General features: G+C 71.3%; 97 protein-coding genes. 53 read left to right on the top strand and 44 right to left on the bottom strand.

The window, feature by feature from the left end; all coding sequences use genetic code 11:
- The first annotated feature begins 242 nt into the window (after window positions 1–242).
- Window positions 243–3,449: a sacsin N-terminal ATP-binding-like domain-containing protein gene (locus tag ACIBJG_RS33450; protein ID WP_399313370.1), complete on the top strand. Its 3,207-nt coding sequence runs from the start codon at window positions 243–245 to the stop codon at window positions 3,447–3,449.
- A 22-nt stretch (window positions 3,450–3,471) separates the two neighbouring features.
- On the opposite strand, the gene ACIBJG_RS33445 is transcribed toward ACIBJG_RS33450, so the two are convergent.
- Window positions 3,472–5,994, bottom strand: a complete 2,523-nt coding sequence (locus ACIBJG_RS33445) for an HAD-IC family P-type ATPase (protein WP_399313349.1) — start codon at window positions 5,992–5,994, stop codon at window positions 3,472–3,474.
- 116 nt (window positions 5,995–6,110) lie between these two features.
- Window positions 6,111–6,401 (bottom strand): DUF2530 domain-containing protein, encoded by a 291-nt coding sequence (locus ACIBJG_RS33440; protein ID WP_399313347.1) that lies wholly within the window; start codon window positions 6,399–6,401, stop codon window positions 6,111–6,113.
- Between the two features lie 187 nt (window positions 6,402–6,588).
- Between ACIBJG_RS33440 and ACIBJG_RS33435 the strand changes: the two genes are divergently transcribed.
- Window positions 6,589–8,043, top strand: a complete 1,455-nt coding sequence (locus tag ACIBJG_RS33435; protein ID WP_399313345.1) for an NCS2 family permease — start codon at window positions 6,589–6,591, stop codon at window positions 8,041–8,043.
- A gap of 52 nt (window positions 8,044–8,095) precedes the next feature.
- Here ACIBJG_RS33435 and ACIBJG_RS33430 read toward each other — a convergent pair whose 3' ends face one another.
- Complete coding sequence (locus tag ACIBJG_RS33430; protein ID WP_356319951.1) at window positions 8,096–8,302, bottom strand: ribbon-helix-helix protein, CopG family; 207 nt, start codon at window positions 8,300–8,302, stop codon at window positions 8,096–8,098.
- A 145-nt stretch (window positions 8,303–8,447) separates the two neighbouring features.
- Between ACIBJG_RS33430 and ACIBJG_RS33425 the strand changes: the two genes are divergently transcribed.
- The 3 genes from ACIBJG_RS33425 to thpR all read left to right on the top strand — a co-directional run bounded on the left by ACIBJG_RS33425 (window position 8,448) and on the right by thpR (window position 11,001).
- Window positions 8,448–8,888, top strand: a complete 441-nt coding sequence (locus ACIBJG_RS33425) for a MarR family winged helix-turn-helix transcriptional regulator (RefSeq protein ID WP_219573152.1) — start codon at window positions 8,448–8,450, stop codon at window positions 8,886–8,888.
- A gap of 96 nt (window positions 8,889–8,984) precedes the next feature.
- Complete coding sequence (locus ACIBJG_RS33420; protein WP_399313342.1) at window positions 8,985–10,319, top strand: MFS transporter; 1,335 nt, start codon at window positions 8,985–8,987, stop codon at window positions 10,317–10,319.
- A gap of 118 nt (window positions 10,320–10,437) precedes the next feature.
- Window positions 10,438–11,001 carry an RNA 2',3'-cyclic phosphodiesterase gene (thpR, locus tag ACIBJG_RS33415; protein ID WP_399313340.1) on the top strand — a complete coding sequence of 188 codons (564 nt, stop codon included), beginning with the start codon at window positions 10,438–10,440 and terminating at the stop codon, window positions 10,999–11,001.
- A 152-nt stretch (window positions 11,002–11,153) separates the two neighbouring features.
- Here the strand turns inward: thpR and ACIBJG_RS33410 are convergent, their stop codons facing one another.
- The 3 genes from ACIBJG_RS33410 to ACIBJG_RS33400 form a co-directional block, all read right to left on the bottom strand.
- The gene (locus ACIBJG_RS33410) at window positions 11,154–12,149 is read right to left on the bottom strand and encodes an aldo/keto reductase (protein WP_399313338.1); all 996 of its coding nucleotides are present in this window, start codon (window positions 12,147–12,149) and stop codon (window positions 11,154–11,156) included.
- 75 nt (window positions 12,150–12,224) lie between these two features.
- Window positions 12,225–13,202: a prolyl aminopeptidase gene (gene pip, locus ACIBJG_RS33405; RefSeq protein ID WP_399313337.1), complete on the bottom strand. Its 978-nt coding sequence runs from the start codon at window positions 13,200–13,202 to the stop codon at window positions 12,225–12,227.
- 173 nt (window positions 13,203–13,375) lie between these two features.
- On the bottom strand, window positions 13,376–14,068 hold the full coding sequence (locus ACIBJG_RS33400; protein ID WP_399313335.1) for a hypothetical protein: 693 nt from the start codon (window positions 14,066–14,068) through the stop codon (window positions 13,376–13,378).
- 96 nt (window positions 14,069–14,164) lie between these two features.
- Here ACIBJG_RS33400 and ACIBJG_RS33395 point away from each other — a divergent pair, with 96 nt between their 5' ends.
- A complete protein-coding gene (locus tag ACIBJG_RS33395) occupies window positions 14,165–14,665 on the top strand; it encodes a hypothetical protein (RefSeq protein ID WP_399313334.1) in 501 nt (166 codons plus the stop codon).
- Window positions 14,666–14,749: 84 nt separating this feature from the next.
- On the opposite strand, the gene ACIBJG_RS33390 is transcribed toward ACIBJG_RS33395, so the two are convergent.
- A complete protein-coding gene (locus ACIBJG_RS33390) occupies window positions 14,750–16,639 on the bottom strand; it encodes a protein kinase (protein ID WP_399313332.1) in 1,890 nt (629 codons plus the stop codon).
- Window positions 16,640–17,001: 362 nt separating this feature from the next.
- Here ACIBJG_RS33390 and ACIBJG_RS33385 point away from each other — a divergent pair, with 362 nt between their 5' ends.
- Together ACIBJG_RS33385 and ACIBJG_RS33380 are read left to right on the top strand one after the other, a co-directional pair.
- Window positions 17,002–18,003 carry an endonuclease/exonuclease/phosphatase family protein gene (locus tag ACIBJG_RS33385; protein WP_399313330.1) on the top strand — a complete coding sequence of 334 codons (1,002 nt, stop codon included), beginning with the start codon at window positions 17,002–17,004 and terminating at the stop codon, window positions 18,001–18,003.
- 105 nt (window positions 18,004–18,108) lie between these two features.
- Complete coding sequence (locus ACIBJG_RS33380) at window positions 18,109–19,200, top strand: hypothetical protein (protein WP_399313329.1); 1,092 nt, start codon at window positions 18,109–18,111, stop codon at window positions 19,198–19,200.
- Between the two features lie 12 nt (window positions 19,201–19,212).
- Here the strand turns inward: ACIBJG_RS33380 and ACIBJG_RS33375 are convergent, their stop codons facing one another.
- Together ACIBJG_RS33375 and ACIBJG_RS33370 are read right to left on the bottom strand one after the other, a co-directional pair.
- Entirely contained in the window at window positions 19,213–19,872 is a 660-nt protein-coding gene (locus tag ACIBJG_RS33375) for a GNAT family N-acetyltransferase (protein WP_399313327.1), read from the bottom strand.
- 86 nt (window positions 19,873–19,958) lie between these two features.
- A complete protein-coding gene (locus ACIBJG_RS33370; protein WP_399313325.1) occupies window positions 19,959–20,720 on the bottom strand; it encodes an SDR family oxidoreductase in 762 nt (253 codons plus the stop codon).
- Between the two features lie 92 nt (window positions 20,721–20,812).
- Here ACIBJG_RS33370 and ACIBJG_RS33365 point away from each other — a divergent pair, with 92 nt between their 5' ends.
- The 3 genes from ACIBJG_RS33365 to ACIBJG_RS33355 all read left to right on the top strand — a co-directional run bounded on the left by ACIBJG_RS33365 (window position 20,813) and on the right by ACIBJG_RS33355 (window position 22,893).
- On the top strand, window positions 20,813–21,412 hold the full coding sequence (locus ACIBJG_RS33365; RefSeq protein WP_399313324.1) for a TetR/AcrR family transcriptional regulator C-terminal ligand-binding domain-containing protein: 600 nt from the start codon (window positions 20,813–20,815) through the stop codon (window positions 21,410–21,412).
- A 123-nt stretch (window positions 21,413–21,535) separates the two neighbouring features.
- Window positions 21,536–22,114, top strand: a complete 579-nt coding sequence (locus ACIBJG_RS33360) for a dihydrofolate reductase family protein (RefSeq protein WP_399313322.1) — start codon at window positions 21,536–21,538, stop codon at window positions 22,112–22,114.
- A 230-nt stretch (window positions 22,115–22,344) separates the two neighbouring features.
- On the top strand, window positions 22,345–22,893 hold the full coding sequence (locus ACIBJG_RS33355) for a DUF1062 domain-containing protein (RefSeq protein WP_399313320.1): 549 nt from the start codon (window positions 22,345–22,347) through the stop codon (window positions 22,891–22,893).
- A 70-nt stretch (window positions 22,894–22,963) separates the two neighbouring features.
- Here ACIBJG_RS33355 and ACIBJG_RS33350 read toward each other — a convergent pair whose 3' ends face one another.
- The gene (locus ACIBJG_RS33350; RefSeq protein WP_399313318.1) at window positions 22,964–23,383 is read right to left on the bottom strand and encodes a VOC family protein; all 420 of its coding nucleotides are present in this window, start codon (window positions 23,381–23,383) and stop codon (window positions 22,964–22,966) included.
- A 52-nt stretch (window positions 23,384–23,435) separates the two neighbouring features.
- Window positions 23,436–24,350, bottom strand: coding sequence for an RNA polymerase sigma factor SigJ (gene sigJ, locus ACIBJG_RS33345; RefSeq protein ID WP_399313316.1), 915 nt, complete (start codon window positions 24,348–24,350; stop codon window positions 23,436–23,438).
- 101 nt (window positions 24,351–24,451) lie between these two features.
- On the opposite strand from sigJ, the gene ACIBJG_RS33340 reads away from it, so the two are divergent.
- The gene (locus tag ACIBJG_RS33340; protein WP_399313314.1) at window positions 24,452–24,823 is read left to right on the top strand and encodes a hypothetical protein; all 372 of its coding nucleotides are present in this window, start codon (window positions 24,452–24,454) and stop codon (window positions 24,821–24,823) included.
- Between the two features lie 373 nt (window positions 24,824–25,196).
- Window positions 25,197–26,264, top strand: coding sequence for a DUF3533 domain-containing protein (locus ACIBJG_RS33335; RefSeq protein WP_399313312.1), 1,068 nt, complete (start codon window positions 25,197–25,199; stop codon window positions 26,262–26,264).
- 180 nt (window positions 26,265–26,444) lie between these two features.
- On the opposite strand, the gene ACIBJG_RS33330 is transcribed toward ACIBJG_RS33335, so the two are convergent.
- The 5 genes from ACIBJG_RS33330 to ACIBJG_RS33310 form a co-directional block, all read right to left on the bottom strand.
- Window positions 26,445–27,032 carry a hypothetical protein gene (locus ACIBJG_RS33330; protein WP_399313310.1) on the bottom strand — a complete coding sequence of 196 codons (588 nt, stop codon included), beginning with the start codon at window positions 27,030–27,032 and terminating at the stop codon, window positions 26,445–26,447.
- Window positions 27,033–27,189: 157 nt separating this feature from the next.
- Complete coding sequence (locus ACIBJG_RS33325; RefSeq protein ID WP_399313308.1) at window positions 27,190–27,777, bottom strand: hypothetical protein; 588 nt, start codon at window positions 27,775–27,777, stop codon at window positions 27,190–27,192.
- 272 nt (window positions 27,778–28,049) lie between these two features.
- Entirely contained in the window at window positions 28,050–28,670 is a 621-nt protein-coding gene (locus ACIBJG_RS33320; protein WP_399313306.1) for a hypothetical protein, read from the bottom strand.
- A gap of 4 nt (window positions 28,671–28,674) precedes the next feature.
- Entirely contained in the window at window positions 28,675–28,854 is a 180-nt protein-coding gene (locus ACIBJG_RS33315; RefSeq protein WP_399313304.1) for a DUF397 domain-containing protein, read from the bottom strand.
- Complete coding sequence (locus ACIBJG_RS33310; RefSeq protein ID WP_399313368.1) at window positions 28,851–29,627, bottom strand: helix-turn-helix domain-containing protein; 777 nt, start codon at window positions 29,625–29,627, stop codon at window positions 28,851–28,853. Before ACIBJG_RS33310 ends, ACIBJG_RS33315 begins: the two co-directional genes overlap by 4 nt.
- Window positions 29,628–29,744: 117 nt before the next feature.
- On the opposite strand from ACIBJG_RS33310, the gene ACIBJG_RS33305 reads away from it, so the two are divergent.
- From ACIBJG_RS33305 to ACIBJG_RS33280, 6 genes are all read left to right on the top strand, one after another.
- A complete protein-coding gene (locus tag ACIBJG_RS33305) occupies window positions 29,745–30,170 on the top strand; it encodes a hypothetical protein (protein WP_399313302.1) in 426 nt (141 codons plus the stop codon).
- Window positions 30,171–30,279: 109 nt separating this feature from the next.
- Window positions 30,280–31,284: a hypothetical protein gene (locus tag ACIBJG_RS33300; protein ID WP_399313300.1), complete on the top strand. Its 1,005-nt coding sequence runs from the start codon at window positions 30,280–30,282 to the stop codon at window positions 31,282–31,284.
- Window positions 31,285–31,380: 96 nt separating this feature from the next.
- Entirely contained in the window at window positions 31,381–32,040 is a 660-nt protein-coding gene (locus tag ACIBJG_RS33295) for a TetR/AcrR family transcriptional regulator (protein ID WP_399313297.1), read from the top strand.
- Window positions 32,041–32,108: 68 nt separating this feature from the next.
- A complete protein-coding gene (locus ACIBJG_RS33290; RefSeq protein ID WP_399313366.1) occupies window positions 32,109–32,702 on the top strand; it encodes a helix-turn-helix domain-containing protein in 594 nt (197 codons plus the stop codon).
- A gap of 87 nt (window positions 32,703–32,789) precedes the next feature.
- Window positions 32,790–33,005, top strand: a complete 216-nt coding sequence (locus ACIBJG_RS33285) for a type II toxin-antitoxin system HicB family antitoxin (protein ID WP_399313295.1) — start codon at window positions 32,790–32,792, stop codon at window positions 33,003–33,005.
- A complete protein-coding gene (locus ACIBJG_RS33280) occupies window positions 33,002–33,226 on the top strand; it encodes a type II toxin-antitoxin system HicA family toxin (protein WP_399313293.1) in 225 nt (74 codons plus the stop codon). The genes ACIBJG_RS33285 and ACIBJG_RS33280 overlap by 4 nt, the downstream gene beginning before the upstream one ends.
- On the opposite strand, the gene ACIBJG_RS33275 is transcribed toward ACIBJG_RS33280, so the two are convergent.
- Window positions 33,207–33,932, bottom strand: a complete 726-nt coding sequence (locus tag ACIBJG_RS33275; protein ID WP_399313291.1) for a GDSL-type esterase/lipase family protein — start codon at window positions 33,930–33,932, stop codon at window positions 33,207–33,209. The genes ACIBJG_RS33280 and ACIBJG_RS33275 overlap by 20 nt on opposite strands.
- Before the next feature lie 58 nt (window positions 33,933–33,990).
- Between ACIBJG_RS33275 and ACIBJG_RS33270 the strand changes: the two genes are divergently transcribed.
- Window positions 33,991–34,995, top strand: a complete 1,005-nt coding sequence (locus tag ACIBJG_RS33270; protein WP_399313289.1) for a WD40 repeat domain-containing protein — start codon at window positions 33,991–33,993, stop codon at window positions 34,993–34,995.
- A 5-nt stretch (window positions 34,996–35,000) separates the two neighbouring features.
- Here the strand turns inward: ACIBJG_RS33270 and ACIBJG_RS33265 are convergent, their stop codons facing one another.
- Complete coding sequence (locus ACIBJG_RS33265) at window positions 35,001–35,396, bottom strand: PPOX class F420-dependent oxidoreductase (protein ID WP_399313287.1); 396 nt, start codon at window positions 35,394–35,396, stop codon at window positions 35,001–35,003.
- Between the two features lie 102 nt (window positions 35,397–35,498).
- Here ACIBJG_RS33265 and ACIBJG_RS33260 point away from each other — a divergent pair, with 102 nt between their 5' ends.
- Complete coding sequence (locus ACIBJG_RS33260; RefSeq protein ID WP_399313285.1) at window positions 35,499–36,050, top strand: GNAT family N-acetyltransferase; 552 nt, start codon at window positions 35,499–35,501, stop codon at window positions 36,048–36,050.
- Here ACIBJG_RS33260 and ACIBJG_RS33255 read toward each other — a convergent pair.
- The 8 genes from ACIBJG_RS33255 to ACIBJG_RS33220 all read right to left on the bottom strand — a co-directional run bounded on the left by ACIBJG_RS33255 (window position 36,030) and on the right by ACIBJG_RS33220 (window position 43,620).
- Window positions 36,030–36,659, bottom strand: coding sequence for a Uma2 family endonuclease (locus tag ACIBJG_RS33255; RefSeq protein ID WP_399313364.1), 630 nt, complete (start codon window positions 36,657–36,659; stop codon window positions 36,030–36,032). The genes ACIBJG_RS33260 and ACIBJG_RS33255 overlap by 21 nt on opposite strands.
- 153 nt (window positions 36,660–36,812) lie before the next feature.
- A complete protein-coding gene (serC, locus tag ACIBJG_RS33250) occupies window positions 36,813–37,931 on the bottom strand; it encodes a phosphoserine transaminase (protein WP_399313282.1) in 1,119 nt (372 codons plus the stop codon).
- Between the two features lie 301 nt (window positions 37,932–38,232).
- Window positions 38,233–39,441, bottom strand: a complete 1,209-nt coding sequence (locus ACIBJG_RS33245) for a cytochrome P450 (protein ID WP_399313280.1) — start codon at window positions 39,439–39,441, stop codon at window positions 38,233–38,235.
- A complete protein-coding gene (locus tag ACIBJG_RS33240) occupies window positions 39,438–40,703 on the bottom strand; it encodes a cytochrome P450 (protein ID WP_399313278.1) in 1,266 nt (421 codons plus the stop codon). Before ACIBJG_RS33240 ends, ACIBJG_RS33245 begins: the two co-directional genes overlap by 4 nt.
- Complete coding sequence (locus ACIBJG_RS33235) at window positions 40,700–41,350, bottom strand: GTP-binding protein (protein ID WP_399313276.1); 651 nt, start codon at window positions 41,348–41,350, stop codon at window positions 40,700–40,702. The genes ACIBJG_RS33240 and ACIBJG_RS33235 overlap by 4 nt, the downstream gene beginning before the upstream one ends.
- Window positions 41,331–41,696: a DUF742 domain-containing protein gene (locus ACIBJG_RS33230; protein ID WP_399313274.1), complete on the bottom strand. Its 366-nt coding sequence runs from the start codon at window positions 41,694–41,696 to the stop codon at window positions 41,331–41,333. Before ACIBJG_RS33230 ends, ACIBJG_RS33235 begins: the two co-directional genes overlap by 20 nt.
- The gene (locus ACIBJG_RS33225) at window positions 41,693–42,121 is read right to left on the bottom strand and encodes a roadblock/LC7 domain-containing protein (protein WP_399313272.1); all 429 of its coding nucleotides are present in this window, start codon (window positions 42,119–42,121) and stop codon (window positions 41,693–41,695) included. Before ACIBJG_RS33225 ends, ACIBJG_RS33230 begins: the two co-directional genes overlap by 4 nt.
- Window positions 42,118–43,620, bottom strand: coding sequence for an ATP-binding protein (locus ACIBJG_RS33220; RefSeq protein WP_399313270.1), 1,503 nt, complete (start codon window positions 43,618–43,620; stop codon window positions 42,118–42,120). The genes ACIBJG_RS33225 and ACIBJG_RS33220 overlap by 4 nt, the downstream gene beginning before the upstream one ends.
- Before the next feature lie 279 nt (window positions 43,621–43,899).
- On the opposite strand from ACIBJG_RS33220, the gene ACIBJG_RS33215 reads away from it, so the two are divergent.
- On the top strand, window positions 43,900–46,737 hold the full coding sequence (locus tag ACIBJG_RS33215; RefSeq protein ID WP_399313268.1) for an FAD-binding and (Fe-S)-binding domain-containing protein: 2,838 nt from the start codon (window positions 43,900–43,902) through the stop codon (window positions 46,735–46,737).
- Here the strand turns inward: ACIBJG_RS33215 and ACIBJG_RS33210 are convergent.
- Window positions 46,734–46,865, bottom strand: a complete 132-nt coding sequence (locus ACIBJG_RS33210; RefSeq protein WP_399313267.1) for a hypothetical protein — start codon at window positions 46,863–46,865, stop codon at window positions 46,734–46,736. The two genes, ACIBJG_RS33215 and ACIBJG_RS33210, sit on opposite strands and share 4 nt — an antisense overlap.
- A gap of 157 nt (window positions 46,866–47,022) precedes the next feature.
- Here ACIBJG_RS33210 and ACIBJG_RS33205 point away from each other — a divergent pair, with 157 nt between their 5' ends.
- The gene (locus ACIBJG_RS33205; protein ID WP_399313265.1) at window positions 47,023–48,252 is read left to right on the top strand and encodes an FG-GAP-like repeat-containing protein; all 1,230 of its coding nucleotides are present in this window, start codon (window positions 47,023–47,025) and stop codon (window positions 48,250–48,252) included.
- Between the two features lie 10 nt (window positions 48,253–48,262).
- Here the strand turns inward: ACIBJG_RS33205 and ACIBJG_RS33200 are convergent, their stop codons facing one another.
- Together ACIBJG_RS33200 and ACIBJG_RS33195 are read right to left on the bottom strand one after the other, a co-directional pair.
- The gene (locus ACIBJG_RS33200; RefSeq protein ID WP_399313361.1) at window positions 48,263–48,514 is read right to left on the bottom strand and encodes a PIN domain-containing protein; all 252 of its coding nucleotides are present in this window, start codon (window positions 48,512–48,514) and stop codon (window positions 48,263–48,265) included.
- 33 nt (window positions 48,515–48,547) lie between these two features.
- Window positions 48,548–49,459, bottom strand: a complete 912-nt coding sequence (locus ACIBJG_RS33195; RefSeq protein WP_399313262.1) for a LysR substrate-binding domain-containing protein — start codon at window positions 49,457–49,459, stop codon at window positions 48,548–48,550.
- Between the two features lie 192 nt (window positions 49,460–49,651).
- Between ACIBJG_RS33195 and ACIBJG_RS33190 the strand changes: the two genes are divergently transcribed.
- The gene (locus tag ACIBJG_RS33190; protein ID WP_399313260.1) at window positions 49,652–50,635 is read left to right on the top strand and encodes an EamA family transporter; all 984 of its coding nucleotides are present in this window, start codon (window positions 49,652–49,654) and stop codon (window positions 50,633–50,635) included.
- On the opposite strand, the gene ACIBJG_RS33185 is transcribed toward ACIBJG_RS33190, so the two are convergent.
- The gene (locus tag ACIBJG_RS33185; protein WP_399313258.1) at window positions 50,625–51,530 is read right to left on the bottom strand and encodes an alpha/beta fold hydrolase; all 906 of its coding nucleotides are present in this window, start codon (window positions 51,528–51,530) and stop codon (window positions 50,625–50,627) included. The two genes, ACIBJG_RS33190 and ACIBJG_RS33185, sit on opposite strands and share 11 nt — an antisense overlap.
- A gap of 340 nt (window positions 51,531–51,870) precedes the next feature.
- Between ACIBJG_RS33185 and ACIBJG_RS33180 the strand changes: the two genes are divergently transcribed.
- The 10 genes from ACIBJG_RS33180 (at window position 51,871) to ACIBJG_RS33135 (ending at window position 64,240) form a co-directional block, all read left to right on the top strand.
- Window positions 51,871–53,025: a DUF3103 family protein gene (locus ACIBJG_RS33180; RefSeq protein WP_399313256.1), complete on the top strand. Its 1,155-nt coding sequence runs from the start codon at window positions 51,871–51,873 to the stop codon at window positions 53,023–53,025.
- A gap of 139 nt (window positions 53,026–53,164) precedes the next feature.
- The gene (locus ACIBJG_RS33175) at window positions 53,165–53,689 is read left to right on the top strand and encodes a DinB family protein (protein ID WP_399313254.1); all 525 of its coding nucleotides are present in this window, start codon (window positions 53,165–53,167) and stop codon (window positions 53,687–53,689) included.
- A 242-nt stretch (window positions 53,690–53,931) separates the two neighbouring features.
- Entirely contained in the window at window positions 53,932–54,726 is a 795-nt protein-coding gene (locus tag ACIBJG_RS33170; protein WP_399313252.1) for a TIGR03084 family metal-binding protein, read from the top strand.
- Window positions 54,723–56,444 (top strand): acyclic terpene utilization AtuA family protein, encoded by a 1,722-nt coding sequence (locus tag ACIBJG_RS33165; protein WP_399313250.1) that lies wholly within the window; start codon window positions 54,723–54,725, stop codon window positions 56,442–56,444. Before ACIBJG_RS33170 ends, ACIBJG_RS33165 begins: the two co-directional genes overlap by 4 nt.
- The gene (locus tag ACIBJG_RS33160; RefSeq protein WP_399313248.1) at window positions 56,441–58,039 is read left to right on the top strand and encodes an acyl-CoA carboxylase subunit beta; all 1,599 of its coding nucleotides are present in this window, start codon (window positions 56,441–56,443) and stop codon (window positions 58,037–58,039) included. The genes ACIBJG_RS33165 and ACIBJG_RS33160 overlap by 4 nt, the downstream gene beginning before the upstream one ends.
- A 6-nt stretch (window positions 58,040–58,045) precedes the next feature.
- Window positions 58,046–60,001 carry an acetyl/propionyl/methylcrotonyl-CoA carboxylase subunit alpha gene (locus ACIBJG_RS33155; protein ID WP_399313246.1) on the top strand — a complete coding sequence of 652 codons (1,956 nt, stop codon included), beginning with the start codon at window positions 58,046–58,048 and terminating at the stop codon, window positions 59,999–60,001.
- Entirely contained in the window at window positions 59,998–61,158 is a 1,161-nt protein-coding gene (locus ACIBJG_RS33150; protein ID WP_399313244.1) for an acyl-CoA dehydrogenase family protein, read from the top strand. The genes ACIBJG_RS33155 and ACIBJG_RS33150 overlap by 4 nt, the downstream gene beginning before the upstream one ends.
- Window positions 61,159–61,368: 210 nt before the next feature.
- The gene (locus tag ACIBJG_RS33145) at window positions 61,369–62,943 is read left to right on the top strand and encodes a 4-coumarate--CoA ligase family protein (RefSeq protein WP_399313242.1); all 1,575 of its coding nucleotides are present in this window, start codon (window positions 61,369–61,371) and stop codon (window positions 62,941–62,943) included.
- Window positions 62,940–63,674, top strand: coding sequence for an enoyl-CoA hydratase family protein (locus tag ACIBJG_RS33140; protein ID WP_399313240.1), 735 nt, complete (start codon window positions 62,940–62,942; stop codon window positions 63,672–63,674). Before ACIBJG_RS33145 ends, ACIBJG_RS33140 begins: the two co-directional genes overlap by 4 nt.
- Window positions 63,662–64,240 (top strand): TetR/AcrR family transcriptional regulator, encoded by a 579-nt coding sequence (locus tag ACIBJG_RS33135; protein ID WP_399313238.1) that lies wholly within the window; start codon window positions 63,662–63,664, stop codon window positions 64,238–64,240. The genes ACIBJG_RS33140 and ACIBJG_RS33135 overlap by 13 nt, the downstream gene beginning before the upstream one ends.
- Before the next feature lie 9 nt (window positions 64,241–64,249).
- Here the strand turns inward: ACIBJG_RS33135 and ACIBJG_RS33130 are convergent, their stop codons facing one another.
- Both ACIBJG_RS33130 and ACIBJG_RS33125 read right to left on the bottom strand, forming a co-directional pair.
- Complete coding sequence (locus ACIBJG_RS33130) at window positions 64,250–64,870, bottom strand: RloB family protein (RefSeq protein WP_399313236.1); 621 nt, start codon at window positions 64,868–64,870, stop codon at window positions 64,250–64,252.
- On the bottom strand, window positions 64,854–66,134 hold the full coding sequence (locus ACIBJG_RS33125; RefSeq protein ID WP_399313234.1) for an ATP/GTP-binding protein: 1,281 nt from the start codon (window positions 66,132–66,134) through the stop codon (window positions 64,854–64,856). Before ACIBJG_RS33125 ends, ACIBJG_RS33130 begins: the two co-directional genes overlap by 17 nt.
- 150 nt (window positions 66,135–66,284) lie before the next feature.
- Between ACIBJG_RS33125 and ACIBJG_RS33120 the strand changes: the two genes are divergently transcribed.
- Together ACIBJG_RS33120 and ACIBJG_RS33115 are read left to right on the top strand one after the other, a co-directional pair.
- The gene (locus tag ACIBJG_RS33120; protein WP_399313232.1) at window positions 66,285–66,830 is read left to right on the top strand and encodes a GNAT family N-acetyltransferase; all 546 of its coding nucleotides are present in this window, start codon (window positions 66,285–66,287) and stop codon (window positions 66,828–66,830) included.
- Between the two features lie 48 nt (window positions 66,831–66,878).
- Complete coding sequence (locus ACIBJG_RS33115) at window positions 66,879–67,385, top strand: GNAT family N-acetyltransferase (protein ID WP_399313230.1); 507 nt, start codon at window positions 66,879–66,881, stop codon at window positions 67,383–67,385.
- Between the two features lie 87 nt (window positions 67,386–67,472).
- On the opposite strand, the gene ACIBJG_RS33110 is transcribed toward ACIBJG_RS33115, so the two are convergent.
- Window positions 67,473–67,661: a hypothetical protein gene (locus tag ACIBJG_RS33110; RefSeq protein WP_399313228.1), complete on the bottom strand. Its 189-nt coding sequence runs from the start codon at window positions 67,659–67,661 to the stop codon at window positions 67,473–67,475.
- Between the two features lie 22 nt (window positions 67,662–67,683).
- Window positions 67,684–68,235, bottom strand: a complete 552-nt coding sequence (locus ACIBJG_RS33105) for a hypothetical protein (protein WP_399313226.1) — start codon at window positions 68,233–68,235, stop codon at window positions 67,684–67,686.
- Between the two features lie 502 nt (window positions 68,236–68,737).
- Between ACIBJG_RS33105 and ACIBJG_RS33100 the strand changes: the two genes are divergently transcribed.
- The 4 genes from ACIBJG_RS33100 to ACIBJG_RS33085 all read left to right on the top strand — a co-directional run bounded on the left by ACIBJG_RS33100 (window position 68,738) and on the right by ACIBJG_RS33085 (window position 71,967).
- On the top strand, window positions 68,738–69,496 hold the full coding sequence (locus ACIBJG_RS33100; RefSeq protein WP_399313224.1) for a GntR family transcriptional regulator: 759 nt from the start codon (window positions 68,738–68,740) through the stop codon (window positions 69,494–69,496).
- A gap of 50 nt (window positions 69,497–69,546) precedes the next feature.
- Window positions 69,547–70,806 carry an MFS transporter gene (locus ACIBJG_RS33095; RefSeq protein WP_399313222.1) on the top strand — a complete coding sequence of 420 codons (1,260 nt, stop codon included), beginning with the start codon at window positions 69,547–69,549 and terminating at the stop codon, window positions 70,804–70,806.
- A gap of 139 nt (window positions 70,807–70,945) precedes the next feature.
- Entirely contained in the window at window positions 70,946–71,731 is a 786-nt protein-coding gene (locus ACIBJG_RS33090; RefSeq protein WP_399313220.1) for a Scr1 family TA system antitoxin-like transcriptional regulator, read from the top strand.
- Complete coding sequence (locus ACIBJG_RS33085) at window positions 71,728–71,967, top strand: DUF397 domain-containing protein (protein WP_399313218.1); 240 nt, start codon at window positions 71,728–71,730, stop codon at window positions 71,965–71,967. The genes ACIBJG_RS33090 and ACIBJG_RS33085 overlap by 4 nt, the downstream gene beginning before the upstream one ends.
- Window positions 71,968–72,097: 130 nt before the next feature.
- Here ACIBJG_RS33085 and ACIBJG_RS33080 read toward each other — a convergent pair whose 3' ends face one another.
- A complete protein-coding gene (locus tag ACIBJG_RS33080) occupies window positions 72,098–72,757 on the bottom strand; it encodes a hypothetical protein (protein WP_399313217.1) in 660 nt (219 codons plus the stop codon).
- A 269-nt stretch (window positions 72,758–73,026) separates the two neighbouring features.
- Complete coding sequence (locus ACIBJG_RS33075; RefSeq protein WP_399313359.1) at window positions 73,027–73,422, bottom strand: VOC family protein; 396 nt, start codon at window positions 73,420–73,422, stop codon at window positions 73,027–73,029.
- 161 nt (window positions 73,423–73,583) lie between these two features.
- Here ACIBJG_RS33075 and ACIBJG_RS33070 point away from each other — a divergent pair, with 161 nt between their 5' ends.
- The 3 genes from ACIBJG_RS33070 (at window position 73,584) to ACIBJG_RS33060 (ending at window position 76,073) form a co-directional block, all read left to right on the top strand.
- Window positions 73,584–74,537 (top strand): LysR family transcriptional regulator, encoded by a 954-nt coding sequence (locus tag ACIBJG_RS33070; protein ID WP_399313215.1) that lies wholly within the window; start codon window positions 73,584–73,586, stop codon window positions 74,535–74,537.
- 298 nt (window positions 74,538–74,835) lie between these two features.
- Window positions 74,836–75,333, top strand: a complete 498-nt coding sequence (locus ACIBJG_RS33065) for a nitroreductase family deazaflavin-dependent oxidoreductase (protein WP_399313213.1) — start codon at window positions 74,836–74,838, stop codon at window positions 75,331–75,333.
- Between the two features lie 98 nt (window positions 75,334–75,431).
- A complete protein-coding gene (locus ACIBJG_RS33060; protein WP_399313211.1) occupies window positions 75,432–76,073 on the top strand; it encodes a hypothetical protein in 642 nt (213 codons plus the stop codon).
- A 66-nt stretch (window positions 76,074–76,139) separates the two neighbouring features.
- On the opposite strand, the gene ACIBJG_RS33055 is transcribed toward ACIBJG_RS33060, so the two are convergent.
- Entirely contained in the window at window positions 76,140–77,249 is a 1,110-nt protein-coding gene (locus ACIBJG_RS33055) for a citrate synthase 2 (RefSeq protein ID WP_399313209.1), read from the bottom strand.
- 216 nt (window positions 77,250–77,465) lie between these two features.
- Between ACIBJG_RS33055 and pdxH the strand changes: the two genes are divergently transcribed.
- Both pdxH and ACIBJG_RS33045 read left to right on the top strand, forming a co-directional pair.
- Window positions 77,466–78,092 (top strand): pyridoxamine 5'-phosphate oxidase, encoded by a 627-nt coding sequence (gene pdxH, locus ACIBJG_RS33050; RefSeq protein ID WP_399313357.1) that lies wholly within the window; start codon window positions 77,466–77,468, stop codon window positions 78,090–78,092.
- Between the two features lie 412 nt (window positions 78,093–78,504).
- The gene (locus ACIBJG_RS33045; RefSeq protein ID WP_399313207.1) at window positions 78,505–79,893 is read left to right on the top strand and encodes a PAS domain-containing protein; all 1,389 of its coding nucleotides are present in this window, start codon (window positions 78,505–78,507) and stop codon (window positions 79,891–79,893) included.
- Window positions 79,894–79,969: 76 nt separating this feature from the next.
- Here ACIBJG_RS33045 and ACIBJG_RS33040 read toward each other — a convergent pair whose 3' ends face one another.
- Window positions 79,970–80,725 (bottom strand): SIS domain-containing protein, encoded by a 756-nt coding sequence (locus tag ACIBJG_RS33040; protein WP_399313205.1) that lies wholly within the window; start codon window positions 80,723–80,725, stop codon window positions 79,970–79,972.
- Between the two features lie 216 nt (window positions 80,726–80,941).
- On the opposite strand from ACIBJG_RS33040, the gene ACIBJG_RS33035 reads away from it, so the two are divergent.
- A complete protein-coding gene (locus ACIBJG_RS33035; protein ID WP_356319897.1) occupies window positions 80,942–81,634 on the top strand; it encodes a metal-dependent transcriptional regulator in 693 nt (230 codons plus the stop codon).
- A 795-nt stretch (window positions 81,635–82,429) separates the two neighbouring features.
- Window positions 82,430–83,323, top strand: a complete 894-nt coding sequence (locus tag ACIBJG_RS33030; RefSeq protein ID WP_399313355.1) for an alpha/beta fold hydrolase — start codon at window positions 82,430–82,432, stop codon at window positions 83,321–83,323.
- Window positions 83,324–83,372: 49 nt separating this feature from the next.
- Here ACIBJG_RS33030 and ACIBJG_RS33025 read toward each other — a convergent pair whose 3' ends face one another.
- From ACIBJG_RS33025 to ACIBJG_RS33015, 3 genes are all read right to left on the bottom strand, one after another.
- Window positions 83,373–85,025 carry a transporter gene (locus ACIBJG_RS33025; protein ID WP_399313203.1) on the bottom strand — a complete coding sequence of 551 codons (1,653 nt, stop codon included), beginning with the start codon at window positions 85,023–85,025 and terminating at the stop codon, window positions 83,373–83,375.
- Window positions 85,022–85,852: an ABC transporter ATP-binding protein gene (locus ACIBJG_RS33020; protein ID WP_399313201.1), complete on the bottom strand. Its 831-nt coding sequence runs from the start codon at window positions 85,850–85,852 to the stop codon at window positions 85,022–85,024. Before ACIBJG_RS33020 ends, ACIBJG_RS33025 begins: the two co-directional genes overlap by 4 nt.
- A gap of 137 nt (window positions 85,853–85,989) precedes the next feature.
- Window positions 85,990–86,646 carry a bifunctional DNA primase/polymerase gene (locus ACIBJG_RS33015; protein WP_399313199.1) on the bottom strand — a complete coding sequence of 219 codons (657 nt, stop codon included), beginning with the start codon at window positions 86,644–86,646 and terminating at the stop codon, window positions 85,990–85,992.
- A gap of 322 nt (window positions 86,647–86,968) precedes the next feature.
- Between ACIBJG_RS33015 and ACIBJG_RS33010 the strand changes: the two genes are divergently transcribed.
- Window positions 86,969–88,351, top strand: a complete 1,383-nt coding sequence (locus ACIBJG_RS33010) for a transcriptional regulator (RefSeq protein ID WP_399313197.1) — start codon at window positions 86,969–86,971, stop codon at window positions 88,349–88,351.
- A 222-nt stretch (window positions 88,352–88,573) separates the two neighbouring features.
- Window positions 88,574–90,118, top strand: coding sequence for a hypothetical protein (locus tag ACIBJG_RS33005; RefSeq protein WP_399313195.1), 1,545 nt, complete (start codon window positions 88,574–88,576; stop codon window positions 90,116–90,118).
- A 20-nt stretch (window positions 90,119–90,138) separates the two neighbouring features.
- Here the strand turns inward: ACIBJG_RS33005 and ACIBJG_RS33000 are convergent, their stop codons facing one another.
- Window positions 90,139–91,419 (bottom strand): ABC transporter substrate-binding protein, encoded by a 1,281-nt coding sequence (locus ACIBJG_RS33000; RefSeq protein WP_399313193.1) that lies wholly within the window; start codon window positions 91,417–91,419, stop codon window positions 90,139–90,141.
- Between the two features lie 174 nt (window positions 91,420–91,593).
- On the opposite strand from ACIBJG_RS33000, the gene ACIBJG_RS32995 reads away from it, so the two are divergent.
- Together ACIBJG_RS32995 and purU are read left to right on the top strand one after the other, a co-directional pair.
- Window positions 91,594–92,037, top strand: a complete 444-nt coding sequence (locus ACIBJG_RS32995) for a hypothetical protein (RefSeq protein WP_399313353.1) — start codon at window positions 91,594–91,596, stop codon at window positions 92,035–92,037.
- A gap of 42 nt (window positions 92,038–92,079) precedes the next feature.
- Window positions 92,080–92,958 (top strand): formyltetrahydrofolate deformylase, encoded by an 879-nt coding sequence (purU, locus tag ACIBJG_RS32990; protein ID WP_399313191.1) that lies wholly within the window; start codon window positions 92,080–92,082, stop codon window positions 92,956–92,958.
- Window positions 92,959–92,965: 7 nt separating this feature from the next.
- On the opposite strand, the gene ACIBJG_RS32985 is transcribed toward purU, so the two are convergent.
- Together ACIBJG_RS32985 and ACIBJG_RS32980 are read right to left on the bottom strand one after the other, a co-directional pair.
- A complete protein-coding gene (locus ACIBJG_RS32985; protein WP_399313189.1) occupies window positions 92,966–94,306 on the bottom strand; it encodes a zf-HC2 domain-containing protein in 1,341 nt (446 codons plus the stop codon).
- Window positions 94,303–94,902: an RNA polymerase sigma factor gene (locus ACIBJG_RS32980; protein WP_399313187.1), complete on the bottom strand. Its 600-nt coding sequence runs from the start codon at window positions 94,900–94,902 to the stop codon at window positions 94,303–94,305. The genes ACIBJG_RS32985 and ACIBJG_RS32980 overlap by 4 nt, the downstream gene beginning before the upstream one ends.
- 436 nt (window positions 94,903–95,338) lie before the next feature.
- Between ACIBJG_RS32980 and ACIBJG_RS32975 the strand changes: the two genes are divergently transcribed.
- Window positions 95,339–95,662 carry an STAS domain-containing protein gene (locus ACIBJG_RS32975; RefSeq protein ID WP_399313351.1) on the top strand — a complete coding sequence of 108 codons (324 nt, stop codon included), beginning with the start codon at window positions 95,339–95,341 and terminating at the stop codon, window positions 95,660–95,662.
- Window positions 95,663–95,752: 90 nt separating this feature from the next.
- A complete protein-coding gene (locus ACIBJG_RS32970) occupies window positions 95,753–96,274 on the top strand; it encodes an EF-hand domain-containing protein (RefSeq protein WP_399313185.1) in 522 nt (173 codons plus the stop codon).
- Window positions 96,275–96,527: the final 253 nt, after the last annotated feature.

The following is a 96,527-nucleotide window of genomic DNA, read 5'->3' as shown; positions in this document are numbered from 1 at the left end:
AGAAAATGGCGTACGACCCGGGTACAGGTTCGTCGTCGGGTGAACACGCCATTTTTGAGGAGTCTCCCCGGAGGGCCCCCACCCCCACCCACCGGACAGAGGCGCACCGCACCGCGCGGAGTACCCGCACACAAGCCCGTCCGGCGCTTGAGGACGGAACCCCGCACACCAACTTCGGGCGCACAATGGGCAGCGCGGGGTACGCGTAACCGGACGACGGATGAGGGAGTCACGGCGTGAGCATGATTGCGACCGAGGGGGCCGACCCGTTCGGGACCGCACGGCTGCGACGCGGCGTGCTCGATGCCTGGGGTGCCGGCCCCGCCCGCTTCCGTGAGGACGCCAACGCGGAGGAGGACCTCGCGCTCGGCGGCTACCGTGACCGCCTCGTCGTCGAGCTGGCCCAGAACGCCGCCGACGCCGCGGCCCGTGCCCACGTGCCCGGTCGGCTCCGGCTGACCCTGCACCCGGCGACGGAGGTCGCCCCCGCCGTCCTCGCCGCCGCGAACACCGGTGCGTCCCTGGACGCCACCGGCGTGGAGTCGCTGTCCACCCTGCGGGCCTCCGCGAAGCGCGAGGGCCACGACGGGGCCGTCGGCAGGTTCGGTGTCGGGTTCGCCGCCGTGCTCGCGGTGAGCGACGAGCCGGCCGTCGTCGGCCGGCACGGCGGCGTTCGCTGGTCCCTCGCCGAGGCCCGCGACCTCGCCCGCGAGGCGGCCGTCGGCAGCCCCGGCCTCGGCGACGAGCTGCGCCGCCGCGACGGCCACGTACCGCTGCTGCGCCTCCCGCTGCCCACCGAGGGCACCGCACCCGACGGGTACGACACCGTCGTCGTCCTGCCGCTGCGCGACGGCGTCGCTGAGGACCTGGTCGGCCGGCTGCTCGACGCAGTGGACGACGCCCTGCTGCTCACACTGGCCGGCCTGGACGAGATCGTCGTCGAAACCCCGGACACCGTACGGACGTTGCGCCGCTCGCAGCACGGCCCGTACACGCACATCGAGGACTCCGCGCACGGTACGAACCGCTGGCGGACCGTCGCCCACCACGGCCCCGTCGAGCCCGCCCTGCTCGCCGACCGCCCGCTGGAGGAACGGCTGCGCCCGCACTGGTCGGTGACCTGGGCTGTCCCTGTCGACGCGGAGGGCGCCCCGGTCCACCCCCGTACCGCCCCCGTCGTGCACGCCCCGACGCCTACCGACGAACCGCTCGGCTTTCCCGCGCTGCTCATCGCCTCGCTGCCGCTGGACACCACCCGCCGGCACCCCGCGCCCGGCCCGCTCACCGACTTCCTGGTGCAGCGCGCGGCCGACGCGTACGCGGAACTGCTCGCCGACTGGCAGCCGGTGACCGTCGCCACCATCGGGCTCGTCCCCGGTCCGCTCGGCAAGGGTGAGCTGGACGGCGCGCTGCGGGGCGCCGTACTGGAGCGGCTGCCGCGCGTCGCGTTCCTGGAGCCGGCCGCCCCGCGCGACCCCGCCGCCGAACCGGACCGGTGGGACAGCTGGGACGCGGGGACGGAGAGTGCCCGCAAGGCCACGACCGCACTGCGGCCGATCGAGGCCGAGGTGCTGGAGGGGGTCGGCGCCGAGACCGTCACCGTGCTGGCCGAGGTGCTGCCGTGCTTGCTGCCCGCGGGACTTGAGCGCCGCAGCGAACTGCGGACGCTCGGCGTCGCCCGCGTACCCCTGACCGAGGCCATCGACCGGCTCGCAGGACTGGAGCGCGACTCCGCCTGGTGGCGGCGGCTGTACGACAGCCTGGCCGGGGTCGACCCGGACCGGCTGACGGGCCTTCCGGTGCCGCTCGCCGGAACGGAGTCCAAGGGGTCGGATCCCGAGGCGCCTGCCGTACCGCGTACGACGATCGGCCCCCGGCAGATCCTGCTCCCGCTGCCCGACGCGCTGACCGGCCCGGTCCTGGACCGGCTCGGCCGGCTCGGGCTGAAGGTCGCGCATCCGGATGCCGCGCACCCGCTCCTGGAGAAGCTGGGCGCCTTGCCCGCCACCCCGCGCGCCGTGCTGACGACCCCGCAGGTGCGGGCCGCCGTCGCCGGTTCGCTGGACGCGGGCGAGATCTGGGACGAGGACGCGCTGGACGGCGACGAGCTCGTGGAGACCGTCCTCACCCTGGTCCGGGACGCCGACCTGACGCCCGGCGAGGAGCCCTGGCTCGGCGCGCTCGCCCTGCCCGACGAGGACGGCGAGCTCGCACCGGCTGGGGAACTGGTGCTGCCCGGCAGCCCGTTCGCCGCGATCATGCGCGAGGGCGAACTCGCCCACTGCGACGCGGACCTGGCTGCCCGCTGGGGCGAGCAGCCGCTCACCGCGTGCGGGGTACTCGCCACGTTCGCCCTGGTCCGGGCCACCGACGTGGTCCTGGATCCTGACGAGCTGGAGCCCCGCGACAGCGACTTCGCCGAACCCGACGACGCCGGGCTGCTCGACGCCGTCGACGTGTGGTGCGAGGACATCCTCGACCAGCTCCCGGACACTTCCGTGCCGCCGGTAGCCACCGAGATCGTCGCCGTCCGCGACCTCGACCTCGTCGACGACGACGCCTGGCCGCAGGCGCTCGCCCTCCTGGCCCGGCCGCCGCTGCGTGACGCGCTGACCCAGCCGGTGCGGGTGCTGCTCCCGGACGGCACGACGCAGTCCGTACGCCCGTACACCGCCTGGTGGCTGCGCGACCACCCCGTGCTGGACGGCCGCCGCCCGGCCGGTCTGCGCGCCCACGGGGGCGATCCCCGGCTGGCGGGCCTGTACGACTCCGCCGACGCGACCGGCTTCGACGACGCCCAGGTGCTGCGCGCCCTCGGTGTACGGACTTCGGTCGCGGCCCTGCTGGACGAGCCCGGCGGTGCGGCCGAACTCCTCGGCCGGCTCGCGGACGAGGACCGCCCGGTCGCTCCCGTACAGCTGCACTCCCTCTACACGGCGCTCGCCGATCTCGACCCGGAGCAGGTCACGCTGCCGGACGAGCTGCGGGCCGTGGTCGACGGCGAAGTACGGGTGGTCGACGCGGCGGACGCGATGATCGCGGACGCCCCGGACCTGCTGCCCCTGACCGGCGGCGTCGCACTCCTGCCGGTCGCCCCGGCGAGCGCGGCGGAGCTGGCCGAGCTGTTGCAGGTGCGGCGGCTCGGCGAGAGCGTCGAGGCGGAGGTGACGTCCGAGGGCGAGGAGCACCAGGTCCCGGGCCCGGTCCGCATCCTGCTCGGCCCCGGCACCCCGGACACGTACGTCGAGCACGGCGAGCTGCGGGCGGGCGGCGTAGAACTGGACTGGCGCCGCACCTCGGACGGCGTCGTCCACGCATCGACCCTGGAGGGCGTCGCGGCGGGCCTGGCCTGGGCGGCGGGCCAGTGGCCGCGCCGCTTCGAGGTCGCGGCCCTGCTGGAGGACCCCTCCCGCACGGGCGAACTGGCCCGGGACCGCTGGTTCGACTGACGGCGATGCCCCTGGGGGGCCGCTACACCGGGAAGCGGCGGCCCACCAGCCGCCAGGCGTATTCCAGGGCGACCGAGGCCACCACGGCGATGCCCACCGCCGTCCACGGCATCGTCGTGCCCACCAGCTTCAGGGCGAAGAAGTCCTGGAGCCACGGCACCATGAGCACGATCAGGAACGCCAGCCCCATCGCCGCGACCAGGCAGATCCGCCACCAGGTGTAGGGGCGCGCGATGATCGCCAGGACCCACATCGAGACCAGGAACAGTGTGAGTGTCGCCACGCTCGTCTCCGCGTCCAGCGCGCCCGTACCGGAGTAGTGGCTGCGGGCGATCAGGTACATCGCGAAGGTGGCGACGGCCGCGATGGTGCCCGACGGGATCGCGTACCGCATGACGCGGCGCACGAAGTGCGGATGGGCCCGTTCCTTGTTGGGCGCCAGGGCCAGGAAGAACGCCGGGACGCCGATCGTCAGCGTCGACAGCAGGGTCAGATGGCGGGGCAGGAACGGGTACTCGACCTGGAAGCAGACGACCAGGACGGCCAGCAGCACCGAGTAGACCGTCTTCGTCAGGAACAGCGTGGCGACGCGGGTGATGTTGCCGATGACGCGGCGGCCCTCGGCGACGACGGACGGCAGAGTCGCGAAGCTGTTGTTCAGCAGCACGATCTGGGCGACCGCCCGGGTCGCCTCCGAGCCCGAGCCCATCGAGACGCCGATGTCGGCGTCCTTGAGGGCGAGGACGTCGTTGACGCCGTCGCCCGTCATCGCGACGGTGTGGCCGCGCGACTGGAGGGCGGCGACCATGTCCCGCTTCTGTTGCGGGGTGACGCGGCCGAACACCGCGTTCTCCTCCATGGCGGTGGCCATCGCGTCCGGGTCGGTGGGCAGCTTGCGCGCGTCCAGCGTGTGCTCGGCGCCCGGCAGGCCGAGCTTCGCGGCGACGGCACCGACCGAGACGGCGTTGTCCCCGGAGATCACCTTCGTGGCGACCCGCTGGTCGGCGAAGTAGGCGAGGGTCTCCCCGGCGTCGGGCCGCAGCCGCTGCTCCAGGACGATCAGGGCGCTCGGTACGGCTCCGGCGGCGATGTCCGGGCCGTCCAGCTCACCCTGTGCCCGGGCCAGCAGCAGCACTCGCAGGCCCTGCTCGTTGAGCTGCTCGATCTCGGCGAGTGCCGGGTCCGCCTCGGGCAGCAGCACGTCGGGGGCGCCGAGCAGCCAGGACGACTGCTGTCCCGCGCCCTCGTCGAACGCGGCGCCGCTGTACTTGCGGGCGGAGGAGAACGGCAGCGCCTGCGTGACGCGCCAGCCCGTGCCGTCCGGGGAAGGGGAAGGGGAAGGGGAAGGGGAAGGGGAAGGGGAAGGGGCCGGGTAGGTGTCGATGATGGCCTGGAGGCTGGCGTTGGGCCGCGGGTCGGAGGCGCCGAAGGCCCCGAGGACGCGGCGCAGGTACGGGTCGTCCGTCCCGTTCAGTGCGCGGACCTCGGTGACGTCCATGCCGCCCTCGGTGAGGGTGCCGGTCTTGTCGAGGCAGACGACGTCGACCCGGGCCAGGCCCTCGATGGCGGGGAGTTCCTGCACCAGGCACTGCTTGCGCCCCAGCCGTACGACTCCGATTGCGAAGGCGACCGAGGTGAGCAGGACCAGGCCTTCCGGGATCATCGGGACGATGCCGCCGACGGTCCGGGCGACCGACTCCTTGAAGTTGTTGTCCTTGACGACGAGCTGGCTGATGATCAGGCCGATCGCGGTCGGGATCATCATCCAGGTGACGTACTTGAGGATGGTGGAGATGCCGCTGCGCAGCTCGGACTGGACGAGCGTGAAGCGGGAGGCTTCCTCGGCGAGCTGCGCGGCGTAGGCCTCGCGGCCGACCTTGGTGGCGGCGAAGGCACCGCCGCCGGCGACGACGAAGCTGCCGGACATGACGGGGTCGCCGGCCCGTTTCAGTACCGGGTCGGCCTCGCCGGTGAGCAGGGACTCGTCGATCTCCAGGCTGTCGGCCTCGGTGACCGTGCCGTCCACGATGACCTTGTCGCCGGGGCCGAGTTCGACGAGGTCGCCGAGGACGATCTCGGAGACGGAGACCTCGGCGGCCACCCCGTCCCGCCGCACCGTGGGTTTCGCCTCGCCGATGACCGCGAGGCTGTCCAGGGTCTTCTTGGCCCGCCACTCCTGCACGATGCCGATGCCGGTGTTGGCGATGATCACGAAGCCGAAGAGGCTGTCCTGGATCGGCGCGACGAACAGCATGATCACCCAGAGCACGCCGATGATCAGGTTGAACCGGGTGAAGACGTTGGCGCGGACGATCTCGGTCACGGACCGGGAGGAGCGGACCGGTACGTCGTTGACCTCGCCGCGAGCGATCCGCTCGGCGACCTCGGCCGCGGTCAGACCGCGCGCGGAGGTGGCGGGCAGGTCCACCGGGTGGACCGGGTCGAGTTCGGAACCGGCGTCGATCTTCACCGGCCGGCCGGGGCCGGGGGATCCGGAGGAACCGTCCGGCTGTTCCCCGGAGGGATCGAGTGCCCGCTGAGTCATAGTTCCGACGGTACGGGCGGAACGTCCGGTTCACCCACCGGGGGGTCCGAAGATCAGACCGGGGGAGGAGGGGAATGGTCCCGTGGGTGTACGGGCCCGGCGCCGGAGGCTCGTACTCAGGCGGTGGCGCCCGGAGTGTCCGTCTGATCATCGTGCGCCGCCGCGGCGGCAGCCCGCTTGAGCGCCGCGTCGCGGCCCCGTACGTACCAGATGCCGATCAGTCCGAGCCCGGCACCGGCGAGGCAGGTCCACAGCCACCACAGGTGTCCGTGGTCGTCGAACCAGCCGTAGAACGGGAGCTGGACCAGGAAGAGGACGAACCAGAGGATCGTGCCGCCGGTGATGGTCGCGACGACCGGCCCCTCCAGGGGCTCGGGTGCCTCGTGCTTCGGTGTCCACTTCGCCATGCCGCCAGTGTATGCGGCGCGTACATAAAGGCGGTCGGGCCAGTCGGCGCAAGGGTCTACGCGCGGAGATAGCGATCTTCGCCTTATGTATTCATACTGAATCTGCTTACGACTGTCGTGAATTGTTCGTACGAAAGTCCAAAGCTGACTGCTTTTCACCCCCCTCTACGCACGACTGAGGTCATACATGTCCCCCTCGGCCACCGCTCCGGTCGACTCCACACCGCCTCCCGCGCCCGGGCCCACCGGCGGCCTGGACGGTTTCTTCAAGATCTCCGAGCGGGGGTCGTCGGTCGCGCGTGAGATCCGCGGTGGCTTCGCCACGTTCTTCGCGATGGCGTACATCATCGTGCTGAACCCGATCATCCTGGGCAGCGCGAAGGACATGTACGGGCACCAGCTCGACAGTGGCCAGCTGGTCACCGCGACGGTGCTGACGGCGGCGTTCTCCACCCTGCTCATGGGCGTCATCGGCAACGTGCCGATCGCCCTGGCCGCGGGCCTCGGCGTCAACACCGTCGTCGCCCTCCAGCTCGCCCCCCGGATGAGCTGGCCCGACGCGATGGGCATGGTCGTCCTCGCGGGCATCGTGGTCATGCTGCTGGTCGCGACCGGGCTGCGGGAACGCGTGATGAACGCCGTACCGACCTCGCTCCGCAAGGGCATCGCGATCGGTATCGGCCTCTTCATCCTGCTGATCGGTCTGGTCGACTCGGGCTTCGTCTCCCGTATCCCGGACCTCGCGCACACCACCGTGCCGCTCCAGCTGGGCAACGACGGTCACCTCAACGGCTGGCCGGTCCTGATCTTCGTCCTCGGGGTGCTGCTCACCCTCGCGCTGATCGTCCGCAAGGTGCCGGGCGCGATCCTGATCTCCATCGTGGCCATGACGGCCGTCGCGCTGATCGTCGAGGCGGCTGCCGACCTGCCGGGCGAGGCCTGGGGCCTCACGGTGCCCCAGTGGCCGGGCAACCCCGTCGCCTCGCCCGACTTCGGGCTGATCGGTGACGTCAGCCTGTTCGGCGGCTTCGACAAGGTGGGTGTCCTCACCGGCATCCTGTTCGTCTTCACCGTGCTGCTGTCCTGCTTCTTCGACGCGATGGGCACCATCCTCGGCGTCGGCGACGAGGCCAAGCTGACCGACAAGGACGGCAACTTCCCGGGCATCAGCAAGGTGCTGTTCGTCGACGGCATCGCGGTCGCCGCGGGCGGTGCGAGCTCCGCCTCGGCGGGCACCTGCTTCGTGGAGTCCACGGCGGGCGTCGGCGAGGGGGCCCGCACCGGCTTCGCGAGCATCGTGACCGGTCTGCTGTTCACGGCGGCGCTGTTCCTCACACCGCTGGCGACCATGGTCCCCTCGCAGGCGGCCACTCCGGCCCTGCTGGCGGTCGGCTTCCTGATCATCGCGGGCTCGGTACGGGACATCGACTGGAGCGACTACACGCTCGCGATCCCGGCCTTCCTCGCCATGGTGATGATGCCGTTCACGTACTCGATCACCAACGGCATCGGGATCGGCTTCATCACGTTCTGCGTGCTGCGGCTGGCCGTCGGCCGCGGTCGCGAGGTGCCGGTGGCCATGTATGTGGTGTCGGCGGTCTTCGTCTTCTACTACGCGATGCCGGCGCTCGGCCTCACGTGATCCCGGGAGGGACACGGATGCGCGAGCGGGCTCACGGCCCGGGCGGTCTCCGTCAGGTGACCTCCTCGGCCGTGACCTCCTCCGCCCCGTAGAACTTCTCCGTCTCGTCGACGGCCGCCTGGAAGCGCTCGTCGAAATCGTCGCGAATGAGCGTCCGGACCACATAGTCCTGGACGCTCATTCCGCGTTTGGCGGCGTGCTGTTTGAGCCGGTCGAGCAGCTCACCGTCTATCCGCAGGCTGAGCACTGTCGATCCCATGGCAAGCAGGGTTACGTCCCGCGGGCCCGACACGCGTGACTTTCCGGATTCGACTCACTCGTTTGGGTGATCGATTGGTGATCTGGGCCTCGCGCGTGTACCACCGAGTGGTCTTTAGAATAGGTAATGAGTTACGCTAACAAACATGCCTGACCTGATCCACGACAGCGACAGTGCCGCCGCCGTGAGCTCCCTACGTTCCGCCGTCATGCTCCTCGGCCGGCGACTCAAGCACCAGCGCGTCGACGAGTCGCTGAGCCCCACAGAGATGTCGGTGCTCGGCACACTCGCCCGTTGCGGTTCGGCCACCCCCGGTGAGCTGGCCCGCAAGGAGCATGTGCAGCCGCCGTCGATGACTCGCATCGTCGCGCTGCTGGAAGCCAAGGGACTGGTCAGACTGGAACCGCACCCCGATGACCGTCGCCAGAAGATGGTCAGCCAGACCGAGCAGGCCGAAGCCATGCTCGCCGAGAGCCGCTCCAAGCGGAACGCCTGGCTGACCACCCTCGCCGAAGGCCTGGACGAGGACGAGTGGGAGACGCTGCGCAACGCGGCGCCCGTGCTGGAGAAGCTCGCCCACCTGTAGCGGAGCGGGCCGCGCCGGACACCGACCGGCGCACCGCCCCCACCGCCGCATCCCCGTCAGTCAGCGCAATGTCCACGCCCGAGGAGGCGAACCCTTTTGAGTACGGGATCCGGAGCAGACTCCGCCCCCGCACCGACTTCCACCCACGAGAGCAAGCCCGGCGGGACCTTCTCGTCGCTGAAGATCCGCAACTACCGCCTGTTCGCAACCGGCGCCGTGATCTCCAACACCGGTACCTGGATGTCCCGCATCACGCAGGACTGGCTCGTCCTGAGCCTCACCGGGTCCGCCACCGCCGTCGGTATCACCACGGCACTCCAGTTCCTCCCCATGCTCCTCTTCGGCCTGTACGGCGGCGTCATCGCCGACCGGCTCCCGAAGCGCAAGCTCCTCCTGTTCAGCCAGGCGGCACTCGGCCTGTGCGGTGTCGCGCTCGCCGTCCTCACGCTCTCCGGCGTGGTCCAGGTGTGGCACGTCTACCTGATCGCCTTCCTGCTCGGCATGGTCACGGTCGTGGACAACCCGGCCCGCCAGGCGTTCGTCTCCGAGATGGTCGGCCCCGCCCAGCTGCGGAACGCGGTCAGCCTGAACTCGGCGAACTTCCAGTCCGCCCGGCTCATCGGCCCCGCCGTCGCGGGTGTGCTGATCACCTCGGTCGGCAGCGGCTGGGCCTTCATGTTCAACGGCCTGTCCTTCCTCGCGCCGCTCGTCGGCCTGCTGATGATGCGTACGAGCGAGCTGCACAAGGCCGTCGTCATCCCGCGCGCCAAGGGGCAGCTCCGGGAGGGGCTGCGTTACGTCTCCGGGCGCCCGGAGCTGATCTGGCCCATCGTCCTCGTCGGCTTCATCGGCACGTTCGGCTTCAACTTCCCGATCTGGCTGACGGCCTTCGCGGACGAGATCTTCCACGGCGGCGCCGGGATGTACTCGTTCTTCAACATCCTCATGGCGGCCGGCTCCCTGGCCGGCGCACTCCTCGCCGCCCGCCGCCGCTCCTCGCGGCTGCGCATGCTGGTGGCCGCCGGTACGGCGTTCGGTGTGCTGGAGATCGTCGCCTCCATGGCGCCGTCCGTCTGGATCTTCGCGATCCTGCTCGTCCCGATCGGCACGATCGGCCTGACGACCAACATCAGCGCGAACACCAGCGTGCAGATGGCCTCCGACCCGGCCATGCGCGGCCGGGTGATGAGCCTCTACATGATGGTCTTCGCCGGTGGTACGCCGGTGGGCGCCCCGATCGTCGGCTGGATCAGCGACGCGTACGGCGTCCGCACCGGCATGGCGGTAGGCGGGGCGTTCTCCCTGGTCGCCGCGCTCGGTGTCGGCTTCATGCTGGCCCGCGTCGGCGGCCTGCGCCTCAAGGTCGACCTGCGACCGGGCCGCCCGCACGTGCGGTTCGTCCCGCGCGAGCAGCTGGCGACGGCGGCCTGAGAGCCGCCGCCACGGATGCGATACGGCCCCGCCCGGGGAATCGGGCGGGGCCGTACGCGTGGGCGGGGGCGTTCGGTCGCGCGGACCCGGACACGCCGGGGGCTGCCAGACTCGCCGCATGAGACTCTTCGCCGCCGTCCTGCCACCGGCCCCCGCCGCCGAGGAGCTGCGCCGGGCGGTGGTCCCCCTGCGCTCCCTGCCCGGCGCCGCCACGCTGCGCTGGACCGGGACCGCGGGCTGGCACTACACGCTGGCCTTCCTCGGGGAGGTCGACGAGGAGCTGCTGCCGGACCTGTACAGCCGGCTGGAGCGGGCCGCGCACCGGACCGAGGCGTTCCCGCTGCGCGTCCACGGGTCAGGCCGGTTCGACGGGCGGGCGCTGTGGGCGGGGGCCGCGGGTGCACTGGACACCCTGCGGCTGCTGGCCGAGCGCGCCGACGCCGCCGCCCGCCGGGCCGGGGTGCCGATGGAGGAGCACCGCCGCTACACCCCGCACCTCACGCTCGCCCGCAGCCGCGTCCCGGCGGACCTGACCCCGTTCACGGCGGCCCTGGAGGGCTTCGAGGGCCTGCACTGGGAGGCCGGTGAGCTCAGTCTCGTACGCAGTCATCTGCCGGTGGACGGGGTGCCGGGGGAGCAGCCGCGGTACGAGGTGGTGCGGGCCTGGCCGCTGGGACGGTGAGCCGGGCGGTTACGCTCGTGGGGTGGACCCCAAGACCAGAAACCGCATTATGGCGGCCGTGCTCGTGCTGATGTTCGTCGTCGTAGCAGCGGCGGCCGCCCTCGGCAGCTGATCCCGCACCGAGGACGGCCCCAGGGCCTTTCGGGACCGCTCTACCAGGCGAAGTTCTCCGGCGACGGGCCCGGGCCGGGGAAGATCTCCTCCAGCGCGCCCAGCACTTCGTCCGAGAGCTCCAGCTCCACCGCGCGCAGCGCGGAGTCGAGCTGTTCCCGCGTCCGCGGACCGGAGATCGGGCCGGTGACGCCGGGCCGGGTCAGCAGCCAGGCCAGGCCCACCTCGCCGGGCTCCAGACCGTGCTTGCCCAGCAGGTCCTCGTACGACTGGACCTGCGCCCGCACCTTCGGGTCGGCCAGCGCCTCGCCGGAGCGGCCCGAGACGGACCGGGCGCCGCCGCCCTCACGCTCCTTGCGGATCGCGCCCCCGAGCAGCCCGCCGTGCAGCGGGGACCAGGGGATGACCCCGAGGCCGTACTCCTGGGCGGCCGGGATGACCTCCATCTCGGCCCCGCGCTCCATCAGGTTGTAGATGCACTGCTCGCTGACCAGCCCGTAGCTGCCCCGCTGCCGGGCCCGCTCGTTGGCCTGGGCGATCTTGTAACCGGCGAAGTTGGACGAGCCCGCGTAGAGGATCTTGCCCTGCTGGATCAGTACGTCGATGGCCTGCCAGATCTCGTCGATCGGCGTGGAACGGTCGACGTGGTGGAACTGGTACAGGTCGATGTGGTCCGTCTGCAGCCGCTTCAGGCTGGCGTCGACGGCCCGGCGGATGTTGAGGGCGGACAGCTTGTCGTGGTTGGGCCACGCCTCACCGTCGGCGCCCATGTTGCCGTAGACCTTGGTGGCGAGCACGACCTTGTCACGGCGGTCGCCGCCCTGCGCGAACCAGGTGCCGAGGATCTCCTCGGTGCGGCCCTTGTTCTCGCCCCACCCGTAGACGTTCGCGGTGTCGAAGAAGTTGACGCCCGCGTCCAGGGCGGCGTCCATGAGTGCGTGGCTGTCGCTCTCGTTGGTCTGGGGGCCGAAGTTCATCGTCCCCAGGACGAGGCGGCTGACCTTGAGTCCGGTGCGTCCGAGCTGCGTGTACTTCATGGGGGCAAGCCAACGCCTTGGAGTCCGCTCGAAGCAAGGGCGGATCTGCGTGGCGGGGCGGTTCACCCCGTCCGCCTACGCCCCGCCGAACCCGTCCAGCGCCGCCCGGACCGCCCGGCTCGTCGCCGCTCCGCCCAGGTGCCCCGCGTCCTCGATGACCGTCAGCCGCGCGTCCGGCCACGCCTTGGCCAGCTCCCACGCGGTGGTCAGCGGGCCGCCCATGTCGAGGCGCCCGTGCACCAGTACACCCGGGATCCCCGCCAGCCGGCCCGCGTCCCGGATCAGTTGGCCCTCCTCCAGCCAGGCGCCGTTCGAGAAGTAGTGCGCGCAGATCCGCACCAGCGCCTGCTGGGCCCTGCCGGGGCGGCCGCTGTACGGGGGCGGTCCGGTGTACGCCTCCAGGGAGAGCACCGCGTCCTCCCAGGCGCACCAGTCCGCCGTGGCCCGTGCCCGTACCTCCGGGTCGGGGCTCTCCGTACGCCGGGCGTAGGCGGCGAGGACGTCGGGCGTCGCGTCGCTCGCGGCCTCGGGCACGCCGGCCCGGAACACGTCCCACGCGTCGGGGAAGAAGTGCCCCGCGCCCCGGTACAGCCAGTCGATCTCGGAGCGGCGGCTCGTGGTGACGGCCGGGATCACGATCTCGCTGACCCGCTCCGGGTGCCGCTCGGCGTAGGCGAGGATCAGCGTGGAGCCCCAGGACCACCCGTACAGCAGCCACGTGTCGATGCCCAGCCGGATGCGCAGGCGCTCCATGTCGGCGATCAGGTGGTCCGTCGTGTTGTGCCGCAGGTCGGTGGCGGGGTCGCTCGCGTGCGGGGTGGAGCGGCCGCAGTTGCGCTGGTCGAAGAGGATGACGCGGTAGCGGTCCGGGTCGAAGTCCTGACGGGGGCGCGGTGTGCACCCGGAGCCCGGACCACCGTGCACGACCAGGGCGGGCTTTCCGGCCGGGTTGCCGCACGCCTCCCAGTACACGAGGTTGCCGTCGCCCACGTCGAGCATGCCGTGCTCGTACGGTTCGACCGGCGGGTACGAGATGTCGTGGCGACGTTCCATGTCCGCTCTCCCTAGGGCCTTTCGTTTGGATCATGCCGGGCTCGCGGGGTCCGGCACGCGCATCTGCGGCGTTCTCGTCGGTCGCCAATGCTCCGCAGTGACTCCCTCCTCCGCCTTGCAGCTGCACGCACCGGACCCCGCTCCCTGATCCGGCCTGATCCAAACGAAAGGCCCTAGCCCTTCACCGCGACGTGGTACGCCGAGGCCCACAGCACCGCGGCGGAGGCCAGGCCCACCACGGCCCGTACGGTCTCGTCCGCCGCCCCGGCCGCGAGGAGTACGAAGCCGGTGATGCCGACGACGCTCAGCAGGACGGCCGTCCCCTTGTACTGCCACTGGTCGTAGAGGCGTGCGAGCGGGAAGAAGTGCAGGCCCACCACGAGGGCGATGGCCGCCGGGACGATGCGGGGGTGGCCCGAGGCGTTGGACGCCGCGATCACCGCGAAGATCGCCACGACCTCTACGCCGTTCACGACACCGACCGTGCGCGCCCAGTTCCGCGGCAGATCCACCAGCCGGGGCGAGGGTGCGGCGCCCTTGCGGTAGGCGAGGAGGATCGCCGTCGCGGTGAGCGGCACCGCGAGGATCTCGACGGCCAGGGCGGCGCCCGACGACGCGACCCCGGACGCCCCGGCGAAGGCCCAGACCACGGCGAACACCGACAGGACGAGGGCCCCGCGGCGGCGCAGGCTGCGGGTGAGGGCCAGGCACTCGGCGTCCGTGGCGGCGGGGGCCGGCGCTCCGGACGGCGCGGATATGTGCGGGCCGGATGTGCCGGATGTGCCGGAAGCGTCGGATGCGCCGGATGTGCCCGGCGTCGCCGTCGGTTCGGGCGGCAGGGGCGTCGTGGACGGCATGGGCGTCATGCGCGGAGAGTACAGCGATCATGCGGTCCGGCTGCCGGAATTCCGGGGGCCGGTGGTGACGGATCACGTACCGCTCCGCGGCGTAGCCTGGGAACCGTGAATTCCACTCCCGAGGTACTGGCCGTACTCGGCGACCTGCTCGCCGCCGCAGCTCCTGAAGACCGCGGAGCCCTCTGGCAACTGGACCGGCAGGGGAGGGAGTTGGACGCCAATCTGGTCCGTCTTCCGGCGGGCGCCGAGGTGGGCGAGCACCAGGAGGACGTGCTGGACGTCCTCCTGGTGGTCCTTGCGGGCAGCGGCCGCCTCACCCCGGGCGACGGCGGCGAGCCCCTCGTCCTGACCCCCACCACGGCCACCTGGCTGCCGCGCACCTCGCGCCGCTCCCTGGCCGCGGGCCCGGACGGCCTCGCCTACCTCACGGTGCACCGCCGCCGACCCGGTCTCACGATCAAGCCCGCGCCCGCTTCAGCGGTGACGTACGAGGGCGGCGAGGCGCCGTGCGCCCTGGACCGGGTCTGCCCCGAGTGTGGCCGCATGTCGCAGGAGTCCGCGCCCAAGTACTGCAGCGAGTGCGGGGAACGCTTCCCGGGGCGCTGACCCCGGGGCCCGTCCGGGGCGGTGGCGCGGGCCGGGAGTGAGTGGGGGCCGGCTGCCGCCGCCGATGGCGCGTACCGCTCCCGGTCAGGACGGGGTGATGTCGGTCCAGATCTGGGACGCGTCGTGCGAGTCGCAGGCCACGGACGACGGGGCGCCGTAGGCGGTCGCGCCCAGGCACGTACCCAGGTGGACGTTGCTGAAGGTGTGACCCCTGCCCGACGTGGCGCCGATCCTCCAGGCCTGGCCCGAGGCGCCGTTGCAGTCCTTGAACGCGTAGCCGTTGAACTGCTGGGACTCGAGGCACTTCCCGGTGCCCTTGTTCATGAGCGTGACAGTGCCACCCGAACCGGACCCGTACGTCCACGCGTAGTCCATCGTGGTTCCGTTGGTCGACCCGGCGCCGCACTCCGAGGTCGTCGCGTTGGCGTTGCCCCCGAACGGGTTGATGGACGCCGCCAGGCACTGCCCGGTGGCGGAGTTCTCGAGCCAGTGCGTTCCGGAGGGGGCGGGCTTCGCCGGGGTCTTCGCGCCCGTGCCGGAGTCGCCGGACCCGCCGGCCGCACCCGCCGGCGCGGTGGCTCGGCTCGGACCGCCGTCCCCGGCCGCGTCCTCACCGGCCGCTCCGCCGCCCCCGGCCTCCTTGGCGGGTGCGGCGCTCGGTGCCTTTCTGGAGCCCGACGGGTCGGCCGACGGTTTCGCGGACTCCGATGACCGGCCGCCCGACGTGGACACGGACGCGCCGGGCGTCCTCGGCCCCGAGGCTCCGGGGCGGGCGCCGGCGTCGGACATCTCGAACGGGGCGAGCTTGAAGGTCAGGCCGCCGCCCGCCACCACGACGACGGGCAGCGCGACGAGCAGCACCCGCCGTCGACGGGAGCGCCGCTCGCGGGGTGCACCGGCCGGCTTCCCGTCCGGGCCCGTGCCGGGCTTCACGATCTGTACGGGGGCGGGCTCGGGGTCCGTACCGGGGCCCGGCGTACTCCCCGACACCGCCACGTCGGGGGAGTCCGGCGCCTGTACCTCGGCCTCGGGCGGGGGCGGCTTCGCGGCGAACGCCTCGCGCTCGGTGATCCGGTCCGTGACCGCCGACGGCCACGGTGAGGAGGCCGCGCCCGGCACCCGGGCGGCGGCCAGGGCGAAGAGCTCGTCGGCCGTGGGCCGGTCGGCGGCCTCCTTGGCCAGACAGGACTTCAGGATGCCGGCCAACTCCGGGTCGGTCTCCGGCAGCCGCCCGAAGTCGGGTGCCTCGTGAACGATGCGGTACAGCAGGTCGAGCCCGGAACCGTCCCCGAAGGGCGGCCGTCCGTTGGCCGCGTACAGCACCAGGCTGCCGAGCGCGAAGACGTCCGCGGCACCGGTCAGCTTCTGGTTGGCGATGGCCTGTTCGGGTGCCATGTAGGCCGGGGTGCCGACGACCATGCCGGTCCTGGTGAGCCTGCTCTGGTCGGCGGCCCGCGCCACCCCGAAGTCGATCAGGCTGACACCGTCGAGCGTCAGCATGACGTTGGAGGGCTTGAGGTCGCGGTGCACGATGTCGGCGGCGTGCACCGTCCGCAGCCCGGCCGCCGCGTCGCGCAGCAGCCGCCACAGGGAGTCGGCCGGCAGCGGGCCGTCGTGCAGCCGCATGGCGTCGCTGAGCGTGATGCCGGGGATGTACTCCGTGGCGAACCACGGCGGCCGGTGGGCGCGGTCGCTCGCCAGCAGCCGCGCACTCGTACCGGCGGGCAGCCTGCCGAGGTTGTCGAGCTCGTGTCCGAAGTGCCCCAGGAACGCGGTGTCCTCGGCCAGCGCGGGGAGCACCTGCTTCACGGCGGCGTAGTGTCCCGCACCCGGCCCCGCCTGCTTCTCGGCCGGCGGCGCGACGCCGAGGTAGACCCGGCCCATGCCGCCGGAGCCGAGCACCCCGAGCAACCGGAACGAGCCGATGTACCGCGGATCCCGCGACTCCAGAGGCTTGGCTCCGCTGCCGCTCAAACTAGAGCTATCTTCCAGTTCCCCGTGCATGCGCCATAGGTTAGCGGAGGTCCGCAGGGTTCTGATCGGTCGGCCAAGTACTGCGGAGTGTACGCAGTTTGACGCACCGTCCGGACGTGCGTGCGACGTGATTCGGCGCGGTTCGATGTGTGTCGTGCCCCCGCCCGCGCACGCCCCGCCCTCGTCAGGGCGCCGCACCCGTCCCGGCCTGCGAGGATGCTCCCGCTTGAGCAGTCGCTCACGCTGCCCCACGCGCGTCGCACGTCACGAAGCGGCCCGGTACCCCGCAGCCGGGAACTGTCCGACCTGGCAGCCCGTCCTCGAGAACAAGGTCAACAAGCGGACGGGGCAGACGAAACATCATGGTGGAGCGAACGGACAGCGGCGTGGCCCCGGCGACGAGGACCGGCGCCTCCCGGCGGAGGTGGGAGCGCCCCGGGCGTTGGGTGCGAGGCCGGGTGCTCGCCGGGCTCGCCCTGCTCACGGCGCTCCTGCTCGCGTTCCCCGGCGTGATGCCGAACCGGCCCGGCCGCCTGGGAAGCCTGTTGGAGGCGTTCCTGCCGTGGCTCGGCCTCGCGGTCGTCCCCCTGCTCGCGTGCGCTCTGCTGCGCCGCTCGGTCACCGCCCTGCTGTCCCTGCTCCTGCCGGTGGCGGCGTGGGGGTACGCGTTCGGCGGGCTGTTCCTCGCCGCGCCGGAGCCCGGCGCGCGCGATCTGGTCGTGGTGCAGCACAACGTGAGCGACGTGAACACGGACCCGGCGGGCACGGCCCGCACCCTGGCCGACGCCGGGCCCGACCTGATCGCGCTGGAGGAACTGGTCCCGGCCGCCCTACCCGAGTACGAGAAGGCCCTCGCCCCGGACTTCCGGTTCCACGAGGTCCGGGGCTCGGTCGGGATCTGGTCGAAGCTCCCGCTCTCCGACACGCGCGTGGTGGACATCAAGCCCAAGGAGATCGATGAGGGCTGGAGCCGCGGCCTGCGGACCGTGGTCCACACCCCGCAGGGTGAAGTCGCCGCCTACGTCGCGCACTTGCCTTCGATCCGTGTCGGAACGAGCGGGTTCGCCACCTCCTGGCGGGACGAGAGCGCCCACCTGCTGGGCAGGGAAGTCGCCGCCGAGACAGTCGGCAAGGTGATCGTGCTGGGCGACCTCAACAGCACGGTCGACGACCGCGGCCTGTCCCCGCTGACCTCGCAGCTGAACGTCTCGGAGCGCGGCTTCGCGTTCAGCTTCCCCGCATCCTTCCCGCTGGCCCGGATCGACCAGGTCCTGGCCCGCTCGGCGACGGTCGGCCGCATCCACACCCTGCCCGCGACGGGCAGCGACCATCTGCCGATCACCGCCCGGGTCACGCTGGGCTGAGCGACCGGCCGTCCGGCTGCCGGCCGGTGGCCCATGTGATGATGCACGGATCATTTGACCGCCCCTGGGGAGGGACCGGGCGCGCAACAGAGGCGGGAGCGCAGCGTGGGCAAGGACGGGACATCCATACCGGACGAGGAGTGGGAGCGTTTCCTCCGGGATGCCGAGGCCGGAACTCCGGGAGCGCCCGAGGAGCCGTCCGCGCGGGCCAGGATGGTGGCGAGCCGGCTGACGGAGGAGACCGACCCGCCGGACGGATGGCGTACGCACCGGCCGCCGACGCGGTCGGGGGGCAAGGTCCGGTACTTCGTCGGATTCTTCGTGCTGGTCGCCCTGCTCGTGGTGGCCCTGGACCCGGGACGGGTCACGGGCTGGTTCCCGGGCGGCGACGACGCGCCCCTCGCCGCCGAGTCGACGAACCCGACCCGGCCGCCGGTGACGGAGGCGGCCACCGAACTCCCCAGCGTCGACGATCCGTTCAGGGGATCGCCCGCAGCCGCGTGGGGTGACGGAATGGCCTCGCTTCCCCTTCCCGAGGCACGTGCTACGGGCTGGATGAGCAGGGCGGAGGTGGCCCGGGCACTCGAACGGTCCCGGGACTTCCTCGCCGTGTCGGCCCTCGACCCCGGCGTACTGCGCGGGGAGCGGCCGACGAAGGCGATCGCGCTGATCAATCCGCATCAGGATGACGTCCAGGAGTACCTGACAGCGGCGTTCCGCACGCCGGGCGCGGAGAACGATCCCGTGATGCTGTTCAGCCGCTTCGCGCCCTCGAAGGTACGGATCGTCGGGGACGTGGTGAAGACCCGCGGCCGGATCACGTACCGCGAAGGAAAGCGTGGCGCGGTCGAGGTGACGGCCGATGTCACGTACGTCTACCCGGTCGTACGCGCTGCCGCCGGCAGCGAGGAGGTCGCGCGGACGATCGTGCGCCGCGAGATCGTGATGGGCTGGGACGACCCGGCGAAGATCATCACCGAGCGGGGGACGTTCTCCCTCATCTCCTACCGGTCGGACACCGCCAACGGCGGCTGCGACAACCACACCGGCTACTTCCTCCCCGAGTTCGCCGCCGAACGCGCCGTCGCCGACGGTTCGCGCGGCGACGAGGTCGACCCGTACGACCGGGAGACGTCGATGGACGCCCGCATGGCGGAGGCCGACGAGGACGGGTGCGGAACCGCCACCCGGCTGTGAGCAAAGCGGGGGTCAGCCCCGGCCCTCGCCCCGGTCCTCAAGGTCCATACCGAGGATGAACGCGGCGGGCTCCTCCACGAGCACGTCGAACCCCAGGTGCCGGTAGAAGCCGACCGCGCCGGCGTTCGCCTTGCCCACGCCGAGGTGGACGCCGCGCACGCCCCGGGCGCGCAACGCGTCGAGCAGGGTGTGGATCAGACGGGATCCGTTGCCGCCGCCCTGCGCCTCGGGCAGGAGGTCGATATGCAGATGGGCGGGGTAGGCGGCTGCCACCTCGGCCGGAGCGGTGGGGGGACGGTCGATCCACTTCCGGGCGAAAGCGTCGGCTGACCCCTCGCGGACCGGCACCCCCTCGCGCCGGGCGCGCAGCGCGGGCCACCATTCCCGCTCCAGGGTCTCCTCGAACGAGGCGGTGTCGGCGACGCCGAGGACGTACCCGGAGGCGGGCCGGTCCGGGCGGGCGAGGACCCAGGCGAGGTCGGGGGCGTACCGGAGGTAGGGGGCGAGGAAGATGTCGCCGGGCAGACGCGGGTCCTCGAACGAGTCCGTCGCGTCCTTGCCCGACGCCGCGGTGCGCAGGCAGATCTCGTAGAGCCGGTCGGCCTCCGCCGGGTCGTCCGCGAGGGCGGCGCGGACAGCGAACTCTGTGGTCGGTTGCGGACGGTCGTTCACGGGCGCCTCTCGGGGAGCGGGCGAGGGCCGGGGCCACCGCAGGGTTCAAAAACATACGGCGGACGGTTTCCGCACGTCAATGACGCTCAGGCGATCCCGCCGTTCGTGTACAGGACCTGCCCGTTGATCCAGCGGCCGGGGCCCGCGAGGAACGCGACGGCTTCGGCGATGTCGTCCGGCGTCCCGAGGCGGTCGAGCGGGGTGCGGGACGCGATCGCCTCGATGACCTCCTGCGGCTTCCCGTCGAGGAAGAGCGGCGTGGCCGTCGGGCCGGGTGCGACGGCGTTCACCGTCACGTCGCGGCCCTTCAACTCGCGGGCGAGGATCAGCGTCATCGCCTCGACGGCCCCCTTCGTGGCGGCGTAGGCCCCGTACGTGGGCTGCTGGAGGCGGGTCACCGAGGTCGAGAAGTTGATCAGGGCGCCCCCGGCCCGGAGCGTACGGGCGGCGAGCTGCGAGACGACGAACGTGCCGCGCACGTTGGTGCGGTGCATGCGGTCGAAGTCGGCGAGGTCGAGCTCGGCGATCGGCGAGAGGAGCATGATCCCGGCCGTGTTCACGACCACGTCGACGCCGCCGTACAACCGCTCGGCCGTCGCGAAGAGCGCGGCCATCACGTCCTCGTCGGCCACGTCGCCGCCGATCGCGGTCGCGACCCCGCCGGCTGCCTCGACTGCGGCGACGACCTCCGCTGCGCGGGACTCGTCCCTGCCGTAGTGCACGACGACGGCGAAACCGTCGGAGCCGAGGCGCTCGGCGACGGCGCGGCCGATCCCGCCGGAGGCGCCGGTGACGATGGCAACGCGGGGTGTGGATGCTGCGGACTCAGCAATGGCAGTGGCGTTCATGGGGCGGCCTCCCTAGATTTTATGGACGATCCGTCCATAAAATAAATGTAGACTGATCGTCCATATACGGCAAGCTGAAAGGGCAGGGGCACGTGGACGAGCCGAAGGGGCCCGCCAGGCGCGGCCGTGGCCGTCGCCCGGCCGCGGAAGTGCGGCAGGCGGTGCTGGAGACGGCCGGCGCGATGCTGTTCGAAGCGGGTCTGACCGGGATCACCTTCGAGAAGGTGGCCGCCCGCGCCGGTGCCAGCAAGATGACGCTCTACAAGTGGTGGCCCTCGCCCGGGGCCCTCGCCTTCGAGGCGTACTTCACGGCCGTCGAGGACACCCTCGCGTTCGCGGACACCGGCGACATCCGGCGCGACCTCACGGCCCAGCTCCACTCCTTCGTCGGCCTGCTCACGGGGCTGCCCGCGGGCCCCGTGATCGCCCAGTTCGTCGGCGCCGCACAGACCGACCCCGCGCTGGCCGACGCCCTCGCGAAGCACTACACGCACCCGCGCCGCCGTCTCGCGGTCGACCGGATCACCCGTGCGCAGCACGCGGGTCAGATCCGCGCCGAGGTCGATCCCCAGGTGGTCGTCGACCAGCTCTGGGGCGCCTGCTACCACCGCCTCGTACTGCCGGACGAGCCACTCGACACCGCGTTCGCCGACGCCCTGATCGACAACCTTCTGCGCGGCATCCGGGGGTGAGGCGGCGCGGCGGGCGATGAGTTCCGCCGCGATGGTCAGTCTCTACTTAAGGCACTTACGGCACTTACGGCACTTACGGCGCGCCCTTGCGGCGCGCGATCAGCCACACGTGAGGAGAGCACCATGACCGCCACCTACACCTTCGACGTCTTCTCCAGCCTCGACGGCTTCGGCGGAGCAGGCGGCGACTGGACCGGCTACTGGGGGAAGCAGGGCCCCGAGCTCCTCGACCGCCGCCTCGGCCTGTACCGGGACGAGCAGCGGATGATCTTCGGCGCGAACACGTACCGCCTGTTCGCGCGGATGCTGGCCGAGAGCACCGAGGAGTCCGATGTCCGCGACCCCTGGGTGACCCGGATGAGGAACCTGCCGACCACGGTGGTGTCGACCACGCTCGAAGGCCCCCTCGACTGGCCGGACGCGACCGTCGCGAGCGGCGACGCGGTCGACGTCGTCGCCCGGCTCAAGAAGGAGTCCGACGTCCCGTTGCGCTCGCACGGCAGCCTGTCGATGAACCGGGCGCTGATGGCCGCCGGTCTGGTGGACCGCGTCCAGGTCACGCTCTTCCCCGTGATCACCGGCCGGACGGGGGACGCTCCCATCTTCAAGGGCGCGGCCGACTTCGACCTCGAACTGATCGAGCAGCGCACGCTCGACGGCGACATCCAGGAACTCACCTACCGGCCCACGCTGCATCCCTGAACCGACCGGGCCGGTGAACTCCTCTGTTGCTACGGGGAGTTCGCCCGGTCGGAAAACCAGTGGAACAGCACCGTTCCACACCACTACCGTGCTGCCGAACCACGTCGCCCAGGCAAGGACGCACCGTTGTACACCCTGTGAGACCTCCCAAGCGCTGAATCGTCGCGCGTCGCGCATGTGCGCCGCGCTCCTTCTTGCTGCGGTCTTCTCACTGAAACCGGTGTACTTCTGTGCTCACAACCTGGGTGGTCGCTCCCACCTGCCTTCCTCGCGTCATCCGCCGTTGCCACGGGTGCGCGTCCGATCGCTTCCGGACAGACGGAAAATTCCGCGTCAACGCACACCACAAGCTCCTCGACGTCTGGCTCCTCGCCCTCTGTACCGCCTGCGGGGACACGACGAAGCTCACGGTCCTGGAGCGGGCGCATGTGCGTTCCGTACGACCTGAGTTGCTGGACCGGCTGCACGACAACGACGCCGTTCTGGCCGCCGAGTTGCTTCAGGATCCGGTCGTACGCCGCCGCAATCGCATCGCCCTCGACTGGGACGACGCCTGGCGCCTCGACACCGGCGTGCCGGATCAGCTCGACCACGAGGTGCTCGACGTCTCGGTCCGTTTCGCGGCACGGATACCCGTCCGGCCGGTCCGCCTGATCGCTGAAGGCTGCGGCCTTTCGCGGGCCGAGGCGGAGGGGCTGCTCGCGGAGGGGAAGCTCGTATCGGCAGTCCGGTTGACCGGAAAGCTCTCTGGCGACTTCACCTTCATGCTCAAGCCCTGAGCCCGATCGGGGCGGGGGGCCCGTCCGGCGAGAGCCGCCGGGCAGGCCCCCCGCCCCGCCCTTCGGCGCCTCAGGAGGACGGGGCGTCCGACGAGGACGCGGCTTCCTGCGAAGGCATGGCCGCGCGGTCCGCCGTACTGCGGAGCACGCAGAACTCGTTGCCCTCCGGGTCCGCGAGGACGGCCCAGCCGGCACCGTCGGGCTCGCGGCGGTCGTCGACGAGGGTGGCCCCGAGGTCCAGCAGCCGCGCGACCTCCTCCTCGCGGGTCGTCTTCGGGCGCAGGCACAGGTGCAGCCTGTTCTTGACCGTCTTCGGTTCCGGCACCTGGTTGAAGTGCAGCAGCGGGCCCTCCGGAAGCATCACGTCCACCTCCGGATCACCCGGCTTGTCGTCCGGGTGCAGCGGACGCCCGAGCGCCTCGCCCCAGAACCGGGCCAGCGCATAGGCATCCGCACAGTCGACCGCCACGTTCTGCAATTCCGAGACCATGGACGAGAGCCTGCCCGATACACCGCTCAGGCCGCTACACGTCGCGGCTGCGTCAGCCGTCCCGCGCCCACGGCCGCAGCTTCTCCGGATTGCGGACCACCCAGATCCGGGTGATGCGGCCGTCGACGATGTCGAACGAGGCCACGGTCATGACGGCTCCGTCCCGCTGCGCCACCAGCCCCGGCATCCCGTTGACCGAACGTTCCAGGAGTTCGAGCCCGGGGGCCTTGTCGGCGATGGCGACCATGTACTGGGCGATGAGCGCACCGCCCTCGATCGGGCGCAGCGCGGTGCCGACCAGGCCGCCGCCGTCGGCCGTCATCACGGCGGCCGGGTCGAGGAGGTCGACGAGAGCCGCGATGTTCTTGCTCTCCCACGCCTCCTTGACGTGCCGCACCGCCTCCGCCTGTCCCGCCGCCGCCACCGTCACCGGAGCCTCGGCGACGCGCACGCGGCGCCGGGCGGAGGCCGCGAGCTGCTTGCAGGCCGCGCCGGTCCGGCCGAGGACATCGGCGATCTCGGCGAACGGGTACCGGAAGACGTCGTGCAGGACGAAGGCTACCCGCTCGGCGGGCGTCATCGACTCCAGGACGACGAGGAAGGCCATGGTCACCGACTCGTCCAGGATCATCTGGTCGGCGGGATCGGAGTGGTCGACGCCCCGGCCGGCACCCCACTCGGTGCGGTCGGGCAACGGCTCGGGCAGCCACGCGCCGACATACCGTTCACGCCGGGCCCGCGCCGAGCCGAGCACGTCAAGACAGATCCGGCCGGTCACCGTCGACAGCCAGGCGCCGGGCGTCACGATCTCGTCCCGCCGGCTTCGCGGCAGCGCGTACCAGCGTGCGTACGCCTCCTGCACGGCGTCCTCGGCCTCGGCGAGCGATCCGAGCAACCGGTAGGCGACATTGAGAAGTTGGCGCCGCTCACCGGCTATGCCGTCGATGCCGTTCCCCGCCGCGCCCATGCCCCGAACGCCCCCTCGCCTTACCTTTCGCGGGCCCGCGTCGTCGGGCTGGTGAAGACCCTATCGATCTACTGCCCCCGGGCGGACAAGGGGACCGTGCCATGGCAACCCAGGCAACTCAGGCAACGACACAGCGCCGCTTCTCGTTTCTGCAGATCGCGATCTTCCTGCAGACCCTGACCATCTTCCTTCAGGCGGCCTCCGCCGGACTGCTGCTGACCTCGTCGTACGGAGAGACGCTCCACAGTGCCGGAGCCCGCGTCATGTACGGGGCGTCGATGCTGTACGTGCTCGCAGCGGTCCTGGCCTGGAAGCCGGGCGGCGGATCGCCTCGGCCCATCCTGTACGCGTCGGGCTTCCTGGTCCTCGCCTCGGTCCAGGTCGTGCTCGGTATCGCACACGTACCGTCGGTCCATCTGCCCCTGGGCGTCCTGATGTTCGGGCTGAGCCTGGTGGCTCTGGTGCGGCGCTGAGGCCCGGTACGGGGGTCCGGGTGGGCGGGCCTGTCCGGCGGATCGTGCCGGACAGGCCCTGGCCCCGGAGAGGGCGTACCGCACTCAACGCCTCAGTGTGAAGGTGAAGTCGGCGGAGACCTTGCCGCTCAGCCGGACGGCCGAGACGAGCTTCCCGTCCGTGATCAGCCTCCCGACCTCGCCGAGGGCGACGTGGTGCGGGGAGGCCGGAGCCCCTTGGGGACCCGCGGGACCCGGACCCGACGTTAGGCCGAACGAGGGGGGGAGGGTGAGGGCATCGCGTGGCCTCTCGGCCCTCCATCGAACGCGGACGATTATGTGGTGGTTCGGGGGAAAATAGTCATGTGCGACTGCGGTGGGGTGTGGTGTTCAGATGAGTCATGAAGCGAGTCGTCCGGAAGGGCGCGGAGTTGGAGCCCTGGCGGAGTTGCGCGACGCGATCTCGACGCGTGCCGTGCTCGTCATGCTGGGCGTTCTCCTCCTCCAACTCGGCTTTGCGCTCTCCTACATGGGTGCCTTCCACGCGCCGAAGCCTCACCGGATCCCGATGGTGGTCGTCGCGCCGCAAGCAGTGGAGAAGGACCTGGTGAACCGGCTCAACGCCTTGCCGGGTGAACCTTTGCAGGTCAGCGCCGTGACGGACCGGGCCCAGGCCAGGGCCCGGCTCCTCGACCGGCGCGCGGACGCGGTGCTCGTCGTCGCCGTGGCAGGCCGCACCGACACGCTGCTCGTGGCCTCTGCGGGCGGGCCGTCGGCGGGGGACGCTGCCATGAAGATCCTCCAGACGGTCGACAGGACCCAGGACCGCCAGGTCGTCGTACGCGACATCCGGCCCCCGGCGGCGGGCGACTCGCGGGGCCTCTCGTCCTTCTACCTGGTCCTCAGCTGGACGATCGGCGGCTACCTCGCGGCATCGGCCCTGAACATGGCGGCCGGATCCAAGCGCCCCACGCTCCGCCGTGCCCTCGTGCGACTGGCGGCCATGGTGCCCTACGCCTTCATCTCCGGAATCGGCGGCGCGATCATCGTCGGTCCCGTGCTGAACTGCCTGCCGGGCTCGTTCTGGGAACTCGTCGGCATCGGCACGCTGGTGGTGTTCGCCTCAGGGGCCGTGGGCGTGGCCCTCCAGTCGCTGGCGGGCACCATCGGTCTGGGCCTCACCATCCTCATCTTCACCATCCTCGGTAACCCCAGCTCGGGCGGCGTCTACCCCGCCTCGCTGCTGCCGCCGTTCTGGCGCGCAGTCGGACAGGCCCTGCCGCCGGGAGCCGGCACGACCGTGGTGCGCAACACCGTCTACTTCGACGGCAACGCCACGACCGGCGCCCTGTGGATCCTCGGTGCGTGGGCCTTCGCCGGAATCGTCGTCACCATCCTGTCCGCAGCCCTGCACGGTCGGCGGCGGCCCGTACGCGCCGAGGCCGCCGGCACCACGGCCTGACGGTCGACGAGCACGGCCGACGAGCACGGTCGACGAGCACGGTCGACGAGCACGGTCGACGAGCACGGCGGACATGGCTTGGGTGCCACGGCCCCCGGCCATGTCGCCGTGTTCACCGGGTTCGGGCCCTCGCGCTGAGCGGGGCTCAAGGCAGGCGTTCACCTCGGCACAGCCGAGACATCAGGAAGCGTTCGCGGACGCGCGAAGGCTGCCGGCGCGGGTACGGGCCAGAGGCGCGAGGCCCGCCATGAGGATGACGGCGGCCAACGGAAGCAGGTCGAGGTTCACGGCGATGACGAGGAACGCGGCGAACACGAGCAGGGGGCTCCACGCGGGAAGCCGTGCGGGGCGGGAGACGACCAGCATGGTCAGCAGCGTCAGGATGCCGGCCTGGAAGGCCGGCGGGCCCACGAGTTCCAGCGGCTCGGGCAGCGGGGCGGCGTCGTCGAAGCGGGGGAACAGGTCGCCGAGCATCACCCACAGGAAGCACCCGGCGCCGAACACCCCGGCGACCATGGCCGCACCGGCGTCCGCCGCTCTTCGCGCAGTATCGACGTGGACCAGACTGCGCAGCTCCACGACGAGCGCGCCCAGCAGGAGGAACGCGGCGAAGAAGAAGGAGTGCCCGATGTTCCAGGCGAGTCCGGGCCCGTGGTCGCCGTCCCTGCCGTCCCTGCCGTCGATGAGGCGGAACACGCCGTAGAGGAACATGAACAGCGGAACGAGCTGGGCGAACAGGCGAGTTGCTCGCGTGGTGGTTTCGGTCATGTGGCCACGGTCGCGGAGGGCCGGGGTGCGGTCCGTCGGGAGGATCCCCCACCTTCTCGGGCCCGCGGCCTCCGACGTGGAAGGGCCGGACCTCGCTCGGTCCGGCCCTCACGGCACCCCGTCCCGCCAGGCCGAGGCCCACCGGGACGGTGTCACCTCAGCAGTAGGCCTTGGCCGCCCGCTTGGCGGTGCCCTTCTTCGGTGCTTCGGTGCACTTCACCGCTCCCTCGGCCTGAACGTTCCAGCTGCGGGCCTTGCCGTAGCCCGTCTTGCCGAAACCGGTGCCGCGGGTGTTGCAGGTCTTGGCCGTGTAGTAGCCGGACGCCTTCTTGACGCCGCTGAACACCACGTAGACACCCGGCTTGTTGAAGTTGTACGTGACCGACTCGCTCTTCTCCTTGGTCTTCTCCCCGGCCTTGGAAAGGGTCCCGGAGACATGTGCGTCCATGCTGCTGATGACCCAGCTGGCCGAGTAGCTGGCGCCTGCGGACACTTCGCGCCCGGAGGTGACCGTCTGCCGGTAGGTCGCCGACTTGGTATAGGAGCCGGTGCCGTGCTTGGGGATGTTGATCTGCTTCGCGTGGGTAATCACCCAACTGTTGTTCAGGCTGGTCCATTTCGCGGACTTGTAGCCGGGCTCGCAGACGAGCGGTGCTGCATCCGCCGAGCCCGCCGGGCCCAGCGCCACCAAGGAGACGGAGGCCAGACCAGCGGTCAGTACCGTCGACAGGAATCTCTTACTCATGCTACTTCCCCCGCTTTTCTTCAGTGGCCCCTTACCTGCGGGCCACATGGTCACCGACCCGCCCAGTTGGCGAGGGCCGGTCAAGCCACCCTATTGCGGGACGATCACGGAATGCTCGTGATTTAAGCGGGACTTGAGCATTCTGAAGGGACCTGACACGGGGGCTGTGGTTTGTGAGGCGTACGGCAGCACCGCTGTTCGGCGCGCGAGACAGGGGATCAGCGCCTGCGTCGAGCCGAGTCGGTCTGCGTTCGTGGTGCCGGGGCGCGCGCTCACTTCCGGGAAGGGAAGGCCTCGTCGAGCGTCGGGACGGAGAGGTGGTCGGACGTCATGGCGTCCAGGACGTCGTCCACCCGCAGATAGCGGCCCTGCTGGACCGCCGGTGTGATCCTGCCGATCGTGCCGGCCTTGCGGAGGTGGAACACGGTCCATCGGCGCGGGAACGGGTCCTTGTCCAGAGGCTCCCCGTCACGCAGGATCTGCCGCGTCTGCGTACTCGCGTTGCGGGTTCCGTCGATCTCCTGGTTGATGGTCTCCACTGCGTCGACCCCGAAAACCGTCCCGCTGCCGCCCCGTTGGTACATCACGAGCATCCGGGGGCGGGCGAGGGCCACGTGTTTGCTGTCGAGCGGGCAGATGTACGCGCTGTGCGCGGCGAGGTCCTGCATGGCCTGCTCGTTCGCCGGCACGATCACCGCGTGGTTGTGCAGGGAGCGGAACCAGCCGAGCGCGGTCTCCTCGTTCCACACGAGCTTGTTGCGGTTGCGGAACGCGGGATCGGCGACCAGGCCTCTGTACCCCATCAGCTCGATGCTGCGCGGCGGACGTCCCACCAGGGCGCCGAAATCGGCCCTGGTCAGGACCTCGGGCAGTTCGTCGAACCAGTTCGTCATCGAGCTAGACCACCGTGTGCTTGAGGAAGGCCGCCCAGGCGGCGGGGGAGAGGGTGAGCGCGGGGACGGTGAGGTCCTTGGAGTCGCGGACGTGGATGGCGTGGGGGGACGTGGCGACCTCGATGCAGTTGCCGCCGTCATCGCTACTGTGGCTGCTTTTGAACCACTGGAGGTCAGTGCTCATAGGCTCTTTGCTGCCTGTTCAATCAGTTTCCGTGACTCTTCTGGGTTGAGAGCCTGTGTCCGCACAATGCCATATCTGGCGAACAGCCTTCCCAGATGGTCCGGTTCGCTGACAAGGAAGTTCCGGGTGTGCACCTCCAGGTACGCCAGCCGCCGTCGGTCGTCGGTCTCCAGCAGGACGAAGGACCCACTCAGTCCCCCGTGTGTCTCCCGCTGCGGCGGCATGACCTGCATGTGCACGTGCCGCAGCCGACTGACCTCAAGAATGTGGTGGAGCTGCGCCCGGTGTACGTCCCGTCCGCCGATGGGTCGGTTGAGCGCGCCGACCTCCAGGACGAAGCTGATGTCCGGCAACCGTTTGCGGGTCAGCATGTGTTGTCGTGCGAGACGGCCCGCGACCAATCCCTCGATCTCGTCATCGTCAAGGGGCGGGCAGGCGCCTCTGAACAGGGCACGTGCGTGCTCCTCGGTCTGGAGCAGTCCGGGCACGACGTGGGACTCGTATTCGTACCGCGCCCTGGCTGTAGCTTCCTCCTCGGCGAATGGACCGAACCAGGAAGCCACGCGGCTGGACGTCAACTTCCCACCTGCGGCGATCAGAGCACCGTCGGCACCGAGCGCGGCGTCGGCCTGTGGAGTGAAGCCCCCTTTCGGTGGGCGGTCCCCCCGCTCCACCATCGCCACCTGCGACTTGGAGAAACCGATCTTCTGCCCCAACCCCTCCTGGGAGAGCCCGGACCGTTCGCGGTAGTGCCGCAACAACGCCCCGAACATCTCGGCGTTACCGCCCCCGTTACTACTGGTGTGCACAGCCTGACCCCCAAGTGCACAACAGTGCACAGACGCCTTGTGTCCCTGGTCACGGTACGTGTGAGTGCCGACGCTTTCCGTATGGATCAGAAAAATTCACCGGACCTGATGCCCTCCTGGATCCCCGCGACGGGTCACGCGCTCCGTCTCGCCGGGATCCACTTCGACGCCGTACGGATCATCGGCATCCTGGGGGAGCAAGTGGCGTACGAGATCATGCAGTTCACGGACTTCCAGGCCGGGCCCATCGTCCGCTCGCGGATCGGTGAGCGGAGCATGTACTTCCTGCTGCCGCCCGGGAGCGCCCGTGCGCACCGATGGCCCGTCGGGGCCGAGGCGTTGGTGCGGGAGGGGGCGGCCTTCGTGGGGGTGCCCGCCGCGCACGGGCTGACGTACCCGCTGGACTGGCGTTCTCTGCCGACAGCTCAAGTCCCGTTCGTGGATGCGGAACTGCTGTTCGAGCTGCTGCGGGAGGTGGTCGACGGCGAGATCCGTGCTGTACGGTGATCGCGTCATTACGCTCCGTGCACTTCCGCGCATGGGGCGGCCCCCGGCGGTGTTACCAGCACCAATCCGAGGGCCTTCACCCCACGATGGATACAGAGGTCCACCGAGAATGCTTTGCCATGCTATCTCGCCGTCCTACGGCTACGTGAAGGCGTCGCACGACGTCGTCCGTCATCCGAAGCTCAACAGCGACGCGAAGATCCTCATCGCCTACGTGCAGGGCCTCCCCGAGAAGTGGGCCGGTCGGCCCCTCGGTGAGCACGCCAAGCGGCTCGGCCTGAAAGGGCGCGCCTATCAGAAGGCCAAAGGGCTGCTCAAGGAGTTCGGGTACCTCCACGAGCGGCGGAGGCAGGACGATGGCGGGCTCTGGGTGACCGATCAGCTCATGTCCAATGTCCCGCTCACGGACCGTGAGGCTCGGCGCATCCATGACAAAAGAGCTGGATCGCCGCAGGTGGGACCGAGTGATCACTCTCCGACGGTCGGTCAACCGAGTACTCGGTCGGTCGGTGGTTACCTACCCAAGGGTGAAGAACAAGAGAAGAACTACTCCCACCCACCCACCGAAGAGCCCGAGCCTTCGGACGAGATGGCGGAGGTCGAGCCCGCCGATCCTCAAGTCATCCAGGCCGAGCGCGTGTTGCTCTCCCTCCGGCATGCCGACCCCCAGCTGCGTCTCGGCGCTCGTGAGGCCCGTAGCCTCGCCGGGACGGCCGCCGACTGGCTGCGGCGTGGGGTGAACGCGGCGGAGCTGCGGCTCGCGCTCAGCAGGGGGCTGCCCGAGGACGGGGTGCGGTTTCCGCGTGGGTTCCTGGCCAAGCGGCTGGAGGTCCTGATGCCGGAGCCTCTGCCCGTGGAGCCGCCTGTTCCGGCGCCTCCAGCCCTCCGGCAGGTCATCGCGTGCGAGGCGCAGCAGGAGGGCGCCGAGCATGTCTTCCGGCCTGCGGGGGACGAGACCGTGTGCCGGCCGTGCAGGCAGGAGGCCGCCTGGGAGGCGCACACGGTCAAGTGGGTGCCGCCGCCTCTGCCCGACGACTACGAGAAGCCCGAGCCGCTGCCCTGGCGGGAGCGGGTCGCCGTCGTGCGGGCGGCCGACGCGGCCGTCTCGGAGTGAGGCGTACGGCTGTTCGCCGTGTGGCGGTAGTGCCCTCCGTGCGATGGAGCGAGGAAAGTGGGCGCGGGGGCCTGGACGGCGGACCGAGGAGGACCGATGGCGGATGCCGTGATGGAGCTGTGGAGCGGAGTGCGGGCGGCGCGTGACCCTGCGTGGGTGCGTGCGCAACTCTTGGCGGCCGGGCGGACCTTGTTCGCCGTGTACGGCTATGCCCATACCACCGTCGAGGATCTGTGCGCCGCCGCACACGTGGAAGTGCGGGCCTTCTACCGCGAGTTCGAGTCGCGTGAGGCGCTGCTCGTCGATCTGTACGACGAGGTGGCGACACGGGGCATGCAGGCGTCCGAGGCGGAGCTGTCCGCCGAGGGCATGGAGACCTGCCCGACCGAGGAGCGGGTCCGTCGTCTCTTCGACGCCTATGTCCAGGCCGTCACGCGGGATCCGCGCGAGGCGAGGGTGGCGTTCGTCGAGGTGCTCGGGGTGAGCAGGGAGATGGAGGACCACCTCACGATGTGGCGGTCGGTGTGGACGGAGTTCCTGACCCAGGAGGCCGAGCGCGCCAGGCAGCGCGGTCACGCGGTCGACGGTGACCTCGTCGTCGTGGTGAAGGTACTGACGCGGTCCGTCGATGAGCTCCTCGCACATCACGGCCGCCGCCCGCGCCAGGTGCCGCCCGCCTGGCTGACCAGCGAGTTCACCCGGTTGTCCATGGCCATGATCGGCCCGGCGGCCGGGCCTGCGGGCGTCTCCGGTTGACAACACCGGTTGCCGGGTCGGCAAATGGAACCATGGCAGCGGATGAGGCAGGCACAGAGGGCAGTGCGATGGGCGACGACGAGCTGTCGTCCGTCCTGACCGGCGTCGGGCCGCGGCTGCGCGCCCTGCGCACCGAGCGCGGGACGACGCTGGCGCAGCTGAGCGAGACGACCGGGATCTCGCTCAGCACGCTGTCCCGGCTGGAGTCCGGCGGCCGCAAGCCCACCCTGGAGCTGCTGCTCCCGCTGGCGAAGGCGTACGGGGTGCAGCTCGACGAGCTGGTCGGGGCTCCGGAGACCGGTGACCCGCGGGTCACCTTCCGCCCCTTCAAGCGGCACGGCATGACGTTCGTGCCGCTCACCCGGCACCTCAGCGGGGTGAACGCGTACAAGCAGGTCATGCCCGGCGCGACGGGCAAGGAGGGGCCGGTCGAGCAGCGGGTGCACGAGGGGTACGAGTGGCTGTACGTGCTCGCGGGGCGGCTGCGGCTCGTGCTGGGGGACCATGACCTGGTGCTCACGGCGGGGGAGGTGGCCGAGTTCGACACGCACACCCCGCACTGGTGGGGTGCGGCCGGGCCGGAACCGGTGGAGTTCCTCAGCCTGTTCGGACCGCAGGGGGAGCGGATGCACGTACGGGCGAAGCCGACGGGGAAGGGATGAGGGGTCGGTCGGGTGTTCGGGGCCCGTGGCTGGCAGGTCTTGCGCAACCCGGAGGACGGCGTCGGGCGGGCGTGCCAGACTTTGCCCATGACATCGCACGCACTGCATCTCACTGCCGCGGTCACGCACGAGGGTGACTGGTACGTGGCCCGCTGTCTCCAGGCAGAGGTGACCAGCCAGGGCGAGACCATCGAGGAAGCGCTCGCCAACCTCCGCGAAGCTTTGGAGCTCTACTTCGAAGACGCGCCGGCGCCCGAAGTCACCGATGTGATCACCGCCCCCGTCGAGGTCCGTGTCGCATGAGCCCTGCCGTACCGACGGGGCTGTCCGGCGCCGAGATCGCCAAAGCTCTGGAACGCGCGGGATTCGGGCACGTCGCCACGCGCGGCAGCCACGCCAAATACCGCAAGGACGGCCGCACCGTGATCGTTCCGCTGCACCGCTCTCTTGCGGCAGGCACCCTCCGTTCCATCCTGCGGCAGGCCGACTGGACGGTGGACGATCTCAGCCGATGGCTGAAGTAGCCACGGCGGCCGGTGGTCTGACCGCCGCCAGGGCGTACGGCCCGCCCAGCCCCCACGCCTGGTACATCGCGTCGGCGTAGGCGGCCGCGAGGCGGTGTTCGCCGGACGGGCCGGGGTGCGTGCCGTCGTAGGTGTCCGTGTGGATGTCGTAGCCCGGCGGGTGCGAGGCCAGCAGGATCGGGGACGCCGCCGTGTCGAGGTCGGCCACGGCCTTGGCGAGGAGTTCGTTGAAGCGGGCGCACTCGGCGGCGAAGGGGGCGTCGGACTCGGCCCGGATGTTCGGTATGACGGGGAGCAGCACGCACCTGATGTGCGGGTTCGCCGTGCGGGCCGCGGTGAGGAAGGTTCGGGCGTTCAGCGCGGTCTGCTCGCTGTCCGTGTAGAAGCCGAGGTCTATCAGGCCGAGCGAGACGAGCAGGACGTCCGCCCGGTGCTCGGCGACCGTGTCCGCGATCACCGGGGCCATGTGCAGCCAGCCCTCGCCCCAGCCGGCCAGGTGGCGGCGGGCGTCGGCGGGGAAGCCGGGGGCGGCGTACTCGGTCGAGGCGGCCGTGCCCGTACCGGCGTCGTACAGCTCGGTGCGCGGGCCGACGATCGCGTACGGACCGTCGAAGGCCGCTTCGAGGTGCTGCCACATGCGGTAGCGCCATGTGAAGTCCCCGGCGCGTCCGATGGTCATGGAATCGCCGACACACATGAAACGCATGGCGCCATCATGGCGGATCATGGCTCCGGCCTGCGACGTGACGATGGACACTTGTGCCATGCGTTCGTACCGACTGACCGTTCTCGCCGCCGCCGCGCTGCTGTCCTTCGCGTCCTTCGCGACGGCGGCGGTCCCTGCCGCGGCCGACGGCGGAGATGCCGACCGGAGCTTCACGATCGAGGACCCGCAGATCACCGAGTCCAGCGGCCTGGCCGCCAGCCGCGCCCACCCGGGGATCTACTGGACGCACAACGACAGCGACGACGGGCCGTACGTCTTCGCCGTCGACTCCCGCACCGGGAAGACCGTCGCGCGGATCACCATGAAGGGTGTGGGCGCGCCCCGGGACGTGGAGGCGATCTCGCTGGGGCCCGACGGGAACCTGTACGTCGGCGACATCGGCGACAACCTGAACGGCAGCTGGGACCACGTCTGGATCTACCGCTTCCCCGAGCCGAAGGAGCTCCGGGACGCGACGGTCCGGGCCACGCAGTTCGACGTGAAGTACGCGGACGGCGCGCGCAACGCGGAGGCGCTGATGGTCCACCCGAAGACCGGGCGCGTGTACATCGCGTCGAAGAACGAGAACGGCGGCGGGCTGTACGAAGGTCCCGCGAAGCTCTCGACGGGCGGGGACAACGTGTTCCGGCGGGTCGGGGAGGTGCCGTGGGTGACGGACGGGGCGTTCTCGCCGGACGGCAAGGAGCTGGTGCTGCGCTCGTACTTCAGCGCGCGCGGCTACGCCTTCGCGAACGGCCGGCTCGGCAAGGACTACGCGGTGGAGTCACCGCTGCTCCCGCAGTCCGAGTCGGTGACGTACACGGCGGACGGCTCGGCGCTGATGTACGGCTCCGAGGGCGAGCAGAGCGATGTGGTGCGGGTGGACCTGAAGAAGGCCGGGGGCGACGGGCCCGCCCGTGCGGGCGGCACGTCACCGTCCTCCGCGGGGAGCGCCGCGGGCGGGGACGGCGTGCCGGTGAAGGGCACCACGCTGACCGGGATCGCGGTGCTCGCCGGGATCGGCCTGCTGCTGTTCCTGGGACGGCGGCGCCGTCAGGGCTGAGCGCGCTACGTTTCGAGCGGGCGGACCTCGTAGTGCAGGGTCCGGTCCCGCTTGATCCGGTGCACGAGCGGGACGACCACGCCGTGCAGGACCGGGTACTTGCGGGAGAGCGTCCGGGCTGCGTGCGTGTTCTCCTTCGAGCCGGCCTGGAGGAGGCGGGCGTGTGCGGTGATCTGCGGTCCCGTCGGCCGGCCGCGCAGTGTGCACGGGCCGATCCTCACGACGGGGTGGTTGCGCATCCGCTCCACCTTCCACGCCGAGGAGAACGTACGGATGTAGGCGTGGTCGCCCTCGACGGCGATGTTGACGGGGGTGTCGGCATGCGTCCCGTCCTGGCGCCGCGTGCTGAGCAGCACGGCGTACTGCTTCACGAACGGCCGCAGGTCGGGGATCGTCTCCATACGTTCCATCCTCCGCCGTCCCGGCGTCGTGTCATCCGCGCGGGCGGTGCGGAACGGGCGATTCGAAGGCGGTGACAGGCCCCGGCGTAAGGTCGTCGGCCTATGACGACGACGAACCCCGGGCCCGCGCCCTTCGCCACCACCCGCCTCGACGCGGAGCCCTTGCAGGTGGCACACGCGGACGAGATGGCGGCCGTGCTCGCCGACCCGGCCCTGCACGCCTTCACCGGCGGCGCCCCGCTGCCGGCCCAAGAGCTACGGGCCCGCTACGCACGGCAGACCGCCGGTTCGCCGGACCCGGACGAGCTCTGGTGGAACTGGGTGCTGCGCATCCGGGGCGAGGACCGGCTCGCGGGCTATGTGCAGGCGACGGTGGACGTGACCGGGGCGCAGGCGGAGATCGCCTGGGTGACCGGGGTGGAGTGGCAGGGGCGGGGGTACGCCAAGGAGGCGGCGAAGGGACTTGTCGCGCACCTGTTGGGCGGGGGAGCGGTCCGTACTGTCGTTGCCCACGTCCATCCCGACCATGCGGCGTCTGCTGCCGTGGCGGAGGCGGCGGGGCTGGTGCGGACCGGGGAGTGGGAGGACGGCGAGGAGCGGTGGCGTCGGGACGCCCCGGCGAGCTCTGTGTCCTCAATCGCCGGACGGGCTTGACTGCGCCCTGCCGGCCTTGATCAGCTCGGCGACGTCCAGGATCACTTCGGCGCCGATCGAGTCGGGGAGCGGGGCCTCCTGGCCGGGGGCGTACACCTCGTGGCGGTCGTAGGTGCCGCCGACGGGCTCCGTCAGGACGTGGACGCGACCGTGCTTGCGGTCGAGGATCACGTAGACGGGGATCTTGGCCTCGGCGTACGCCGCGACCTTGTGCCGCAGGTCGCTCTTGTAGTTGCTGGAGGTGACCTCCAGGACGAGGCGGAACACGGCCGGGTCGTAGCAGTTGTTCTGGAGCCTGTGCGCGTCGAGATCGGCGTCGACGAGGGCGAGGTCGGGGATGGCGTAGTCCTCGGGGCCGCCCGGCAGCCAGAGACCGATGCCCTGGAGGACTGCCGAGTCCCCGTCGTCGAGTCCGGCCGCGATGAACGGCCGCATGAGCTTGGTAAGAGCGCGGGCGTGCGGGCCGTCCGGGGGTGGGGCCACGGTGATGACGCCTCCGATGATCTCGACGCGACGTCCGGGAAGCTGCTCCGCGAGCCTGTCGGCTTCCTCGAGCAACGACAGCTCCGGCCCGTCGTCACAGGGGTGCTCGACTGCTGCTGCAGACAACATTGCGGCCCTCCTGAACTGGCTGGTGTCGAGACCATCATCGTAGGGCGGAACGGCCGCAGAGCGTGTTTCTGGCATATGCCACTCGGGCGAGTGAAGCAGAAACGGCCCTGCACACCTCGCGGTGCACAGGGCCGTTCCGGAGCGTACGGGCTACAGCTTCTCGATCACGTAGTCGATGCACGCCGTCAGCGCCTGGACGTCCGACGGGTCGATCGCCGGGAACATCGCCACGCGCAGCTGGTTGCGGCCCAGCTTGCGGTACGGCTCCGTGTCGACGATGCCGTTGGCGCGGAGCACCTTGGCGATCGCGGCGGCGTCGATCTCGTCCGCGAAGTCGATCGTGCCGATGACCTGCGAGCGCTTGGCTGCGTCCGTGACGAACGGGGTCGCGTACTTCGACTCCTCGGCCCAGCCGTACAGGTGGCCGGAGGAGGCGGCCGTGCGGCCGGTGGTGAAGTCCAGACCGCCCTGGGTGTTCATCCAGGTCAGCTGCTCGTTCAGGAGGAACAGCGTGGCGAGCGCCGGGGTGTTGTACGTCTGGTTCTTCAGGGAGTTGTCGATCGCGGTGGGCAGCGAGAAGAACTCCGGGACGTGCCGGCCGGAGGCGTGGATGCGCGCCGCGCGCTCCAGGGCCGCCGGGGAGAAGACGCCGATCCACAGGCCGCCGTCGGAGGCGAAGGACTTCTGCGGGGCGAAGTAGTAGACGTCCGTCTCGGCGATGTCGACCGGCAGGCCGCCCGCGCCGGAGGTGGCGTCCACCAGGACCAGGGAGCCCTCGTCGGCGCCCGCGACGCGCTTGATGGGCGCGGCGACACCGGTCGAGGTCTCGTTGTGCGTGAAGGCGTAGACGTCGACGCCCGCCTCGGCCTTCGGGTCCGGGTGGGTGCCCGGGTCGGAGGCGATGACGGTCGGGTCGGCCAGCCACGGGGCGAGCTTGGCGGCCTTCGCGAACTTCGAGGAGAACTCACCGAAGTTGAGGTGCTGGGACTTCGACTCGATCAGGCCGTGCGTCGCGATGTCCCAGAAGGCGGTGGAGCCGCCGTTGCCCAGGATCACCTCGTATCCCTCGGGGAGGGAGAAGAGGTCGCGCACGCCGTCACGTACCGCGCCGACCAGGTTCTTCACCGGGGCCTGGCGGTGGGACGTACCGAGAAGAGACGTACCGGTGGCGGCCAGCGCGTCGAGCGCCTCCGTCCGCACCTTGGAAGGACCGGCGCCGAAGCGTCCGTCGGCGGGCTTGATGTCAGCGGGAATCTGGATGTCGGCCACGAGTCGGAGCGTAGCGGGTCGGTGGGGTGGTCAGGCGGCCTGTCCGTCGGGTGAGACGCGCGCACGGAATCAGCCCGTCCGCCGTTTGAGGACGGCCGCCCCCGCCAAATCAGCCCGTCCGGCGTTTGAGGACGGAAGCCTCCCGCCGGACCGGGGTTCGGGGCTTTGTCCTCAAGCGCCGGACGGGCTTGGGGTGGCCGGTTCCGGGGTTCGGGGTTCCGTCCTCAAGCGCCGGACGGGCTTGAAGTGGCTCGGCCGGCGCTTGAAGGTGGGGAGGGCGCGTCAGCCCAGGTCGACCGCGTCAGCCCAGCTCGACCGGGAGGTCGAACAGGTCGTTCTGGGTGACGATCGGCTTGTTGCGGAGCTCGGTGGCCGGCACGGCCAGCTCCAGCTCCGGGAAGCGCTCGTACAGGGCGGGGAGCGCGACCCCGGCCTCCAGGCGCGAGAGCGCGGCACCCGGGCAGACGTGCGGGCCGTGGCCGAAGGCGATGTGGCGGTTGGGGGTGCGGGTCGCGTCGAACTCACCGGCGGTCGGGCCGTACTGCGCCTCGTCCCGGCCCAGCGCGCCGAAGGACACGATCAGGGCCTCGCCCTTGGGGAGGACCTTGTCACCGACGGCGACGTCCTCCGTCGCGAAGCGGATCAGGACGTGGGAGGTCGGGGTGTTCCAGCGCAGGGTCTCCTCGATCACGTTCTCCCACGGCAGCTCGCCGGTCAGGACCTGCTTGCGCTGTTCGGGGTGCGTCTCCAGGGCGACGACGGCGTTCACGATCAGGCTGATCGTCGTCTCGTGGCCCGCCGCGATGATCAGCTGGAGGGTGTTGACGATCTCCTCGTTGGTGAGGTGGTCGCCGTCCTCGGAGGCCGAGATCAGGGCGCTGGTCAGGTCGTCGCCCGGCTCGGCCCGCTTCGCGTCGACGATCTTCGTGAAGAGCGCGCCGAGGTCCGCCATCATCTGCGGGACCTCCTCCGGCGGCGTCTGCGTCGAGAAGAACTTCTCGAAGAGTTCCTTGAGGCGGGGGTGGTCGGCGCCGTCGACGCCCATCAGCTCGCTGATCACGTTCATCGGCAGCGGGTAGGCGAACTCGGCCTTCAGGTCGACCTTCTCGCCCTTGGGCAGGGCCGCGAGACGGTCCAGGCTCGCGGTCGTCAGCGCCTCGATGCCCGCGCGCAGCCGCTCCACCCGCTTCACGGTGAGGGCCTGCGCCACCAGGGTCCGCAGCCGGCGGTGGTCGGCGCCGTCGACGGTCAGCATGGAGCGGCCCGGGTTGGCCAGGCCGATCAGCGGCCAGTCCATCGGGATCTCGCCGCGCTGCCAGGCGCCCCAGACGTTGATGTCCTTCACGATCCGGGAGTCGGTCAGCAGCTGCCGCGCCTCCGCGTGGTGCGTGACCGCGTAGCAGTGCACCCCGCCGGGCAGCTCCACCTCGGCGAGCGGGCCCGCGGCGCGCAGGGCGGCGCTCTCGCCGTCGAGGTCGGCGACGAACGGGTCGAGGGCGATGCGGGTCATATCTGGCCTCCGGGGGCGGATCCTGTGGCAGGGGTGGGAGTGAAGGCGACGGGCAGGTCCGTCAGGCCCCGCAGCCATGGGGAGGGGCGCCGGGTGAGCTGCTCGGCGGGGACGTCCAGGTCGATGTCCGGGAGGCGGTCGAGCAGGACCTCGATGCCGGTACGGGCGATGACCTCGGCGGTCTCCTGGGCCGGGAACGGGCAGCGGTGCTCGCCGTGGCCGAAGGAGAGGAAGGCGTTGTTGCCGCCGGTGAGCGAGGAGCCGTCGGTGCGCACCTGAGGGTCGGCGTTGGCGGCGGCGATACCGAGGAGCAGCAGGTCGCCCGCCTGGATGTGGCGGCCCCCGAGGTGGGTGTCGCGCGAGGCCCAGCGGCCGGCGACGTTCTGCGTCGGGGTGTCCTCCCAGAGGACTTCGTTCATGGCCTCGGCGACACTGTGCCGGCCGCCGGAGAGCGAGGCGGCGAACCGGTCGTCGGTGAGCATCAGCCGCAGCGAGTTGCCCATCCAGTCGGCCGTCGGCTGGTGCCCGGCGGCCATCATGACCATGAGGTCCTGGACGATCTCCTCGTCCGTGAAGCCGCCGGGGTCGGCCAGCATCCGGGTGGCGACGTCGTCGTCCGGTTCGGTGTGCTTGTCGGCGAGCAGCTGGAACATCGACGTACCGAGGTGCTGCTGGCCGGCCAGGGCGCGTTCCCGGCCGTCGATCATGTCGTTGATCGAGCCGACGAGCACGTCGCCGACCTCGTCGCTGAAGCCGTAGATCCTGGCCAGGACGCGGGCGGGGAGCAGCATCGCGTACTCGGCGATGATGTCGGTCGAGCCCTTGGAGCAGAACTGGTCGATCAGTGCGTCGGCGAACTCCTCCGCGTACCGCTTGAGGGCGAACGGGTCGACCGCCTCCAGGGCGTTGCTGATCATCCGGGCGCGCTCGACGTGCCGGGGGCCGACCGTGTAGAGGATCGACGGCTGCTTGCGGCCGATCATCGGGAGCAGCGGCCAGTCGTCGGGGATGCGCTCCCACTGGTTCCAGAGGTCGGAATCGCGGCTGAACAGCACCGGGTCGCTGGTGACCTGGTGCAGTTCGCGGTAGCCGAGGATCAGCCAGGCCGGGACGTCGCCGTCCAGGACGACGGGGGCGACGGCGCCGTGGTCGCGGCGCATCTCCCGGTACAGCTGGGTGGGTTCGGTCTGGAACCGGGGCCCGGACAGCGGTGCGCGTCCGTGCGCCGGGCAGCCCGGGGGCGGTTCGGGTGGCTGGGTCACGGGGTGGGCTCCGGGGTCTTCTCCGGAGCGGTCTCCGGACGGGCGGAGGCGGAGGAGCCGGCCATGCCCCGCGAGAGGGCGTAGAGGTGCTCCACCAGCGTGATCAGGACGTACTTGCTGGAGGACCGGTCCCGGGCGTCGCATTCCACGAGCGGTACGTCGTCCGAGAGGGCGAGTGCCTCGCGGATCTGCTGCTCGGTGTGGAGCGGGCCGCCGAAGTCGTTGCACGCCACGATGAACGGGGTGCCGTGGTGCTCCAGCCGGTCGATGGCGTACCAGGAGTCGGCGAGGCGACGGGTGTCGACGAGGACGACCGCGCCGAGCGTTCCGGAGAACAGCCGGTCCCACAGGTACCAGAAGCGCTCCTGGCCGGGTGCGCCGAACAGGTACAGCACGGAGCGTGCGTCGAGCGTGATGCGGCCGAAGTCGAAGGCGACGGTGGTGGACGTCTTCGACTGCACCCCGTCGAGGTGGTCGACGGCCTCGCCCGCGCGGGTCATCGTCTCCTCCGTGTTGAGCGGACGGATCTCGCTCACGGATCGGACCATGGTGGTCTTGCCGACCCCGAAGCCACCGACGACGACTATCTTCAGTCCGTTGTCGGCCGTGGCCTGCAGGGCGGCACGGTCAGAGGTTGCGGAGTCCAACGAGCACCTGTTCCAGGATGTCGGGGTCGGGGAACCGGTCCGCGACACGTGCTGTACGGGGGTGGCGTGCGCTGATCCGGCCGGTGTCGAGCAGATCGCACAGCAGGATGCGCACGATGCTGACGGGCAGGTTCAGCCCCGCGGAGAGCTCGACGACCGCGGTGGGCCGTTCGCACATCCGCAGGATCGTGACGTGCTCCGACTGCATGCCGGGGGCCGGCTCGCATTCGGAGACGACCAGCGTCACCAGGTCGAAGGCGGCCGAGTCGGACCGGCTGCGGCCACCGGTGAGGGTGTAGAGCCGGTCCGGGTCGTCGTCCCGGCCGGGGCGGGGGCGGGGAGTCATACGGTCGCGGTTTCGGAGACCTCGGCGGACTCTCGCGGCGGGGCGACGAGGTGCTCGCCGAGCTGCTCGACGAGCTCGCTCATGTTGTGGCCGACGAGGCCGACGTCGGCGTCCTCGGAGGCGACGACCGCGAGGTGGGCGCCTGCGCCGGCCTCCACGATGAACAGCACGCCGCCGTAGAACTCGGTCATGGCGGAGCGTACGCCGCCGGTGCCGTCACCGAACTCGACGGACGCGCCGTGCGAGAGGCTCTGGATTCCGGCCGAGATCGCGGCCAGCTGGTCCGCCTGGTCGACGGAGAGCTCGGGGGTCCGGCACAGCTTGAGGCCGTCCCTGGACAGCACGAGGGCGTGACGGGCGCCGGGGGTGCGCTCAAGGAGCCCCTCCAGCAGCCAGTTGAGCTTCTCGTCGGTGGTCGCGGTCATCGGGTGTTGCCTTCCGGGTGCGGGGAGTTGGGCCGTACGGCCTGGCGGAAGCTGCTGAAGCGGGCTGCCTGGGCCTTGGGGTCGGACGTACGGGTCCGGGGGGTGGAGCCGTCGGCCGTTTCGGCCTCCGACGGTTCGGAGGCCGCCCGGGCGCGGGACTCGGCGGCGGCGAGGGTGCGGCCGCGCGAGCGCTTGGGCAGGCCGCTCTCGCCGAACCGGGGGAGGGCGCCGGTGGTCTCCGAACCGGAGTCGGAGCGCAGGGGCTCCTGGGCGCGGGTGGTGTCGGTGGACGGGGCGGGCGATGCGTCGGGTGATGCTTCGGTGCGTTCGGCGCCGGACGCGTGGACCGGTTCGGGCTCACGCGGGGCGGGGACGACCGGCTCGGCTGCGGGCTCGGGGGCCGGCATCGGGGTGCGGGTGATGATCTCCTGCGGGAGCATCATCAGCGCGCCCGTGCCGCCGCGCGCGGAGGGCCGGAACGAGACGGTCAGACCGTGCTTGCGGGCGAGGCGGCCGACGACGGCGAGGCCGAGGCGGGTGCCGGAGAGGCCGGTCAGGTCCTGGTCGGTCGCGGAGACGGCCCGCTCCGCGCGGCGCAGCTGCACGTCGCTCATGACCAGGCCGCTGTCCTCGACGGTCAGCACGATGCCGGCCGGGACCTCCTCCACGTACACATGGACCTCGGCCGTGGGCGGCGAGAAGTTCGCGGCGTTGTCGAGGAGTTCGGCCAGGGCGTGCATGACGCCCTCGGCGGCGTGACCGGCGATGGCGACGTCGCTCGTCGAGTGGAGGCGGATGCGCTGGTAACCGCTGATCCGGCCCATCGCGCCGCGCAGGATGGACTCCATCACGATCGGCTTCGCCCAGCGCCGCCCGGAACGGGCACCGGTCAGCACGGCGATGGAGTCGGCCAGCCGGCCCGCCTGGGCGGTGCGGTGGTCCAGGTGCAGCAGGTCGCCCAGGACGTCCTCGGCGGAGTGCCGGTGCTCCATGTCGCGCAGGTCGGCCAGCATGCTGGTGGCCAGGGCCTGCATCCGGCCCGCGGCGTTGGCGCAGGCGGCGACGGCTGCGGAGCGCTCGGTGTCACTGCGGGCGGCGCGGGCCTTGAGGCGCGCGTTGTCGGCGGTGAGCCGCTCGGCGCCGGCCGCGGCCTCCTTGGCGACGCGGGCCGTCTCGGCGGCCGCGGCGGCCTTGATCCTGGCGGTCTCGGCGGTGAACCGCTGGGCGTCGGCGGCGGACGCCGACACCATCCGTGAGGTCTCGGCGGTGAACCGGCCGCTTTCGGCGGTGAGCAGCTCGCGCAGCCGGCGCGCGGTGATGCGGGCGTGGACGGCGGCGGCGACGGCGGCGGAGAGCAGCACGGCGGCGGCGCTCGACCCCCAGGCCACTGCGGTCCTGGCCGAGTCGGGAGCGGCAACGGCCGCCCACAGACACAGGGATCCGGTGAGGGCCACGGTGACCAGCAGGGCCAGTGCGGTCGGCCGGGTTGAGGGGCGCAAGCGGAGTCCTTGGGGGGCGGACGGTGACGGATGGGACGGTTCGGGCGAGTCGCGACTGTGGTGATCAAATGCGACAACTGGAACAGGGAATTCCCTGACAAGTCTGGGTCACTATATGAGAATTGACGATCTGTTTGGGAAGAACTTGTGGTGTTCTCTGTTCCATTTGTGTTTGCAGGCCGGGCATATTCCGACGTACTGACGTAATCGGCGGAAACGTGCGGGGCCGTCGGGCGGGGCGACCGGCCGGGTATGCCGGGCCGACGGCATCCTTGCCGGATGGCATCCGGCAACGCTCACCCCGGTGGCACCCCCACCGCTCTCGTCCGTGAACTGCGCGCGTCCGTACGGGGCGAGGTCGCCTTCGACGCCACGGCGCGGGCCCTGACGACGATGGACGCCTCCAACTACCGGCGGGTGCCGCTCGGGGTCGTCGCCCCGCGCGACGCCGACGACATCGCCGCCGCACTCGCCGTCTGCCGGGCGCACGGCGTGCCCGTCGTGCCGCGCGGCGGCGGTACGTCCATCGCCGGGCAGGCCACCGGCACCGGCGTCGTCCTCGATCTCACCCGCCATCTGCGGACCATCGTGGACCTGGACGCCGGTTCCCGTACCGCCGTGGTCCAGCCGGGCGTCGTCCTGGACGACCTGAGGGCCGCCGCCGCCCCGCACGGGCTCACCTTCGGCCCGGACCCCTCCACGCACAGCCGCTGCACCATCGGCGGCATGATCGGCAACAACTCCTGCGGCTCCCACTCCGTCGCCTGGGGCACCACCGCCGACAACGTCCACGCCCTCACCGTCGCCCGCTACGGCGGCGACATCCTGCGCCTGGCGCCCGGTGCCGGGGGCCCCGCCGGGCTCCGCGAGCTGATCACGGGAAACCTGGCCCTCCTGCGTACCGGATTCCCCGAACTGCCGCGTCGCATCTCCGGATACGCGCTGGACGCCCTGCTGCCCGAGAACGGCCCCGACCCCGCCCGCGCGTTCTGCGGCAGCGAGGGCACCCTCGGTGTGGTGACGGAGGCGACGCTGCGGCTGGTCGAGGCCCCCGCCGCCCGCGCGCTCGTTGTCCTCGGTTACGCCGACGAGTCCGCGGCCGCCGAAGCAGCCGCCGGCCTCCTCCCCTTCCACCCGCTGACCGTCGAGGGCATGGCCGCCGACCTCGTACGCGAACCGGCCGGGCTGCCGCGCGGCGGTGCCTGGCTCTTCGCCGAGACGGGCGGCGCCACCCCGGCCGAGGCCCGTGCCCACGCCGAGCGCCTCGTCCGGGCCGCCTCCGCGGACGCGGTGGACGCCGCCGTCGTCACCGACCCGGCCGGGCAGCGGGCCCTGTGGCGGATCCGGGAGGACGCGTCGGGGACGGCGACCCGGATGCCCGACAGCAGTGAGGCCTGGCCCGGGTGGGAGGACTGCGCCGTGCCGCCCGCCCGGCTCGGCCCCTACCTCCGCGACTTCCGTGCCCTGCTCGCCGAACACGGCCTGCGCGGAACCCCGTACGGGCACTTCGGCGACGGCTGCATCCACGTCCGCATCGACTTCGACCTGCTGAGCGACGCGGGCGTGGCCCGCTTCCGCCGCTTCTCCGAGGACCTCGCCTCGCTCGTCGTCGCCCACGGCGGCTCGCTGTCCGGCGAACACGGCGACGGCCAGGCACGCGCCGAACTCCTCCCCCGGATGTACGGGGACGAACTCGTCGCCCTCTTCGCCCGGTTCAAGGACCTCTGGGACCCCGACGGCGGCATGAACCCGGGCATCCTCGCCCGCCCGGCCCGCCTCGACGAGAACCTCCGCTTCGAGGTGCTCCCGAAGAAGCCGGTCGACGTCGCCTTCGGCTACCCGCACGACGGCGGTGACTTCTCCGCCGCCGTGCGCAGGTGCGTCGGAGTCGCCAAGTGCCGTACGGAGCAGACCTCGGGCCCGTCCGTGATGTGCCCCTCCTTCCGCGCGACCGGCCAGGAGGCCCACTCCACGCGCGGCCGGGCCCGGCTGCTCCACGAGATGCTGGCCGGGGCCGCGGGCGGCGTGATCACGGACGGCTGGCGCTCGACGGAGGTACGGGACGCGCTCGACCTCTGCCTGTCCTGCAAGGGCTGCCGCAGCGACTGCCCGGTGGGCGTCGACATGGCCACGTACAAGGCGGAGTTCCTGCACCACCACTACCGCGGGCGGCTGCGCCCGGCGGCGCACTACGCGATGGGGTGGCTGCCGCGGTGGCTGTGCCTCGCGTCCCCCTTCGCGGGCGCGCTGAACGCCCTGGCCCGGGTGCGCCCGCTCGCCGCCCTCGCCAAGCGGGTCGCGGGCATCGCGCCGGAACGGGGGATCCCGGTGCTCGCGCGGGAGAGGTTCACGCGGTGGCTGAACCGGCGCCGGGGCAGGGGGACGTTCATCTTCTCCAGCGACCGGATCGCCACCCTCTGGCCCGACACCTTCACCGAGCATCTCTCGCCCGAGGTGGGACGGGCGGCGGTGACGGTTCTGGAGGCCACGGGCCGCCACGTGCTTCCCGCCGGACGAGGCCTGTGCTGCGGCCTCACGTACGTCTCGACGGGCCAGCTCGACCGGGCGCGCAAGGTGATGCGCCGCACGCTGGACCGGCTGGGCGGCACGTTGGGCGACCCCGTCATCGTCCTGGAGCCGAGCTGTGCGGCGACGCTCCGTACGGACCTGCCGGAACTCCTGCCGGACGACCCGCGAGCGGGCGAACTGGCGGGCTCCGTGCACACGCTGGCCGAGTACCTGGAGGCGTACGCCCCCGACTGGGAGCCCCCGCGCCTCGACCGCCCGGTCATCGGCCAGACGCACTGCCACCAGCACGCGGTCCTGGGTGCTGCGGCGGATCGCCGGCTGCGTGAACGGGCCGGGTTGGGCGGTGAGCTGGAAGGCGGATGCTGCGGTCTGGCGGGCAACTTCGGCTTCGAGCGCGGCCACTGGGAGGTGTCGGTGGCGTGTGCGGAGGACCGGTTGCTTCCGGCGGTGCGGGGTGCGGCGTCCGGTGCGGAGGTCCTGGCGGACGGGTTCTCGTGCCGGACGCAACTGGCCCAGGTGGGAGGTGTGCGGGCGCGGCACCTCGCGGAGGTGCTGGCGGAGGGGCTGGAGCGGGGAGCGCGGCACTAGCGCAGCGAGGGGTGCGATTCCTGGCATGCGGTCCACAGGTCCGGGTCCAGGATCTTGACGCGCCTGTCCCGGTCCTGCTCACGGGCGGGGGCCGACGTCTCGGAACCGGTCCCCGCTGTCCTGGTCAACCATGATCCCTTCATGGCAGTGTGTGCCCGCGCCGACGAGCGGCTGCAGAGCCGCACCAGCAATCCGGAGGACCCGGTGTGCTGAGGGCACCGGAGGACCCGGTGTGCTGAGGGCCGAGGGCATCGGCGCACATCCATGGGGAGGGGAACACCACACATGCGGAAGCATCTCGTGCGGGGCCTGGCGACGCTCGCCGGTCTCACGCTCACGTGTACGGGTCTGAACGCGGCGAGCGCGGAGTCGGCCGCTGCCAAGGACGTGAACGGCTGCACGGTGGGCTACTGGTGCGGATGGTCGCGCGCGGACGGCACCGGGACGCGGTACATGACGAAGAAGAACGTCGCGGACCTGGGCAGCTGGGACAACAAGATCCGGTCGCACGTCAACCGCACGAACCTCATCGCCTGCACCTATGAGAACAAGAACTACGCTGCGGCTGAAGGCTACTTCGCCGAGGTTCCCGCCGGTACCGGCCTGGCGTACAGCACCGACACCCCTCCGACGACCAGCTCGATCAAGTTCGTCCGTACGGAGCGTGAGTGCGGACGGACCGCCTCTCCCTACTGGTACTCCGAGACGTCTCCCAAGGCCCTGGGCTTCGGTGACATGAACGGCGACCGCAGGGCCGACGTGCTGGCCCGCGACAAGGTGGGACGGCTCTGGTTCGCCTCGGGCAACGGGACCGGCCGCCTCGTCGGCGCGGGCGGCTGGAACGCCATGAACGCCCTCACCCGGCACGGGGACTTCAGCCGCGACGGCCGCGAGGACCTCATCGCCCGCGAGGCGTCCACCGGCAAGCTCTGGCTCTACCCGGGCACCGGCACCGGTTCCCTCGGCGCACGCAAGCTGATCGGTGCGGGTGGCTGGAACGGCATGAGCAACATCACCGCCTTCGGTGACCTGACGGGCGACGGCCGCTCCGACCTGATCGCGCGCGAGGTGTCCACGGGCAGGCTCTACGTGTACCCGGGCACGTCGACCGGCAAGCTCGGAGGGCGCAAGGTCATCGGCACCGGCGGCTGGAAGGCCATGAGCGCGCTCGTCGGCGCCGGCGACGTGAACGGCGACGGCCGCCCCGACCTCTACGCCCGCGAGGCATCCACCGGCAAGCTCTGGCTCTACCCCGCCACGTCCACCGGCAAGCTCGGAGGGCGCAAGCTCATCGGCGCCGGGGGCTGGAACGCCATGGCGAACTTCATCGCCGTCGGCGACTTCACCGGCGACGGCCGTCCCGACCTCGCCACCGTGACCAACACCACGTACGCCATCGACGGCTACCGGGGCAACCCGGGCTGGCTCCTCACCTACCGAGGCCTGAGCAACGGCTCCCTGGCGCGTGGCGAGCAGACCAACGGCGACTGGTGGGGCCTGAACGGCTTCAGCTAGCAGGGCGTTGTCACGTCTCTGGGCAGAGGCCCTGAGCCGGCGCGTGCACCGGGAGTCCGAAGTCGGTGGCGGCTTCGGCCAGTTCGCTGTCGTACGTGACGAAGGCGGTGAGCCCCACCCGGAACGGATCGGCGGTCGCCAGGTGGAGGGAGTCGAGAGGGCCGAGTCTGCGGGTCTCATAGGCGGTCGCGCGCGCCAGCACGGTGCTGGTGAGGTCGACCAGGTAAACGCCTCGTACGGCCTGCGTCACGAAGTACGCGATGCGCTGGGGGTCGATGCCGGCCCGGACATTTCCTCAGTGGGCGGCGTCCCCCGCCACGATCTCGCGGGCCAGTGCGGCCAGGTCGGCGAGGGCCGGGTGGCCGGGTGCGTCGCGGCGGGCGAGCAGTACCGGGAGGGGCGGGGCGTCCACGAGCGGGCGGTAAGCGACCCCGGCGTGCGGGTGCATGCCGGCCGTCGACGCGGCCGAGACCCCGGTGCCGCGGCCTGCCGCGATGGCGGCCAGCCAGTCGTCCGTGTTCGCCACGGTCAGGGTGGCGGCGGGGCGGGCGGACGGCGGCCACAGGTCGGGGGTCGTGGTGCCCGAGACGGTGTTCAGGACGACGGTGCCGGTCGCGAGATCGGCCAGCCGGAGCGTGGCGCGGGAGGCGAGGGGGCCGTCCGCCGCCACGGCGGCCACCCGCTCCTCCTCGTACAGCACCTCCGTGACGAGCCCCGGCGCGTCGACGGGCCCGCGCAGCAGTGCGGCATCGACCTCGCCGCGGGTCAGTCCGGCGGTGCGGTCGTCGATGCGGCGGAGTTCCAGCGGGGTCTGCGGATAGCGCTCCTGCCAGCCGCGGAGCAGCGGGGTGGTGTACCGGCCGAACGCGGACCAGGCGTGCCCCAGCCGCAGCGGCCATCTGCGCAGCCCCTCGGTGTCCGTCGCCGCGTCGAAGGCGGCGACGGCGACGGCCGCCCGGTCGCGGAAGGCGATGCCCTCGGGGGTGAGGTCGAGGTGGTGGGTGGAGCGGTCGACGAGCCGGATGCCGAGGTGGCGCTCCAGGGCGGCCAGGGTGCGGGAGACGGCGGGCTGGGTGAGCCGGAGCCGGGCGGCGGCCCGGGTGATGCTGGACTCGTCCGCGACGGCGAGGAAGGCGCGTAGGTGGCGGATCTCGATGGCGCGGCCGGTGTTTCCGGCGTTCTCGCCCCTGTTCTCTCCCATGCTCATGCGTGTGGAGCATAACGGGAGCCCAATCGGCATTTCACGCGCCGCGCGCAGGTCCCTACGGTAAAGGGATGGGCCGCATGAGGTGAGTGCAGTATCTTCAATCGCGCAGTGCATTGTGTTGCACTTTCCGCTCCGCTCCGTGAAGGCAGCTCCGTGAAGGCAGCTCCGTGAACGCAGAAAGTCAGGCCACAGGTGAACGACCAGGGCACCGCCGCAGAACCGGCCGCCGCAGTCGCCGTCCCCGAGGCGGCCGCCGCCCTCGGGGAGCCGGGTGGCCCCGCCCGCGCCGGAGGGCGCAGGGCGGCGCTCGCCCCGATCGCGCTGGTGGTCGCGGGCGGGCTCTCCGTCCAGTTCGGATCGGCGGTCGCGGTGCTGCTGATGCCGAAGGCCGGCGCGCTCGGTGTCGTTACGCTGCGGCTCGCCGCCGCGGCCCTGGTCCTGCTCGTCGTCTGCCGCCCGAAACTGCGCGGCCACTCGCGCGCGGACTGGGGCACCGTGGTGGCCTTCGGCGTTGCCATGGGCGGCATGAACACGCTCTTCTACCAGGCCGCCGACCGCATCCCGCTCGGCGCCGCCGTGACCCTGGAGGTGCTCGGCCCGCTCGCCCTCTCGGTGTTCGCCTCGCGCCGCGTCGTCAACGTGGTCTGGGCCGGCCTCGCGCTGGGCGGTGTGCTGCTGCTGAGCGGCGGGGGCTTCGACCGGCTCGATCCGGTGGGCGCCGCGTACGCACTCGCCGCCGGTGCCATGTGGGCGGCGTACATCGTCTTCAGCGCCCGCACCGGCCGCCGCTTCCCGCAGGCCGACGGGCTGGCCCTGGCGATGGTGGTGGCGGCCGTCCTCTCACTGCCGCTCGGCATCATGGAGTCCGGCACGAAGCTCCTCGTCCCCTCCACGATCGGCCTCGGCGCCGCTGTCGCGCTGCTGAGCTCGGTCCTCCCGTACACCCTCGAACTCATGGCGCTGCGCCGGCTGCCCGCGCCCACCTTCGCGATCCTGATGAGCCTGGAACCCGCGATCGCGGCCACGGCCGGATTCCTCATCCTCGACCAGGCCCTCTCCACGACGGACGCCCTGGCCATCGCGCTGGTCATCGGCGCGAGCATGGGGGCGGTGCGCAGCCAGATCGGTCCTCGCCGGAACCGGAAGGCCCGGAAGGCCCGGAAGGCTACTGGGTGACCTGCGCGGTGACGCGCTGGACGGCCTTGACGGCGAGGTCGGCCCGGTCCACGTAGATGTGGTGCGCGCTTCCGGCGGCGGTGCTGAGCTTGCTGTTGCTGGAGATCCCGGCCCACTTGCGCTGCCCCTCGGCCCACACCTTCTCCAGGCCGCTCCCGTACGCGGGGAACGCGCCGAGGTACTTGGTGCCGTGCTGGATGACCTCCACCGGGATGTCCCCCGCCGGGCGCACCTCGGCGTCGGGGAAGGCGAGCTTCTCCGAGTTCTGGCCCTTGGCGACCTGGGCGGTCTGCGCACGCAGATCGCCGCTCTGGCCGGTGGCCGACGCGGGGATCACCTTCTCGATGTCACCGCTCGTCGTCGGCGAGGTGGCGTCCAGCAGAACCAGGCCCTTGACCCTGTCCTGGTGGTCGGGGGCGTACCGGGCGGCAACGAGCCCGCCCAGCGAGTGACCGGCCAGGACGACCGGGGTGTCACCGGCGACCTGGTCCAGCACGCCGGTGAGGATCTTCCCGCCGGCGGCGAGTGACTGGACGCCGGCCGGCTTGTCGCTCTTGCCCTGGCCGAGCCGGTCGAAGGAGCAGACCCGGTGCTGCGCGCTGAGGGTCTTGCGGAAGGCTGCCGTCGTGGTCAGGTCGTCGTCCAGCCCGGCGAGCACGACGACGACCGGCTTGCCGTCCGTCCGGCTGCCGGAGCAGGCGACGTTCACTGAACTGCCCTGGATGCTGATCTTCTTCGTTCCGGAGAGCCCGTCCAGGGCGGGCTTCGACACCGAAGGGTTGTCGTCCAGCCCGTCCAGGAAGCCCTCGTCGTCGTCCTCGCACGCCACGAGTCCCGCGCCGACCGCGGTGATGCACAGTGCGGCCAGGGCAGTCTTCCTGATGATGCGCGCCATTTCGTCCTCCGAACAGGGAAGGGAGTGGGGGGAGTTGTCCGTCTTTGCGGCTGTGTTCCTCCGCTGGCCCGAACGTTACGGAGACGGCGGCATCGAATCGTCACCTCACGGAGCTCACCTGCGGGTAGCTCGCACGGGGGACAGGGCGGCGGGCGGGGTGCCGGGGCGAGCATGGCTGGATAGTGCCCAACGCGTCGATACCGGTCGGTAGTTGAATCTGGAAATCCTGGCGCCCGAAAGTTTTGCGATGTCATGCGCGGTACATCATTTCGTACGGGTCTACTCGCATAGATAGATCCGCTGCCCCTGAAGTGCACGACTCACTCAGCAGGAGACCGCCTTGACCGCATCAACGCCGCTGCGCACCACCCTGATCGGGGTCGCGCTGGCCGCAACCGCTCTGATACCCCTCCAGGGCACCGCGTTCGCAGGGCAGAACGACCGGGCCGATTCCGCCACCGCACCGGTGTCTTCGGTCGCCGGCATCGAGGACGCCACCGCGCGCTCGCTCGCCCGGTCCCTGGCCGATCCGGCCTGGGAGAGACAGGTCCGGGAGGCGGCGCTGGCCGCCGATTCGGTGGATCTGCGGGCGCTGACCAGCGGCTCCACCACCTCGGCCGGCAAGCGCATCGCGCCGCAGGTCGCGGCGGCCGACCGGGGCGTCGGCGCCGCGAAGGGGCTGGGCGGACGGGTCGGTTCGCTGCTTCGGGTCGGCCTGGCGGACGCGTCGATGAAGGCGTCGCTCGCCGGAGGTGCGGCCCCGTTGGTGGCTGCCGCCCCGTCCGACGACGACGCGTCGGCCCTCACCGCGTACGACAGCGAGGGCGTCGCCCATGAGCTGTCCCTCGACTCCGTCCCCGACCGGCCCGTATACGTCGTCGACGTCGACGGCGCCAAGGCCGTCACCGAGGGCCTGAAGGTCGTCAACGAGACGCTGGAGGCGAAGGGGCTCGACGTGCCGGCCCCGGCCGCCCGGTTGAACGCCGCCGCTCCGACGGCCACCGCGGGGATCAACACCACCCTGATCAACTCGGTGCGGATCTCCGACGTCAAGGAGCCGTGGATCAAGGGTGACGCCGAGATCTTCACCCTGGTGACCGGCTTCGGCAAGGACGGCAAGCCGCGCGTCGACACCGTCGAGATGCCGTACCTGAACAAGGCCGCCACCACGTACTACCCGAACCAGGTCCTCGTGAACTGGTCGAACTACAAGTACGACATGGCCGACGCGGTCATGATGGAGGACGACGGCGACACCAACTACCAGGCGCTCGCCAAGGCCATCGTCACCGTCCTGCTGACGATCACCGACCAGGGTGTGTACATCCCCCTGGCCGATGCGCTCCTGGACGCCATCCCCGCGTCCTGGTGGACCGACGACCCCGACTACGTCGACTCCTGGTACACCCTGGCCAAGGCCACCAAGGGCACGCGCAACGGGGCGGCGGCCAATGGATGGATCAACGTGTCGCCGTACCACGTGCCGGCTCTCTGACCGGAATCCGCTGAATCGACTCCCGTCGTGCCCGGGGCCGGTGCTCCTTCTGGAGCGGCCGTCTCCGGGCGTGGCCGTGCTCCGCCCTCTCAACTTCCGGTCGGTCTAAGGTGATCGCGATATCCGACCTGGAGGAAACATGCCGGAACGCGACGATCTGCTCGCGCTTGTCACCGATCAGCGCACCAACTTTCTCTTCACCGTCGATCAGCTCGACGACACCCGGGCGCGCACCCGCACGACCGTCAGCGAGCTGACGCTCGGCGGACTGCTGAAGCACCTCGGGCTCGTGCAGCGCAGCTGGCTGGACGTGGTCGAGGGCACCGCCCCGGCCAAGATCGACTGGGCGGACCTCGACCCCGATGGCAACCGGATGACCGACGCCGAGACGCTGCCCGAGCTGCTGGAGGCCTTCCACGCCGCGGCGGCCGCGTTCGACCGCACGGTGCGCGAGGAGGCCGACCTCGATCGCGAGGTCACGCTGCCGGTGTACCCGTGGTCACCCCCGGAGCCCGTCCGCTGGACGGTCCGCCGCATCCTGTGGCACATCTTCCGCGAGATCGCCCACCACAGCGGCCACGCCGACATCATCCGGGAGGCGCTGGACGGCTCCAGCACGACGATCAGGATGAAGGAGGCGGCCGAGCAGGCCCACGGCGGCTGACCCTCCGGGCCCTGGCGGTGCCGTCGCGCGGTTCCGTCCCGGGTGTCCCGGGCCCGGGTGGCCCGTCGACCGTCCCGCCCGGGCGTTCCGGGTCCGTTTCGCCCGGGACGGAACCGCGCCCCTCGGCTGCCTCGCCCTCGGCCGGTCCGTTCGTTCGAGAAAACAATGCAAGCACGCTTGATTGTTTTCCGATCCGCTGGCAGGCTCCGGGTCACACCGCCACGCCCCGAGGGGAGCGCACCGTGTCCGATGCCGCAGCCGTGCTCGACGATCTTGGCGGCGAGAGTGACGAACTCGACCTGCTCGTCGCCGGGTTGACCACCTCGCAATGGGCGGGAGCGACACCCGCCGAGGGGTGGACCATCGCCCACCAGGTCGCCCACCTCAGCTGGACCGACGAGGTCGCGCTGATCGCCGTCACGGAGCCGGAGCGGTTCGGCGACGAGGTGGCCAGGGCGATGAAGGACCCCGAGGGCTTCGTCGACCGGGCCGCCGAGGAGGTCGTCGCCGCGTACGCCCCGGACGCCCTGCTCGTCCGGTGGCGCACCGGCCGGCAGCGCCTCCAGGAGGCCCTGCGCGCCGCGCCCGCCCGGACCCGGTTCCCCTGGTACGGGCCGCCGATGAGCGTGGCCTCCATGGCGACCGGGCGGCTCATGGAGACCTGGGCGCACGGCCAGGACATCGCCGACGCCCTCGGGGTCACCCGCGCCCCCACCGCCCGGCTGCGGCACGTCGCGCGGATCGGGGTGCGCGCCCGCGACTACGCCTTCCTCGTGCGGGGGATCCAGGCGCCCGGGGAGGAGTTCCGGGTCGAACTGGAGGCGCCGGGCGGTGAGTTGATCGCCTACGGCCCCGAGGGCGCCGCCCAGCGCGTCACCGGACCGCTGCACGACTTCTGTCTGCTCGTCACCCAGCGCGCCCACCGCGACGACCTCGCCGTGCGGGCCGAGGGGGTCGACGCCGACACCTGGCTGGACATCGCGCAGGCCTTCGCCGGGCCCGCCGGGGCCGGGCGCGCCCCGCAGGCGGACCGATGACCGAGCCGCTGCGGATCGGCAACGCCTCCGGGTTCTACGGCGACCGCTTCGACGCCGTGCGCGAGATGCTCACCGACGGCCCCCTCGACGTCCTCACCGGCGACTACCTAGCCGAGCTGACCATGCTCATCCTCGGCCGCAGCCGGCTCAAGGACCCGGGGCGCGGCTACGCCACCACCTTCCTGCGCCAGCTGGAGGAAGGGCTCGGGCTCGCCCATCAGCACGGGGTGAAGATCGTCACCAACGCGGGCGGCCTCAACCCGGCCGGACTGGCGGACGCGGTACGGGAGTTGGCCGCGAAGGTGGGTGTGCCGGTGAGCGTCGCGCATGTCGAGGGCGACAGCCTCCCCGTGCCCGACGGCTTCCTCACCGCCAACGCCTACCTCGGCGGGGCGGGGATCGCCGCCTGCCTGCGGTCCGGGGCGGACATCGTCGTCACCGGCCGGGTCACCGACGCCGCCCTCGTCACGGGGCCCGCCGCCGCACACTTCGGCTGGGGACCCGAGGACCACGACGTGCTCGCCGGAGCCGTCGTCGCCGGACACGTGCTGGAGTGCGGCACCCAGGCCACCGGCGGCAACTACTCCTTCTTCCGCGGCCACGACATCCGCCGGCCCGGCTTCCCCCTCGCCGAGATCCACGCCGACGGAAGCTCCGTCATCACGAAGCACGACGGCACCGGCGGCGTCGTCGACCTCGGCACGGTCACCGCCCAGCTGCTGTACGAGACCGGCGGTGCCCGGTACGCGGGCCCCGACGTCACCGCCCGGCTCGACACCGTACGACTGTCCCCCGACGGTCCCGACCGGGTCCGGATCTCCGGGGTGCGCGGCGAGGCCCCGCCGCCCACGCTCAAAGCCGGACTCACCCGGCTCGGCGGCTGGCGGAGCGAGGTCGTCTTCGTACTCACCGGACTCGACATCGAGGCCAAGGCGCAGCTCGTGCGCGATCAGATCGCCGACGCCTTCGCGCGCGCCGGGCGCCGGCCCGAGGAGGTGCGGTGGGAGCTTGTCCGTACCGACCGGGCCGATGCCGCGACCGAGGAGACCGCGAGCGCGCTGCTGCGGCTCGTCGTCCGTGACCAGGACCCGGAGGCCGTGGGGCGCGCCCTGTCCGGCGCCGCGATCGAGCTGGCGCTCGGCAGCTACCCGGGCTTCCATGTCACCGCCCCGCCCGGAAAGGGCGCGCCCTACGGGGTGTTCGAGGCGCGGTACGTACCGGCTGAGGACGTCACCCACCTTGCCGTGCTCCCCGACGGGCGGCGCGAGGTGCAGGAGCCGCCCGCCCGGACGCAGGTGCTGAGCGACGCCGAACAGCCCATGCTCCCCGAGCCGTTGCCCGCAGGCCCGACCCGCAGCGCCGCGCTCGGGCTCGTCGCGGGTGCCCGCAGCGGCGACAAGGGCGGCGACGCGAACGTCGGGGTGTGGGTCCGCAGCGAGGCGGCGTGGCGGTGGCTGGCCCACGAGCTGACCGTCGAGCGGCTGCGGGAACTCCTCCCGGAGACCGCCGGCCTCACCGTCGTACGCCATGTCCTGCCGAACCTGCGCGCCCTGAACTTCACCGTCCACGGACTCCTCGGCGAAGGCGTCGCCGCCCAGCACCGCTTCGACCCGCAGGCCAAGGCCGTGGGGGAGTGGCTGCGCTCGCGCCGGCTGGAGATACCCGTGGCCCTGCTGTCCCCGCAGGACAGTGCCGACGCACCGGAGGTGCACGCATGACCGTCCTGCCCACCGGGCTCGACACCGCGAGCCCCGAATACGCCGCGAACCGTTCCGCCATGCTCGACAAGCTCACCGAACTGGACGCCGCGCACACCGGGGCGCTGGGTGGCGGCGGCGAGAAGTACGTCGAGCGGCACCGCTCGCGCGGCAAGCTCCTGGCCCGCGAGCGGATCGAGCTGCTGGTCGACGAGGACACCCCGTTCCTGGAGCTGTCGCCGCTCGCCGCCTGGGGCAGCGATTTCGCGGTCGGCGCCTCGCTCGTCACCGGGATCGGGGTGGTGGAGGGCGTCGAGTGCCTGATCACCGCCAACGATCCGACCGTACGCGGCGGCGCCTCCAACCCCTGGACGCTGAAGAAGGCCCTGCGGGCCAACGAGATCGCCTTCGCCAACCGGCTCCCGGCCATCAGCCTGGTCGAGTCGGGGGGCGCGGACCTCCCCTCACAGAAGGAGATCTTCATCCCGGGCGGGGCGCTCTTCCGCGACATCACCCGGCTCTCCGCCGCCGGAATCCCGACCGTGGCCGTCGTCTTCGGCAACTCCACCGCCGGCGGGGCGTACGTCCCCGGCATGTCCGACCACACCGTCATGATCAAGGAGCAGTCAAAGGTCTTCCTCGGCGGCCCGCCCCTGGTGAAGATGGCCACCGGCGAGGAGAGCGACGACGAATCGCTCGGCGGCGCCGAGATGCACGCCCGCACCTCCGGCCTCGCCGACCACTTCGCCGTCGACGAGCACGACGCCCTGCGCCAGGCCCGCCGCATCGTCGCCCGCCTCAACTGGCGCAAGGCGCACCCCGATCCGGGCCTTGCCGAGCCGCCCAAGTACGACGAGGACGAGCTGATCGGCATCGTGCCCGGCGACCTGAAGGTGCCCTTCGACCCGCGCGAGGTCATCGCCCGGCTGGTCGACGGCTCGGACTTCGACGCGTTCAAACCGCTCTACGGGACCAGCCTGGTCACCGGATGGGCCCGGCTGCACGGCTACCCCGTCGGCATCCTCGCCAACGCGCAGGGCGTGCTGTTCAGCGAGGAGTCGCAGAAGGCCGCCCAGTTCATCCAGCTCGCCAACCAGCGCGACATCCCACTGCTGTTCCTGCACAACACCACCGGCTACATGGTCGGCAAGGAGTACGAGCAGGGCGGCATCATCAAGCACGGCGCGATGATGATCAACGCGGTGTCGAACTCCAAGGTCCCGCACCTGTCGGTCCTGATGGGCGCCTCCTACGGCGCCGGGCACTACGGCATGTGCGGCAGGGCCTACGAGCCGCGCTTCCTGTTCGCCTGGCCCGGCAGCAAGTCCGCCGTCATGGGCCCGCAGCAGCTCGCCGGGGTCCTGTCCATCGTCGCCCGCGCGTCCGCCGCCGCGAAGGGGCGGCCGTACGACGACGAGTCGGACGCCGCGCTGCGCGCCATGGTGGAGCAGCAGATCGAGGCCGAGTCCCTGCCGATGTTCCTGTCCGGGCGGCTGTACGACGACGGGGTCATCGACCCGCGCGACACCAGGACCGTCCTCGGGATGTGCCTGTCCGCCATCCACACCGCACCGGTCGAGGGCGCCCGCGGCGGCTTCGGCATCTTCCGGATGTGAGCTGACATGATCACCACTTTGCTTGTTGCCAACCGGGGCGAGATCGCCTGCCGCATCTTCCGCACCTGCCGCGCGCTCGGCATCGCCACCGTCGCCGTGTACTCCGACGCGGACGCCGGCGCCCTGCACGTACGGGAGGCCGACACCGCCGTACGGCTGCCGGGGGCCGCGCCCTCCGACACGTATCTGCGCGGCGACCTCGTCGTCGCCGCGGCCCTCGCGGCGGGCGCCGACGCTGTCCACCCCGGGTACGGCTTCCTCTCCGAGAACGCCGGGTTCGCCGCCACCGTGCAGGACGCGGGGCTGGTCTGGGTCGGTCCGCCGGTCAAGGCCATCGAGCTGATGGCGTCCAAGACCCGCGCCAAGGAGCTGATGGCCGCCGCCGGGGTACCGCTCCTCGCCCCCGTCGACCCGTCCGCGGCCCGCGCCGAGGACCTGCCGCTGCTGCTCAAGGCCGCGTCGGGCGGCGGCGGGCGAGGCATGCGGATCGTACGGGAACTGGGCGACCTGCCCGGTGAGTTGACGGCGGCGGCGGCCGAGGCGCTGTCCGCGTTCGGGGACGGCGAGGTCTTTGCCGAGCCGTACGTGGAGCGCGGCCGGCACGTCGAGGTACAGATCATGGCCGACGAGCACGACGGCGTCTGGGCGCTCGGCACCCGCGACTGCTCGCTCCAGCGCCGCCACCAGAAGGTCATCGAGGAGGCCCCCGCACCCGGCCTCGACGACGAGCTCCGCGACCGGCTGCGCGACGCCGCCACGGCCGCCGCACGGGCCGTCGGCTACCGGGGTGCCGGCACCGTCGAGTTCCTGGTCGCCGCCGACGGGCGTCCGTACTTCCTGGAGATGAACACCCGCCTCCAGGTCGAACACCCGGTCACCGAGGCCGTGTTCGGCCTCGACCTCGTCGCCCTTCAGCTACGGGTCGCGGAGGGGGAGCCCCTGCCCTCCGCCGTACCGCCGCAGCCCACCGGGCACGCCGTCGAGGCCCGGCTCTACGCCGAGGACCCGGCCCGTGACTGGCAGCCGCAGACCGGAGCACTGCTCTCGCTGGATGTACCGGACGAGCCCGGCGTGCGCCTGGACACCGGATACGCCGGCGGCGACACCATCGGCGTGCACTACGACCCGATGCTCGCCAAGGTCATCGCCCACGCCCCCACCCGCACCGCAGCCGTACGCCTCCTGGCCCGCGCCCTGGAACGCGCCCGCATCCACGGCCCCGTCACCAACCGCGAGCTGCTCGTACGCTCCCTGCGCCACCCGGACTTCGTCGCCGCCCGCCTCGACACCGGCTTCTACGACCGGCACCTGACAGCCCTGACCGGCGGCGCCGACGAGGCGGACCAGCGGATCGCCGCCACCGCCGCAGCCCTCGCCGAGGCGGCTCGTCACGCCACCGATACCACCGCAGGCGGGTTCGTCCGCTTCGGCGCCTGGCGCAACCTCCCCTCGCAGCCCCAGTTCAGGCGCTACCGGAGCGAACCGGACGGCCGCGAGTTCGAGATCGCCTACCGCCGCACCCGCGACGGTGTGACCGTCGACGCGGAAGGCGTCCACGTGGTCTCCGCCGGCCGCGCCCGCGTCACCCTCGAAAGCGCGGGTGTCACACGGCACTTCGACATCCTCCGCCGCGACGACCGGGTGTACGTGGACACCGCCACCGGCTCGTACGCCTTCACCGCCCTGCCCCGCTTCACCGACCCCACCGAACGCACCGAACCCGGCTCCCTGCTCGCCCCGATGCCCGGCACCGTGGTCCGCCTCGCCGACGGACTCACGGCCGGGGCCGCCGTCGAGGCCGGGCAGCCGCTGATCTGGCTGGAGGCGATGAAGATGGAGCACCGCATCCTCGCCCCCGCCTCCGGCATCCTCACCGCCCTGCACGCCGCGCCCGGCCTCCAGGTGGAGGTCGGGGCCCTGCTCGCCGTCGTCACTGACGCACAGGAGGAACCGAACGCATGAGCACCGTCCTCGAAACCGAAGAGCACCAGGCGCTGCGCGCCGCCGTCGCCGCCCTCGGGAAGCGGTACGGCAGGGAGTACTCCACCACCCTCGCCCGCAAGGGTGAACACCCGAGGGAGCTGTGGTCCGAGGCGGGCAAGCTCGGCTACCTCGGCGTGAACCTTCCCGAGGAGTACGGCGGCGGTGGCTGCGGTATGGCGGAACTGGCCATCGTGCTGGAGGAGTTGGGCGCGGCGGGCTCCCCGCTGCTCATGATGGTCGTCTCGCCGGCCATCTGCGGCACCGTGATAGCCCGCTTCGGGACCGACGACCAGAAGCGGCAGTGGCTCCCGGGCCTCGCCGACGGCAGCCTCACCATGGCCTTCGGGATCACCGAACCCGACGCCGGTTCCAACTCCCACCGGATCACCACGACCGCCCGCCGCGACGGCGAGGAGTGGGTGCTCACCGGGCGCAAGGTCTTCGTCTCCGGCGTCGACATCGCCGACGCCACGCTCATCGTCGGCCGCACCGAGGACGCCAGGACCGGCAAGCTGAAGCCCTGCCTGTTCATCGTCCCGCGCGAGACACCCGGCTTCCAGCGCTCGCACATCGAGATGGAACTCCAGGCGCCGGAGAAGCAGTTCGAGCTCGTCCTCGACGACGTACGCCTGCCCGCCGACGCGCTCGTGGGCGAGGAGGACGCCGGACTCCTCCAGCTCTTCGCCGGCCTCAACCCCGAACGCATCATGACCGCCGCGTTCGGCATCGGCATGGGCCGGTACGCGCTCGGCCGCGCCGTCGAGTACGCGAAGACCCGCCAGGTGTGGAAGGAGCCCATCGGCGCCCACCAGGCCATCGCGCACCCCCTCGCCCAGGCCCACATCGAACTCGAACTGGCCCGCCTGATGATGCAGAAGGCCGCCCGCCTCTACGACGACGGCGACGACATCGGCGCGGGCGAGGCCGCCAACATGGCGAAGTACGCCGCCGGGGAGGCATGCGTCAAGGCGGTCGACCAGGCCGTCCACACCCTCGGCGGCAACGGCCTCACCCGCGAGTACGGCCTCGGGTCGCTGATCACCGCGTCCCGGGTGGCGCGGATCGCGCCGGTCAGCCGGGAGATGATCCTGAACTACGTCTCCCACCAGTCGCTCGGGCTCCCCAAGTCGTACTGACCGGGCTGGGCCGGCCCGACTCGCCTGACCGGTCCGACGAGTCCGACCAGTCAGGCCCGCCCGGGGCCTTCCCGGCCCCGCCCGGCAGAGGCGATCCTGACCCTCTCCGCCCCCTCTCCGCACCCTCTCCACCACCGAACGGCCGCTCGGCGCCCCCGCTGCCCAGGACGGGGCGCCGGCTCGGCCGTACCCGCGTCGAAGGGAACCGCCATGGTGTTCCACAGCGAGTACGAAGACGTTCCGGCCCTCGAAACACCCATCCACGAAACGGTCCTCGGCGACGCCGCGGCCTTCGGTGACACCGTCGCGCTGGTCGACGGCACAAACGGCATGAGCGTGACCTACGCCCAGCTCGACGCCTTCCACCGCCGCATCGCGGCCCACCTCGCCGAGGCGGGCTTGCGCAAGGGCGACGTCCTCGCCCTGCACAGCCCCAACACGATCGCCTACCCGGCCGTCTTCTACGGGGCCACGCGCGCGGGAGCCTCGGTCACCACCGTGCACCCGCTCGCCACCGCCGAGGAGTTCGCCAAACAGCTCAAGGACTCCGACGCCCGCTGGATCGTCACCGTGTCCCTGTTCCTCGACGTCGCCCGGCAGGCGGCCGAACTCGCGGGCGGCATCCGGGAGATCTTCGTCTGCGACCAGGCCGAGGGCCACACCTCCGTGCTCGACATGCTCGGCTCCACCGCCCCGGAGCCCGAGATCGAGTTCGGCCCCGAGGACATCGCCGTCCTCCCGTACTCCTCCGGGACCACCGGCGCCCCCAAGGGCGTCATGCTCACCCACCGCTCCATCGGCACCAACCTGGAGCAGCTGCGCCCCTTCATCCCCATGGAGCCCGGCCACAGCATCCTGGCCGTCCTCCCCTTCTTCCACATCTACGGGCTGACCGCCCTGATGAACGTCCCGCTGCGCTGCGGGGCCACCGTCGTCGTGCTGCCGCGCTTCGACCTCGACCAGTTCCTCGGCGTGATCCAGGAACACCGCATCACCGGGCTGTACGTGGCCCCGCCGATCGTCCTGGCCCTCGCCAAGCACCCGGCCGTCGGCGACTACGACCTCTCCTCGCTCGAGTACATCGTCAGCGCCGCCGCGCCCCTGGACGCGGACCTCGCCGCAGCCTGCTCCACCCGTCTCGGCGTGCCGCCCGTACGGCAGGCGTACGGCATGACGGAACTCTCGCCCGGCACGCACGTCGTGCCCCTCGACATCGAGAACCCGCCGCCTGGAGCAGTGGGCAAGCTGCTGCCCAGTACCGAGATGCGGATCGCGTCCATCGAGGACCCCGGGAAGGACCTCGGCATCGACACCGACGGCGAGATCCTCATCCGTGGCCCCCAGGTGATGAAGGGCTACCTCGGCCGGCCCGAGGACACCGACGCCATGATCGACAGCGAGGGCTGGGTGCACACCGGCGACGTCGGACGCGTCGACGCGGACGGCTGGCTCTTCATCGTCGACCGGGTCAAGGAACTCATCAAGTACAAGGGCTACCAGGTCGCCCCCGCCGAACTCGAAGCGCTCCTGCTCACCCACGAGGCGATCGCCGACGCGGCTGTCATCGGGGTGTACGACACGGACGGCAACGAGATCCCGAAGGCCTTCCTCGTACGCCAGCCGGCCGCCCCGGACCTCACGGCCGAGGACGTCATGACCTACGTTGCCGAACGCGTGGCCCCGTACAAGAAGATCCGCCGCGTCGAGTTCGTCGACGCCGTACCGCGCGCCGTCTCCGGCAAGATCCTGCGCCGCGAACTGCGCGACAGGGAGAAGCAGCAATGACCCTCGCCCCACCCACCCACGAGCGGGGCATCACCACCCTCACGCTCGACTCCCCGGCCAACCGCAACGCCCTGAGCGCACCGCTCGTGGCCGGACTGACCGAGGCCCTCGACGCCTGCGCGACCGACGAGAGCATCCGGGCGGTGGTCCTCACCCACACCGGCAACACGTTCTGCGCGGGCGCCGACCTCAAGGCCCCGGCCGACCCGCACGCCTTCGTCGCCCTCATGCGCCGCATCGTCACCCTGCCGAAACCGGTCGTGGCCCGCGTCACCGGCCACGTCCGGGCCGGCGGCCTGGGCCTGCTCGGCGCCTGCGACATCTCGGTCGCGGGCCCCGACTCCTCGTTCGCCCTCACCGAATCCCGCCTGGGCCTCGCCCCCGCCGTCATCTCCCTGCCGCTGCTGCCCAGCCTGGACCCCCGGGCGGCCTCCCGCTACTACCTCACGGGCGAACGCTTCGACGCGACGGAGGCGGCCCGTATCGGCCTCGTGGCCCTCGCCGCCGAGGACGTGGACAAGGCGCTCGTACCGGTACTCGACGGACTGCGCAGGGCCTCGCCCCAGGGGCTGGCCGCATCGAAGGAGCTGGTCACGGCTACTGTGCGGGAGGCTTTTGACCAGCACGCCGAAGACCTCATCGCCCGCTCCGCGGCACTCTTCGCCTCCGACGAGGCACGGGAGGGGATGACGGCCTTCCTGGAACGACGGGATCCCGCATGGCGGCTCTGACCCCACCCAAGCAGGACCGCAGCCGCGCCACCCGGCAGAAACTCCTCGAAGCCGCGGTCGCCTGCCTCGCCGAGCACGGTTGGGCAGGCTCCACCGTCTCCGTCGTCGCGATGCGCGCCGGTGTCTCCCGCGGGGCCGCCCAGCACCACTTCCCCACCCGCGAGGACCTGTTCACGGGAGCCGTCGAGTACGTCGCCGAGGAACGCTCCGCGGCCCTGCGCGCCGTCCCCGGCCAGGACCGCGCCGCCGTCGTCGCCGCGCTCGTCGACCTCTACACCGGCCCGCTCTTCCGGGCGGCACTCCAGCTCTGGGTCGCCGCCTCCAACGAGGAACAACTCCGCCCCCGCGTCACCGAACTCGAAGCGCGCGTCGGCCGCGAGACCCACCACATCGCGGTCACGCTGCTGCGCGCCGACGAGTCCCGGCCGGGCGTACGCGAAACGGTCCAGGGCCTCCTCGACATGGCCCGCGGCCTCGGCCTCGCCAACGTCCTCACCGACGACACGGGCCGCCGGGAGCGGGTCGTGGCGCAGTGGGCCGCGCTGGTGGATGAGTCGCTGGGGTGAGGGGCCGGGTTACGCCGGGCCGCCGATGGCCAGTGCGAGTCTCCACATGCCGGTGGACGGGTTGACCTCGTGCTCCTTGCCCTCCGGAGCCAGCTTCTTCGCGCGGCGGACCGCCTCGCGCCAGCCGTCTTCGTAGTGGCGGAAGACGAGTCCCGTCTTGGAGTACCCGCCCGGTGTGTGCTTGTTCAGGATCGGAACGAGTTCGTCGTAGGAGCCTGCGTGCCTGCGGTGATCGGTGAAGTGCAGCAGCAGCCACACCTCGAAGCACGGGTTCGACAGAGCGACGCCGATGCCGTTGCGCTCGGCTTCGCGCAGGGCCTGGTCGAGGTCGGTGAACTCGTCGACGTCCAGGACGCACCACACCTCGTCGTACTCGTCGGAGGCCGCCGCAAGGAGCTTCGCCGCATGCGCGACGACTTGGGACGGCGCCTTGGGATGCTTGACGATCTTGACGGACACGGCCGGGTTCCGGGCAGCGTTCTTGAGACCTTGCACGTACGCGTGCTCGGTCACTTCGGCGCCGCATACGACCAGTAATCGCAGCCGGGCGGCCCGGAGCCCTGTTCTCCTTTCGAGTCGGGACTCGAAGGAGGGGCGCTTGCGACCGCCCGGCTCAGGCTGTCTCGCCATCGTTGTCCCCCCGGGCCGCCAGCGCCGTGGCGAAGCTCTCGTCGATGAAGGGCACCCCGCCGTAGCTGCCGCCCAGATACCGGCGCTCGTGGTTCTCTCCGGTGCGGGGCTTGAATTCCGACAAGGCGATCAGACGGGTCTCCCCGTATCTGTCCTTCTCCACGAACCACACCTGGTCCCGCTTGAGAATGTCCTCGCCGTCCGCACGCCCGAGCAGGCTGGCATCGTGGGAGGTGAAGATCAGTTGCGCGGCATGCGGATTCGTCTCCGGGTCCTGGAAGAGCCCGATGAGCTCGGTGGTGAGCAGCGGGTGAAGGCTGGAGTCGATCTCGTCGACGATGAAGGTGCCTCCCTGGCGCAGTACGGACAGGAATCGCGGTGCCTGTGCCAGGAGAGCTCTGGTGCCGGCGGACTCCTCGTGGAGCTCCATACGGACCATGCCGGACCGCCCGCGGTGGCCGATCCACGGACGCATGACCTCGCGTGGCCCTCTCTCCTCCAGCCTCGCGAGTTCACGCCGGGGTACCCGCCCGCCGTACAGCCGGCGCAGGGCTTCCTCGTCCATGACCTCACGCTCGGCGCCGTACGCCTCGATCCCCAGGTCGGCGGAGCGCAGGAGTGCCAGGAGGGCGGCAGCGTCCCGGTCCGGCCGCTCCGCAACTCCGAGCGGCATCCGCGTGCTGCCCTCGGCGAACCGCAGACCCGTTGCGAACCAGTCGTAGACCGGGCGAAAGTCCTCCTGCTTGGAACGGGCGGCCATGGTCAGGAACAGCACGTTGGGCTCGGTGATGTTCTCGACCAGTTCGAGTTCGCGCTTGGCCTGCGAATCTCCGGGCTGCACTTCGCCGTCCGGGCGCTCGAAGATCTTGCGCTTCTTGCCGAGTGGATAGCTGTAGAGCCATTCGTCGAGCACTCGCTCGTCGTCGACGCTGAAGCCGTACGTGTAGCGGACCCCACCCAGAAGAAGGTCCGCCACATACCAGGACGGTTCGTCGGCCGCTGATGCGTCCAGGCGGAACACGCTACGGGTGAGGCCGTTTCCGGGCTCCGCGTCGCGATGCGAATTCAGGACCATGGAGGCCATGTACTGCAGCGCGCCGACAAGGTTCGACTTGCCGGCGGCGTTGGCGCCGAAGAGACCCACCACGGGGACTGCGGCCCAGTCCGTGCCCGGAGGGCGGTCGGCGTCATAGGCGGGGTGGAGCTGGAGCTCCTGCTCCTCGCGGATCGAACGGTGATTGGCCACCCGGAAATTCAGCAGCACGTGCGACCTCCCCTCGATGTTTTCAGGCTTATGTGAGCAAGTGAATCGCGCCATCGCGGGTATGGCAACCACAGTCAAGAGATTTCGCTGAGTTCAGTTGCTCCCCGGATATCCTTCCTCGTTCCGGACAGGCCAGGGAGGTCCCGCACCATGACCAGCACCACCGCATCACCCTTCCCCGAGCGCATCGAGCTCACGGGGGAAGGCCTCGTCCTGCGCGACTGGACGGAAGCGGACCTGGCCGCGATGCCGGACCTCTTCGACCACCCCGACACCGCGTACTGGACACCCCTCGTCTCCCCCTTCGACGAAGCGGCCGCCCGCGCCCGGCTGGACAAGGCCCGGCGGCTGCGGGCGGAGGGCACGAGCATCCTGCTCGCCATCACCACCGACGGCGGCGCGGCGCTCGGCGAGGTGATGCTGCGGCGCGCCCCCGAGGGCGCGGAGCTCGGGTACGCGGTCGGCCCGGCGAACCGAGGCCAGGGCCTGGCGGCCCGTGCGGTGCGGGTGATGGCCGCGTACGCCTTCGAGGAACTGGGCGTGGAGCAGGTGATCCTGGAGCTGGAGGCCGAGAACGCGTCCAGCGTCGCGGTGGCGAAGAAGACGGGCTTCAGCCTCCTCGACGTACCGCTGATCGAGGGGGAGGAGAAGGGGCGCCCGTACGTCCTGCAGACGTGGGGGCTGAATCGGGCCTGACATAGGGGGTGCGGGGCAGGGGGACGGCCCATGCGGCAGAGTGGACGGATGTCCGCCTACGAGACGATGCCGTTCCACCTCGAAACCGAGCGACTGATCCTGCGGCCGTGGGCCGAGTCGGACGCGGCCGAGTTCCGCGACCTCCTCGCCGAACGAGGCGACGGAAGACAGACCGTTGAACACATCCGGAAAGCCATCGCGGAGCTGCTCACGGCAACGGCGACTACGGGGATCGCCCTGCTGCCCATCCAGCGCCGCGACGAGGGCGACTTCATCGGCTACGGCGGACTCATCATCGGCCGCTCCACCCTGGAGGAGCCCGAGATCGCGTACGAGCTGTTCCGGCACGCGCACGGGCGCGGCTACGCCACCGAGGCGGCAGGCGCGGTACTCGAGGCCGCAGCGGCGACCGGCCGGGAACGGCTCTGGTCGACCGTCGCCACGTGGAACACACCGTCGTTCCGAGTCCTCGAAAAGCTCGGGTTCGAGAGGGACCACGTCACCACGGAGGAGCGCAAGGGCGAACTGGTCTGGCTCACGCGCTCGTTGGCGTGACCAGGGAGCCGACTTCACAGCACGTCGTCCCCGCGAAACATCGTCCTGGAGTTTCGCGGGGACGGCGTGCGCAAGGCGCCGTGGCGGTCAGGTCTGGCACTGGGAGGTCGCGGCGCCGGTCCAGTTGCTCCAGGCGCCTCCAGCGAGTTTGACGTGGACGCGAGTCTCGACCTTGGCGTTGGCGACGAAGCAGACGCGGGTGGTGCTGCCGATCTCGGTGGGGCCGGTGGTCGTGCGGCGGGGGACGAGGGTGCGGCCGTTGCCGATTTTGACCACTGCGGCGGGTCCGGGAGAAGTCTCAAGGCGCTTTGAGGAGGTCGCGGAGGCCGGCGACGAGTGCGGTGACGTCCCGCTCGACGGGCGGTTCGGGTGCGGGTGCCGCGCGCTGCGGGGGCACGGCAGCCGGTGCGTACTCGGCTACGGCTACGGGCACCCGCACCGGCTGGGGCACTCCCGGCGTGAGGCGGTTCGCCCACCATTCGTTGTCCCGGGCGGTACGGGACCAGAAGGTGCGGAACACCCACCGCACCTCGTCACCGACGCCGATCGCGCAGCGGACGCGCCGCAGGTACCCGGCCACGGAAAGGGCGGTCAGGGCGGAGGCGATGGCCTGCTGGCCGTACAGGGGGATCTGCTTGGCGAGGCACTTCACGCTCATCGAAGCGCCCTCGGGGAGGTGCTCGATGAACCCTGCGATGTACCGCTCGCGCAAGGGCAGCAGAGCGAAGTCGTCAGGGCGTGAGGGGAGTTGGTCCGGCGCGGAACGCTTGCCGTAACCGGGCTGGGCCATCGGGTACGGGGCCGCCACTGCGGGCGCGGGCAGGGCGGGACTAAGGTGCTGGGCAGCCACGGGATCGTTTTCCTTATGTAGTCGATCTTGGGGTCAGACCCCGGCTCGGTGCTGATTACACCGGTCGGGGTCGCTTTGTTCTCGCACCGTAGACACTCGCGACGCTCCGTCGCAAGCCGTCACCATTAGTCATACTTGCTCGCCGTTACGGGTCAGGGAGGGCAGGGAGGTTTTATCAACCCCCCTGTTTTCAGTGGCCGGTTAAAAGAAGGCGCTCGAATCTCGCGGCTCGCATCTCGACGCTCGTGTCTCGGGTCTCAAGCTCCGGGCCGAGGCTGTCCCGCCTCCCCTCGAACGAGTGAACCGACCGTATCGAAGCTCGAAGCTCGGAGCTCGGGACCCGAGCTCCGAGCTTCGAGAGGTGCGTCGGTCTTGCCTCGCGGAGTCGGCTCGCGGCGCATCGGCGATAGCTACTCCAGCAGCTTCTTCCAGGTGACGTAGGTTGCCAACGGCCCTGTGGGGGGCTGCCGCCAATCGCCGCAGAACGACCGGAGGTTCACGCATGCCCCGAGAGGCTCCGTACCTCGCGGTCACCGACGCCCTGCGCGCGCGCATTCTCGCTCACGAGTGGAAGGTCGGCGAGCGCCTTCCGTCCCGGGTGCGGCTCGCCGAGGAGTACGCAGTCGGGCGCAACGTCATACAGAGGGCCATGGACCGCTTGATTGCCGACGGTCTTCTGGACGGACGCGCAGGCTCGGGCACCTACGTCCGTATCCCGCGCGAGCGCCTGCGGCTGGTTCGTTCGCGGCACCGGGACCGCGGGCACGGCTCCGCAGCCACCTCGGAGGCGAGGCAGCAGGGCAGGGCCGACGCCTGGGATTCGCACAGCCGGGTGCGCGTCCCCGCTCCTGAGGAAATTGCCGAGCGGCTCGGCATCAGCCCGGGGGGTCTCTGCGTCACCACGCATTACGAGTTCCTCGCGGAGGGGCAGCCCGTCCAGCTCTCCGAATCCTGGGAGCCGCTGGCCCTCACGGACGGAACTTCGGTCGTGCTGCCCGAGTCGGGGCCCCTGGCCGGAAAGGGAGTGGTCGAGCGTATGCGTTCGATCGGCGTGGTCGTCTCGACCGTGGTCGAGATCCCGCGCCCGGCTCGGGCCACCCAGGCGCAGGCGAACCTGCTGGGGATCGGCGTGGGCGACCTCGTGCTGCAGATCGAGCGCACGATCTACGACAGCGACGGACGCGCGGTGGAAACCGCCGACATGGTAATTCCCGACGTGCGTCGAGAGGTGGTCTACGAGTTCGGGGCCGAGCGCCCGTAGGCGTGGGGACGGCCAGGGGTGTCCTTCATTTCCAACGGCAGGGGATACGCATGTCAACGACGTCCCGGCTCGGACTCCTGGGAGACCGGGACTTCGGGCGCCTGTTCGCGGCCACCGCACTCGGTCAGCTGGGTGACCGCATCATCTTCCTGGCACTGCCCCTGGTGGCCATCTCGGCACTGGACGCGGACGAGTTCCAGGTCGGTCTGCTGGCGGCGATGACCACGGCAGGCTCGCTCCTGATCGGGCTTCCGGCAGGTGCGTGGGTGGACCGTATGCGCAAACGATCGGTGATGATCAGCGCTGATCTCGCCCGTGCGTTGCTCCTCGTGACGATACCGATCACATGGTGGATGGGCCTTCTCACCATGGAGTGGCTCTGCACAGTCGCTCTGATCCACGGAGTGCTGACCGTCTTCTTCGATGTCGCGTATGTCAGCTACCTCCCACATTTGGTGGGACGCGGAAGGCTTGTGGAAGGGAACGCACGGTTGTCGTCGGTGCGCTCGGTGACCAGCATCGGCGGCCCGGCGTTGGCCGGGCCGCTGATCAGCCTGGTCGGGGCCCCCGCGGTGCTGGCGTTGAGTTCGGCAGGGATGGCCTTGTCGGGGCTGCTCGCAGCGACGATCCGTAAGCGCGAAAGAAGGCCGGAGCCCGCAGCCCGTCGTCGACTGGGCCGAGAGGTTAAGGAGGGGCTGAAGTTCGTCCTGAAGGACCCGTCCTTGCGGGCCATGGCGCTCGGGGACGCGATGTTCAACCTCTCTCTCGTCATGTACCAGAGCATGTTGCTGGTCTTTCTGCAGCGGGAGGCGGGGCTCCAGCCCTTCGGTATCGGCCTCGTCCTTTCGGGGATGGGTTTCGGGGCGTTGCTGGGTGCGCTGCTGGCCACCACGATCTCCGGGCGGGTCGGGCAGGGCCGGGTCATCTGGCTCGCGACACTGCTCACTTGCCCGCTGACTGCTCTCATGCCGTGGGCGCGACCGGGTTGGAGCCTGTACGTGGCCGCTGTCGGGCTCGCGGCCCTTTCGATGGGAGGGGTCGTTCGCGTCGTGTCTCAATCAAGCCTTCAGCAAGCCATGACACCGGATCGGCTTCTGGGTCGGATGAGTGCGACAACCCGCTTCGTGTCGTGGGGTGGCATCCCTGTCGGCGGGTTTCTGGGTGGCGTGTCGGGGTCCGTGTTCGGAGCGGCAGGCACCTTGGGGATCGGTGCGGCCGGGATGACGCTGAGCGCTCTTCCCAACTTCCTTTCGCCGCTGCGTGCCATGCGTGGAGATCCCACAGCCGGCCCCCGTGAGGTTGCGCGCTGAGGCCTCTCCGTGCGGAACCTCCGCAGCCCCTGTTCGTACATATTTCTTGTACGGGTCGTCGAGGCGTGAAGTGCGGGCCCAGGTGGGGATTGGGTACCGTATGCACCCCAGGAATCGGCAGCGCAGGAACGCGTCGGCCATGAAGCTCGTAGGCAAGCTGGTCAGCGTGTTTCGCGTGGCCTCCGGTCTGACCCAGGCGCAACTCGCGGACCTGGTACGTGTCCAGGTGGAGACGATCGCCTCCATCGAGCAGGGGCGTCGGGCGCTCCTCCCCGATCTGGCGCGTCGGCTGGACGAACTCCTGGAGACAAATGGCGCGTTGGCGACGGCGGTGGAGCACATGCCGGAGGTCGATCTCGTACCGGCATGGGCCGAGCAGTACATGGACCTGGAGCGGACGGCCCTGGCCCTGTCCTGGTACGACAACCAGGTCCTGCCCGGCCTGCTCCAGACCGAGGCCTACGCACGGGCGGTCTTCAGCAACAGGGTTCCCGTGTTCAGCGAGGAGAAGATCGCGATCCGGACCGCCTCCCGGCTGGAACGCCAGGAGATCCTGCACCGCAGCGAACCGCCGACGATCAGCTTCGTCGTCTGGGAGCCGGTGGTCAGGCTTCAACTCACCGACCAGGAAACGCACAGGGAGCAGCTCCGCCACCTGCGTACGTGCGCTGCGCTGCCGGGCGTCAGCCTTCAGATTCTCGCGCTGAGCCACCGGTCCCACGCCGGGCTCGACGGCCCGTTCACGCTCCTGGAAACGCCCGACTTCCAACACGTCGCGTACTCCGAGACGCAGCGCGGCAGCCTGCTCGTCGCCGACCCCGATGAGGTCAGCATCCTGTCCCAGAAATATGCGATGCTGCGAGCTCAGGCCCTCAGCCCCGAAGACACCTTGGGCCTGTTGGACCGTCTGCTGGGAGAGCAATGAGCACTGCACGCGCGTGGTTCAAGTCCAGCTACAGCGGCGACGAGGGCGGCGCCTGCCTCGAAGTCGCCTACGAGTGGCGGAAGTCCAGCTACAGCGGCAGTGAGGGTGGCCAGTGCGTCGAGGTCGCCGCGCATCCCGCCGCCGTACACGTCCGTGACTCCAAGAACCCCGAGGGCCCGGCACTTGCTCTGCCGCCCGCGGCCTGGGCCGCCTTCACCGCGCACGTGGGCCGCTGAGGCGCTGAGCAGACGCGGGGGACCGTGCGCCTCGGCGGAAAGCCGTAGAACGTGCTCCGCGCGCCGGGCATGCCGCCAGGGGACGGGATGCCCGGCGCGCGGACGCGGGAACAGGAACGGGAACAGGTCGTCAGCTGGTCCAGAGGACCGGGCTGTCGCGGTACGCGTCACCCTCCTCGAACGAGGCGGTCGCGATGGGGTCGGTCTTCGTGGCGCTGAGCGAGCAGGTCTCGTACGACGCGCCCTTGGTAGTGAAGTCGCGGGGTGCGGATTCGCTGTCGCACTTGCCCTTGAGGTCGCCGATCAGGATGACGCCCGTGGGGGCGCCGTCCGCCAGCTTGCCGCGCAGCTTCAGGGACGAGTACGACATGTCGGTGCCGCCGACGTTCTCCACCTTCATCCGGATGTAGTACGGCGTCATGCCCTTGGCCTTCGCACCGAAGGGGGCCATGTCGGCCTCGGCACCCTTCTCGATCGCCGTGACGGTCACCGCGATGGTGCCCTTCTTGGTGGTCCCGTAGGTGAACGGCACAACGGCGCGGTCGCCGACCTTGACCTTCGTGCCCGGTGCGGCGACGTCACCACCGGCGGGAGCGGCAGCGTCGTCGCTCGGGTCCGCAGACGGGCTCTTGCTGCCCGGGTCGGAGGATGCCGGGTCCGACGATGCCGGGGCGGAGGCCGAAGGTGACTCCTTCGTCGATGCCGCGTCCTCGCCGTCGTTGCAGGCCGTGAGCCCGAGCGCGAGGGTGGTGAGGGCAACTGCGGAGACGATGCGTCGCTTGTGCGTCATTTTGACCTAACTGGCAGTGAGGGCTGCCCTTACGGCAGCCGGAACGTTCAACAACTGGACGAGGCGCCCGGTCCTGCGACCGGACGCGCCGCGGCGGCACAACGACGGCGGTGCGTCAACGAGGCGCGCCGCCACGGCCATCTCAGACTGAGGGGGCAATGACACAGGCTCACCACAGGCGGGGCACAGGTAAGCGACGGGAGCGGTGCTGAGCGGCCCCGCGCGCCGTCCCCCGTACCGCGCCTGCGTCTGCGTCTGCGTCTGCGCGGTCAGGCCGCGGCGTCCTGCGGGTACCAGCGGAGCTCCACGGTGTTGCCGTCCGGGTCCTGGACGTAGACCGACTGGGCGGAGCCCCGTGCGCCGTAGCGGTCGACGGGGCCTTCGAGGACGGTGAAGGCCCCTGACGCGATGAACTCCGTCCAGTCCAGCGGTTCCACGGTGAGGCAGATGTGGTCGACGTTGGACTCCCCCCGCGGGCGGGCGACCAGGTCGATGATGGTCTCGGCGGTCACTCTCACCGAGGGAAACGGGACCTCGCCGGCTCGCCACTCGGCGACGCGTACCGGTTCCAGGCCGAGGAGCCCGGCGTAGAAGTCCAGGGACCGCTCGACATCCACGACGTTGAGGACCAGATGGTCGAATGCCTTCACGCGCAGCGAGGGCATCCCGGTCCGGGCAGGGCGGGCGGTGGCGTCCGAGTCGTTCACGGGGGCTTCCTTCGGTGGTGGCGTCCGGTGGGCGGGTTTCACGATCCGCCGGCGGACGTCCGTCATCAAGGCCGGTTCGGCATACGATCGTTGAGTCAGATTCAACGAACGGGGGAATCGTGCTGGAACGGGTGGAGATCGAGGCCTTCCTGACGCTTGCCGAGCAGTTGCACTTCGGCCGAACCGCCGAGCGCCTGTGCGTCACGACCGGCCGGGTCAGTCAGGTGATCAAGAAGCTCGAACGGCGGATCGGCGGCCCGCTGTTCGAGCGCACCAGCAGGACGGTTCGGCTGACGCCGGTCGGGCGGCAGTTGGCTGATGACCTGGCCCCCTTGGCCGCCGGGATGGAGGAGGCGCTCCGCAAGGCCACCCGGGCCGGCCGTGGTGTCACGGGAGAACTGCGCGTCGCCTTTCTCGGCGAGTGGACGGCACCGGCGCTCCTGGAGGTGGTGGGTCTGTTCAGCGAACGTCACCCCGATTGCGGTGTCGACGTACGGGAGGTCCATCTGTCCAACTCCCGCGCGAGCCTGGTCGACCGCTCGGTCGACGTCCTCATCGCTTCGTACCCGTTCGACGGGATGGCTTGTGGTCCGGCGCTGCTGACGGAGAACCGTGTGCTCGCCGTCGCGGCCGGGCATCCGCTCGCCGGCGAGGAGTCGGTGTCGCTCGAAGTGCTCGCGGAACACCCGGTCGTGCAGTATCCGGAGGTGACCTCGGCGGAGTTCAAGCGGGATCGCACACCGGACCGCACCCCCTCGGGCAGGCCGGTTCCGAAGGGGCCGGCCGGAGGGTCGTTCTCCGAAATGCTCACGCTGGTGGCGATGGGCAAGGGCGTCCTGCCGGTCGGAGACCATTCCCGGAGCTACTACCCGCGACCGGATGTGGCGTACGTGCCCCTGCACGACGCGCAGCCGATAGAGCGGGGACCGGTCTGGCTGGAAGAGAACACCACGGAGCGCGTCCGGGCGTTCGTACGGGCAGCGGCGGATGTGGTCGAGAGGTCGCCGGTCCAGGGCTCGTCCCGCCGGCCGTCGGCTCTGCCGTCCGCCGCCCCTCGGCCGCTCTCCGGCTGACCCGTCGAGGTCGGCCTCAACACCCGTCATCCGTATGCCGGTTGGCCCCGCCGAGGTGACGTTGCCCGTCCGGACGGGATGGTGTTACGGTCCCACCGAGCCCCGTATGGGCCTACGCATGGAGGTATCGGCTACTCAGCCATTGCAGAGATCGGCACGTTCCGTCTCTCGCAGCTCAGCAATCCCCGTCCTGGGATTGCTGTGCCCGCCTTCACCGCGTAGGCAAGCGGGGTATTTCTGTGTCGATTTACGGTGGCGTGGCCCTCCTCCGTGGCCAACCGACTCGGAGAGGCAGTGCATGAGCAAGGAACAGCAGGACGAGACCTGGGAAGCGCAGTCCGAGCGCTGGGCAGGCTTTGACGTCAACGATTTCCTGCGTCAGGTCATCGCCGAGTTCCGGGCGAACAACGGGAAGATGAGCGGCATGTTCGAGGGCTGGACACTGACCGTACTGACGACCGTCGGAGCCAGGAGCGGACTGCGCCGGGAGAGCATCCTGGGGTATCTCGAATCCGACGGAACGGGGATCGTCGTCGCGTCGGCGAACGGCGCCGACAAGCATCCGGCGTGGTACCACAACCTCCGCAGGAATCCGGTCGTGACGGTCGAGACGGGCACCGACACCTACCGGGCGATCGCCGCCGTCCCGACGGGCCAGGAGCGTGCCGAGCTCTTCGGCCGCGTGGTCGTCGAGGCGCCCGGGTACGCCGAGCACCAGGCCAGGACGGATCGGGAGATCCCCGTCGTGGTGCTGAACCGGACCGACCCCCGGAGCCGGTCAGGGGCTGCAGACTGACCGACCAGAGGTGCAGCGGCCGCAGCGGATCGTGCGGCGGCGCAGGGCCGGCAATCACAGCAGCGACGAGGGCGGGCAGCGCGTCGAGGACGCCGCGTATGCTGCCGCGTCACGGTCCGGCCGGACCGTACCGAACCGCGGGGGCACTCATGGGTGACTACTTCCAGACGATCGTGGACAAGGAGATCTCCGAGGCGGACGCCGTTCCCATGGCCGCGCGCATCGTGGAATGGCTCGTCGCCGAAGGCGTCGTCGGAGCGGACCGGACCGAGCCCGTCATCGGCAGCGGGCCGGGGCACCCGCCGGGCCCCCGCCACCGCGCCGTCGTCGACAGCAGCGGCTGGAGCGAGCCCTGGCAGGCGGGCGGCCTGGAGATCGTCACCACCCGCACCGTGTTCGACGCCGGACAGTACGCGGAGGCCTCGGGCGCGGACTGCCCTCGCTGCGGAAGGACCACCGAACTCCGCGACGAGGAGACGTGGGACGACATCCCCGGCGCCTGGGCGCCGTTCGGCGCCGCCGAGCAGGCCTGGCTGGCCGGCGGCGACGGGCCGGTCCGCTGCACGCACTGCCACGCGGAGTCTCCGCTCACGGAATGGACCGGCATGGACGGCGCCTTCGCGTACGGCAGCCTCGGCTTCACGTTCTGGGGATGGCCCGACCTGACCCCCCGCTTCCTCGCGGAGTTCGGCCTCCGCCTGGACAAGCACCGCACGGCCTGCGTCCGCGGCAAGATCTGACGGACGGCGGCGCCCGGACGGCCCCGTCCCGGCGCCGCCGTCCGTCAGAACTCCGGACTGCGCGCCTCAGTTGCCCAGATCCGCCAGCTGCTCGTACCCCTGGATCTCCCGCGGACTCCGCGTCCCCGGCCCGATGTACTTCGCCGACGGCCGCACCAGGCGTCCCGTCCGCTTCTGCTCCAGGATGTGCGCCGACCAGCCCGCCGTCCGCGCACACGTGAACATCGACGTGAACATGTGCGCCGGGACCTCCGCGAAGTCCAGCATGATCGCCGCCCAGAACTCCACGTTCGTCGCCAGCACCCGGTCCGGGCGCCGCGCGTGCAACTCCTCCAGCGCGGCCTTCTCCAGCGCCTGCGCCACTTCGAAACGGGGCGCGCCCAGCTCCTCGGCCGTGCGCCGCAGCACCCGCGCCCGCGGGTCCTCGGCCCGGTACACGCGGTGGCCGAAGCCCATCAGCCGCTCGCCCTTGTCCAGGGCCTTCTTCACGTACGCGGTGGCGTCCCCGGTCCGTTCGATCTCCTCGATCATGCCGAGGACGCGCGACGGCGCGCCCCCGTGCAGCGGGCCCGACATGGCGCCCACCGCGCCGGACAGTGCGGCGGCCACGTCGGCGCCGGTGGAGGCGATGACGCGGGCGGTGAACGTCGAGGCGTTCATGCCGTGCTCGGCGGCCGACGTCCAGTACGCGTCGACGGCCTTCACATGCCGGGGGTCCGGCTCGCCGCGCCAGCGGATCATGAAGCGTTCGACCACGGATCCGGCCTTGTCGATCTCGCTCTGCGGCACCATTGGCCGCCCCTGTCCGCGCGCGGACTGCGCGACGTACGACAGCGCCATGACGGCGGCCCGCGCCAGATCGTTGCGGGCGGTCTCCTCGTCGATGTCCAGCAGCGGCTTCAGGCCCCACACGGGCGCGAGCATGGCCAGGGCGGACTGGACGTCGACCCGGATGTCACCGGAGTGCACCGGGATCGGGAACGGCTCCGCGGGCGGCAGGCCGGGGCTGAACGCCCCGTCGACCAGCAGGCCCCACACGTTGCCGAACGAGACATGGCCGACGAGATCCTCGATGTCGACGCCTCGGTACCGCAGCGAACCGCCTTCCTTGTCGGGTTCGGCGATCTCCGTTTCGAACGCGACGACTCCTTCGAGTCCGGGTACGAAGTCGGACATCAGGCGGCTCCCTCGGATCGGCGGCTGCGGGCGGGCCCCAGGGCCCACCCAAGATACTGGCGGGTTCCGACGTGACCGGGAAGCGTGACATCCGGCACAGCTCCCCATTCCACCGTGTAACGGCGGGCGGACCTCCTTCGTGCCTGGCCGCTGCGGCAGGATGACACCGTGCCCACCGCAGACTCCTCCTTCGATTCCACCACCGATCCGGCCGCGATGCGCGAGCAGTACCGGTCCGAGGCCTTCGCCGAGGACGGTCTCGCCGCCGATCCGATGCGGCAGTTCGCCCGCTGGTTCCGGCAGGTCGCCGCAGGCGGCATGCTCCACGAACCGAACGCCATGGTGGTGTCCACGGCGACCCCCGAGGGGCGTCCGTCCTCCCGCACGGTCCTGCTGAAGATGTACGACGAGCGGGGCTTCGTCTTCTTCACCAACTACGACTCCCGCAAGGGCCGCGAGCTGGCCGCCAACCCGTACGTCTCGCTGCTCTTCCCCTGGCACCCCCTGGCCCGCCAGGTCATCGTCACCGGCACCGCGGCCCGGGTCCCCCGCGAGGAGACGGTCGCCTACTTCCGCACCCGCCCCCACGGCTCCCAGCTCGGCGCCTGGGCGAGCGATCAGTCGGCGGTGATCGGTTCGCGGGACGAACTGGTCCAGCGCTACGAGGACCTCGCGGCCCGCTACCCGGAGGGCGAGAAGGTCCCGGCGCCCCCGCACTGGGGCGGATTCCGCGTCGTCCCCGACACGATCGAGTTCTGGCAGGGCCACGAGAACCGGCTCCACGACCGGCTGCGGTACGTGCGGGAGGACGGCGCGTGGCGGGTCGAGCGACTCTGCCCGTAGAACACGGGACATCACGCCGACACGTGCCCCGACATCGCGCCGACACGTGCCCCGGCACGTGCTTTGACACGCAGAAACCCGCAGGCTCTGGTCCCTCCTTGCGGAGGAGCCGGCCGGACTTACCGGCGAGCCTGCGGGTCGGTGACTGCTTGGGATTGGCCGATGACCGGCCTGCACTGCAAGAGCGCGACAACGGGCGTCAGCCCGCAGTCACCTCACGAGTCCGAGAAGAAATCACTTCCGGAACACCTCCTTTCCCTACGTGTGCCATCAGCTTAGGAAGCCCCCCGGGCCCGCACAACCGAATTATCGGAGCGGTTGATTTCGGGGAAGTCGCTGTGTGCCGGGTCACGTTCGAGTTCAATGGTCTGACGTGCGGCAATGGCGGACACGTCCTGCAGGGGGTCCCGGGATGAGTGCTTCCACGACCAGCGGAACGACCGACGCTCTCGGTCCCGACGGCCCCGGCCCGATCCCCGGGGCGGAACTGCTCGCGGCCCTCCTCGACGGCATGGACGCGGCCCTCTGCGCCTTCGACGCGGACGGCACCGTCACCCACTGGAACCGCGAGGCCGAGCGAATCCTCGGCTGGTCCGCCGAGGAGGCCGTCGGGCGGCCCGGTTTCGCCGGGTGGGCCGTGCGGCGGGCGGACGCGGGCGAGGTGCAGGGACGGCTGATGGCCGTCATGGGCGGGGCCGGGCGCCAGGTGCACGAGTTCGCGCTGCTGCGCAAGGACGGCGGGCGGGTGCTCGTGCGGACCCAGTCGGCCGGGGTACGGAGCGCGGACGGGAAGCCCGCCGGGGTGTACTGCGCGTTCAGCGAGGTCCATGCGCAGATCGATCTGGAACGGTCCATCGCCCTGAGCGAGGCACTGTTCGAGGACGCGTCGTGGGGCGTCGTCCTGGTCGACGTGGACCTGCGGCCGACCGTCGTCAACGCACACGCGGCCCGCGCGCTGGGCGGCGGTCGTACGACGCTGCTGGGACGGCCGCTCGGCGAGCTGATCGTGCAGGGTGTCGAGGACCTGGAGGGCGCGCTCCAGCACGTGCTGGCCGAGGGGGCGCCGCCCGCGCCCACCGAGCTGTGGGTGACGTTGCGGACGGGCGACGGCGACCGGCGGCGCTGCTGGCGCAGCGGTTTCCTGCGGCTGGCCTCGCCGCTCGCCGAGGAGCCGGTGCCGCTGGGGGTGGGCTGGCTGTTCCAGGACGTGACGGAGGCGAAGCTGGCCGCCCAGGAGGCCGACCGGCTGCGGTTCCGGTCCAGTCAGCTGCACCGGGCATCACGGTCGGCCGCCGAGTGCGAGGACCCGATGGAGGCGGCCACGTCGTCGCTGGACTACGCCCTGGCGGGCTTCGCCGACCATGCGCTGATCGATCTGGTGGCGGGCGAGCGGCTGGTGCGTGCCGCGGGGACGCCGACCGACGCGCCGGGCCCGTGCCTGCCGGTGGCCGGGGGCGGCATCCCGCTGCGGTACGCGCCGGGGCACCCGGCCCTGCAGGCGGTGGACCGTACGGGGTCGGTGCGGGCTTCGGCGGGCGCCGGGTCGGCGCAGGCGGCCGGGGAGTGGGCGACGGAGCGGCGGTGGCCGGCCGATGCGGTGCACGCCCTGTGCGTGGTGCTGCGGAGCCGGGGCCGGACGCTGGGCGTGGTGACGTTCCTGCGCTCGTCCCATCGCGCTGCGTTCGAGCGCCCGGACGCGGCGTACGCGGAGAGCGTGGCGGACCGGGTGGCGGCGTCGGTGGACCTGGGGCAGGCGGCGAACCCCAGCCCGTCCGGCCGTTCCAGCCCGTCCGGCGTTTGAGGACGGAACCGCCGCCGGGGGCGGGCGGTCACCCCTCGGACTCGGCCCCGGACGCACCGCGCCGCCGGCAACCCGCTCAGTGCCGGTAGAAGATCCGGTCCGCGTACTCCGTCATCACGCGCCCGTTCCACTCGTGGCCCCCGTCGACGTTGCCCGAGCGCAGCAGCGGCGGCTCGACGCCCCGCTCCAGCAGGCTCTCCGCCGCGGCGGCCATCATCGACTGCATGATCGCGCTGGTGACGACCGTCGAGGCGGGGGCGAAGGGGGCCTCGATGCCGTCGACGTCCAGTTCCGCGTCGCCGATGGAGATCTTGCTGTCGAGGACGATGTCGCAGTGGTCCCGCAGGAAACCGCCCGAGCTGTGCCGGGAGCGGGTGCCCTCCGCGTACGCGACCGAGGTGACGCCGATGACCTTCAGGCCCAGCGCGCGGGCGTTCAGCGCCATCTCCACCGGCAGGGCGTTGCGCCCGGAGAGCGAGATGATCACGAGGACGTCGCCCGACTTCGCGGGGCTGGAGTCGAGCACCGCGCCCGCGAGGCCGTCGACCCGTTCCAGGGCCGAGCCCAGCGTCGCCGGCATGACGTCGACGCCGAGCGTGCCGGGGACGGCCAGGACGTTCATGAGGGCGAGTCCGCCCGCGCGGTAGACGACGTCCTGGGCGGCCAGCGAGGAGTGCCCGGCGCCGAAGGCGAAGAGCCTGCCGCCGGACACGACGGTGTCGGCGATCGCGTCACCGGCGGCCGCGATGGAGCCGGACTCCTCGTCGCGCACCCGCTCCAGCAGGCCGATCGCTGCGTCGAAGAACTGACCGGCCAGCTTGCTTTCGCTCATCGAGGAGTGCCTTTCCGGCGGAGTGGAGGTGTCCAGGGGCGTCCGTACCGCCGATCACGGTGCGGTCTGGACCAGTGACATGTCAATACCGCACGGGCCGTTCCGGCCTCGCCGACGGCTCGTCGGCGGAGCTCCTTCGGACGGTGAGGCACGGTTGTCGGTGCTATGCGTCAGAATTGGACGAGGGCCAGCGCACGACTGCATCGAGGGGCACGAATGTCCGGACTGATCGACACAACGGAGATGTATCTCCGCACCATCCTCGAACTCGAAGAGGAAGGCGTGGTCCCCATGCGCGCCCGGATCGCTGAACGGCTGGACCAGAGCGGTCCGACCGTCAGCCAGACGGTGGCGCGAATGGAGCGCGACGGCCTGGTCCAGGTCGCCGGGGACCGGCACCTGGAGCTGACGGAGGAGGGCCGCCGGCTGGCGACCCGCGTGATGCGCAAGCACCGGCTCGCCGAGTGCCTGCTGGTAGACGTGATCGGCCTGGAGTGGGAGCAGGTCCACGCCGAGGCATGTCGTTGGGAACACGTGATGAGCGAGGCCGTGGAGCGGCGGGTGCTGGAGCTGCTGCGCCACCCGACGGAGTCCCCGTACGGGAATCCCATCCCGGGCCTGGAGGAGCTGGGCGAGAAGGCCGAGGCCGACCCGTTCCTCGACGAGGGCATGGTCAGCCTGTCGGAGCTCGACCCGGGCGCCGACGGCAAGACGGTGGTGGTCCGCCGGATCGGTGAGCCGATCCAGACGGACGCCCAGCTGATGTACACGCTGCGGCGGGCGGGCGTTCAGCCCGGTTCCGTGGTCAGCGTGACCCAGTCGCCCGGCGGGGTGCTGGTGGGCAGCAGCGGTGAGGCGGCGGAGCTGGACGCGGAGGTCGCCTCTCACGTGTTCGTGGCGAAGCGCTGAGCCCTGGGGCCTCTCGTTTGGATCATGCCGGGCTCGCGGGGTCCGGCACCGCACCTCGCGGCGTTGTCGTCGGTCGCCATGGCTCCGCCATGACTCCCTCCTCCGCCGTGCGATGCACGGCACCGGAGCCCGCTCCCTGATCCGGCTGATCCAGACGAAAGACCCTGGCGCGTGGTGAACAGGGCGAAGTCCTGAGCGCGGCGTTGCTCGGAATGTGAGCAGGTGTCGAAGTGCGGGTGGCGGACGATCAGCGGTGCTGACGTCCGTTTTCCGTTTTTCCGTCCGGAATTGCAGCGCCCGGACGGATCGCGTGCCAGGCTGTGGCAGAGGGATACCTGGGAGTGTCGGCCGTCAGGCCGCGCGGTCGGGGAGGGGAGCAGGGAATGCGCCCGTCGTACTGGCATGTCCGGCCTGCGCACCGGGAGAAGACTGCCGCGGTCCTGCACGCCGCCCCGGCGCACGCGCTTGTGACGCGCGCCCCGGTGGTCGGATCCCGCCCCCGGACCGGCGGCCCCGAAACGATGGATGGCCCCGGCGCCGCAAGGCGCCGGGGCCTGTCCTCCCCTGGCCCGACCTGGAGCCCCGAGCTCTCGAGGTCGGTTCCCGCGAGCCCTCATCCCCGAGTGGCCCGCCTCCCGGAGAAGATCTCCCCTCCGTGGCCGACATCAATCCTGGGAGCAGGTCACTCGAACGAGCGGTGTTGTGCGGCGGAACCCGGTTTTCGAATAAAGGTTCGATAGTCTGGCTGACGCGACCACATGGTGATCGAGGGACCAGAAGGGGGTGCCAGAGCAGATGGTGCAGCGCATCGATGTGACGGGAACCGACGGCGTACGCCTCGCGGCCTGGGAGTTCGCCGACCCGCCCAAGGGGCGCGCGGAAGCGGAGCGCGCCGGAGGTGTCTTACTGCTCCACGGACTGATGGGCCGGGCCTCGCACTGGGCCTCCACCACCCGCTGGCTCGCCGAGCGGTACCGGGCGGTCGGCCTCGACCAGCGCGGACACGGCCGCAGCGAGAAGCCGGCCGAGGGCCCGTACACGCGTGAGGCGTACGTAGCCGACGCCGAGGCCGCGATCGAACAGCTCGGCCTCGCCCCCGTCACCCTCGTCGGGCATTCCATGGGAGCGCTCACCGCGTGGCAGCTCGCCGCGAAGCGCCCGGACCTCGTCCGGGCCCTGGTCATCTGCGACATGCGGGCCTCCGCGCTCGGCGCGGCCTCGCAGCGGGAGTGGGAGGACTGGTTCACGTCCTGGCCCGTTCCGTTCGCCACCCTGGCCGACGTACGGAAGTGGTTCGGCGAGGACGACCCCTGGGTGGAACGCCCGAATCCCGCCCGCGGCGAGTTCTTCGCCGAGGTGATGGCCGAGCGCGCCGACGGCTGGCGGCCCGTCTTCTCCCGCCGGCAGATGCTCACCTCCCGCGCCACCTGGGTCTTCGACGCGCACTGGGAGGAGCTGGCGCAGGTCAGGTGCCCGACCCTGGTCCTCCGCGGCCTGGACGGCGAGCTGGGCCGGGCGGAGGCCCAGGAGATGGTCCGGGTGCTGCCCCGCGGGCAGTACGCGGAGGTGGCCGACGCCGGACACCTCGTCCACTACGACCGGCCCGAGGGCTGGCGCGCCGCGGTCGAACCCTTCCTGGAGCAGCTCGCCGAGGACAACCGGGACGACCTGGAGCCGGTGGCTCCGTAACGACCTGGAACAGGTGACTCCGTAACGGCCGCGGCGCCGCCCCGGCCCGTCACCCCTTGCTGACCGCCGTCAGGATCTCCGGCAGCCGGTCCGCCGTGCGCGGCGCGGCGACCCGCAGCCCGCCCCAGGCGATCAGGGCACCGTAGACGGCACCCACCGGCAGCAGGAGCCACAGCCAGGTCTCCGCGTCGGCGAGATGCAGCCAGATCGTCAGACCGATCACGGGGGAGCACAGCAGCGCCGCCGAGACCATGCCGCCGAAGATCGAGATCCAGGCGAGCCCGGCCTGCCCGGGTACCACGTTCTTGAACGCACCGTCCTGCGGGATCGAGTACGGGAAGTTCGCCGACGCCACCGCACCCGTCGCCAGCATCGCGCCCAGCAGGGCGAACGACAGCCCCATGACCCCCGGCAGCGCCCCCCAGTCGCCGAGCACCGCCGCCGTCAGGACCGTTACCAGGACCGTGTACGGGAGGGTGATCAGCAGCAGGGCCAGCGCCCGCGCCCGCAGTTCCAGGTACGCGTCACGGGGCGAGGAGATCGTCAGCGCCACCATCCAGAACGCGGAGGTGTCCTGCCCGAACTGGTTGTACATCTGGATGCCGAGCATCCCGGCGCCGAAGCACGCGAAGTAGACCGACCCCGTGCCCTGCAGGGCGTTGAGCAGCGGCACGATCAGTCCGATCGCCAGCGCCGTCACCCAGGCGGCCTTGGTCTTCGGGTCCCGTGCGACGTACCGCAGACTGCGCTGCATCACCGTGCCGGTGCGCCCCTCGGGGAACAGTGCCCAGAGGCCGGAGCGGTCCGTGGCGGACTTCGTACGGGCCGGTTCGGCGGCGGAGAGCGTCGAGCCGTCCGGCGCCGTCATCAGCTTCTCCAGACTGCGCCGCCACAGCACCATCAGCAGGACCAGCGCGGCCGCGGAGAGGAGCAGTTGTACGGCGGCCCGGCCGTACGCCCCCTGGGACGCGGAGTCCACGGAGCCGATCGCCGAGGCGGGCGGCAGCCAGCGCACCACGTCCGCGGCCGGGTCGAGTGCGGAGAGCCCGCCCGCCCGGCCGAGCCGCTGAACGCCGAAGTTGACGCCCTGGACCCCGACCGCGATCACCAGCCCGCTGAGCACCGCCAGATCGCGGCCCTTGCGGGAGGTCAGCAGCCGGGTGTTGGCCGTGGCGACGGCCCGTGCCAGCGCGACGCAGACCAGCAGGGTCAGCGGGGCCGCGAGGACGGCGAACACCACCGCGCCCGCCCCGTGCGCCAGCGCGATGACCGAACCGAGCGCCAGGCAGAGCGTGAACAGCGGGCCGATGCCGACCAGTGAGGACACCAGCAGCGCGGTGATCAGGGGCCGGGGGCGCAGCGGCAGCATCACGAGGCGGCTCGGGTCGAGGGTCTCGTCCCCGGCGGCGGAGAAGAGCGGCATCACCGCCCAGCCGACCGCCAGCACCGCGGCCAGCAGCACGACGAGGGAGCCCGTGTGGGCGTGGCCGCGCAGCGCGATCAGCCCGATCAGCTGGCCCAGGGCGATCAGCAGGGTGACGGCGACGGAGGCGATGTACACGGCCCGGCGGCCGGCCGACTGCCGCAGCCCGTTGCGGAGCAGGGCGAGCTTGAGGCGTACGAGGACGGGGACCAGGTCCGTACCGCCTGCCGGGCCGCTCGTACGGGGGCCGGTGCCGGCCGGGGCGTCGAGCACGCTCATCGGGCACCGCCGAGCCAGTCCAGAGCGGCGCCGTGGTCGCGGTCGCCCGCGCCGACGAGCTCGAGGAAGGCGTTCTGCAGCGAGGGCGCGTCGCCGCGGACCTGGTCGAGCGTGCCCTGGGCGCGGATGGTGCCCGCCGCCATGACGGCCACCCAGTCGCAGAGCGACTCGACGAGCTCCATCACATGGCTGGAGAAGACGACGGTCGCCCCCGAGCGGGTGTAGCGCTCCAGCACTCCGCGGATGGTCTGCGCCGACACCGGGTCGACGCCCTCGAACGGTTCGTCGAGGAAGAGTACTTCGGGGTTGTGCAGCAGCGCGGCGGCGAGCCCGATCTTCTTGCGCATGCCCGTCGAGTAGTCGATGACGAGTTTGTGCTGGGCGCCTGCCAGATCCAGGACGTCCAGCAGCTGGGTGGCCCTGCTGTCCACCTCGTCGCCCGGCAGACCGCGCAACCTGCCGGTGTAGGCGAGGAGTTCACGACCCGAGAGGCGTTCGAAGAGCCGCAGGCCCTCGGGCAGGACGCCGATGCGGGACTTCACCTCGACCGGGTCGCGCCAGACGTCGCGGCCGCCGATCTCGATCCGGCCCAGGTCGGGGCGGAGCAGGCCGGTGACCATGGACAGGGTGGTGGTCTTCCCGGCGCCGTTGGGGCCCACCAGGCCGATGAACTTGCCCGCCGGCAGCACCAGGTCGATGCCGGCGACCGCTGTGTGGTCGCCGAATCGTTTCCACAGCCCTTCCACCCGCACCGCGGGCGCCGCCGCCCGCGGAACGTCGGGCTCGACGGCCCGGTCGGCATCTTCTGTTTCTGTCCGGTCCGGCATCGTGAGCGCCCTTCGAAGTCCCCGTACTTGGGGACACCCTACGAAAGGCGCCCCAGGTCCTGTACGGAGTTCCCTGTCTGTGCCCCGGCGCCCGGCACGCACGTTCCGCGCGGACGACGGGGAACTCCGTACAGGGCCTAGGAACGGCGCCCCCGCGCGTCGGCGGCTTCGCGACCGCAGGCGTACGCGAGGGGGCTGATGAGCTCCTCCACCTCGGGCAGCCAGCGGTTGGCCGTGGAGGGGCTGCGGGCCCACTGGACCGCTCCGGCGCCGCCGACGCGGGTGGGCGGGGCGGCGATGTAGTGGCCCTCGCCGATTCCGCGCAGGCCGATCGCCGCGGCGTCCCAGCCGACCCTGCGGACGAGGCCGTCTGCCTTGGCGGCGGAGCCCGGCAGGACGAAGAACTGCATCCGGCGGTCGGGGGTGCGGGTGACCGGGCCGAGCGGCAGGCTCATCCGCTCCATCCGGGCCAGCGCCAGGAAGCCCGCCGACTCCGGTACGTCGATCGCGTCGAAGCCGCGGCCGGTCGGCAACAGGATCGAGGCCCGGGGGTGCTGGGTCCACATCCTGCGGGCCGCCGCGCCGCTGCCGGTGGCCCGGCCCGCCCAGTCGGCCCGGGTCGGGTGCGCGCCGGGCGCCGCGCAGCCGGCCTCGCCGCACGAGCACTGTTCCGTGCCGCCGGCCGGCTCCAGCCAGGTGCCCGGGCACACGTCCCAGTGCCGCTCCTCCGCGTACCGCACCGCGGCGTCGAGCAGCTGCTCGGCTCGCTGCTGGGGGATCTGTGCGGTTTCCATGACTCCGATGGGCTCTTCCACGCCCAGCACAACTCCCGCCGCCACCTGGGGTTACGGGCGCGGCGAGCGCGGTTACGGCCCAACGCGCCCGCACATGGGGCGCATCGATGCATGGGCGGGGGCGCGCGGGAGGGACGGGGGCGGCGGGCGGGTAGCCACATACCGGAGATCCGGCACAGTTCGTTCGGCATCTTAGGGCGCGTGCCGGGAGGAAAGGGCGAAGACGCGTCAAAAGTGACCAACACGATGAATCGGCGAATTTCTCAGGCATATGTCGGGCAGTGATCCCTTCACCGATCACTGCGGCCTCAGGGGGAGAAACATGGCAGCCAGGCCTCTCGTCGCACGCCAGCCGAACGAACGGCTCCAGGCGCTCATTCAGGAAGCCGGATGCTCCAACGCGGGCCTCGCCCGCCGCGTCAACATGGTCGGGGCCGAGCGCGGGCTCGACCTCCGCTACGACAAGACCTCCGTGGCCCGCTGGCTGCGCGGACAGCAACCACGCGGCAGGGCGCCGGGCATCATCGCCGAGGCGCTCGGCCGCAAGCTCGGCCGTACGGTCACGATTGACGAGATCGGGATGGCCAACGGCAAGAACCTGGCCTCCGGCGTAGGCCTGCAGTTCGCCCCGACGGTGACCGGGGCGATCGAGCAGGTCTGCGAGCTGTGGCGCAGCGACGTCGGCCGCCGTGACTTCCTGTCCGGTTCCGCCGTGGCCTCCTCGGCGCTGGTCGAGCCCAGCCGCGACTGGCTGATCACCGGTGCGGACCCGCAGGTGGCGCGGGTCGCCGGGGCCCGGGTAGGGATGCCGGACGTCGAGGCGGTGCGGGCGACGACGGCGGCGCTGGTCGACCTGGACCACCGGTTCGGCAGCGGGCACGTGCGGCCGGTCCTGGTGCACTACCTGAACAGCGTGGTCTCCGGGCTGCTCTCGGGGGCGTACCGCGAGTCGACCGGGCGGCAGCTGTTCGCCGCGGTCGCGCGGCTCACCGAGCTCGCCGGGTACATGGCGATCGACACGGGCCAGCCGGGCCTGGCCCAGCGCTACTACATCCAGGCCCTGCGTCTCGCCCAGGCGGCGGGCGACCGCGCCTACGGCGGCTATGTGCTCGCGGCCTCCATGAGCCACCTCGCGGCCCAGCTCGGCAATCCGCGGGAGATCGCGCAGCTGGCCAGAGCGGCGCAGGAAGGGGCGCGCGGGCGGGTCACACCGCGGGCGGAGGCGATGTTCTACGCGGCGGAGGCGCGCGGCCACGCGCTGCTCGGGGACGCCCGCACCAGCCAGGCGGTGGCAGGCCGGGCACTGACGGCGCTGGAGCAGGCCGATCCGGACAGCGGCGACGATCCCGAATGGATCGTCCACTTCGACCACGCCTACCTGGCCGACGAGCTGGCGCACTGCCATCGCGACCTCGGCCAGGCGGAGGCAGCCGCGCGCCGGGCGAAGGAGGCCCTGGGCGGTCTTCCGGCGTCCCGTGCCCGCCGACGGGGCATCGGGCTGGCCCTCCTGGCCGCGGCGCAGGTGCAGATGCGTGAGGTGGAGCACGCCTGCCACACCGGGACGCGGGCGATGGAGCTGCTGGGCACGGTGCGTTCCAGCCGGGGCGCGGAGTATCTGGACGATCTGCAGCAGCGCCTGGTGCCGTACGGGGACGAGCCCGCGGTGCGGGAGTTCGGCGCCCGTCTGGAGCTGCAGGCGGCCTGACGGGAGGGGCGTTCCGGGGCCGTACCGCCCGCCTGTCCGGGGCCGTACCGCCCGCCTGTCCGGGGCCTTGTCGCGCGGGCGCCCCCTTAACTGCGTCTTAAGGGAGCAGGGTGTTACAGCCGGTGTGAAGGGGTGGTGAGCGACAACACGCGCTTGGCGAAGGGCGGCAACCACCCGATAGCGTGAGCCGACGATTCCGTAGGTTTACACGTAGGAGTCCCGGTGACACAGAGCGGACAGGGTGACGAGCAGCAGCTCCCTGCTGTACGACCCGCGCACGAGGGTGTCGTGCTGCCCGCGGGTGGCGGCGAGCCCTGGACGCCGGGGGGACCCGCGGACCAGGCGGCCCCCGCGGGCGGTCAGCCGTGGGGGCAGCCCTGGGGGCCGCAGGCGCCCCACCAGGACCCCGCCCAGCAGGCGCAGTACCAGGGCCAGGGCGGATACGGGCAGGACCAGCAGGGCGCGTACGGGCAGCAGCAGGGGCAGTACGGGCAGCAGGCGCAGCCGGGGCAGTACGACCAGGGGCAGCAGGCTCCCGCGCACGGGTACGGCCAGGCTCCGCACGCCCAGCCGCAGCACGTGCAGCAGCCGCAGCAGCCCCGGCCGCCCCAGCCGTCGCCGTACGCCCAGCCGCTGCCGCCCGAGGCGGTGCCCGGCGGGGGCGGCGACGTGGACGCCACGCAGTACATCGCGCCGGTACCGGGCGGTCCCGGGCCGGGCGGACTGCCGCCGGTGAACCCGGCGGAGTCCACGCAGTTCCTCGGCCACGCCCAGCAGCAGGCGTACCAGCAGCCCGGCTCTCACGCCGCGCCGCCGCCCGCGCAGGGTGGCCAGGACGCCGACGCGACCCAGTACATACCGCCCGTGCCCGGCGGTGCCCCGTACGGCATCCGGCCCGGGACACCGGGTGAGCGGCAGCCGCCCGCGGAGTTCGACAACCTCTTCCGCAACGACGAACCCGCGGGCGCCACACAGCAGATGCCCCGGTTCGACCCCGCGCAGCACCAGCAGCCCCCGCAGCATCAGGGCGGGCAGCAGCAGTACCGGGGCGGGCCGCCTCCCCCGGCGTACCAGCAGGCGCCTCCGTACACGGGACCCGAGGACGGGCTGCCGCACGACGGGCAGGAGGGACGGCGGAAGAGGTCCGCGCACGTCCCGCTGATCGCCGCGGTCGTCGTCGGCTGCGCCGTGATCGGGCTGGGAGCCGGCGCCTTGATGAGCGGCGGCGACGACAAGGGCGACGACAGCAAGCAGCCGGTGGCGGCGGCGAGTTCGCCCGCCGCTCAGCCCTCCACCCAGGCCGCGCCCGACCCGGCGAAGCCGCAGGCCGAGGCACTCGACAAGCTGCTGGCGGACAGCAACAACAGCCGGTCCGCGGTGATCGGCGCGGTGGAGAAGGCCAAGAACTGCACCGACCTGGACAAGGCGGTCGCCGATCTCAAGGGTGCCGCCCAGCAGCGTCGCGACCTGGTGACCCGGCTCAAGGGGCTGTCGGTCGACAAGCTGCCGGAGAACGGGCAGTTGACGGCCTCGCTCACCAAGGCCTGGCAGGCGTCCGCGTCCGCGGACGACCACTACGCCGCCTGGGCGGCGCAGGCCAAGAGTAAGAAGGTGTGCAAGAAGGGCAAGGCCCGCCCGACCTCGCACTACCAGCAGGCCAACGTGCAGAGCGGTGAGGCGACCAAGGCCAAGAAGCAGGCGGCCGGACTGTGGAACGCCATCGCGACGAAGTACGGCCTGACGAAGCACGCGTCCACCGCGCTCTGAGCGCGGTCCCCGACAGCCTCTCAGCCGGTCGCGCTGGCGTCCGACAGCGTCTTCGTCACATCCACGAAGCCCTTGCTGTCGGCGACCAGCCGGCCGTCGCGCACGACCTGGAACGTCACCTTGCTGTTCACGATGCGCGGGTACGCGGACGAGCCGATCATGTCCTCGTAGCGCCAGCGCAGCGCGGGAGTGAGGCCGCCGGTGTCCACCTGGGTGCCGTCGTTGAGGGCCTTGGTGACCTTCCGGGACGTGATCTCCGCCTCGTCCAGCGACTCGACGATCGACTTCAGGGCCGTGTAGGCGACCCAGGTCGTCTGCACGCCGGTGTCGTCCGGGTCGATGCGGTTGTCGCCGAAGGCGTGCTTGCTGATCACCTGCCGCATCAGGTCCCAGCGCGCATCGCCCGGGGCCGGGTACCAGCCGGTGACGTACGCGCCCTCGAACGGGCTCTTGCTGCCGCCGGTGCGGTCGATGAGCGGCTGTCCGATGCTGCCGAGGACCGAGGAGACCCGCACCGATCCGTCGGCCGGCTCCAGCCGTCTGAAGGAGTCGAAGAAGGTCTCCGTACGGTCGCCGAGCACGGCCGTCACGCAGCCGCCGTCATGGCCCGCCCCCGTCAGCGCACGCCCGGCTGCCTCGTCGTACGACGTGGCGCCCTCGGCCGCCCGGACGTCGACCGGTGCGGGCCGGCGGGCCTCGGTGAGGCCCGTGCTGAGGAGCCACGCCTGGCTGTCGCCGCCCAGGGTGTCGGGGCGCACCAGGGAGACCCGGTCGCAGGTGGCGGCCAGCTGCTTCGCGTTGCCCGCCAGCAGCGCCGACTGGCCGCCGGTGACCGGGTAGGACATGTAGCTCCGGAACTCCTCCTCGGAGGCGCCGTAGCCGCCGATGTACGGGATTCCGGCGACTTCGAGCGGCGCCATGAACGACCGCCCGTGCCGGCTGTAGGAGCCGAGCACGGCGACGGCCTTCTCCTTGACGGCCCGGCGGGCGCAGTCGCCCGCGCCGATCGAGGTGTCCTGCTCGTCGCAGGTGATCACGCGCAGCTCGTGCCCGTCGATCCCGCCCTCGCCGTTGATCCAGCGGGCGTACGCCTGAGCCATCGCGGTCATGCCCGCCATGTTGGCGGCCTCCGGGCCCGAGGCGCCGCTGGGCGCCCATGTCACGACGGTGACGGACTCCCTGGAGTCCCCCGAGGCCCCAGGGAGTGCACCGCAGCCGGTCATCAGCAGAGCCCCTGCCGCCACCGCACCGGTGAGCAACCTGATGGGGCGGGGGAGGGTGGGGCGTCGCCGTCCGGTCATGGGCACAGACACTTCCCGTCCCCGGGTAACGCGGCAGTGTGCTCCGCTCAACGCTCGGTGACGTCCAGGTGAATTGCAGGGGCCCGTAGGGAAAGCCGGAAAGGGAACGTACGATCGACAACCGTGCAGCAAGGTTCCGAGAACTCTTCCCGTCGCGGCCGTCGCTCCTCCACCATGGGCGGCATGCCGCTCAATGACATTCCTTGGTGGCGCTGGCGCAGCAACGTGCGCTCGGCGCTGCACATGCTCTCCGACCCCGTCTTCCACCACGAGTGCTGGCTGGCCGGCCGGGAGGGATACGGCGACATCACCGACGCCGTGTACCGCCTGGTCGAGGACACCTGGCTCGACAACTGGTCCGCCGAGAAGTACGTCGGCACGGTCTTCCGGGACTCCGGTGAGGCCGCCCTCGTCGACGTCGCCGTGCTGCGGGTGCTGCGCATCATGCACCAGGTCGGCGCGGACGCCCCCGTCTCCGCCTACCTGGAGCATCACGGCTGGCCGGAGGCCGTGCGGGCCGCCCGCGAAGCCCATGTGCTGCTCGCCACGAACGACGGCGAGGACCCGGACGTCCCGCCCCGCTCGCTGGACGTGCTCCGCATCATGACCAGGTCCTGAGAGGCTTCCTCCGAACCGCGGACGGTGTGGCACGCTACGGGGATGACCGTCCCGCAGCCTGCTGACACCGCCCCCGAGCAGTACGTCCTCACGCTCTCGTGCCCCGACAAACAGGGCATCGTGCACGCCGTGTCGAGCTATCTCTTCATGACCGGCTGCAACATCGAGGACAGCCAGCAGTTCGGGGACCACGACACGGGCCTGTTCTTCATGCGCGTCCACTTCTCGGCGGACAGCCCGGTGACGCTCGACAAGCTGCGGGCGAGCTTCGCCGCGATCGGCGACTCGTTCCGGATGGACTGGCAGATCCACCGCTCCTCGGACCGGATGCGGATCGTGCTGATGGTCAGCAAGTTCGGCCACTGCCTCAACGACCTGTTGTTCCGTTCCCGGATCGGCGCCCTGCCGGTCGAGATCGCGGCGGTCGTCTCCAACCACACGGACTTCGCCGAGCTCGTCGCCTCGTACGACGTTCCCTTCCGCCACATCCCCGTGAGCAGGGAGAACAAGGCGGAGGCGGAGGCACAGCTGCTGGAGCTGGTCCGCGAGGAGAACGTGGAGCTGGTCGTCCTGGCCCGCTACATGCAGGTCCTCTCGGACGATCTGTGCAAGCAGCTCAGCGGCCGGATCATCAACATCCACCACTCGTTCCTGCCGAGCTTCAAGGGCGCCAAGCCGTACCACCAGGCGCACGCCCGCGGTGTGAAGCTGATCGGTGCGACGGCGCACTACGTCACGGCCGACCTCGACGAGGGGCCGATCATCGAGCAGGAGGTCGAGCGGGTGGGCCACGGCGTGACGCCGGACCAGCTGGTCGCCGTCGGGCGTGACGTGGAGTGCCAGGCCCTGGCGCGCGCGGTGAAGTGGCACGCGGAGCGGCGCATCCTGCTGAACGGCCGCCGTACGGTGATCTTCGCGTAGGCGCGGTTCACAGCCTGCTGAGCGAGGCCGCCGCGAAGAGCACGTCCCGGATGGCGTCGCGGTCCCCGCGCTGACCGGCCGCCGCCTCCACGGGCTGCACATGCCCCGCCACCAGCTGGCAGAACTCCACGCTGTCCAGCGCGACCTGCGCCACCGTGTGGTCGGGGGATCCGAGAGCGGCGGGGGAGTCCAGCGCGATGTACCAGTTGCCGCCGCCCGAACCCTCGACCTCCAGATGGAGCGAGCGGCCCGGGGACCCGGCCGTCACGAGATGGCGGGCCGGACCGGCGAGCCCCGCCCGGCGCCGCTCGGCCAGGGCGGCCGGCAGGAGCCGCGCCGCGAGGTCGATCATCCGGTGCAGGTGCGCGGCGGAGGGCGTCTCGTACGGGTAGTCCACCGCGTCCGCGATGTCGCCGGCGTGCAGCCAGCACTCGAAGGCGCGGTCCAGCAGGGCGTCCTGTAACGGCAGGGCGAAGTCGCCGTACGAGACGGAGAGCTCCGACACCCCGCGCCCCGCGAAGGACACCGTGCGGATCAGGGTGTGGCTCTGGGCGCGCCACGGTTCTCGGACCGTGCGGGTCGGCGGGCGCCGGGCGGCCGACCAGTACGTCTCGGTGCGCGGAGTGGGAGCGAGCGGCAGCCCGGCACCCCGGCGCGGGGTGCCGGGGACGCTCTCGGCGAGCGGGTCGTCGAGGCCGAGCGCGCTGCTGACCAGGCCGTCGACGGTCAGCAGATGACCGATGACGCCGGCGACCGTCGTCTTGCGGTTCACTCCGCGCTCGCCCTCGAACCACTTCAGCCGCACCGGGGCGTGCCACTCGGAGTCGCCGATGTCGCGCAGCAGCGCGTCGAGCCGGGCCGTCTCCGCGTCGTACGGCGCGGCCCACTCCGGAACGGGGATCTTGGCCGGCCGGCGGCTCAGACAGTTCTCCAGCACCCGGCTCCGGAGCATCGGATCCAGGTCCAGAGTGCGGTCGGTGTGCAGCAGGCCGACCGCGTCACGCAGCCGCAGAGCCTCGTCCGCGCAGGGGGCGCACTCCGTGAGATGGACCTCGACGGCCTCCGTCTCCTCGGCCGAGCACGCGGTCAGCGCCCAGGCACCCAGAAGGGCCTTCAGGACGCTGTGCGGCAGCACCGGGGCGGGCGGATCGTCGTCGAGCCGCGCGTGTTCCGGCACGGGCTCCGCCTCCTGGGACACGGGTACGGGCGGCGGCTGGACGAACCGGCCCGGGTCGAAGTCATCCGCGGCGGCCCGTGGCCCCGGTATGCGCGGGGCGCCCCGCACCTCGTCGTCCCGGCCGTCTCCGTCGCCGCCGCTCTCGTCGCGGCCTTCCGCGTCGTCGGTCACAGAGGCCGTCCGTATCCGGGCGGCGAGGAGCCCTCCAGCGGCCGGGTGTGCGCCGTGGACAGCAGCTGCAGCCCGAGCCGCAGCCGGCGGCGCGCCTCGTCCTCGGTGACCCCGAGGTCGGTCGCGGTCTGCCGGTAGTCGCGGCGCTGGATGTACGCGAGCTCCAGTGCTGCCCGCAGTGGTGCGGGCATGGACGCGACGATGTAGTCGGCGCGCGCCGCGGCGGTGGCCAGGCGCACGCGTTCCTCCAGGTCGACCGGGTCGACGGCGGCCTCGTCGTGTCCGCCGTACCCGTCCGCCTCCGAGGCGGCCATGGTCCCGCGCAACCGCTGCACGGATTCGCGGTGCGTGAGCCGGGCCACCCAGGAGCGCATCGAGCCCTGCTTGGGGTCGTAGGCGTCGGGGTTCTCCCACACGTAACCGAACACCTCGCGGGTGACGAGGTCCGCGGCGCTCTCGTCGTCGAGCATCCGGTTGGCCTGGCTGTGCACGAGGGACGCGAACCGGTCGTAGAGCTCGCCGAGGGCGGCCGCCTCACCGCGTGCCAGCCGCTGCTGCATGCTGCGGTCCCAGCGGGGTGGTGCGTTCTTGGCCATGCGACCCCCAGCCCTGTGCCGTCAGGGCCTCTCGCCCTGTACCCCTCGTCACATCGAATGTAGTCGGCAAGGCTGACCGAGCACGCCCCTTTACGGCAAGTACGTCCCCGCGATCGCCCTGGATGGTAGAGAATGCGGCACCCCGCAGCACCGGAATCGGACCTGAAGTGATCATTTCTGCCCGAAAGTGTTCTGGGCCTTCCTTTGGGGAGCGGTGTTTCATGGGTAGTGCACCGGGGCAGCCGCGAGGAGGAACGCAAACTTCCGGATCGCTGGAATCCCCCGGGATCCCCGGAACGAGAGGCCCAGTCGCGTGAGCACTCCTGGAAACCCCCATCCGGCCGCAGCCACCCACGCCCCCTGGCTCGCCCAGGAACGTTCCGGGAAGCCGTTCGGCGTGGCCGAGAGCGAGCAGGGCGCGTGGACCGTGCTGCACATGCACGGCGAGCTGGATCTGGTGACCTCACCCGTCGTCCGCCAGTCCGTCCACGACGCGGTGGCCGTGGGCCGCCACAACGTCGTCCTCGACCTCTCCGAGGTCTTCTTCTGCGACTCCAGCGGTGTGGGCGTCCTGATCGCCTCCCGCCGGCTGATGCGCTCCTGCGGCGGCCGTCTGCGGCTGATCCTGCCCGCCCGGGGGGCCGAGGACGGCTCCCACGTCAACCGGGTGCTCGCGGCGCTGGGCGTACGCCGGCTCTTCGAGGTCTACCCGGACTGGGACGCGGCCGTCGACGACGAAGCCCAGCCGCTCTCGGCCTGAGCCGCCGCAGGCCCCTCCGCGTACCGGGTTGTCACACCGGTGACGCGCGTAAGTGACACGTGACGCCTGCGGGCGTCGTACGCTCCCCGCATGGACAGCGCAGAGTACGAGCGCAAGATCGCCTTCCGCTTCGCCGCCTTCGACCAGGACGGCAACGGATACATCGATCGCGCCGATTTCAACGCCGCCGCGGCCCGTCTGCTCACCGAATTCGGTACGACGGCCCGCTGCGACAAGGGCCAGGCGCTCTACAGCGGGGCCGAGGCGTTCTGGCAGGGCATGGCGGGCATCGCCGACGTGGACGGGGACCAGCGGGTCACCCGTGAGGAGTTCGTGGGCGGTGCGGTGAAACGGCTCCGCGACAACCCCGAGCGCTTCGCGGAGATCGCCCGCCCCTTCCTGCGGGCGGCGATCGCGGTGGCCGACCAGGACGACGGCGGCACCGCCGCGGTGGCCGCCGTCGAACGCGCCCTGCGGGTCCTGGGCGCGAGCCCGGACGCGGCGGCGTTCGCCGCGCAGAGCCTGGACGCGGACCGCGACGGGCGGATCGCGGAGGCGGAGGCGGTGGCGGCGTTCGCCGCGTATTTCACGGTGATCGAGCCTGACGCGTAGCCCTTGACCGGTTGCCCCGGTCCTTGGTGCGGGTTGCTCCGGCGGACCGGTTCCGTCCTCAAGCGCCGGACGGGCTGGTTGGTGCGGGTGCTCCGCGTTGCGGAGGCGCGGTTCCCCGGTGGGTGGGGGTCCGGGGTCCCTCCGGGGCGTCTCCTCGGACGACGAACGTTCGGCGGGTACGTAGCGGACCCGGGTATCTGTTCGTCGTCCTGCGGGGACTCCCCTGCACGCCCCCGGACCCGGCCGCCGTGCG

It is taken from the genome of Streptomyces sp. NPDC050422, assembly GCF_044458665.1.
Lineage (GTDB): Bacteria > Actinomycetota > Actinomycetes > Streptomycetales > Streptomycetaceae > Streptomyces.
The sequence above is the reverse complement of the archived record's forward strand: the minus strand, read 5'-3'. Positions and strand labels throughout refer to the sequence as shown.

Coding starts and splice junctions, on each gene's coding strand:
- ACIBJG_RS33450 (WP_399313370.1), top strand. CDS start 243: ATGATTGCGACCGAGGGGGCCGACCCGTTCGGGACCGCACGGCTGCGA.
- ACIBJG_RS33445 (WP_399313349.1), bottom strand. CDS start 5,994: ATGACTCAGCGGGCACTCGATCCCTCCGGGGAACAGCCGGACGGTTCC.
- ACIBJG_RS33440 (WP_399313347.1), bottom strand. CDS start 6,401: ATGGCGAAGTGGACACCGAAGCACGAGGCACCCGAGCCCCTGGAGGGG.
- ACIBJG_RS33435 (WP_399313345.1), top strand. CDS start 6,589: ATGTCCCCCTCGGCCACCGCTCCGGTCGACTCCACACCGCCTCCCGCG.
- ACIBJG_RS33430 (WP_356319951.1), bottom strand. CDS start 8,302: ATGGGATCGACAGTGCTCAGCCTGCGGATAGACGGTGAGCTGCTCGAC.
- ACIBJG_RS33425 (WP_219573152.1), top strand. CDS start 8,448: ATGCCTGACCTGATCCACGACAGCGACAGTGCCGCCGCCGTGAGCTCC.
- thpR (WP_399313340.1), top strand. CDS start 10,438: ATGAGACTCTTCGCCGCCGTCCTGCCACCGGCCCCCGCCGCCGAGGAG.
- ACIBJG_RS33410 (WP_399313338.1), bottom strand. CDS start 12,149: ATGAAGTACACGCAGCTCGGACGCACCGGACTCAAGGTCAGCCGCCTC.
- pip (WP_399313337.1), bottom strand. CDS start 13,202: ATGGAACGTCGCCACGACATCTCGTACCCGCCGGTCGAACCGTACGAG.
- ACIBJG_RS33400 (WP_399313335.1), bottom strand. CDS start 14,068: ATGACGCCCATGCCGTCCACGACGCCCCTGCCGCCCGAACCGACGGCG.
- ACIBJG_RS33385 (WP_399313330.1), top strand. CDS start 17,002: ATGGTGGAGCGAACGGACAGCGGCGTGGCCCCGGCGACGAGGACCGGC.
- ACIBJG_RS33370 (WP_399313325.1), bottom strand. CDS start 20,720: ATGAACGCCACTGCCATTGCTGAGTCCGCAGCATCCACACCCCGCGTT.
- ACIBJG_RS33360 (WP_399313322.1), top strand. CDS start 21,536: ATGACCGCCACCTACACCTTCGACGTCTTCTCCAGCCTCGACGGCTTC.
- ACIBJG_RS33350 (WP_399313318.1), bottom strand. CDS start 23,383: ATGGTCTCGGAATTGCAGAACGTGGCGGTCGACTGTGCGGATGCCTAT.
- sigJ (WP_399313316.1), bottom strand. CDS start 24,350: ATGGGCGCGGCGGGGAACGGCATCGACGGCATAGCCGGTGAGCGGCGC.
- ACIBJG_RS33340 (WP_399313314.1), top strand. CDS start 24,452: ATGGCAACCCAGGCAACTCAGGCAACGACACAGCGCCGCTTCTCGTTT.
- ACIBJG_RS33335 (WP_399313312.1), top strand. CDS start 25,197: ATGAGTCATGAAGCGAGTCGTCCGGAAGGGCGCGGAGTTGGAGCCCTG.
- ACIBJG_RS33330 (WP_399313310.1), bottom strand. CDS start 27,032: ATGACCGAAACCACCACGCGAGCAACTCGCCTGTTCGCCCAGCTCGTT.
- ACIBJG_RS33325 (WP_399313308.1), bottom strand. CDS start 27,777: ATGAGTAAGAGATTCCTGTCGACGGTACTGACCGCTGGTCTGGCCTCC.
- ACIBJG_RS33320 (WP_399313306.1), bottom strand. CDS start 28,670: ATGACGAACTGGTTCGACGAACTGCCCGAGGTCCTGACCAGGGCCGAT.
- ACIBJG_RS33315 (WP_399313304.1), bottom strand. CDS start 28,854: ATGAGCACTGACCTCCAGTGGTTCAAAAGCAGCCACAGTAGCGATGAC.
- ACIBJG_RS33310 (WP_399313368.1), bottom strand. CDS start 29,627: ATGTTCGGGGCGTTGTTGCGGCACTACCGCGAACGGTCCGGGCTCTCC.
- ACIBJG_RS33305 (WP_399313302.1), top strand. CDS start 29,745: ATGGATCAGAAAAATTCACCGGACCTGATGCCCTCCTGGATCCCCGCG.
- ACIBJG_RS33300 (WP_399313300.1), top strand. CDS start 30,280: ATGCTTTGCCATGCTATCTCGCCGTCCTACGGCTACGTGAAGGCGTCG.
- ACIBJG_RS33295 (WP_399313297.1), top strand. CDS start 31,381: ATGGCGGATGCCGTGATGGAGCTGTGGAGCGGAGTGCGGGCGGCGCGT.
- ACIBJG_RS33290 (WP_399313366.1), top strand. CDS start 32,109: ATGGGCGACGACGAGCTGTCGTCCGTCCTGACCGGCGTCGGGCCGCGG.
- ACIBJG_RS33285 (WP_399313295.1), top strand. CDS start 32,790: ATGACATCGCACGCACTGCATCTCACTGCCGCGGTCACGCACGAGGGT.
- ACIBJG_RS33280 (WP_399313293.1), top strand. CDS start 33,002: ATGAGCCCTGCCGTACCGACGGGGCTGTCCGGCGCCGAGATCGCCAAA.
- ACIBJG_RS33275 (WP_399313291.1), bottom strand. CDS start 33,932: ATGCGTTTCATGTGTGTCGGCGATTCCATGACCATCGGACGCGCCGGG.
- ACIBJG_RS33270 (WP_399313289.1), top strand. CDS start 33,991: ATGCGTTCGTACCGACTGACCGTTCTCGCCGCCGCCGCGCTGCTGTCC.
- ACIBJG_RS33265 (WP_399313287.1), bottom strand. CDS start 35,396: ATGGAGACGATCCCCGACCTGCGGCCGTTCGTGAAGCAGTACGCCGTG.
- ACIBJG_RS33260 (WP_399313285.1), top strand. CDS start 35,499: ATGACGACGACGAACCCCGGGCCCGCGCCCTTCGCCACCACCCGCCTC.
- ACIBJG_RS33245 (WP_399313280.1), bottom strand. CDS start 39,441: ATGACCCGCATCGCCCTCGACCCGTTCGTCGCCGACCTCGACGGCGAG.
- ACIBJG_RS33230 (WP_399313274.1), bottom strand. CDS start 41,696: ATGACTCCCCGCCCCCGCCCCGGCCGGGACGACGACCCGGACCGGCTC.
- ACIBJG_RS33225 (WP_399313272.1), bottom strand. CDS start 42,121: ATGACCGCGACCACCGACGAGAAGCTCAACTGGCTGCTGGAGGGGCTC.
- ACIBJG_RS33215 (WP_399313268.1), top strand. CDS start 43,900: ATGGCATCCGGCAACGCTCACCCCGGTGGCACCCCCACCGCTCTCGTC.
- ACIBJG_RS33205 (WP_399313265.1), top strand. CDS start 47,023: ATGCGGAAGCATCTCGTGCGGGGCCTGGCGACGCTCGCCGGTCTCACG.
- ACIBJG_RS33195 (WP_399313262.1), bottom strand. CDS start 49,459: ATGAGCATGGGAGAGAACAGGGGCGAGAACGCCGGAAACACCGGCCGC.
- ACIBJG_RS33185 (WP_399313258.1), bottom strand. CDS start 51,530: ATGGCGCGCATCATCAGGAAGACTGCCCTGGCCGCACTGTGCATCACC.
- ACIBJG_RS33175 (WP_399313254.1), top strand. CDS start 53,165: ATGCCGGAACGCGACGATCTGCTCGCGCTTGTCACCGATCAGCGCACC.
- ACIBJG_RS33165 (WP_399313250.1), top strand. CDS start 54,723: ATGACCGAGCCGCTGCGGATCGGCAACGCCTCCGGGTTCTACGGCGAC.
- ACIBJG_RS33160 (WP_399313248.1), top strand. CDS start 56,441: ATGACCGTCCTGCCCACCGGGCTCGACACCGCGAGCCCCGAATACGCC.
- ACIBJG_RS33155 (WP_399313246.1), top strand. CDS start 58,046: ATGATCACCACTTTGCTTGTTGCCAACCGGGGCGAGATCGCCTGCCGC.
- ACIBJG_RS33150 (WP_399313244.1), top strand. CDS start 59,998: ATGAGCACCGTCCTCGAAACCGAAGAGCACCAGGCGCTGCGCGCCGCC.
- ACIBJG_RS33145 (WP_399313242.1), top strand. CDS start 61,369: ATGGTGTTCCACAGCGAGTACGAAGACGTTCCGGCCCTCGAAACACCC.
- ACIBJG_RS33140 (WP_399313240.1), top strand. CDS start 62,940: ATGACCCTCGCCCCACCCACCCACGAGCGGGGCATCACCACCCTCACG.
- ACIBJG_RS33135 (WP_399313238.1), top strand. CDS start 63,662: ATGGCGGCTCTGACCCCACCCAAGCAGGACCGCAGCCGCGCCACCCGG.
- ACIBJG_RS33130 (WP_399313236.1), bottom strand. CDS start 64,870: ATGGCGAGACAGCCTGAGCCGGGCGGTCGCAAGCGCCCCTCCTTCGAG.
- ACIBJG_RS33120 (WP_399313232.1), top strand. CDS start 66,285: ATGACCAGCACCACCGCATCACCCTTCCCCGAGCGCATCGAGCTCACG.
- ACIBJG_RS33115 (WP_399313230.1), top strand. CDS start 66,879: ATGTCCGCCTACGAGACGATGCCGTTCCACCTCGAAACCGAGCGACTG.
- ACIBJG_RS33100 (WP_399313224.1), top strand. CDS start 68,738: ATGCCCCGAGAGGCTCCGTACCTCGCGGTCACCGACGCCCTGCGCGCG.
- ACIBJG_RS33095 (WP_399313222.1), top strand. CDS start 69,547: ATGTCAACGACGTCCCGGCTCGGACTCCTGGGAGACCGGGACTTCGGG.
- ACIBJG_RS33090 (WP_399313220.1), top strand. CDS start 70,946: ATGAAGCTCGTAGGCAAGCTGGTCAGCGTGTTTCGCGTGGCCTCCGGT.
- ACIBJG_RS33085 (WP_399313218.1), top strand. CDS start 71,728: ATGAGCACTGCACGCGCGTGGTTCAAGTCCAGCTACAGCGGCGACGAG.
- ACIBJG_RS33080 (WP_399313217.1), bottom strand. CDS start 72,757: ATGACGCACAAGCGACGCATCGTCTCCGCAGTTGCCCTCACCACCCTC.
- ACIBJG_RS33075 (WP_399313359.1), bottom strand. CDS start 73,422: ATGCCCTCGCTGCGCGTGAAGGCATTCGACCATCTGGTCCTCAACGTC.
- ACIBJG_RS33065 (WP_399313213.1), top strand. CDS start 74,836: ATGAGCAAGGAACAGCAGGACGAGACCTGGGAAGCGCAGTCCGAGCGC.
- ACIBJG_RS33060 (WP_399313211.1), top strand. CDS start 75,432: ATGCTGCCGCGTCACGGTCCGGCCGGACCGTACCGAACCGCGGGGGCA.
- ACIBJG_RS33055 (WP_399313209.1), bottom strand. CDS start 77,249: ATGTCCGACTTCGTACCCGGACTCGAAGGAGTCGTCGCGTTCGAAACG.
- pdxH (WP_399313357.1), top strand. CDS start 77,466: ATGCGCGAGCAGTACCGGTCCGAGGCCTTCGCCGAGGACGGTCTCGCC.
- ACIBJG_RS33045 (WP_399313207.1), top strand. CDS start 78,505: ATGAGTGCTTCCACGACCAGCGGAACGACCGACGCTCTCGGTCCCGAC.
- ACIBJG_RS33040 (WP_399313205.1), bottom strand. CDS start 80,725: ATGAGCGAAAGCAAGCTGGCCGGTCAGTTCTTCGACGCAGCGATCGGC.
- ACIBJG_RS33035 (WP_356319897.1), top strand. CDS start 80,942: ATGTCCGGACTGATCGACACAACGGAGATGTATCTCCGCACCATCCTC.
- ACIBJG_RS33030 (WP_399313355.1), top strand. CDS start 82,430: ATGGTGCAGCGCATCGATGTGACGGGAACCGACGGCGTACGCCTCGCG.
- ACIBJG_RS33025 (WP_399313203.1), bottom strand. CDS start 85,025: ATGAGCGTGCTCGACGCCCCGGCCGGCACCGGCCCCCGTACGAGCGGC.
- ACIBJG_RS33020 (WP_399313201.1), bottom strand. CDS start 85,852: ATGCCGGACCGGACAGAAACAGAAGATGCCGACCGGGCCGTCGAGCCC.
- ACIBJG_RS33015 (WP_399313199.1), bottom strand. CDS start 86,646: ATGGAAACCGCACAGATCCCCCAGCAGCGAGCCGAGCAGCTGCTCGAC.
- ACIBJG_RS33010 (WP_399313197.1), top strand. CDS start 86,969: ATGGCAGCCAGGCCTCTCGTCGCACGCCAGCCGAACGAACGGCTCCAG.
- ACIBJG_RS33000 (WP_399313193.1), bottom strand. CDS start 91,419: ATGACCGGACGGCGACGCCCCACCCTCCCCCGCCCCATCAGGTTGCTC.
- ACIBJG_RS32995 (WP_399313353.1), top strand. CDS start 91,594: ATGGGCGGCATGCCGCTCAATGACATTCCTTGGTGGCGCTGGCGCAGC.
- purU (WP_399313191.1), top strand. CDS start 92,080: ATGACCGTCCCGCAGCCTGCTGACACCGCCCCCGAGCAGTACGTCCTC.
- ACIBJG_RS32980 (WP_399313187.1), bottom strand. CDS start 94,902: ATGGCCAAGAACGCACCACCCCGCTGGGACCGCAGCATGCAGCAGCGG.
- ACIBJG_RS32975 (WP_399313351.1), top strand. CDS start 95,339: ATGCACGGCGAGCTGGATCTGGTGACCTCACCCGTCGTCCGCCAGTCC.
- ACIBJG_RS32970 (WP_399313185.1), top strand. CDS start 95,753: ATGGACAGCGCAGAGTACGAGCGCAAGATCGCCTTCCGCTTCGCCGCC.